69 protein-coding genes and 1 pseudogene (2 of these 70 cut by a window edge) are annotated in these 115,343 nt (G+C 72.1%); 49 read left to right on the top strand and 21 right to left on the bottom strand.

Translation table 11 applies throughout. The features are described from left to right. The 4 genes from eccD to IE290_RS12605 form a co-directional block, all read left to right on the top strand. Positions 1-961: the 3' portion of a type VII secretion integral membrane protein EccD gene (gene eccD / locus IE290_RS12620; protein WP_191244723.1), read on the top strand. It extends 440 nt beyond the left edge of the window; only the last 961 of its 1,401 coding nucleotides appear in the window; its start codon lies beyond the left edge, outside the window; the stop codon is at positions 959-961. Positions 962-970: 9 nt separating this feature from the next. Then, positions 971-2,371: a type VII secretion protein EccB gene (gene eccB, locus IE290_RS12615; RefSeq protein WP_191244722.1), complete on the top strand. Its 1,401-nt coding sequence runs from the start codon at positions 971-973 to the stop codon at positions 2,369-2,371. Between the two features lie 170 nt (positions 2,372-2,541). Then, on the top strand, positions 2,542-2,871 hold the full coding sequence (locus IE290_RS12610; protein WP_229874441.1) for a hypothetical protein: 330 nt from the start codon (positions 2,542-2,544) through the stop codon (positions 2,869-2,871). A gap of 31 nt (positions 2,872-2,902) precedes the next feature. Next, on the top strand, positions 2,903-3,187 hold the full coding sequence (locus IE290_RS12605; RefSeq protein ID WP_229874440.1) for a WXG100 family type VII secretion target: 285 nt from the start codon (positions 2,903-2,905) through the stop codon (positions 3,185-3,187). 101 nt (positions 3,188-3,288) lie between these two features. Here the strand turns inward: IE290_RS12605 and IE290_RS12600 are convergent, their stop codons facing one another. Continuing rightward, entirely contained in the window at positions 3,289-4,566 is a 1,278-nt protein-coding gene (locus tag IE290_RS12600) for a S8 family serine peptidase (RefSeq protein ID WP_229874439.1), read from the bottom strand. Between the two features lie 71 nt (positions 4,567-4,637). On the opposite strand from IE290_RS12600, the gene IE290_RS12595 reads away from it, so the two are divergent. The 4 genes from IE290_RS12595 to IE290_RS12580 are packed head-to-tail and all read left to right on the top strand — an operon-like array spanning position 4,638 to position 41,313. Beyond that, positions 4,638-5,060 carry a YbaB/EbfC family nucleoid-associated protein gene (locus tag IE290_RS12595; RefSeq protein ID WP_229874438.1) on the top strand — a complete coding sequence of 141 codons (423 nt, stop codon included), beginning with the start codon at positions 4,638-4,640 and terminating at the stop codon, positions 5,058-5,060. Beyond that, positions 5,057-5,434, top strand: coding sequence for a hypothetical protein (locus IE290_RS12590; protein WP_191244720.1), 378 nt, complete (start codon positions 5,057-5,059; stop codon positions 5,432-5,434). The genes IE290_RS12595 and IE290_RS12590 overlap by 4 nt, the downstream gene beginning before the upstream one ends. 33 nt (positions 5,435-5,467) lie before the next feature. Continuing rightward, positions 5,468-40,330: a toxin glutamine deamidase domain-containing protein gene (locus tag IE290_RS12585; RefSeq protein WP_191244719.1), complete on the top strand. Its 34,863-nt coding sequence runs from the start codon at positions 5,468-5,470 to the stop codon at positions 40,328-40,330. A 56-nt stretch (positions 40,331-40,386) separates the two neighbouring features. Further along, complete coding sequence (locus tag IE290_RS12580; RefSeq protein ID WP_191244718.1) at positions 40,387-41,313, top strand: SseB family protein; 927 nt, start codon at positions 40,387-40,389, stop codon at positions 41,311-41,313. A gap of 78 nt (positions 41,314-41,391) precedes the next feature. Here the strand turns inward: IE290_RS12580 and IE290_RS12575 are convergent, their stop codons facing one another. After that, positions 41,392-43,074: a right-handed parallel beta-helix repeat-containing protein gene (locus IE290_RS12575; protein WP_191244717.1), complete on the bottom strand. Its 1,683-nt coding sequence runs from the start codon at positions 43,072-43,074 to the stop codon at positions 41,392-41,394. 64 nt (positions 43,075-43,138) lie between these two features. On the opposite strand from IE290_RS12575, the gene IE290_RS12570 reads away from it, so the two are divergent. The 3 genes from IE290_RS12570 to IE290_RS12560 all read left to right on the top strand — a co-directional run bounded on the left by IE290_RS12570 (position 43,139) and on the right by IE290_RS12560 (position 50,663). Then, complete coding sequence (locus tag IE290_RS12570) at positions 43,139-44,047, top strand: SseB family protein (protein WP_191244716.1); 909 nt, start codon at positions 43,139-43,141, stop codon at positions 44,045-44,047. Between the two features lie 76 nt (positions 44,048-44,123). Further along, positions 44,124-47,000 (top strand): AfsR/SARP family transcriptional regulator, encoded by a 2,877-nt coding sequence (locus IE290_RS12565; protein WP_229874437.1) that lies wholly within the window; start codon positions 44,124-44,126, stop codon positions 46,998-47,000. Positions 47,001-47,402: 402 nt separating this feature from the next. After that, complete coding sequence (locus IE290_RS12560) at positions 47,403-50,663, top strand: BTAD domain-containing putative transcriptional regulator (protein WP_191244715.1); 3,261 nt, start codon at positions 47,403-47,405, stop codon at positions 50,661-50,663. Positions 50,664-50,773: 110 nt separating this feature from the next. Here IE290_RS12560 and IE290_RS12555 read toward each other — a convergent pair whose 3' ends face one another. After that, positions 50,774-51,463, bottom strand: a complete 690-nt coding sequence (locus tag IE290_RS12555) for a helix-turn-helix transcriptional regulator (RefSeq protein WP_191244714.1) — start codon at positions 51,461-51,463, stop codon at positions 50,774-50,776. Between the two features lie 85 nt (positions 51,464-51,548). Here IE290_RS12555 and IE290_RS12550 point away from each other — a divergent pair, with 85 nt between their 5' ends. Together IE290_RS12550 and IE290_RS12545 are read left to right on the top strand one after the other, a co-directional pair. Beyond that, positions 51,549-53,954 (top strand): ATP-binding protein, encoded by a 2,406-nt coding sequence (locus IE290_RS12550; protein WP_191244713.1) that lies wholly within the window; start codon positions 51,549-51,551, stop codon positions 53,952-53,954. A gap of 427 nt (positions 53,955-54,381) precedes the next feature. Continuing rightward, positions 54,382-54,853, top strand: a pseudogene (locus tag IE290_RS12545) (SRPBCC family protein). Positions 54,854-55,336: 483 nt separating this feature from the next. On the opposite strand, the gene IE290_RS12540 reads toward IE290_RS12545, so the two are convergent. After that, positions 55,337-56,305 carry a TetR/AcrR family transcriptional regulator gene (locus tag IE290_RS12540; RefSeq protein WP_191244712.1) on the bottom strand — a complete coding sequence of 323 codons (969 nt, stop codon included), beginning with the start codon at positions 56,303-56,305 and terminating at the stop codon, positions 55,337-55,339. 117 nt (positions 56,306-56,422) lie between these two features. Further along, a complete protein-coding gene (locus IE290_RS12535) occupies positions 56,423-57,850 on the bottom strand; it encodes a bifunctional phosphatase PAP2/diacylglycerol kinase family protein (protein WP_191244711.1) in 1,428 nt (475 codons plus the stop codon). A gap of 62 nt (positions 57,851-57,912) precedes the next feature. Between IE290_RS12535 and IE290_RS12530 the strand changes: the two genes are divergently transcribed. The 5 genes from IE290_RS12530 to IE290_RS12510 all read left to right on the top strand — a co-directional run bounded on the left by IE290_RS12530 (position 57,913) and on the right by IE290_RS12510 (position 61,256). Further along, complete coding sequence (locus IE290_RS12530; RefSeq protein WP_229874436.1) at positions 57,913-58,476, top strand: GNAT family N-acetyltransferase; 564 nt, start codon at positions 57,913-57,915, stop codon at positions 58,474-58,476. A 144-nt stretch (positions 58,477-58,620) separates the two neighbouring features. Then, entirely contained in the window at positions 58,621-59,193 is a 573-nt protein-coding gene (locus IE290_RS12525; protein WP_229874435.1) for a TetR/AcrR family transcriptional regulator, read from the top strand. Positions 59,194-59,592: 399 nt separating this feature from the next. Next, the gene (locus IE290_RS12520; protein ID WP_229874434.1) at positions 59,593-59,877 is read left to right on the top strand and encodes a hypothetical protein; all 285 of its coding nucleotides are present in this window, start codon (positions 59,593-59,595) and stop codon (positions 59,875-59,877) included. A gap of 102 nt (positions 59,878-59,979) precedes the next feature. After that, positions 59,980-60,618: an SGNH/GDSL hydrolase family protein gene (locus IE290_RS12515; RefSeq protein WP_191244710.1), complete on the top strand. Its 639-nt coding sequence runs from the start codon at positions 59,980-59,982 to the stop codon at positions 60,616-60,618. Next, positions 60,612-61,256 carry a maleylpyruvate isomerase family mycothiol-dependent enzyme gene (locus IE290_RS12510; RefSeq protein WP_191244709.1) on the top strand — a complete coding sequence of 215 codons (645 nt, stop codon included), beginning with the start codon at positions 60,612-60,614 and terminating at the stop codon, positions 61,254-61,256. Before IE290_RS12515 ends, IE290_RS12510 begins: the two co-directional genes overlap by 7 nt. Here the strand turns inward: IE290_RS12510 and sigJ are convergent. The 3 genes from sigJ to IE290_RS12495 are packed head-to-tail and all read right to left on the bottom strand — an operon-like array spanning position 61,248 to position 62,979. Then, a complete protein-coding gene (sigJ, locus tag IE290_RS12505; protein WP_191244708.1) occupies positions 61,248-62,126 on the bottom strand; it encodes an RNA polymerase sigma factor SigJ in 879 nt (292 codons plus the stop codon). The genes IE290_RS12510 and sigJ overlap by 9 nt on opposite strands. Positions 62,127-62,141: 15 nt before the next feature. Further along, positions 62,142-62,285, bottom strand: coding sequence for a hypothetical protein (locus IE290_RS12500; RefSeq protein WP_191244707.1), 144 nt, complete (start codon positions 62,283-62,285; stop codon positions 62,142-62,144). 37 nt (positions 62,286-62,322) lie between these two features. Next, positions 62,323-62,979, bottom strand: coding sequence for a TetR/AcrR family transcriptional regulator (locus IE290_RS12495; RefSeq protein WP_191244706.1), 657 nt, complete (start codon positions 62,977-62,979; stop codon positions 62,323-62,325). Between the two features lie 112 nt (positions 62,980-63,091). On the opposite strand from IE290_RS12495, the gene IE290_RS12490 reads away from it, so the two are divergent. From IE290_RS12490 to IE290_RS12480, 3 genes are read left to right on the top strand one after another with little or no spacing between them, the layout of a single operon-like run. Further along, entirely contained in the window at positions 63,092-64,576 is a 1,485-nt protein-coding gene (locus IE290_RS12490; protein WP_191244705.1) for a flavin-containing monooxygenase, read from the top strand. Then, positions 64,576-65,373 (top strand): SDR family NAD(P)-dependent oxidoreductase, encoded by a 798-nt coding sequence (locus IE290_RS12485; protein WP_191244704.1) that lies wholly within the window; start codon positions 64,576-64,578, stop codon positions 65,371-65,373. The genes IE290_RS12490 and IE290_RS12485 overlap by 1 nt, the downstream gene beginning before the upstream one ends. A gap of 2 nt (positions 65,374-65,375) precedes the next feature. Next, positions 65,376-66,212 carry an alpha/beta fold hydrolase gene (locus tag IE290_RS12480; RefSeq protein WP_191244703.1) on the top strand — a complete coding sequence of 279 codons (837 nt, stop codon included), beginning with the start codon at positions 65,376-65,378 and terminating at the stop codon, positions 66,210-66,212. Here IE290_RS12480 and IE290_RS12475 read toward each other — a convergent pair. The 6 genes from IE290_RS12475 to IE290_RS12450 form a co-directional block, all read right to left on the bottom strand. Then, entirely contained in the window at positions 66,199-66,975 is a 777-nt protein-coding gene (locus IE290_RS12475) for an APH(3'') family aminoglycoside O-phosphotransferase (RefSeq protein WP_191244702.1), read from the bottom strand. The genes IE290_RS12480 and IE290_RS12475 overlap by 14 nt on opposite strands. Before the next feature lie 24 nt (positions 66,976-66,999). Then, positions 67,000-67,827 carry a DUF427 domain-containing protein gene (locus IE290_RS12470; protein WP_191244701.1) on the bottom strand — a complete coding sequence of 276 codons (828 nt, stop codon included), beginning with the start codon at positions 67,825-67,827 and terminating at the stop codon, positions 67,000-67,002. Between the two features lie 46 nt (positions 67,828-67,873). Continuing rightward, entirely contained in the window at positions 67,874-68,536 is a 663-nt protein-coding gene (locus tag IE290_RS12465) for a methionine ABC transporter permease (protein ID WP_191244700.1), read from the bottom strand. Then, positions 68,533-69,546: a methionine ABC transporter ATP-binding protein gene (locus IE290_RS12460; RefSeq protein ID WP_191244699.1), complete on the bottom strand. Its 1,014-nt coding sequence runs from the start codon at positions 69,544-69,546 to the stop codon at positions 68,533-68,535. Before IE290_RS12460 ends, IE290_RS12465 begins: the two co-directional genes overlap by 4 nt. After that, entirely contained in the window at positions 69,543-70,490 is a 948-nt protein-coding gene (locus IE290_RS12455) for a MetQ/NlpA family ABC transporter substrate-binding protein (RefSeq protein WP_191244698.1), read from the bottom strand. Before IE290_RS12455 ends, IE290_RS12460 begins: the two co-directional genes overlap by 4 nt. 113 nt (positions 70,491-70,603) lie before the next feature. Further along, complete coding sequence (locus tag IE290_RS12450; RefSeq protein WP_191244697.1) at positions 70,604-72,031, bottom strand: LVIVD repeat-containing protein; 1,428 nt, start codon at positions 72,029-72,031, stop codon at positions 70,604-70,606. A gap of 126 nt (positions 72,032-72,157) precedes the next feature. Here IE290_RS12450 and IE290_RS12445 point away from each other — a divergent pair, with 126 nt between their 5' ends. After that, positions 72,158-72,796 (top strand): DUF305 domain-containing protein, encoded by a 639-nt coding sequence (locus IE290_RS12445; protein ID WP_191244696.1) that lies wholly within the window; start codon positions 72,158-72,160, stop codon positions 72,794-72,796. A gap of 140 nt (positions 72,797-72,936) precedes the next feature. Next, positions 72,937-73,098 carry a hypothetical protein gene (locus IE290_RS12440; protein WP_167481552.1) on the top strand — a complete coding sequence of 54 codons (162 nt, stop codon included), beginning with the start codon at positions 72,937-72,939 and terminating at the stop codon, positions 73,096-73,098. On the opposite strand, the gene IE290_RS12435 is transcribed toward IE290_RS12440, so the two are convergent. After that, entirely contained in the window at positions 73,090-73,539 is a 450-nt protein-coding gene (locus tag IE290_RS12435) for a sigma factor-like helix-turn-helix DNA-binding protein (RefSeq protein ID WP_191244695.1), read from the bottom strand. The genes IE290_RS12440 and IE290_RS12435 overlap by 9 nt on opposite strands. A 256-nt stretch (positions 73,540-73,795) precedes the next feature. On the opposite strand from IE290_RS12435, the gene IE290_RS12430 reads away from it, so the two are divergent. Next, the gene (locus tag IE290_RS12430; protein WP_229874500.1) at positions 73,796-74,626 is read left to right on the top strand and encodes an endonuclease/exonuclease/phosphatase family protein; all 831 of its coding nucleotides are present in this window, start codon (positions 73,796-73,798) and stop codon (positions 74,624-74,626) included. A gap of 7 nt (positions 74,627-74,633) precedes the next feature. Here the strand turns inward: IE290_RS12430 and IE290_RS12425 are convergent, their stop codons facing one another. Continuing rightward, positions 74,634-75,689, bottom strand: a complete 1,056-nt coding sequence (locus IE290_RS12425; RefSeq protein WP_373300445.1) for a LacI family DNA-binding transcriptional regulator — start codon at positions 75,687-75,689, stop codon at positions 74,634-74,636. A 161-nt stretch (positions 75,690-75,850) separates the two neighbouring features. Here IE290_RS12425 and IE290_RS12420 point away from each other — a divergent pair, with 161 nt between their 5' ends. The 17 genes from IE290_RS12420 to IE290_RS12340 all read left to right on the top strand — a co-directional run bounded on the left by IE290_RS12420 (position 75,851) and on the right by IE290_RS12340 (position 102,233). Continuing rightward, a complete protein-coding gene (locus IE290_RS12420) occupies positions 75,851-77,368 on the top strand; it encodes a sugar ABC transporter ATP-binding protein (RefSeq protein WP_191244693.1) in 1,518 nt (505 codons plus the stop codon). Next, complete coding sequence (locus tag IE290_RS12415) at positions 77,365-78,405, top strand: ABC transporter permease (RefSeq protein WP_191244692.1); 1,041 nt, start codon at positions 77,365-77,367, stop codon at positions 78,403-78,405. Before IE290_RS12420 ends, IE290_RS12415 begins: the two co-directional genes overlap by 4 nt. Further along, entirely contained in the window at positions 78,398-79,384 is a 987-nt protein-coding gene (locus IE290_RS12410; RefSeq protein ID WP_191244691.1) for an ABC transporter permease, read from the top strand. The genes IE290_RS12415 and IE290_RS12410 overlap by 8 nt, the downstream gene beginning before the upstream one ends. A gap of 16 nt (positions 79,385-79,400) precedes the next feature. Further along, positions 79,401-80,468, top strand: a complete 1,068-nt coding sequence (rhaS, locus tag IE290_RS12405; RefSeq protein ID WP_191244690.1) for a rhamnose ABC transporter substrate-binding protein — start codon at positions 79,401-79,403, stop codon at positions 80,466-80,468. Between the two features lie 56 nt (positions 80,469-80,524). Further along, positions 80,525-80,851, top strand: a complete 327-nt coding sequence (locus IE290_RS12400) for an L-rhamnose mutarotase (protein WP_191244689.1) — start codon at positions 80,525-80,527, stop codon at positions 80,849-80,851. Then, positions 80,848-82,023, top strand: coding sequence for an L-rhamnose isomerase (rhaI, locus tag IE290_RS12395; RefSeq protein WP_191244688.1), 1,176 nt, complete (start codon positions 80,848-80,850; stop codon positions 82,021-82,023). The genes IE290_RS12400 and rhaI overlap by 4 nt, the downstream gene beginning before the upstream one ends. A 6-nt stretch (positions 82,024-82,029) precedes the next feature. After that, complete coding sequence (locus IE290_RS12390; RefSeq protein ID WP_191244687.1) at positions 82,030-84,066, top strand: bifunctional aldolase/short-chain dehydrogenase; 2,037 nt, start codon at positions 82,030-82,032, stop codon at positions 84,064-84,066. A gap of 18 nt (positions 84,067-84,084) precedes the next feature. Beyond that, the gene (locus tag IE290_RS12385; RefSeq protein WP_191244686.1) at positions 84,085-85,506 is read left to right on the top strand and encodes an L-fucose/L-arabinose isomerase family protein; all 1,422 of its coding nucleotides are present in this window, start codon (positions 84,085-84,087) and stop codon (positions 85,504-85,506) included. Beyond that, the gene (locus IE290_RS12380) at positions 85,506-86,975 is read left to right on the top strand and encodes a rhamnulokinase (RefSeq protein ID WP_191245143.1); all 1,470 of its coding nucleotides are present in this window, start codon (positions 85,506-85,508) and stop codon (positions 86,973-86,975) included. Before IE290_RS12385 ends, IE290_RS12380 begins: the two co-directional genes overlap by 1 nt. Beyond that, complete coding sequence (locus tag IE290_RS12375) at positions 86,972-87,706, top strand: (Fe-S)-binding protein (protein WP_191244685.1); 735 nt, start codon at positions 86,972-86,974, stop codon at positions 87,704-87,706. The genes IE290_RS12380 and IE290_RS12375 overlap by 4 nt, the downstream gene beginning before the upstream one ends. A gap of 17 nt (positions 87,707-87,723) precedes the next feature. Beyond that, positions 87,724-89,163, top strand: coding sequence for a lactate utilization protein B (locus IE290_RS12370; protein WP_229874432.1), 1,440 nt, complete (start codon positions 87,724-87,726; stop codon positions 89,161-89,163). Continuing rightward, on the top strand, positions 89,160-89,756 hold the full coding sequence (locus IE290_RS12365) for a LutC/YkgG family protein (RefSeq protein WP_191244683.1): 597 nt from the start codon (positions 89,160-89,162) through the stop codon (positions 89,754-89,756). The genes IE290_RS12370 and IE290_RS12365 overlap by 4 nt, the downstream gene beginning before the upstream one ends. Then, positions 89,753-89,965, top strand: coding sequence for a helix-turn-helix domain-containing protein (locus tag IE290_RS12360; protein ID WP_191244682.1), 213 nt, complete (start codon positions 89,753-89,755; stop codon positions 89,963-89,965). The genes IE290_RS12365 and IE290_RS12360 overlap by 4 nt, the downstream gene beginning before the upstream one ends. A 238-nt stretch (positions 89,966-90,203) precedes the next feature. Continuing rightward, positions 90,204-93,479 (top strand): family 78 glycoside hydrolase catalytic domain, encoded by a 3,276-nt coding sequence (locus IE290_RS12355; protein WP_191244681.1) that lies wholly within the window; start codon positions 90,204-90,206, stop codon positions 93,477-93,479. Positions 93,480-93,492: 13 nt separating this feature from the next. Continuing rightward, on the top strand, positions 93,493-96,810 hold the full coding sequence (locus IE290_RS12350; protein WP_191244680.1) for a glycosyl hydrolase: 3,318 nt from the start codon (positions 93,493-93,495) through the stop codon (positions 96,808-96,810). A gap of 81 nt (positions 96,811-96,891) precedes the next feature. Next, positions 96,892-99,801 (top strand): glycosyl hydrolase, encoded by a 2,910-nt coding sequence (locus tag IE290_RS12345; protein WP_191244679.1) that lies wholly within the window; start codon positions 96,892-96,894, stop codon positions 99,799-99,801. Beyond that, entirely contained in the window at positions 99,798-102,233 is a 2,436-nt protein-coding gene (locus IE290_RS12340) for a beta-L-arabinofuranosidase domain-containing protein (RefSeq protein ID WP_191244678.1), read from the top strand. Before IE290_RS12345 ends, IE290_RS12340 begins: the two co-directional genes overlap by 4 nt. Before the next feature lie 128 nt (positions 102,234-102,361). Here IE290_RS12340 and IE290_RS12335 read toward each other — a convergent pair whose 3' ends face one another. Next, positions 102,362-102,811 carry a hypothetical protein gene (locus IE290_RS12335; RefSeq protein WP_191244677.1) on the bottom strand — a complete coding sequence of 150 codons (450 nt, stop codon included), beginning with the start codon at positions 102,809-102,811 and terminating at the stop codon, positions 102,362-102,364. Between the two features lie 543 nt (positions 102,812-103,354). Here IE290_RS12335 and IE290_RS12330 point away from each other — a divergent pair. After that, positions 103,355-104,086, top strand: a complete 732-nt coding sequence (locus IE290_RS12330; protein ID WP_191244676.1) for a FadR/GntR family transcriptional regulator — start codon at positions 103,355-103,357, stop codon at positions 104,084-104,086. Between the two features lie 38 nt (positions 104,087-104,124). On the opposite strand, the gene IE290_RS12325 is transcribed toward IE290_RS12330, so the two are convergent. From IE290_RS12325 to IE290_RS12315, 3 genes are read right to left on the bottom strand one after another with little or no spacing between them, the layout of a single operon-like run. Next, complete coding sequence (locus IE290_RS12325; protein ID WP_191244675.1) at positions 104,125-105,315, bottom strand: CaiB/BaiF CoA transferase family protein; 1,191 nt, start codon at positions 105,313-105,315, stop codon at positions 104,125-104,127. Then, positions 105,299-105,820 (bottom strand): MaoC family dehydratase, encoded by a 522-nt coding sequence (locus IE290_RS12320; RefSeq protein ID WP_191244674.1) that lies wholly within the window; start codon positions 105,818-105,820, stop codon positions 105,299-105,301. The genes IE290_RS12325 and IE290_RS12320 overlap by 17 nt, the downstream gene beginning before the upstream one ends. Positions 105,821-105,822: 2 nt before the next feature. After that, entirely contained in the window at positions 105,823-106,989 is a 1,167-nt protein-coding gene (locus IE290_RS12315; protein WP_191244673.1) for an acyl-CoA dehydrogenase family protein, read from the bottom strand. 201 nt (positions 106,990-107,190) lie between these two features. Here IE290_RS12315 and IE290_RS12310 point away from each other — a divergent pair, with 201 nt between their 5' ends. From IE290_RS12310 to IE290_RS12280, 7 genes are all read left to right on the top strand, one after another. Further along, entirely contained in the window at positions 107,191-107,658 is a 468-nt protein-coding gene (locus tag IE290_RS12310; RefSeq protein WP_191244672.1) for a MaoC family dehydratase, read from the top strand. Beyond that, positions 107,655-109,028: an MmgE/PrpD family protein gene (locus IE290_RS12305; protein WP_191244671.1), complete on the top strand. Its 1,374-nt coding sequence runs from the start codon at positions 107,655-107,657 to the stop codon at positions 109,026-109,028. The genes IE290_RS12310 and IE290_RS12305 overlap by 4 nt, the downstream gene beginning before the upstream one ends. After that, positions 109,025-109,975 carry an HpcH/HpaI aldolase/citrate lyase family protein gene (locus IE290_RS12300; RefSeq protein ID WP_191244670.1) on the top strand — a complete coding sequence of 317 codons (951 nt, stop codon included), beginning with the start codon at positions 109,025-109,027 and terminating at the stop codon, positions 109,973-109,975. The genes IE290_RS12305 and IE290_RS12300 overlap by 4 nt, the downstream gene beginning before the upstream one ends. Next, a complete protein-coding gene (locus tag IE290_RS12295) occupies positions 109,972-111,357 on the top strand; it encodes an MmgE/PrpD family protein (protein ID WP_191244669.1) in 1,386 nt (461 codons plus the stop codon). The genes IE290_RS12300 and IE290_RS12295 overlap by 4 nt, the downstream gene beginning before the upstream one ends. 345 nt (positions 111,358-111,702) lie before the next feature. Further along, positions 111,703-112,545 carry an IclR family transcriptional regulator gene (locus IE290_RS12290; protein ID WP_229874431.1) on the top strand — a complete coding sequence of 281 codons (843 nt, stop codon included), beginning with the start codon at positions 111,703-111,705 and terminating at the stop codon, positions 112,543-112,545. Between the two features lie 106 nt (positions 112,546-112,651). Continuing rightward, positions 112,652-114,052 carry an MFS transporter gene (locus tag IE290_RS12285; protein WP_191244668.1) on the top strand — a complete coding sequence of 467 codons (1,401 nt, stop codon included), beginning with the start codon at positions 112,652-112,654 and terminating at the stop codon, positions 114,050-114,052. A gap of 609 nt (positions 114,053-114,661) precedes the next feature. Beyond that, a complete protein-coding gene (locus tag IE290_RS12280; RefSeq protein WP_191244667.1) occupies positions 114,662-115,036 on the top strand; it encodes a VOC family protein in 375 nt (124 codons plus the stop codon). 78 nt (positions 115,037-115,114) lie between these two features. Here IE290_RS12280 and IE290_RS12275 read toward each other — a convergent pair whose 3' ends face one another. Next, positions 115,115-115,343 carry the end of an NAD-dependent protein deacetylase gene (locus IE290_RS12275; protein WP_191244666.1) on the bottom strand. It continues 647 nt past the right edge of the window, so 229 of the gene's 876 nt are visible here — the last part of the coding sequence; its start codon lies off the right edge, out of view; it ends in the stop codon at positions 115,115-115,117.

Raw genomic sequence — 115,343 nt, 5'->3', positions numbered from 1 at the left:
GGACGCCGGCCTGATCACGCTGTCCGCCGCGGTGGTCCTGACCGCGCTGGGCATCGTCGTGGCGCGGGCGGTGCCGGACGCCTACGCGGGGGCGGTGTTCGCCGGATCGGCGCTGCCGTACGCGTTCCTCGGCGGCTACTTGCCGACCGCGCCGGACCACTTGGGGCTGTTCTCCTTCGGCTCCGCGCAGCTGCTGCTGGGCGCCATTTCGCTGCTGGTCTTCGGCATCGTCGGCTACCTCGGCGTCGGCGCGATGAGCCGGGTGTTCGTCGCCGCCATCGCCACCGGGGTCCTCGGCGCGCTGGGGGCGCTGTTCGGCGGCTGGATGGACCCGGACGCGGCCGGCGCGCTGGTCCTGACCATCGCGATCGGCCTGCTGCCCGGATATCCGTGGCTCGCGCTGCGGCTGGGCCGGGTGCCGCTGCCCGCGCTGCCGCAGCGGTCGGCCGACCTGCTCAACGACGAACCGCACCCGGCCACCCCGGCGGTGTTCGACGCGGCCGCCCGCGCCGACGAACTGCTCACCGGTTTCCTCACCGGCGCCGCGCTGATCAGCGCTTTCGCGTCGATCCCGCTCGCCGTGCACGGCGGTGGGTCGCGGCTGATCATGCTGATCCTCGCGTGCGCGGCGCTGCTGCTGCGCGCCCGGCTGTTCCCGGTGCCGCGCCAGCGGATCCCGCTGCTGGTCGCCGGGCTGTGGGTGTTCGCGCTGCTGGCCGACTGGTGCTTTTCCACCGCGTCCGGCAACGTCGGGCTCGGGCTGTTCCTGCTGGCGCTGGTGGTGCTCGCGCTGCTGGTCGCGGCCGCCGGGCTGGTCTACTCCGGCAAGAACCCGTCGCCGTGGTTCGGCCGCATCGCCGACATCGTGGACGTCATGGCTATCGTGGCCCTCATCCCGTTCGCGGGGTTCATCACCGGATTCTTCGCATACGTCCAGGGCCTGATGGCCTCGATCGGCTGAGGGATAGGCGTGCCCACTCGTCGCGACCAGCTGCAGGCCTACCAGTTCATGATGCAGCGGGTCACCTCCGCGCTCATCGTGCACGAGACCGATCCGGAGCTGACCCCGCTGCGGCGCGGAGTGGGCGCGGTGTTCGCCGGGGTCATGATCGCGGTGCTGATCGCCGCGGGCTTCGGCGTTTACGGGGTGTTCACCGGAGTCGGCGGCACGTCCTGGAAAACGGACGGCGCGGTGGTGATCGAGCGGGAGACCGGCGCGACGTTCGTGTACTCCTCCGGCGAGCTGCAGCCGACCCTGAACTACGCCTCCGCCCGCCTGCTGACCAGCGCGGACAAGGCCGGACCGCACCGCGTGTCCGGCAAGGACCTCGCCGGGTTGCCGCGCAGGCCCGCCGTTGGCATCCCCGGCGCGCCTGCCTCGCTGCCGCCCGCAGACCGCGCGACCGCGACGCCGTGGACGATGTGCTCGGTGCTGGGCCAGAACCTGGCCGGCGCTCCGCTGACCACCACCACGCTGATGGTCGGGCAGTCCATGCCGGGCGGGGCGCCGCTCGGCCAGCGCGCGATCCTGGCCCGCGACTTCACCGACGGCACCGTCTACCTGGTGTGGAACAACCACCGCTACCGGATCACCGACGTCGCGGTGATCCGCTCGGTGTTCGGCGCGCAGGCCGGTGCGGTGGACGCGGGCACGGCCTGGCTGAACGGCCTGCCGGTTGGGCAGGACATCGGCCGGATCGACGTGCCCGGCCAGGGTTCGCCGTCCTCTGTGCTCAGTGGGTTCACCGTCGGCGACGTGGTCTACTACCCGCTGTCCCGCGGCGTGCAGTACTACCTGGTCCGGACCGACGGGCTGGCGCCGCTGACCGAGCTGCAGGTGCGGATCATCTCGGGCCAGTACTCGGTGCGGCCCAAGGAGATCCCCGCCGCCGCCGCCAACGCCGCGCCGACCAGCACCGCCCTGGTCCCGGCCGAGGGCGAGGCGGCGCCGCCGACGCTGCCCCCGGACCTGGTCACCGTGCCCGACGAGGGCCGCGCCGCGCTGTGCTCGGAAACCCACGACGCCCGCACCGACCCGGTGATCTCGATCGGCGGCGACACGAGCGTCCTGGCCGCGGCCATCGACACCACCGTGGAGAGCGGCACCGGCACCAAGCTGGCCGACCGGGTGCTGGTCCCGCCGGGTGGCGTCGCCGTGGTGCGGGTGCTGCCCTCGGCGACGGCGCCCACGGGGGCGTACACGCTGGTCACGGACACCGGCCTGCGCTACCCGGTGCCCGACGACAAGGTGCTGGGTCAGCTGGGGTATTCCGCGTCCTCGGCGGTCGACATGCCCGCCGCGCTGGTGCAGCGGATCCCCGAGGGCCCGACGCTGAACCCGTCGGCCGCGATGGCGTCAGCGGTCCCGTAGTCCACCCGCACCGGGCGACCGTGAACTTCTGACCGAAAGTCTTGACCAGCGGTTTTGGTCCGTGCGAGGGTGGTACGGGGCGACGGGGGGATGTCAGCCGCCGCGCCTACTCTGCTGATAGATGTCCGCACTGTGGTGGTAGAACGTCTCCGAAATGGGGGGTGACAGGCGTGGCCCTGAATCTCGACGAAGACCAAGTGACCCGGTTGAACACACTGCTGCGTGACGCGAAGGACCGCGGCGAAGAGCTCTGCCGGAGCATGCAGTCCGACTACGCGAACGTGGTCGGCGCGAACTGGAAGGGCATCGCCTCCATGGCCGCCCTCGGCAAGTCGGACGAGATGTTGCAGTTCTGGAACAGCCAGCTCGCTCCGATCCTGGACAAGCTGATCACCGGCATCGTCGGTACCCAGAACCTCATGGCCGACCACGAAAGCGACGGCCAGAGCAAGATCAACGCCATCACGCCGGGCATGGGCAACTTCAGCCGCCTGGCCTGACTCGTCGACCACACCGGAAAGGGGTAACGGCATGGTTATTCGCTATGACGACATGGTCGGCACGACCGGGTCGACGAACGTCACCAAGTCGACCGACCTGGCGGACCTGTTCAACGACTTCATGACCCAGGCCAAGGGAATCCTCGGCACCGACTGGGAAGGCCAGGCCTCGACCGCCTTCGAGCAGGCGCACACCGAGTGGAACCAGAAGCTCCTGAGCTACTCGGAGACGCACGCTCAGGTGGGCCAGACGGTCATGCGCACCGCCGAGGAGGCGTTCGCGAAGGACCAGCAGGCGAGGGGCTTCTTCGTCTGAGTTCGTTCGTCACCGCCGGTCCCGGAGCGTGTCCGCGCTCCGGGACCGGCTTGTCTCACGCTCGGAAAGCCGGGGAGGAATCGTTGTGTCAGGGGAGGATCTCAGGACCGCTTCGGGCGGTCGCTGAACAGTTCCACCGGGGGCTCGGGACGCTCGTCGTCGGGCCGGTCCTGGGGGACCGGGGCCAGTCCGGCCCGCCAGCGACGGCGGCGGCCGAGCGGTCCGAACACGACGATCGCGGTCACCAGCACCACGAGGGCGAAACCGCCCGCGGCGAGGCCGAGGGCCCACTCGTCGCTGCGTTCTTCGGCGGCCTGTCGAGCCGCGACCTCCGGATCGACGGTGACCGGGGTGAGCGGCGGCAGCGCCACCGGGTTGCCGGCCACGACATCGTCGGACACCGCCTGGTACGGATTCACCACGCCGTAGCCGTAGGAGGCGCTGCCGGTGCCCTCCGGCGCCGGTGCCGCGGTGGCGTACAGGCGCTTGGCGATGTCCTGATTGGACAGCTGGGGACGGTAGGAGCGGACCAGCGCCACGGTGCCCGCCACGTACGCGGTGGCGTACTCGGTGCCGGCCACGGCGCCCAGCCCGTTGTTCGGGTAGGTCGTGACCACGTTGGCGCCCGGGGCGACCAGATCCACGGCGTCGGCGCGCGAATCGTCGGCCACGAGCCCGTTCTCGGCGAGCGAGGCCACGCCGATCACGCCGTCGTAGGAGGCCGGGTAGGGGACCAGCCCGCCGGGCTCGTTCGGCTGCCGTTCCCCGACCGCCGCGACCACGACGATGTTGCGGGACAGGGCTCGCTGCACGGCGGCGCGCAGGGCCGGGTTGTCCTCGTAGGTGACCGTCGGGACGGCGATCACGGTGGCGTTGCGGTCGACGGCCCAGTTGACGCCCGCGGCCAGCGTCAGCGGCGCCACGCTCTTGCGGGGCTCGCGGCCCGACGGGTAGGAGTCGCCGACGACCTTCGCCGACAGGATCTGCGCACCGGGAGCCATCCCGTGGAATCCCACCACCGTCGTCGGCAGCGCGGCGATGATGCCGCTCACACCGGTGCCAGTGCCGAGGCAGTCCGGGCTGCCGCTGGACTGGCCGGTGTCCGGGGGAGCGAAGGTGGCCCGTTCGGCCAGACGCCCCGTGAGCTGCGGGTTGTCGGCGGCGCCCGTGCTGACCACGGCGACGCGCTGTCCCGCTCCGGTGCTCAGCGGCCACACCCGATCGGGTGCCAGGAGCTGTTGCGACCACGGAACGGGAACCACGAGGCTCCCGGAAACGACACAGTTCTGCTGGGCCTGCGCGGCCGGTGGCGCCACCGTGACGGCGGCGAGGCCGGCGGCCGCGGTGACCAGTGCCGTGCGGAGGCGCTTCGCGTTCACGGCGGCGATGCTAGCGGAGTGACCGGTGATCATGGCAATGTCGCCACTGTGCCGGATGGACGGAGGTAGTCATGAGTTCCCCTTCGGGGCGCGTGAATCCCGCGCTGATCGGCATGCTCGAACAGATCAAGAAGGCCACCGAGGAACTGCCGAAGGCCAGTCGGCGGATGATGGCGCTGACCGGTGTGGGCTGGTCACCGGACAAGCTGGTCAAGGTCGTCGTGGGACCGCGGGGACAGCTGGCCGACATCGACATCGATCCGCGCGTGTTCCGCAAGCCCGACGCCGCCGCGCTGCAGGCGGCGATCCTGGCCGCTTCGCGCGAAGCGGTCATCGACATCAACCAGCAGCGCGAGGAGATCATGGCGGGCCAGTTCCCGGCCGACATGACCTCGCTCCAGCACGAGATGCGCTCCAACGAAAGCGACACCATCGGCAAACTGATGAACCGGCTGGACGCCGACATCTACGCGGAGGGGAAGGACGACCGGTGAGCTACCTCGAGATCAACACCAGCGCCGCGGAGATCCGCTCGCTCGGCGACCAGATCGCGCTCAACGGCAGCGATCTGGCCAAGCTCGCGAGCTCGGCCAACGGCGAACACGAGCAGCTCGCCGGCTCCGACCTGTCCGTCTTCGGCAACGACGACCTCGGCAAGCAGTTCAAGCCGACCTACCGGGACGCCCCGGGGGCGATCAAGATGCAGGGTTTCGACGCGACGCGCGCCGGACAGATCTTCGCGTCGATGAAGCAGATCGGTGACGAGCTGGGTGACCTCGGCGGTGGCCTGCGCGCGGCCGTCGACGGGCAGATGGGCACCGAGCTGGACAACCTGGCGGCGATCAACAAGATCGAGCCGCCCGCCTGATCCGCCGTTTCCACCCGTCCGAGAGGTCCGCCAATGGGAGTGCACAGAACCATCGATGATGGTTTCGCGTACTTCGCACAGCTGTTGGCGGATTTCGGGGACGCGGCGGACGAGTTCATCCGGGACGTCAACGACTGGCTCCCGTTCCCGGTCCTCCCGCCGATCGTCCGCGCGGCGATCGACGGGTGGCTCGGCGAGTACCCGGACGCGCACCCCGACGACGTCCAGCCCCTCGTCGACTTCTGGAGCGCCAAGGGCCTGGACCTGGCCGACCTGCAGGAGCAGCTCAGCACGCTCACCGAGATGGTGACGCAGGGTTACCAGGGCGCCGCGCCGGCGCAGTTCGCCACCGCGTCGACCCAGTTCAGCAAGGTCATCCTCGGCGCGGCGCAGAACGCCATGGCGATGGGCATGGGCGTCGGGCAGTTCCAGACCAGTCTCGCGCTGGCGAAGAACAGCTACGAGGTCATGCTGGTCATGACCGTCACCGAGATCGCTGTCTCGCTGGCCGCCGCCGTGCCGAGCCTCGGCGGGAGCCTCGCCGGGATCCCCGCCTCGATCACGGCGACCGGGCTGGCCCTGCGCGCCGCGATTCGCAAGGCGGTCGCCGAGATCGCGGAGATCTCCATCAAGCAGGTGATCAAGGAGTTCTCCATCAAGGGCGCCGGCGCGGCGATCGCGCGGGGCTGGCGGATCTACCTCGCGCACACCGCGGGCCGGATCGGGGCGCGTGAGCTCGAGCGCAGCCTGATGCGGATCATGCCGCAGTTCAAGAACCCTGCCATCCGCAGGGAGATCGCCCAGCAGCTCGCGCGCGGATACGGCGGTCGCGAGACGCTCGAGCGGATCACCCAGCGCGCCGTCCAGAAGGGCGGCCTCACCCCGGAGATGCAGCGCCGGCTCGCGGAGGAGGTCGCCACGCACGTCGCGCGGGGCGGTGCGGGCAAGGTCATCGGTCAGCGGTTGTTCGGCTACGGCGTGCGCAGCGGTCTGATGTACGGCGCGGGCGGCTCCCTCGCCGGCGAAGTCCTGACCGACATCGAGATGGGCGACAAGTACCGGGTCAACTTCACCAACGTCGCCGCGGGTTTCATCGGCGCCTCGCTGGGTGGCGGGCCGCTGGCGCTGGCGGCGGGACTTCCGGCGCACGTCATCCTCGGTGCCGCGGGCGGTGTGATCGGCCAGATCGGGTCGGTGGGTTTCACCGCGGGCATGGACAAGCTGATGAACGCCGAGGGCACGCCGCACGACACCAACGCGCGGAGTGCACGCGGTGGCCAGCAGGCGGGCGAGGATCCGCTCAGCTGGGACAACCTCAAGAAGGCCGCGCTCGGTGGCGCCGTCGGCGGTGTGCAGGAGCTCTACGCCGGCGGGACGCAGCTGTTCCGGTTCGACCGGTCTTCCATGAGCATGCATTTCGAGCTGGGCGAGCACTTCCAGGCGAACCTGGCCGACCGGCGGCTGTTGGCGGACTTCCGCGCGGGCAACGACTTCTCGAACTTCATCGGCCAGGCACCCGGGCAGGCCCCGGCGGGTGTCACAGGGGCCGGTGGCGGGGCCACGCCGGCCGCGGGGCACTCCGGTGGTGGCACCCAGACCGCGGCGGGCGGCGGATCGGCGGGCAGGTCCGCCGGTTCCAGTGCCGGGTCGGGTTCTGTTGGCGGGTCCGGCGGCGGTGGAGGTTCGGCGGCGCGGGGCGGAACTCCGTCCGGGGCCGGGGGGCCCGGCGGGGCCGGGCAGAGCGCCGGGGACGCGCCGTCCCGCAACGGCCGCACCGGCGAACAGCAGCAGGACCCCCAGCGGGCGACGCCGGACGAGAGCAGCGGACCGGAGACCGGGGACACCTCTTCCGGGGATGCTTCCCGGACCGCGCCGGAGGAACCGCGCCGGGTGGCCACCGCGGGTGGCGACCAGGCCGAGGGGAACCGGACCGCCGAACCGGCGCGCGACACCGGCCGCCCGGCGCAGCCGGACCAGAGCGCGGACCACCGCACCCCGGCCGGCCGGGGCGAGACGGCGGACCGCGCCGGCACGCAGCAGGGCGACACCACGACCACCGACGGCGGTCGTCAGCAGGGCGACTCCGCCCAGAACCCGGATTCGCCCGCGCGCGAGGGGGAGCAGTCCGCCGACACCGCCCAGAGTCCCGACTCGACGACCCGGTCCGGTGACGCCACGCAGAACCCGGACTCGTCCACCCGCGACGGCGACCACTCGGCCGACACCGACCGGAACCCGGATTCGTCCACACACGACAGTGGCCGCTCCGGGGACGACACCCAGACCCCGGATTCGTCCACCCGGGACGGTGGCCAGGCCGCCGACACCGCGCAGAACCCCGATTCCGCCGACCGTGACAGTGACAGCGCGGACAGTGAGGCCCGCGTCACCGACACCCGCGAGCACCGGCAGCAGTTCACCCCGGACACCCCGCCGGAGAAGTTCGAGCGCGGGCCGGAGACGGCGACGGCGGTCACCGCGCGCACGCTCGACGCCCTGAAGGACGAGGGCTACACGGTCCAGGTGGACCGGGAAACCGGCATGTTCAGCGTCATCTCGCCGGACAACCAGACCGCGGAGTTCTTCCTCACGCTGAACGACGACCTGCCCGCCGGCGCGATGGAGGTGCGCGGCGACGAGGTCCACGTCTCGAGCCTGGTCTCTGAAAGCATGGCCGAGGTCATGCAGCACAACCAGGCCATGATGGGCCAGGTCCTGGAGCACCTGTTCGCCCGCGCCCCGTTGCCCGACGAGTTCACGCCGTCCCTGGTGTTCACCCACGCGGGCAGGGTCGAGGGTGCGACGGCACCGCGGCCGGGGACGAGGTGGCACGCGCTGCCCCGCACCGTGCAGGCCGGTCCGGACGGGATGCCGTCGACACCGACCGCCCAGGACCTCACCGACGCGATCACCCGCCGCCAGGAGTCCACCCCGGACAACCACTACGCGAGCCCGCGCATCGCCACCGCGCTGCACGGCACCCCGGGCGAGGGGCCGTTGGTCGTCCAGTACGGCAACGGCAACCGCGTCCTCGTACAGGTCCTGCTGGACGACCGCGTCCCCGACAACCACGTGCGAGTCGACGCCGGAACCTGGCAGGTGCGGCCCGACGGGTCCGCGCGCCAGACCGGTGAGGCCACGATCCGGATCGGGCGCGGCGATCTGGACGCGCTGCTGGAGGAGGGCCTGCGCACGGTCGCCGACGGCGTGCCCGGGCGCGACCAGCCGCACCAGGCGGTCAACCACCGCGAGCTGTCGCGCGTGCCGCGCGAGCCGGTCAGCGGCTCGATCACCGTCACGCAGGACACCACCGCGGACAGCGAAGCGGTTGTGCGCGAGTTCGACTCCTTCGCCCGCGGACTGGGCCGGACCACCGCGCCGCAGGCCGTGCTCACCCCGTCCGCACCGTCACTCGGTGACGCGATCCCGCTGCAGCGCCTCCCCGAATCCGGCGTCCGCCTGCCGCAGCGGGTGGAGTTCCACGACGACGTCGTGCGCCTGGTCTACGACGACGTCACGGTCGACGCCGTGCTGGCGGTCGACTCCGAACTGGCGGCGGGCGAGTACCAGGTCGTCTACCCCCGGTTCACCCCCGACGGGGTCCAGGCCGAACCCCTGCAGCTGCGGGTGTCGGACCGGACGCTGAGCGACGGCTTCCAGCGCACGATCGCCGAGCGGGTGAAGTGGCGCCACGTGCTCGGCGAGGTCGGCACGACCCTGCAGGGGCTGGGCGACCTGACCGACGGCACGGTGGCCCTCTACCGCGACCGCGGCATCGTCCCGCTCGCCAGGACGGTCATGACCACGGTCCGCGGCGCGCGACTGGTGCCGGACCCGCTCGCGCCGCGGAGCGAGGACGGCGGGCCGCGGCACCTCGAGGTGCGGATGCCCGACGCCACCTCCTTCACCCAGGACACCGGCCAGGTGATGCGGGCGCTCGTGGACGCGGGTCTGCGCCCCGACACCACCGAACCGCAGTGGGACCACGTGGGATCCGGCCTCGTCACCACGTGGACCAACCCGGTCACCGGCGAGCAGTTCGTGCTGCGGTTCGGCACGCCCGATTCGGTCGCGGCCCGCGCCCACGCCGCGCGGCTGGACCCGGACACCGGCCAGCGGGCCGAGATCCTGCGCGGTGTGCTCGAACCGGACGACCTGAGCGCGATCGAGCTGCCCGGAGGGGAACGCCGGAACGCCTGGGAGCTGGCCGGCGTGGCCGACCACGAACACCGGCCTCCGATCCTCGACCTCGAGGTGCCCGGCGACGTGCTCGACCGGATGCTGGAGCGGCACGGACCGGAGACGACCTCCCCCGAGCACCTCCGGATCGCGGCACGCTGGTTCGGCGAGGGCACGAACCCCCGGTCCGTACTCGGCGACGCCGTCCGGGACGTCGTCCGCCGGCCGGACGTCGCCAGGTTCGACGAAGAAACGGGTCTGTGGGCCGTTCGCGGGGACCGCGACGGGGTGGCGATCGCGGCGGTCGTGGCTCCTGACGGACAGGTCCTGCAGGCCGAACCCCTCCCGGGTCCGAACACCGAAGCGGGCCGTCCGGCCCCCGAGGATCCGAGCACCTGGCGGACGCCGTTCCAGGACGCCGTCGCCGCCGTCGACGGGGCCCGGCTCCGGCAGACCACGCTCGCCGACCTGGCCCAGGACGGGCCGGCCCGGTTCACCGTGGACCTGGACGACGCCTCGGTCACCGATTCACTCGTGCGGGAGTTCGCCTGGCGCGGCTTCGAACACGGCGAGGTCCGCGACGGCCGGGTCACGCTGCGCCACGTCCACTCCGGGCAAACCATCGAGCTGCGGCTGCGCGCGCCCGAACCGGACACCGCCGCGCCGGACACGGCCCGGCCGGATCCCGTCGCCGGCGCGGTGGCAGCGGTGCCGGACGCGGCGGTGACCGAGGAGGGACCGTCCCGCTACACCGTCACCGTCAACCCGGACGACTACCTCGCCGACGGCGTCAAGGTCGCGGAGGAGCTGGAAAGCCGGGGCTTCACGCTGGACGACGTCGACGGCGCCTGGGGCCGGCGCGAGCTGGGCGGCCTCGGCGGGCGCCAGTGGCACGGGTGGCACACCACCTGGACCGCGCCCGACGGCCGTACCGTCGAGATCAACCTGACCACCGAGGCCGGTGTGCGGCACGCCGCGGAGGTGGCCGACCTCGCGCGGCAGCGCGACCGGCTGGGCCGCAACGATCCGCGCCGGTTCTGGCTGCAATCGCGCCTGCGCCACCTCACCGAGAACCCGCCGGTGCCGCAGCACGCGGAACTGACGCCCGCGGTGCGCCGGCGGCTGGCGGGGGGTCGTCTGGCCGCGCAGGTCGCGAGCGAGCTGAACGTGCCGTCGGTGACACTGACCCGGCTCGACGGCGAGGACGACACGCAACGGGGTCACCTGGTCGCCCGCACCCCGGACGGCACCGAGGTCGCGGTCGTGCGGATCCACCACGACCTCGCCGCGTTGCGCGAGGAGCTGGGCAACGTCAGCCCCACGTTGACGATCACCGGCGTGCGCGCGCTGCCGGGCACGGCGGCCGGCATCGCCGTGGCACCGCTGACCGGCGGCAGCACGGTGGCCGAGGTGGTCACGATGCTCACCGACGCCATCCGGCCGAACGGCTGGCACCACCCGGACGTCATCTTCGACGCACGACGTCCGCCGGCCGACCGCATCCGCCTCGACCCGGAACGCGTCGGGCACATCCTCGACGGCAACCGGGGCGGCGGTCACCGCTACGGCACCGGACGGCCGGGCAAGACCGAGTTCCCGGAGCGGTGGAACGAGCACGGTCCGCGTACCGAGGCGATCATCCGCCAGACCGCCGAACACCCCACCCGCGTCGTGTGGAGCACCGAGCACCACTCCTGGGTGGCGAGCCGCGAGCACGACGGCGTCGTCGTCGAAGTCGCCGTGCTCGACGACGGCTGGATCTCGACCGCCTACCCGCTGGAGGGCGGGCGCGGGGTGGTCACGAACCCCGTGCCGACGGAGCCGGCACGGCACGAGGTGCCGCCCACGCTGCCCCAGCCCACTCTGGACCGGCTGGCGATCCGTCACCCGGATCACCCGGCGCGGGTGGACAAGTTCCCCGCCGAGTGGTTCGAACCAGGGCGGATGGAAAGCATCCTCACGCAGGTCGTCACCGACGGCCTGCAGCCCGAGGCACTGGCCCGGCGCCCGCTCGAACCGGTCCACCGCAAGAAACAGGAGTGGGTGCACGGGGACTACGATGGCGTCCGGCTCCGGGTCGCGATCGACGGCGACAACGTCATCCAGCAGGCCGAGCCGCTGGACGACCCGGGCGGTGACGGGACTCCGCAACGCGAAGGAGGGCGGGACGATGGAGCTCTCCGAGGTGGAGATCGCTCGGCGGATGGCGGAACTGCCCGGCAGGTTCCTGGACCGGCTGGACGACGAGGCGCTGAACTCGGTTCGCCGGACGCTGACCGTGGGCGAGTGGCCGATGAGCGTGCAGGCGCTGATCCGGGCACTGCGGAGGCTGGACAGCCCGGTGTCGACGCGGGAACGCGAGGAACTGCGGACGTTGCTGGCGCTGTTCGACAGCCCGGAGGACCCGGAACCGCTGCGGGAACGAGCGGCGCGGGTGAGCGAGGACCTGACGGCGCTGACGGAAGTGCCGAGCCTGAGCGAGGCGGAGGCGACCGAGCTGGCCAGGACGCTGCTGGAGACGTTCGGGCCGCGGATCCCGGAGCCGGACCGCGGGGAGATGGTCCAGTACGCCGAACTGGCGAACTGGCCGGATCTGACGCTGACGACGGTGGAGCTGCTGGAACGGCACAGGGTTCCGGTGACACCGGAGGAGCACCGGATGCTCTGGCAGCTGCTGGACGCGATGGATCTGTCTCGCGAGGGGATGACGGCGATCCCGGTGCGGTAACGGTTCTCGACGACGGAGCGCGCCAGGCGCTGGCCGACTTCGGCAAGTCCGGCGCCCCGGCGATCGCCGACGCGCTCGGCGTGCCGCTGTCCACAGTGGAGGACCGGTTCGACCAGCTGGCGTCGAGCGCCTTCGCGCTGGGGGAGCAGGGCATCGCCCGCGCCTTCCCCGGCGATGACGCGGCCCGCGCGCGGCTCGAGCCGTACGTCGCGGCCAGCAGCGTGTACGACTGGGAATCCGGCCGGGTGGGCTTGCGCCTCGGCCGGCCGGAGGCCGACCTCGCGACCGAACTCGCCCGGGGTGTGGTCACCTCGTTCCGCCAGACCACCCCGGCCGACGACCTCCGGGCGGCGGACACCTCCGACCCGGCGGAGGCCCGCAGGCTGACCGGGCGGCGGCGGGCGGCCGACCATCGGGTCGTCCTGGCGTGGCTGGACGCGGTCGGCGGCACCCGCGCCGAGGCACTCGCCGAGGTGCGGGCCAGGGAGGAAGCCGTGCTCGGGGCCGCGCCCCAGCTCAGCTTCCACAACCGGTTCGACCACACCGCCGAGGCCCTGGCCGCCGTGGCCGACGGCCGGTCGCCGGTGGAGCCCAACCTGGGAGCCGAACGGCAGACGGGGCGGGCGCTCCAGGTCACGACTGCACGCTTCGCCCTCGCGGTCGTGGGCGCCGTGGACCAGGACGGGATGGCGGACGCGGTACAGCGCGCGCTCGAAGACGCGGGCGTGCACGCCGTACGGGAGGCGCACGGTGGCACCACCACGTGGACGCTGACGCACCAGGGATCGTCCTGGCGGCTCACCGTCGAGGTGAGCGAGTTCGCCACCGAACCGAGCGTCCGGGTCCCGCCGCCGCGGTTCGACGGCGCGCGCTGGGTGCAGGACCCGGTGGTGGCGGTGGTCCCGCCGGTGCCGGTCCACCCCGCGTGGCAGTCCGAAGTGGCCGTGACGCTGGTCGACGGGCTGTTGGCCCAGGTGCCGCCCGCCATCCGGGGCCTGGCCGCCGAAGTGGCCTCCGTGGACTGGCCCGCGCTCGCCTCGCGGGAGGTCACCGCGCGCGAACCCGGAATGCAGGCCGCCGACCCGGCGGTCGTGCTCGCGATCGATCCGGTGACGGCCTACGACACCCTCGACCGCACGGTGCCGCTCAACGCCGAACCGGCCATCCCCGGGTTGGTGACCTCGACCGACACGGCGCTGGTCGCGGACACCGTCCGTCACGCGCTGGAGGCCACCGGCGCCCGGGACATCACCTTCGACGGCACGACCGTGTCCGGGGTGTTCGCTGACACCGGCCTCGGTTTCACCGTGCGCATCGATCCGGCCGCGACCCGGGCGCACGTTTCGCTGCCGGTCGTCGAGTTGCGGGTCGACCCGGGCGCCGGTCTGCGCGACGGCCGGTGGACGCAGAACCGCGCGGCCGAGATCGTGCTGCCGCCGGTGACCGTCGAGCCGGGTTGGCGGCAAGCGATGGTCGTCTCCGCGCTGCTGGACGCGCGGGCCAAGGTCGCGCTCCCGATCACCGAGACGGTCCGCGGTCTGGAGACCGATTCGCGCGTGGGGGAGCTGCCGCCGCTGCGCGACCTGGCGGCGGACCTGCCCGCTTCCGGTGCGCCGGTCGGCGAGCTGCGTCAGGGCGAGCGGACCGTGCTCAGCGTGCCGGGGCAGGAGCGCGTGGTGCGGAGCGTGCAGGCGCCCGCCGAACCGTGGCGGGTCCGCACCACCGACCCGCGCGCGATCGAGAACACCCTGCGGGACATGCTCGCGGGCGACGCGGACTGGGCGGGGCGGGTCCGGCCCGACCCCCGCGGGGACGGCACGACCTGGCTGCTCACCGGCCGCGACGACGGGCTGGTGCTGCGGTTCCGGGTGCGCGTCGACCCGGACGCGGACACCGCCCGGGTGGTGCTGCCCGCGATGGACCTGCGGGTCGACGTGGACGCCGCCCGCGACAGCGAGCCGGGATCGCGGCTGACCGGCGGGCGATGGGTGCAGACGGGTGTGGCGGAGGTCGTCGTGCCGCCGCTGGCCGCCGAACCGTCCTTGCTTCGCCGGGCGCTCGTCCCGCTCGCCGCCGAACTCGGGGTCCGCACGCCCGCGGCGCTGCAGTCCGCAGTGGACCGGCAGGCGGCGGCCTGGGGCCGGTGGGAGCTGGTGACGCTGCCCGCGGTGGGCGACCTCGCGACCGGTTCGGTCACCGGGCCGCGCATCGCGGAGCCGGAGCGTCCGCTGCCGACCGCGGTGTTGACCACCGATGCGGCCGAAGTCGAGCTGCCCGCGTCCGAAGTGGACATCACCGCGGATCCGGCCGAGGTGACGCGGGCGGTCGAAACGGCCTTCGGCGCGGCCGGGATCCGCACCGAGACCGTCACGCGTCCGGACGGGACGGTGGTCCGCACCGCCCGGGCCGACGGGCTGCGCTGGCAGTACGAGGTGCGCGTGGATCCCGACGCGACCGCGCCGAGCGTCCGGGTCCCGGCCGTCGAGCTGCACCTGGATCCGCGGACGCAGTCGGACGCGGGCCGCTCCGGCAGCCGCCTCGATCAGGGCCGGTGGGTCCAGGCGGCGCCGGTGGAGATCGTCGTCCCGCCGACGACCGACCACGCGGCGCTGACCGAGGTCGTGGCCGGTGCGGTCGAGCAGGTGAACACCCGGATCCTGGAGGACACCTGGCGCGTCCGGGCCGCGGTCGCGTCGGATTCGCCGCCCCCGCACCCCGGTGACCTGGTCCCGTCCGCGGATCCGGTTGTGGCGTCGCTGAACACCGCCCGCGCGGAGATCGGGGACTTCGCCAAGCGGGGCACGCGCGCCCTCGCCGACGCGCTCGGGGTGACCGAGGACGAGGTCGTCCGCCGCCTCGACGAGAAGCTCGCCGAGGCCTTCGAACTCAACGCGCGCGGCATCGTCCGCGGGTTCGGCGGCGACCAGGCGGCCTGGGACCGGCTGTCGCCCTACCTGCCGGCCGCCGCGGTCTACGACTGGGAGACCGGCCGCGTCGGTCTGGCTGTCGGCGCCCCGGTGGACGTCATCGCGGCCGGGCTGGTGAAGGAGGTGGTCACGTCCTTCCGCGAGCCGCCTGCCGAGGCCGCGCGGACCGCCACCGGTTCCCCGGCCGACCTGATGCTGGACCGGGAGATCGCCGACCACCTGGCGGTGCTGGCGTGGGTCCAGTCGCTGGACGGCCCGCTCAGCGCCGAGCTGGCCGAGGTGCGGACCTGGACGCCGGAGCTGCTGCGCGAGGTGCTGCGGTACCGGTATCCGTCCACCACGGACCACGTGGACCGCTTCACGACGGCCATCCGCCAGGGCGACCCGGTGGTGGAACCGAGCCTGGGGCGGGAGCAGGACCTCTGGCTGCTGCGCGAGGCCGAGGACGTGCTGCGCGGCGGGCCGGGCGGTCACCCGATCCACGTGTCCGCCCAGGTGACCGGGCCGGACCGGGTGGCGTTGCAGATGACCTACCGCGGCGGGCGCACCGCCACGGTCTTCCTGCAGCCGACCGCGTCGGCCGAGGCGATCGCGGAGCAGGTTCGCCTGATCGAGCAGCGGTTCGGTGCCGAGCTTCCGGTCGACGCCTTCGTCACGGCCGCTGAAGTGGAGGCCGTGCTCCGCGAGCTGGGTGTCCAGGACCGCGCGGACGTCACCCTGTCCGCGCACCCCGACGGCGTCACGATGACCGCGCTGGACCGTGCGGGCCGGACGCACCGGATCGAGTTCCGGGCAGGCCAGGACCTGGAGTTGCATCCGGCCGTGCCGGGTGACGACGTGGTCCGCGTCGTCATCCCGTCGCAGGCCGACCCGCGCGCCCGGCTCGCCGAACTGGTGGCGGCGCTGCGGGACGCCATCCCCGCGGGCCCGCCCGCGACCACCGCGGACCAGAGCCCGTCCGCCCCGGCGCCGCCGGCCCCACCCACGCCCGGCCCGTCCGCGCCGGACCCGGCGCCGCCCGCGCCCGACCCCACCGAGACCGGCGACACCACCGACACCACCGGGACCGCCGAGGCGATCCAGGCCCTCCGGGGCGAGGTGGACGCCGCCATCGCCGGCGCCGGCCTGCGCGACCACGGTGGCCAGGTCGCGGTGCGGACCCAGGAGGACCACGTCGAGATCGTGGTGCTCGACCGGTCGGGCGGCCGGCACCGCGCCGAGATCCGCCTCGGCGACGGCCTGTTCGTCGAGCCGCTCGAAGCGCGGGCGGGTGCGGACCGCTTCGCCGTCCCGGCGACGGCCGACGGCCCGACGCGGACCCGCATGATCGAAGGGGAGCTGCGGATCCTCGCCGAGCAGTGGCGCCTGGCCGACGCCGAACCCTTCGCGCCCGGACCCCAGCAGGTGCAGTCGCCGGAACCGCTGCCCATCAGGCCGCGACCGGCGCCCGTCGTGGAGCCCGTGGCGCAGGCGTGGATCCGCCAGGGCGATGGCAGCGACGGTCCGATGCGGACACTCGCCGAGACCGTCGTCGCCCGGATGGCCGGGCATCCGGTCCAGGTCACCGCGACCCGCGTCGACACCGACGAGGTCCACCTCCAGGTCACCTACGGCGACCAGCGGCCCTTCACCGTCGTGGTCCGCGAAGGCAGCGAGGTGTGGCCGTACTTCCAGGACCTGCGCGACGGCGTGCCGGCGCGCGACGACAGGTTCGGCCTGCGCACCGGCAACACCTACGACATCCAGCTGCCCCTGACGGCCCTCGGTGACACCCTGCCGACCGTGGTGGCCGACGCGGTCCTGCAGATCACGCTGTCCCGCTTCCGCACCCAGCTCAACACGCCGGATCCGGTCCGGTTCTCGCACGAGCGGGGCGAAGCCATCCCGGCTGCCGTGGCCGAGCGCGGGGTGGCCCGGGCGGCCCTGGGTGACTCCCTGCGCGCCCCGCTCGTCACCGCGGGCCCCGACGACGGCGCGGTCACCGTGCGGGCCACCGACTCCGGTGGCCGGCCCTTCCGCGTCGAGTTCCGCACCATCGAGGGCGTCGACGCGCCCCGGCTGCGGGTCGCGGTGGGTGACCACCTCGCCTACGTCGTCGAGGTGCCACCGGGCACCACGCAGGCCACCCAGGTCCGGATGGTCGCCGACGGGCTGCGCAACGTCCTCGGGTACCGGCACGCCGTGCTCGGTCTCGGGGACCCGCCGCCGCCCCGCGGGGAGATCGCGCCGGACAGCCAGGCGGACCTGCTGCCCGCGATCCCCGCCGACACCGGCCTGCCCGCGTCCTTCGGCATCCGGGCGATGGATCCGATGGCGCTGTTCCCGCAGGCGGACCCGCTGCGCACGGCCGCGAACGAGATCGCCGCCGGGGTCGGCGAGGACCGTGCCGCGCTGAGCCGGGCCCAGCAGGCCTACACGGCCGCGCTGACCGCGGTCGAGGACGACGAGGCCTACATCCCGTGGGTGGCGCAGCGGCTGGGCGAACTGATGAGCGTGCCGGCCGACGACGCGCGGGTGCTGGAGGCGCTGGCGTCGGCGTACGACCTCACCCGCGCCGAGATCGAGGCACGCGTCATCGAACCGGGCGGCGCCCTGCAGACGACGTACGTCGTGGAGCCGCCGCCGGGCATCGCGCGTGAGATCATCGGCCAGAACGCCGAGATCACCGCGCGGCTCGTCGCGGAGCACCGCCTGCGCCTGCTGGTGGCCGCGGAGAACGCCGGGAACCGTCTGGCCGAAGCCGAACAGCGGTGGACCCGCCGCCGGGACGGTGCCCTCCGCGAGCTCGAGCGGATCCGCCAGGACGCGATCGACGACGGCCTGCCGGCCTGGACCGCGAACTCCGCGACCGCCGTGGCCGAGAGCCGGATCCGGCTGGCCGACGACCGGCCCGGGTTCCGGCCGCGCCAGGACCAGGTCCGCCCGGCCGCGACGTTCGGCTCGCGCGGCTTCGACGTGCGCGCGTTCCGGGGCGCGCGGCGCGGTCTGGCCACGGCGATCCGGCAGCACGAGCCCGCCCGGCGCGCGGCCGAGGCCCGGTACCGGCGAGCCGCCATCGAACTGCGCGAGGCCCGCAACGCCGTCAACGAACGCCGCGGCTGGGTGCCGGCCCTGCTGCGCACGGAGGGCCGGAGCGACACCGGCATCCAGACCGTCGCCAACGCCCTGAACCTGCCGGTCCGGTACGTCACCGCGAGCCGCGCCGCCGAGGCGGAGGCCCCCTTCCGCGGCAACCGGACGGAGATCCTGCGCCTGGCCGCGACGGAGGTCCGCGCCCGCCAGGCCCGCCTGGAGGCGGCGATCGAGGCCTACCTCGCCGCCGAGCGCGCCCGCGACGAGGCGCACCGGAACTACGTGGACGGTCTGCGGGCGGCGGTCAACGCGGCGGCCGACGACGGCATCAAGCTCGTCGAGATCGCCCGCCGCACCGGTCTGACCGACGCCGAGGTCAGCGAGATCACCCGCCGGGTGGTGGCTTCCGGCCGCGCGGAGACCGAGTCGCGCTACGGCCTGCCCTACGTCGACCGCTACCTGGAGGGGCGCGGGCTGCTGGCCAGGCTGGCCCGGCGGTTCCTCGGCACCAGCGCGCTGCTGGACATCGACCACTACATCGCCCGGTTCGAGGCCATCGACCCGGACTCCCCGGACGCGATGCAGCAGCTGATCGACCTCGGCGTCTCGCTGGACACCGCGCTCGCGTTGTTCACCAACCGGTTGTCCACTCGCGACATCAGCGACGTCCACCACCACCTGCTCAGCTACGCGCTGGACAACCAGTACCTCGGGCAGGGCCGGGAGAACGCCGAAGCGGCGAAGACCCGGATGCAGGAACTGCTGGCGTGGCTGAAGGCCGAGCCGAAGGCGAGCCTGGCCGAGCGGCAGCTGCGGTACCGGGCCGCGCGCGGGGACCTGGGCCGCATCCTGTACTCGCCGATCCGCGAGCGCGCGTTCGGCCTGGCCGCGGCCAGTGGCGCCACCTACTACGGTCTCATCAACTCGCTGCGGGCGGGGCTGATCGACAAGAAGAACGTCCTGGAGCTGCAGGGCAAGCTCGCCGACGTCCTGATGCTCAAGATGTACAACGAGCTGCCCGCCGACGTGCGGTGGCGGGCCGACGTCGGCCTGGTCGGCACCCGCTGGGACATCACCGGCGCCGAGGGCTACGACCTGACGATGCTGATGGCCGAGTTCGCCTACCTCGGCGCGGAGCAGACCGACGACAAGGAGGCCATCAAGCAGCTGCTCGGGGACGAGGCGAACACGACCTACAACCCGAAGTGGATCAACCAGCTCAAGCTGTCGGTCGCCGCGGCGGTGCGGGTCAGGACCGACCTCGCCGAGGGCAGGCTGACCGGAACCGCGGCCGAGGAAGCCCGCGCCCTCATCGGCGATCCGGAGTCCGTCCGCAATCCCGTCGACCAGGCCGAATACCTCGAAAATCTCGTCCGCAACGGGGAGACGCTGCGGTACCTGCTGCGGTCGGCCGGGCATCGGGAGATGGCGGCGAGCCTGCCGGCCGAGGTGCCGGAGATGTTCAACCCGCACCTGCTGTCCAAGCTGCGCGGCAACCGGATGACCGGGCAGACCTTCCTGCTGCACAAGGACAACGGGTTCGCCACGGTGGACCTGAACGGGCTGTTCCGCGCGGGGCCGCCGGACGAGCGTGGCCTGGTCCCGATGATGGCCCTGCTGAAGCACTACCCGGAGTTCCGGCACAACCGGATCATCTGGGCCCACCTGGGCGTCGGCAACTGGACGGAGCTCACGGTCGAGCACCTGGACTGGGTCGAGCGCATGCTGGAGCTGGCGCCCGGCCTGCACTACGACTTCTCGTGGACGCCGCTGGGCCAGTACATGCGGGACAGCCCGGAGGTGCTCGAGCGGTTCATCGAGCTCGCGGTCAAGTACTCCGACCGGCTGATCTTCGGGTCGGACGGCATCAGCATGATGCCCAGCACGCAGCTGGACCGGCACTCGACGGAGATGGAGCCGGTCTACCGCGCGATCATCGACCGCTACCCGGATCAGGGCGAGGCGATCGTCGCGAAGCTGCGTGGCGGCAACTACGTCCGGGTGATGAACGAGGCCGAGCGGGACGCGAGCCAGCGGTTCGTCGACGAGTACTTCTCGCGGCACCACAACGCCTGGGTCGAGGTGCTGTCCAACCTGCCGGAGCACGTGCTGAAGGGGTTCCACGCCAAGGCGAAGGCGCTGGTGGAGAACGGGTTCGTGCCGCACCCCGACCAGGCCGTCGGCCCCGGCACCGGCATCGGGGACGGCTCGGCCGCCCGGTCGGCCGAGACCCCGGACGACCGCAGCCAGCGGTTCGTCGACGAGTACTACTCCGAGCACCGCGACGCCTGGCTCGCCACGATGGCCGACGCACCCGAGGAGGTGCGGCAGGCCTTCCACGCACGCGCGCAGGAGCTGTGGGACCGCGGCTTCCGCCCGCGCGAGGGCCGGGCCGAGGGCCCCGCCGGCACCCGGGACGGCATCTGGCGCGAGAACCCGCAGATCGAGTCGGCCATCACGGCCTACCGGATCGTCTACGGCAAGTTCCACCGCACCGAGGCCGCCAAGCAGGTCGTGCGGGACAACCGGGCACAGATCCGCGAGGCCGCCCGCGACCGCGCCGCGCGGATCCGCGACCGCAAGGGCCTCCAGCCGGAGGAAACGGACAAGCTCGGCCTCGGCGCCCCGGTGGAGGCGCTGATCGCGGCGCACTACGCGTTGCAGGCGGCCGAGGGGCTCAGCCGGCAGGAGCAGGAGGCGCTCGTCGGCACAGTGCTCGACAACGTCACCCGCACCGAGGAGCAGCGCCTCGCCAGCGAGGAGAAGGGCAAGGAGCTTCGCAGCTACTGGCGCAAGCGCGGCCTGGTCGGCTGGACCACCAGCACGGCCGTGGCCGGTGCCGGCGCCACCGCCATCGTGATGGGCGCTGTGCCCGCGGCCGTCGCGGCAGCGGCCACCCCGGTCGCCGGTGCCGCGTTCGTCGCGCGGTCGCTGCTGTCGAGCCTGAAGGTCGCGCACACCCAGGACATCCGGGTCACCACCGAGTCGATGATGGAGCGGGAGCGCGTCGACGTCGAAGCGGTGCACCGGCTCATGAAGATGACCCGCCAGCTGATGGTCAACGAGATCAGCCCGGGCGGCCGCAAGCTGCGCGCCGACTTCGCCCACATCGTGGAACGTGTGGTCGGCCAGTTCGAGCGCACGGTCAAGGAGATGCTGGTCGACTACATCGCGACCATCCACTTCAGACTTCCGGACGGGGTGACGGCGCAGAGCCGGCGGGTCTGGGCGAACATGCTCTTCTCGCGGCTGAAGGACTACGTCAACCGGATCATCGGCGGCACCGCGGACTCCATCAACCGGATGAACCCGACCTCCGGACCGGCGGGCCGGGCCTCGCACGTGGTCACCGCCGGTACGTGGCTGCTCAACGGCTTGAACCAGCTGTACCAGGGGCTGATCGGCGCGGGGCTGACCGCGTTCGTGTCGCTCGCCTACCTGCCGTCGTCGGTGTTGTTCGGGCTGACCGCGGTGCCCGGCATGTGGAGCCAGTACGACCCGGTGGCCCGTCCGGGCATGCGCAAGATCCAGAACATCCTGGCCTTCCCCCTGCTGACCGTGGCGAACGCCGCGCTCACCGTGCAGTACCTGAAGGAAGGAAACTGGTTCAAGATCGTCAGCGCGACAACGCTGACCGCAGCGACCGTCAAGCTCTCCCGGATCGGCATCAAGGTCGAGCGCAAGGAGGGCCGGGTCGGCGCGAAGATCGGCCCCGGTGCGATGTTCTTCGCCCAGAGCGCGCTCACCGCCGTCGGCACCGCGATGATCACCAGCAACCCGGTGGTCCTCAGCGCGGTCGGGGCGTTCGCCCTCACCGGGCCGGCGATCTACCTCGCCCGCGGGGCGTGGGCGCGGTTCCGGGCGATCGACCGATTCCAGGCGTCGCGGCACAGCCGGTACGAGGGCAACTCGCAGGAACGGGCGCAGCGGGGCGGGACTCCCGCCCTGCCCGCCGGTGACGGCGCGCCGATCGGCTGGGGCGACGTGCGGCCCGCGCTCGACGAGATCGGCCGGCAGGCCCGGCATCCCGAGCCGGCCACCACGGCTGAGCGCGCCGCGCTCACTGCCAGGATCGCCGAGAACCTCCGCGAGGGTGACGCGGAAAAGCTGGCCGCGCACGCGAAGCAGCCGCCGCGGGAACCGGCGCGCCTACCGGTGAACCGCCGCGGCCCGCGGCCGCCCGCGCGTTCGAGCGGTCCCGGCCGGACGGCACCGCGCGCCTCCGACGAACCGTTCGGCACCGGCCGCGTCGACACCGCCACCGCGCCGATGCCCGCACCGCGCACCGGCCGCGACCCCGGCGGCCTGGGCGAACAGGCGTTCGCCTACCACTCCGCGCCGGGCGAGGACAACGTGTTCGGCGAGCCCCGGGTCGTGCCGTTCCACGAACGCGAGCACCACGTCCTGGGCCGGCCCTGGAACGTCGAGCGGGCGGACGAGCCGGACACCGGTTTCGCCGACGCGCTCGATGCATGGATGCGCAACCACCACGGCGTGGCGGACGAGGACGCGGACGGCGTGTGGCGGTTCACGGACCCGCGGGGCAACACCTTCCGCGCCCGCGTGACAGTCGACCCGGACGCTCCGTGCCCGCGCCTGTACCCGCCGGGGGACGACGGTCTCGCCGAGATCAAGCTGCCCTGGATGCCGGCCGATGGGGGCCACCGCACCGTGCTCCTGGGCAAGACGATGACCCAGGCCCTGCGCTTGCTGCCGAACCTGGTCCAGCCCGTGGCGTCCGCGCCGGCCGGCATCGCCGATTTCGTTCCCGGCCCGGACAATCCGGTCTCGGCGCAGGAGGCGGGCGAGGGCTTCGCCCGGCTGCTCCGGGGTGTCACCTTCGCCGGCGGCACCGTGCACCTCGAGGTCGCCGGCATCGACGCGAACTCGGTCAGCCTGCGTTTCGCCGCCCCGGACGGGCGTTTCGTCGCCCAGCGCATGTTCGTCCGGGACGGCGACGTGCTCCGGGTGCGGCACGACGGCCTCGCCGGTTCGCCCGCCTCCGTCGCTCTCGACGAGTTCCTGCGCGAGCGCTACCGCGAGTGGGGCGTGTCCTCTGTGGACGAGTCCGCGTCCGGTGAGACCGCGGTGACCCGGGCGCTGGCCGGCCAGACCTGGGCTCCGGGGCACGAGGGTCCGCGGTCGGCGCAGGAGGTGCTGGGGCACCTGGCCGAAGAGCTCCAGCACCTGCGAGACGGCCGGAGCCGCCTGGCGAAGCAGCTCGAACTCGGGGCGCGGGGCGGAGCCCAGCAGACCGCGCGCCGGTACGGCGTCACCGACGCGGACGCGCTCCTGGACACGCTGAACCGCCGGATCGCGGCCATCGAGGACATCCTGGCGCGTGGCGGGGCAGACGCGTTCGGGCGGCCGGACTTCCCGTCACCGCGGGAAATCGCCGAAATCGGGGCGCCGGGCCGGGCCGCGCTGAGCGCGCCGCGGGCGGTCCGCCTCCGCGCGGACCTGACCGCTCCGGAGCGCGAGCCGTCCTGGCGTCCCCAGCCGCCGGCCGTGCTCACCCTGGCGTCCGGAGCGGATCTGCTCCTGCAGCGCCACGACACGGTCTATGACGAGATCAGGCTCGGCGAGCTGCCCCGGCACGAGACGACCGGTGGCTTCGCGCGCACCGCCGGGGAGGCCTGGAACCTGCTCGCCGCCGACGGCCGGCTGGTCGTGGAGCTGCCGATCGCCGCCTCGCCGGATCACGTGGCAGAGGTTCGTGCGGGTCTCGGGAAGTGGTTCGCCCGAACCGAACACGTGACGGTGCCGGGCGAGGGGAGACGGATCGTCGCCTCGATGCCGCGCGGCCGTCCGCTGCCGGTCCCGCCGCCCGCGGGACGGGTGCACCTGGCCGCCGCCGGCATCGCCGCTGCTTCGCCCGACGGCGAGTTCGACCACGTCCGGTTCGACGACCTGCCGCCCGCCGCGTTCACCGGCCCGGCGATCGCCGCCGTGGCCAACGGCATGGCGGCCCTGCGCGACGGCGGCACCCTCGCCATCACCAGCAGCATCCGCACCGCCCCGCACCTGCCCGATCTGGTGCACGCGCTGGTGGCCTCCGGCGCCACCACCATCGCCGCGGACGGGGACGTCAACGTCGCCATCACCGCGGACAAGGGCGAGCCGCGCGGCATCGGCCGGGTGTACCGCGAAGCCGTCCGCCGGCTGGAAGCGGCGGGCGCGGACGCCACCGACGCGCCGGAGGACCTCCGTGCGGCGCTGGCGCACGCACGCGCGCTCGCCGCGACGACCGGAACTGCCTCCGGCCAGGCGCGTCCGGTGACCCTGACGCTCGACAACTGGCGCCACGCCGACCTGACCGGCGACGTACTCGCGGAGCTGGCCGGCGCGCTCCCCGCCGGATCGACGATCCGCATCACCACCTCGGCCACCGCTCCGGCCGGGACGATCCGGGTCGCGCTGGAGACGGCGGGCATCGCGGTGACCGCGGAGACGACCACGGGCAGGACCGTCATCACCGGGTACAAGCGGGAGGCCCCCGCCGAGCCCGTGCTCGTCGCCCCGGCGGAGCCCGGCGACCGGCCGCCGGGGATCGCCGGTTTCTTCCCGCACCAGGGGATCTGGGCGCCCGGCCTGGAGTCGTCGGTGCGCGCCTGGTTCGGCGGGCTCGGTGGCCTGGCCGACGTCGCCGACGTCCGGGCGGTCACCGCGGGCGGGCGCGACACCGTGACGGTGATCGTCGACCTCGATCGCGGCCGTCCGGACGCCGCCACCCTGGAGGTGCGGCTGCACCGGGAGGCCGACGGGCGGATCCGGGCGGAGCACCGGTACCCGGGCGCGCCGGAAGCGCCGCCGCGGTCGCGGGGACTGCTTCGGGTGACCCGGCTCCTCGACGACATCTACCGCGCTGACGGTGTCGCGCACGTGGCCCAGCAGGTGTCCGGGGAGCGCGGCGTCGCTCTGGTCGAGGCCGGCTACGGCTGGCACCCGGGCGAGCAGGGCCGTCAGGACGCCGCTCGCGCCATGGCGCGCGTGCGGGACATGCGGAACGCGATGGCCACCGCGGTCCGCCGGAACCAGCGCTTCCCGGTGCGGGGCGGAACCCTTGACGTGGCGCGGACGCGGCGCACGATCGTGGCGGCCGACGCGCTCCTGCTGCGGGCCGCCGAGCACGAGTTCGGCACCCCCGGCTATCCCACCGCGCGCGAGGTGCACGACCTCGGCGCCCCGGGGATGATCCTCGGATTCACCGATCCGTGGCCGGGCAAGGACGTGCTGCGGGAGATCGGCACCTGGACCGCGTACCGGGAACCGGCCCGGAGCGCGGACACCGGCGTGCCGGAGGCCGCCTCGCGAGCCGTCCCGTCCACGTCGGCGGTGGTGCTCGACGGCGCCGACCCCGAGGCGATCCGGGCCCGCGACGGCGCCCCCGCGCCGGAAATCGTGCTGCGGGGCGTCCGGCCGGACCGGGAGACCGGCGTGGTCGACGCCGCGTGGTGGAAGCTGCGTTACGACGGACGGCTGGTCGTCGAGGTCGACCCGGATGTGCCGGTGGACGCCGTCCGGGAGGCGCTGGAGTGGTACTTCGCCGAAGTCGGCGCCGAAATCCGCGCGGACGGCCACGGACGCCTCGTCGGCTGGAGCAAGCGCCGCCGCCCGGTGTACCCCGATCTGCCCGTGGGGCCGCGTGTGGTGGTCGGTGGCGGCCGGGCACCGGACATGCCCGCGCTCGGAGACGGCGATGTTTCGGTCAACATCGCCCCGGAAACGCGGCCCGACGTGCTCGCGGACGTCGCGGCGGCGACGTTGCCGCGCGGGGAGTTCGCCTCGGTCCTTTTCGATGGCGTGCAGGAGACCGCGTTCACCGGGCCGGCGATCGGTGCGCTGCCCAACGCCTTCGACGTCCTGCCCGAGGGTGGCCGTCTCGTGATCACCACCGGCGAGGACGTGGCCGCCCACTTCGCCGACCTGACCGCGCAGGCGATCGCTCTGGGCGCCACGGAGGTGGACTTCCGCGGCATCTGGACGGGTAACGCCGCCGTCGAGATGGTCAAGGGCGACCACGACGCGGCCCGGTTCGCCCACGTCTACGGCGAGGCGGTGACCAGGCTCGAGGCCGCTCTGGCCCGGGGCGACGGCGACGAGGACAGGCTTCGCGCGATGCTCACCCACGCGCGGGACGAACACAGCCGTCACCTGGCCGAGGCCGAAACCCCGTCGGCCGACCGCCCGGTGCGGGTGCGCCTGCACCGGTTGCCCGCCGAGGCGCTCACGCCGGAGGCGGTGCGCCTGCTGGGTGCGGCGCTGCCGCTGGCGTCCACAGTGGAAATCACGCTGGGCGGGGGGACCGACCCGTCCCCGATCGTCACCGCGCTCGCCGAGTCCGGTGTGGACGCTCAGGTGCGCCGGGGACTGGGCGGCTTCACCGTGCTCGGCACCAAGCAGTCCGAGCCGCCACCCGCTCCGGCGCCCGGCCCGGTGAACGAGCCACCGGCACCCGTACCCGCACCCGAGCCTCGGCCGGTGGTGCGCAGTGCCGCAGAGGTCCTGGACGCGGTGCGGCTGCTCGGCGACGCGCTCCCGGACCGCACGCGGGAGAATGCCGCGGGCAGCGTGGCCCAGTTCCGCATGGGCGGCACGCCGGTCACGATCTTCCTGAGCTCCGGCGAGGTCCTGAACACCGCCGAGGAGACGGGCGAACCCGTCGTCGCCCGCTCGGCGGTGTTCACCGAGGACGGGGACAGCCGGATCCAGGTGGAATTGGCCGCCGGCCTCAGCCCCGTCCAGGCGACCCGCGAGATCGCCTACCACCTGGGCCGGTCCCTGCACGAGCTGCAGCAGCGGCGCCAGGGCCTGTTCGCCGGGCTGCTCGGCCGCAAGAAGCCCGCGCTGACGCCGGACCTCGCCGGCCGCCTGATGATCCTCGAGGCGATGGCCCGGCAGCGGGAAGCCGGTGACGCCCCGATCCGGGACCTCGCCGAGATGACCCGCTTCCTGGACCGGATCGCCACCGACCTCCCGGCCGGGCTGGGCATCCGCCAGGTGCAGGCCGACCACCTCACCGAGAAGACCCTCCGGATGCTGGCCGAACAGCCGGCGCCGGACGGCCGGGTCGCCCCACGGACCACCCGGCGCGGCGAGGACCCGGTCACCGTCAACCGGTTCGACCCGGCGTGGCAGGGCACGGAAGTCCCCGTCGCACCGGCCCGCCCCGCGCCGTTGGTGCCCTTCGACGTCATGCGCGACACCGTGGCGCACGGCGACAACGCCTACGCGCTGCTGACCCAGGACCTCGACCTGCCCGCGCTGCACCGGACCTTCGGCGATCTCCTGCCCCGGGCCGTCCAGGTCGCGCACATCCACGGCGCCGACTACCTGGCCCAGCTCGCGCGGCGCTGGGCGGGCGATCTGCGCACCGGGCTGGACGCCGCGACGAACGCGACCCCGCCACGCCGAGTTCCGCGGACGATCGCCGACGCGGCGCCGTGGTTCGGGTTCCGCGCCGACGATCTCCCGGCGTTCAGGGCCTGGCTGGAGCGGGCCGGAATCCCGGCCGACCCGTCGCGGGCGGAGCTGCTGCGCCTGCGCGAGGTCGCCGCCCTGCTGGTGCTGGGCGACCACTTCGTCACCGCCCCGGTCCGCAGGCAGTTCGCCGAAGCCGACCCCGCGGCGATCGCCGACGCGTTCCACAGCCTGCCCGACGGCCTGCCCGCGGCCGCGCTGCTGCCCGGATCGGACGCCGACTTCGTGCCGGGCGCCCGCGCCGAGATCGAACGCCTCCCGCAGGCCGAGCAGGTCCGCCTCGCCCGCACCACGAGGACGCTGCTCGACCTGTACCACCAGGGCGCGCAGATCCCCGCCGGCGCGCCCGAGCGGATCCAGGCCGCGCTGCACGCCCACGGTCCGCGGTTCGCGGCGTGGATGGTCGGCCAGCTCACGGGCGCCGCGGTCACCGACGGGTTCGCCCAGCGGGACGTCGCCGCCGAGCTGACGACGGCCGAAGCGATGCACCAGCTGCCCGAGACGCCGGAACCCGCTGCGCAGCCGGGCTTCGCCGCGGACCGGCGCGTGCGGACCCAGCTCGACGACCTGGCGAAGCTGGCCGAGGCGCACCAGCGCGGCTGGGCGGCCCTGGCCACGGCCACCGAGGGGCGCGACGACCCGGCCGCCGTGGTCGAACGCGCCGAGGAACTGGCCGCCCCGCTGACCGGCGTGCTGGACTCCCTCGGTCCCCGCCTCGACGCGTTGTCGGCGCAGATCGACGAGCTCATCGCCCGGCACGAGACGGGGGAGACCGAGACCGAGGCCGCCCTGACCCACCGGTACCGGCGTCTCGCCGGGGTGCTGGAGCTGGTCCGCAACCGCCGCGAGGACCACCAGGCCCAACTGGAGCGTGCCGACTTCGCACTGGTCCGGCTGCACCTGTGGACCCAGACGGCCGAGGAGGCCCGCGCCGCGGAGGCGGCGAACGCGCCACTGCCGGACCTGGACGGCGAAGCGATCACATCCGCGACCGCCGAGCAGTACATCGAGGTCTCGCGCCGGAACCTGGAACGCGCCATCCAGCGCGCCGAAGAACTGCGACGGCCGCTCGACGTGGCTCTGTCCGAACTGACGCGGGAAGCCGAGTCGCTGCGCCGCGTGCACGAGCAGCATCCGCGGCTCGCCGCCCACGGCGAGGACCTCGACCCGGCCCAGGACGGGTCGCGCGCGCTGCGCCCGGATCCCCTCGGCGAGGACAAGCAGACCGCGGCGACCCTGTCCGAGCGCGACCTGGCCGCCGTCGCGCGGATCTTCGACCTCGTCGAGCAGCACCAGCGCGTCGTCCGGTTCCTCAACGAGCAGGCGCACGAGGGCACGCGCGCCCGCGACTTCGCCGACCTGACCGGCCTCGATCCCGCGGAGCGGCGCGCGGTGGCCGAACTGGAGGCGGTCGAGGACGACCTCCGGCGCCTGGTCAACGGTGACGCCACCGGTGAGGACCACGGCCTCGGCCTCAGCGTCGGCATCGCCCGCAGCGACCACCGCTTCAAGCTGCTCGAGGACGTCATGCGGACGCACCCGCGTTTCCGCGACCGGCGGGCGAGTGTCTACTACGGACTGACGCTGCTCGCCCAGATGCGCACGGCCGCGGAACACCCGTCGCCCGGGCTGGCGTACGCGCTCGAAGCCACTCTCACCGAGAAGTTCGGTGACAAGAACGTCAAGGGCGTCCTCGACGACCGGCTCTACTCCATCAACCTGCAGCAGAGCAACGAGTTCGCCATCAAGACGCTGTTCACGCCGGTGGACGAGCAGGAGCCGCCGGACGCGGTGGCCTCCGCCGAGCCGTCGTTCCACAACGTCGTCAAGGTGACCTGGTGGTCGGGCACGGACGCCTCGCACGGCGGCCGCCTGTTCCGGTCCGGGTTCACCCTGCAGTTCAACGTCGGCCCGTCGCTGGAGCAGATCGAGGCGGGCGCGCACCCGCTGGCGGAGGAGTTCCGCCTGCGGGCCAAGGCGAACTGGATCGAGCAGCACGACGAAGGCGTCCGCATCACCACGCGCGCCGACCTCGACGCGTACATCGCCGAGCACGGTTCCGATCCCACCGAGGGTGTGGCGCTGGAAATGCCGGCGATCGTGCCGGTGATGTGGGTCGACGGCGGCCAGCTGATCGTCGCCGTCCGGCCCGACGCCGACCGCGAGCAGGTGGTCGCAGCGCTGCGCGAGCTGCTCGTGGAACAGGTCGCCGCCTACCGCTCGCAGCTGCCCACGGCCGGTGTGCAGGCCCGGACCACCCTGCTGGTCCAGCTCGGCAGCGGCGCGGGCGTCGCGGCGGGCACGCTCGCCTCGCTCGCGCTCGGCCAGGGACTCAGCGCCCTCTACCTGATCGGCCGCGGGGTCTACCTCGGCTGGGCCACCGCAGTGGCCCCGTCCGCGTACTACATCTCGGTGGCCAAGCAGACCGAGTCCGCCAACGAGATGCGCCGCCTGCGCGCGTTCATCATGCGCGGCGGCATCGGCCCCACCGCCGAATCGCTGACCCAGGGCGCGCACGACACGGCGACGACGTTGCACCCGGTGGCCGAGCTGACCCACACCACGGTCCCGGACGCGCCGCCGCCGGAGCGGCTCGCCCAGCTCACCGGCGAGGAGGTGGCCGACCTCCAGCAGCGCATGACCCGCCTCGGGGCGGAGCTCGCCGAGCAGGTCGCGGCGCAGCGGTTCCCACAGCACTACCTGCACAACGCGGAGCTGCGGAAGACCTTCGCGGAGATGACCGAGGTGCACTGGGAGGACGAGCAGATCGCCGCACGGGACGCGGGAGCCCAGTCCGTGCGCGACGCCGGCACCCTGGTGCTGAAGCTGCCCTCGGGTGAGACGCTCAAGGTCTCGCTGGTGGTGGGCGGCGTCGAGCGCTCGTTCCAGCTGCTCAAGGGCGGCGACGTGCCCTCCTCGGAGCAGCGTTACTGGATCGGCGTGTCACCCAACGCCTACCTCGGCGGGGATGCCGCGATCCGCGACGCGTTGGCCGAGCAGCTGGTGGACGTGGTGACCAAGGGCGCGCAATTGTGGATCCAGCCCACGCTGCAGTCGCTGGCGAAGGAGAACTTCACGACGCTGCCGCTGGAAGCCGCGATCACCGTCGGCTTCAACCTGGCGGCGCACAGCCCCGAGCTGATCTCGCCGCTGATCGTGGGCAGCGCCGGGTCCCGCGGCGGGTTCATGTCGTCGCGCTACCTCAACTTCAAGTACAACGCGCTGGCCCGGAAGCTGTGGGAGGACGCGGTCCGGGAACGCCAGGGCCTCAAGGCGCTCATCGGCGCGAGCGCCAAGATCCAGATGGCGCAGACGTCGGTCCAGCTCGTGGGCGCCAGCGTGGCGGTGAACCGCGGCGTCGCCGCCGAACTCGCCCGGCACCTGCCGGCCAAACCCGCGGAGGAGCTCGCGCCGGACACCGTGCCCGGGCTGGTCGCCGAGGCCGCGGAGAAGTTCCGCGCCCGCGCGATCACCCGCCCCGGTATCAGGTCGGCGCGGTTCCTGACCGCGGAGGAGGTCGCGGCCGAGAAGGCGCAGGCCGAGCACGAGAAGGCCACGAAGGCCGTCGCCGCCGCGGAGAAGGCGGTCGACCAGACCGCGGACGAACTGAGCAAGGCCGAGAAGGAGAACGCCTCGCCCGACGTGCTGGCCCGGAAGGTCGTGGCCGCCGAGGCCGCCGTCGCCGCACTCGAAGCGGCCAAGGCAGCCGAGATCAGGGCCGAGCGCGTCGCCGAGGAGAAGGCCGACGCGGCCAGGGAACCCGCGAAGCGCAAGGCCGCCGGCGAGGCCTTCACCCCGGACGAGATCGCCGCGGCGGTCCGCGAGGGCGACGGTCTGACCGTGGTGATCTCGGCCAACCCGCGCCTGCGCACGCCGAAGGTGCCGGGCGAGCTGCGGATCAAGATCGGCGCCACCGCGGAACTGCCCGGCCACGTCTCGCCGATGCTCACCCACGGGCCGATCTACAAGAACGGCAACACCGACGTCCGCGAGTTCGTGATGCGGCTGCCCGCACAGTGGACCGCCGACGGCACCCGCGTCACAGCCGACCGCCTGGAAAGCTGGATGCACCGGCACGCCGACGACCTGATCGAGCGGGAACGGTTCATGCACCGCCGCGAGATCCGCCAGCTGGGCATCGCCGCGTTCGGCCGCGCCATGGGCAGCGGCGCGGTCAGCGCCGCGGTCAGCGTGCAACAGGGCAACACCGCCGCGGCCGGGCAGTCGGCGACGGAGGCCGGGCAGCGGACCGTCGACGGCGCGATGCGGATGGTCACGGCCCGCAACGCCATCGAGCGGACCGCGGCCCGCCTGCTCAAGGAACTGAACCCCCAGGTGGCGACGGCCCGCGTCATGGACGACTGGGCCTGGGCGCTTGCCACCGAGGTCCGGGAGACCGAGTCCGACCTGCGCGAGCTGCTCGGCAACCACCTGGACGACCCCGCGCTGCGCAGGAAGGCGCGGGAGATCCTCGACCGCCGCGCCGAACTGCCGAAGCCCGGCGTCCTGTTCGAGGAGATCGACCGCATGCGGGAAAGCGGCGAGCTCACCGGCCGCGTCAAGCACCTCGCGAAGGCCCTGCGCTACGGCAACGGCGAGCTCGTCCTGCACATCGACAAGGTCACCAAGCCCGGACCGAAGGAATTGTGGGCCAAGCTCCGGGGCGCGCACCGGCAGCAGTTGATCTTCCGGTTCGTCACGGGTATCCCGGGCGAGCCCACCCGTGTGCTGGCCAACGCGATCGACTCGCACTTCCTGGTCGTCGGCGAGGACGTGGACGAGGCGCTGGACCGGATCTCGCGGATCGTCGCGGTGTACCACCACGGCCCGACCGGCGTGCCGGGCGCGCTCAACCTGATGCTCGACGAGCTCGGCCCGGGCAACGTCGGCAGTTTCATCAACCGCGCCACCACCGAGGCGATGCGGCCGGACCCGAAGCCGAAGCGGCCGGGGGAGGCGGCGCCGGCGGACCCGAGCGCGCGGAACATCGTCATGCAGGCGCTGTCCGGGATCGTCTCGACCACCGTCAACGTGATCTCGGCGAGCTGGTTCCGCCGCGGCGACTTCCTCAAGAGCGAGCAGTTCCGCTGGCGCTACGCCTACGACGGCGCCGTCATGTCCGAGGACCGCGACCAGCTGGCGCAGTACATCGCCAAGCGCACGGCGGAGTACAGCCGTCGGCAGATGCTGGATCTGCTGGAGTTCGCGGAGGCGGCGGGCTGGTACGCGCCGAAGACCGTCGAGGTGTTGCGGGAGGTTCTCGCCGAGGGCACGAAGTCGGCCGCCGAAGTGTTCGCGCGTCACGGTGTCCGCGCGGACCAGCTGCCGGACCGGTGGACGTGGTCCGACCTCGACCAGCACGTGCGCGACAACGAGCCGCCCGCGCTGGCCCGGCGCGAGGCCGAGGAGCTGCTGGCAGAGATCGAAGCCGAGATGCGCGAGAAGGGCGTGCACCCGGCCGACCGCGACCTGGAGCACCTGGCGTTGCGCGAATGGTGGGGCGAAACGGTCATCGCGCTGGCCCGGACACAGCCGGGCACGGAAGGCTTCTACAACCGCAACGTGCGCGTCGACACCTGGTTCGGTCCGGTGAACGTCCGGATCCCGGTCGACGGCGCGTCCTCTGTGGACCTGCGGATCTGGCACGAGGCGGACCTGCTCGCCCGGCTGCGGCCGGTGCTGCCCGGCGCGGCCAGCCAGCTGCCCAACGTCAACCAGATGTGGCAGTCACTGGGCGCCAACCAGGTGCAGACCTTCGAGGAGGGCCGCACACTGGCACCGGGCGAGGCCGTGCCGGACCACGTGCTCGACGACGTCGCGCGGCTGTTCGCCGAGGCGAGCCGGGTCCGCGCGGCCGAGCTGCCGCCGCTGCCCGACGGCTGGCCGTCCAGCGGTGACACGGTGTCGTTCGGCCGGCGGCTGTCCGACCTGACCGAGCAGGTGCACGCGCGGGCCGTCGAGGAGCACGGCGAGCTGCTGAACGTCTTCGCCGTGCCGGAGAAGCCGCTCGCCGCCGTGCGCGAGAGCTGGAACGAGCTGACCAGGCGGCCGTTCGGCCTGGTGCACATGGACCTGCATCGCGGCAACATCCTCGTCCGGGACGACGGCGCGGTCTTCCTCGACTGGGAGCTGGCGCTCTACGGCGACCCGGTCGCCGAGATGGCGCGGCACCTGCACCTCATGCGGTACACGGCGGACGAAGAGGCCCGCCTGCTCCGCCGCTGGGCCGAAGTCATGCCGGCGGAGGCGATCGCCGGCTGGGAGGAGGACCTGCCCCGGCACCGGGCGCACTTCCAGATCAAGTCCGCGATCGACGACACGATCCGGGTGGCGGAGGCGTTCGCCGATCCGGACACGCCTCCCGCACGCAAGACGGAGCTGGTGGCGGATCTGACCGCGAAGCTGAACCGGGCGCACGAGCTGTGGGGCACCGGCCGCACCTTCACCGTCGGCCAGGTCCGGCTGGCGGTGGAGGAGCACGTCTCCGGCACGCTGCCTCCCGGCACATACCCCGTGCAGTCGGTGCTGCCCGCCGGCCCGCTGGAGCCGTCGGTGGAAACCGCCCGCTGGGCGGCCGTGCGGTCCGGACTCGACGTCACCGACGTCCGGATCAGGATCGTGAGCGACCCGGAGATCCTCGCGTTGATGCGTGAAGAGGGCGTGCTGGGCATGACGCCGACGTTCACCGAGGACGAGGTCTGGCTGGCGCCCGAGGCGTTCGCGTCGGTGGACACGCTGGCACGCGTGCTCGGGCACGAGCTGGCGCACGTCGGCCAGCTGCGCCTGGGCGCCCGTCCCACCGCGAACATGGTCCCCCTGCTGGAGAGCAACGCCGAAGCCCACGGCGACGCGGCCGTCGACCGCCTGCACGGCCGCCGGGCCCAGCCGCCGGTCGCCGAGCCGGACCAGCTACCCGCGCCCGAGGGTGAGGTCGTACCGTTCCTGTTCCACGGGGAAGGACATGGTGATGACGACGTTCCAGGTGACCAAGGTGGACGATCTGGAGGCGTTCCCGGGGATCCGGCTGCTGGGGCGGGAAGAGGGGGACCCGATCGAACCGGGGCTGACCCTGACCGATTCGGCGACTGGTCGCGCTTGGTCCGTCCGGTCCGTGGAGTTCCCGTCGCCGCTGGCGCGCCGCAACGGGTGGACGACGGTGCTGCTGGAACGGACGGGGGAACCGGCGCCGACCGTGGGGACGACCCTGAGCAGCGAGTCCGGCACGACCGCGAACAGCTCCGCCTCGCACTGACCGCTCTCGCGCGGCTGCTGCCGGAGCTGCGCCTGTCCCGGACCGACGGGGAGCTGCAGGCCGAGCTCGCGGGCGTGCCGATCGCGGTCGACTACACCGGTTCCGCGACCAGGCGCGGGCCGCGGCTGATGCCGGCCTTCGCCGGGCACCCTGCCGGGCCGACCGGCACGATCCGGCTCCGGCTGGAGCCCGGGACCGGGCGGGACCAGGCCACGCGGGAGCTGGCCGGCCAGCTCGGCCGGGCCCGGCACGAACTGCGTCAGGAGCCCCGGGGCCAGCGGCTCCGTCTCGGCCGGTCACGTGGCCCCGGCGAGGCGACGGCCGTGGACGCCGCGCTGGCCGGACGGCTCCTCACGCTGGACGTGCTCGCGCTCCAGCAGGCCGAGGCCGTCGCCGAGCACGGGGACTCCGCGGTGAGCGGCGATCTCGCCGAGCAGGCCGGGGACATCGCGATCTCGCTGCCCGAGGGCCGCGACTTCGACGCCATCGCCGAAGCACACTTGCAGCCGCTGACCCGCGCCCTGCTGGCCGAGCGGGAGGAGCTGCTTGACCTGGCCGCCCGCGAGGAGCTTCGTCAGCTGTCCCCGGAGGAGCAACGCGACCTTCCCGAGCCGGAATGGGCGGTGCACAACGTGGTCCGCGGCGAGGTCCGCGAGATGACGCGGAAATCGCCGTTCCCGCCGGCACGCGCATCCAGGGTGCTCGGCGAGCGCGGTGGCCTGGTGCCCTCGCCCGAGGCCCGGCTGGCGATCGCCCGGACGGTGTTCGGCGAGAAGGCCGAGCCCTCTACGGACGACCTCGCACGTGCGGCGCGGATGCTCGCGCCGTGGCCGGCCGACCCGGCCGGACCGCTGGCGCACGCCGACGCCGCGATGGTGATCCACGACTACTGGATCGGCCTCGACCTCGACGTCGCGGCGCGGCGGACGTTCGACGGCTTCGCCGACGGCGACCCCGGCAAGCCGCTGCGCAGCGAGCCGGTGGACCGCATCGAGGATCGCGGCGGGCGGTTCCAGCGCCTGATCGACGTTCGCCAGGTGGATCCGGCTCAGCGTGCCGAGCAGATCGCCGCTGCGTACCAGACGGTCGTCAACGCCCTGGCCAGGGCCGGCGGCAACGCGTTCGCCTACGTCGTCGTCCACCGGGACGGCGAGGAACCGCACGTGACCGGCATCGCCGCTCGCCGCGGCGAGGATCCGGTGTTCCTCGACCCGGCGCACGGCAGGGCCGCCTCAACGCCGCTGTACGGCCACGAGGACGGGGTGTACGCCCTCGACGTGATCGTCCACGCCGGACCGGGCAGGTCCGCGGCGGTGGCCGCGGCCGTGCCGATCAACGGCTTGCCGCTGTCGGAGATCAGCTCCCGCCCGCCCACCCAGAGCTACTTCGAGGCGATCCCGCACGCCGATCGCGCCGGCTGGAAGAACCTGGCCGAGCAGATCCACGTCCTCGAGATGATCAACGATGACGTCGCGGCCTACCCCACGTCCTTCCCGCCCGAGGTCGCCGCCCTCTACAACTCCCTGGTCGACGACCGGCCGGCCCGGCTGCAGCTGCGGGCCATCGCGGCAGTGGCCGGTGACCCGGCGCGGTTCGCCATGACGGTCCGGAGCCTGCAGAACACCGCCCGGTGGCAAGGGATCCGCCTGGCCGAGCTGCTCACCACGATGTGGGAGCGTGAGCTGGGGGCCCTGCCCTCCGACGTGGTGACCGCGTCCCCGGTCCGGTACCCGGCCGGCAAGATGTCGGACGAGGAGTGGATCCACCACGTCCTGAAACTGATCGACGCCGAGAAGCTGACCCCCGCCCAGCTGCTCCGCCTCGGCGAGGTCCGGCCCGATCTGCTCGCCCTGCTGAACTCGACCCACGGCGCCACGGACACCAGCGACGAGGTCGGCGCGCCCTACGACCAGCCGGACGGGTTGCGGCCGCCTATCGACAAAGCCGTCGAGAAGCTGCGCAAGGTCCTCCTCGCCAAGGACGGCTCCTACACCGCGAAGCTGAACCCGAAGAAGTGGGCCCCGCTGTTGTGGCGGCCGGGCATCGAGTCGTTCGAGGCCTTCCTCGCCGCCCGGTCGATCTACCACGACGGCGTGCCCAAGCTCCCCGCGATGGCCGCCTTCCGGGGCATCCGCGACGGCGAGCCGTTCGGCTCCGAGCTCGGCGCCGCGGGACGGGTGGAACAGGTCACCGGCGCCCGGTTCGCCACCTATCCCGGCCGCGACCCGGGTGTGCACGCGCAGGGCGCGGTCGAGTTCGCTCTGCGGGAACGGCCCGGCGCGATGGCCCTGATGCTGCACCGGCTCACCGGCGACCCGCACGGGCCGCACGCGGCGGTCATCGCGATCAACCACGAAGGCACGGTGTACTGGCTGACCGACGAGGTGATCAGCGGCAAGCGCCCGCCGCTGCGGCCGCTCACGGTCCGCGAGGTCGCCGGCCGGACCGCCGACCGGCTGCAGCGCATCACCGAAGCCGTCGACGACCTGACGGACCCGGTCGAGCTGGTCCTGCGGATACGGGAACGGTCCCTCCGCAGCCTGGACACGGTCGACCTGGAGCGGCGCCGGCGCATGACGCGCAGGCCGAACTACCCGATGCTGTTCGGGACGGACGTGCTGGTGATCGACGGCGACGGCAAGCCGGTGCCGCTGCGTGGCACGACCCGCAGCCCGATCAGCCAGCTCCCGCCGACCGCCGAGTACGTCCGGGCGGCGGAGGACCACGAGCTCGCGGGGTGGGTCACCCGGGCCGTCGGGCTGAGCACGTCCGAGGCCGATCCCGGGCATCTGGGCGAGCTGGGCGAGGCCTATCGGAGCGTGACCGATCCGCGGGCCCGGCGCCAGCTGGTCGCCTGGTTCCAGGCGGTGGGCGGTGACCAGGCCCTGCTGCGGCGCGGCTTCGGCACCTTCCGCGCCCGCGCGGCCGACGCGCGCCCGGACCTGTCCCCGGAGGCGGCCGTCGAGGCGGCGCTGGCGGCGGAGTGGGACCGCGGACTGGGGGCGCTCGTCCCGGACGAGCCGGCTCCCGGCGCCACGCGGTACGCCGCGCCGCGCGACCTGAGGCCCGTCAGCCTGGCGGAAGCGGCCCTGTCGCCGGGGGAGGACGCGCTGCGCGAGTTCGCGAAGCAGCAACCCGTGCTCGCCGAGCTCATCCGCAAGCACGGGCTGCGCCTGGCCGAGGGGAACGTGGTGGACCTCCGCCGCTACCAGCCGGCCGCGGTCTCGGTCCCCTCCGCCGACCGGAGCACCGCCGAGGACCCCGCCGTGCGCCTGGCGCAGGACCGGGAAACGGCGCGGGCCGAGTTCAGCGCCGCGTACCGGGACGATCCCGCGGCGCTGGACCTGCTGACCGACCATGAGTTCTTCTACACACCGGACAAGGTCGGGATGGTGCTGGTGCACCGCGGGTTCGGGGCCCTGCTGGACTCCGTGCACTCGCGCCAGGACCCGCGGCACCCGGCCAGCCCCTATCCGGTCGCGCACCATCCGATGGCCCCCACCATGACCGGTGAGCTGCGGGAAATGCCCTGGGTGTCCGACGACCGGGCGCTCGTGGAAACGCTGGACCCCCGCCGGCTCTCCCGGGCCGGGCTGCAGACGGACGTGGCCTTCGAGGTGCAGCGCGCGGTGGCGGCCGCGCGACCCGAGCACGTCAGGCAACGGCTGGTCACCCCGCTGCCCGACTCGGACCACGTCCTGGTCCGGCTCCGCGTCGGTGGCGTCGTGCGTGAAGTGGCCGTGTCGAACTCGTTCCCGTGGATGCCCTCGCAGGACGCCGCGCGGTGGATGCGGACCGTGGAGAACGCGCTCATCCACCTGGGCCTGATGTCGGCCGGGTACCACGGCAACGCCGATCACGTGCAGCGGGTGCTGGCGGCGGTGTCCGGCCTGCCGGTGACCCAGTCGCACCTGCCCGGCCGGGGTGAGACGGTGAGCGCGCTGGAGAACCTGCTGCCGGTGCTCGCGGACGCGCGCATGCCGATGCTGGCCTCGATGCCGACGGTCCGGCACGGCGTGTACGTCGCGGCGACGCCGGTGTGGGAGGACGGGGAGATCCGGCTGGACATCCCGGACCTGCGGACCAGGCCCACCATCCCGGTGTTCGCGCAGATGGTCGACCTCGACGATCCGCTGGTGCACGGTCTTCCGCCGCTCCCGGGCGAGGCGCCGCCGCCCGTCCCGCCGGTGCCGGGCGCCGGTGACCCGGGCGTCAACCCGGTCGCGCCGCGCACCCGCCGTCGCGGCGAGGACTTGGCGGTCTGGAACCGCTTCGACGCGAACCTGCGCGGCGCCGACGCCTCCGGTGTGCCCGCGCCGAGCGCCGAGCAGGTGCGCCAGGAGATCCTGAGCATCGTCAACGGAACGGACCGCGACAAGGCGGAGGAGTTCCTCAAGCACTACTGGCGCCAGATGGGCGCCGACGGGGTCTTCCCGCGCCTGAGCACCTCCGTCAAGTACCGCGGGATGGAGGTCCCGGTGCTGCGGCGTCTCGCCGACGGCAGGTTCGTCGTGCACGACACCGACACGCCGCCGGTGAAGTCGGAAACCCTCAAGGACAGCCGGAAGGTCGGCCGCCGCGACACCTTGCCGCCCGCGCGGCGCGCGGACGCGGACCTCCTCGCGGCGGGGCGGCCCGCTCTGCAGGAGTACCTGTCCGAGGCGAACGACGCGATCAAGGGCACGCACCGGCCGGACAGCCGGTTCACCACGCCGCTGGACAAGTTCGACCAGGCCGGGTTCAACGACGTGTCGAGCAACCACTGGAACAACAAGCTGGGCGACATCGCCGCCGAGCACGCGGTGCGCGACCTGCGCAAGGAGTACCGGGAGTCGGGCCGGGGCGACCTGCGGCCGGTGAAGGTCCCGGACCGGGGCGCCCACCACTTCGACGCGGTGTACCGCGACGGCCACGGCCACTACGTGATCGTGGAGGCGAAGGGCCCGAGCGCCGGGCTCAACGTCAACGGCGGCTACGAGCAGGGGCACCCGCAGTACGTGCGCAACATCCTGGACGCGATGGAGAAGCGCGGCGGCTACGAGGGCCGCGTCGCCCGGGAGATGCGGACCCAGCTGGACAACGGCGACCTGCGCTACTTCCACGTGCGGGCCGAGGTGGCCAAGGCCGACCTGAGCGAGTACACCGAGGAAGAGCTGCGGGCCATGCCGGCCGCGGACCGCCCGTACGACATGTACGCCGGGTACGTCCGCAAGGAGTTCGACCTCGGCATCACGACGACGAAGCCGGCGGTACCGTGAGACCCGACGCCGGTGCCGTGCACCCGCGGAGCGACGAGCAGAAGGAAGTGTCTGGAGTGGACTTTCAGTGGCGCCCGGCCAACGAGGTCGAGAGCAGTATGCTGACCGCGCTGCAGGACAGCGACAGCAGGCGCTACGCCCAGTTGCTGCGCGATGCCCCGCTGTACGTGCCGGCCACCCCGGAGCCGGGCGATCCGTGGCCGATGAGCCTGCCGATGCCCGAGGGCAACCACGTCATCGTGTTCACCTCGGAGGAGTCGCTGGACTGGACGCTCGGCGGCGTGGTGGACAGCTGGCGCGAGACCACCATCGCCGGGCTGCGGGAGATCCACCCCGACCACGCCCAGCTCGTGGTGAACCCGGGCATCCCGATCGGCGTGTACCTGGTGCTCGGCGAGGTGGACGACCTGGCCGAGGGGCGTCAGGAACTCGTTCCCGTCGAGGACGTGCAGGACGCGATGGTCGACGAGGTGCTGGGCGAGGTGCGGCGCCTGGTGCTGGAGGAGCTGGGTGGCGACACCGAGGCCGCCGCCGCGCTGCGGCCGGTGAACGAGCTGGAGGAGCGGCTGCGCGACGCGGTGTCCGAACTGGACTTCGACGCGTTCCTGCTCGCGCTCATCGGCGCCGACGTCGTGCTGCCCGCCACGGAGCCGGTCGCTGACCCATCGGTGATCGAGAGCGGCGAGTTCCCGTGGCGGATCCTCGGTGACGCCGAGACGCCGGTGGTGCCAGTGTTCAGCTCCGAGCAGGTGCTCGACGTGGTCGCCCCGGGCGGCGGCCCGCGCGCCAGCGTGTCCTTTTTGGACGTGCTGCTGAACTGGCCGGGCGAGGACCACGTGCTGTGCTTCAACCCGGGCACGAGCATGGAGCTGACGCTGCCCGGGAGCAGCGTGCCGGAACTGGTGACGGCGATCGCCGAGGCAGCGGCTGCCGGCGGCTCCGCGGACGGCCAGTCCGGCAACGGCGCCGCCCCTGGGGCCTGACACACGGAGCTGCTCGGGCACCGGCTTCCGGCTGGCCGTGCCGTCCTGCCGACCGCAGCGGCCCGTGCTGTGAACTCCCTAGCCCGTCCCGCGCACGGCCTCCAACAGGTCGTCCAGCGTGAGGGTTCGCAGGTCGTCCCGGGTGGGGCGGTGTCCCAGCGACCGCAGCCGCGTGGACTGGGCCTTGCGCATCCGCTCCAGCAGCTTGCGCGCCTCGCGCGCGTTGCCGAAGTTCTGGTCGCGCTCCATCTGCGCGAACCACTCCAGCAGCGCCACGTCGAGATCCTCGCCCAGCAGGTAGTCGTCGCTGCGGGCCATGTGCAGGCTGATCGACACCAGTTCCTCGGGGCTGTAGTTCTCGAACTCCAGCGTCTTGCCGAACCGGGACGCCAGACCGGGGTTGGCGTCGAGGAACTTGTCCATCTCGTCGGTGTAACCGGCCACGATCACGGCGACCTCGTCGCGGTGGTCTTCCATCAGCTTCACCAGCGTGTCGATGGCTTCCTGGCCGAAGTCCGCCCCGCTGCCGCTGGAGCGGGACAACGTGTACGCCTCGTCGATGAACAGGACGCCGCCACGCGCCTCCTCGAACGCCGACGCCGCCTTCTCCGCGGTGTGACCGATGTACTGGCCGACCAGGTCCCGCCGCGAGACTTCCTTGAACCGCCCGTTCGGCAGGATCCCCAGAGCCTTGAGCAGCTGGCCGTAGATGCGCGCGACGGTGGTTTTACCGGTGCCGGGCGCGCCGGCGAACACCAGGTGGTTGCTGACCGTGCCGACGGACAGGCCCTCGCTGCGGCGCCACTCGTTGACCTGGATCTCGTCGATCAGTCCGCGCACCTCGGCCTTGACGCTGCCCAGGCCGATCATGGCGTCCAGTTCGCCGAGCAGCTTGTCGACGGTCTCCAAGTCCTGGTGGTTCCCCGTCGTCGCCACCGCACCGACCGGAACCTTGCCGCGCGACGGGTCGCCCTCGCGGATCTCGGCGCGCGCGCCGTCGGCGAGGTGGATGCCCGGCACCGCGGTGTTCTCGACGCGGCAGTCCTCGATCACGCCCCCGCACCCGCGGCCCACGCTGATCCCGACGCCCTGCGTGTCGTGCACCCAGCAGGTGCTGATGACCGGCGAACTCTGGTCCGCCACGGCGATACCGGCGTCACCGGTCTGCGAGATGTCGCAGCGGTCCACACCGGAGTCGCCGGCCTGGTACATGTACACGCCGCGGAACCCGCACCCGGCGATCGTGGTGTGCTGCACCTTCACCCGCGCGCCGAGCCGCAGGATCACGCCGTCGTCAGCGATCTCGCGGATCTCGCAGCGGTCGATCACCCCGTCGGACTCCTCGACGACGATCCCGTACTGCGCGCCGGTTACGTGGCTGTTGCGGATCTCGATGCGGTCGGCGCCGCCGACGTCGATGCCCGCCGCGAACCCGGCGGTGGCGGTGCACTCGACGATCTTGACCTGGCCGCCCCGCACCCGGACCGAGGAGTGCTCCTCGGAGGCGAACTTCAGCCCGATCAGCTCGACGCGGGCGTCGGTCAGCGAGACCACCGGCTGGTCCGGGAACGGCGAGCTGATCGTGACGGTGCCGGGCTCGCGCGCGGACAGGGTCACGTGCTGCCGTGTGATCGAGATCGGCTCGGGGTAGTCCCCGGGGGCGATCGAGATGATGGCGCCCTCGTCGGCCGCCTCGAGCGCGTCGCGGATGGTGGGCAGGGCGCCGCGCTGGTCAGGGGCGACGAAAAGGGTGCGTGGCATGGCTTCCGTGGTTCGGACGACTAGGGTCTGCAGGACAAAAGGTACCCCAGAGAGGCAAGGACGCGTGGAACCTTCCTGGCAGCCGGGCAATGACCTCGAGCACGCGCTGATGGCGGCGATCGAGGAGGGGGACCCCCAGCGCTACGCGCGGCTGGTGCTGGAGGCGACTTTCTGCGTGCCGGTGCTCCCCGATCCCGGCACCCCCGAACGGGAAGAGGTGACACGTCAACTCGGCCTGTCCGAGCACGACATCCTGGTCTTCACCTCGCCCGACGTGCTCGGGCGGTTCCTCGGGCCGGTCGCGCGCGGCCACACCACGGCGACGTTCGCCGAGCTGACCGCGGGCGTCGCGGAGGCGGAGCAGGCCCGCCTCATCATCGATCCGGGCCTGCCCATCACCGCCGTCCTGCCGCCGGCCGTGGTGCCCGAACTGGCCGAGGGGCGGCAGGCGACCGCGCCGGTGTCGGAGCTGCGCGACGTCGTCCGGGACGAAGTGCGCCGCCTCGTCCCGTTGCTGGCGCTCGCGGAATTCGCGGGCGACCGGGAACCGCGGACGGACCTGCCGCCGTCCAACGCACTGGAACACGCGCTGGCCGTGGCGCTGGCGGAGCGGAACAAGGACGCGTACATGCGGGCGCTGGTGAGCGGTGAGGTGGTGGTCCCGACCACGGGACCGGTGCCGGTCAACGACCGGCCGGGCATCCCACCGCTGCCGTGGCGACTCGCCGGCACCGACGAGATCCCGGTGATCACCGTGTTCTCCTCGGTGGCCATGCTGGAGGCGGTCGCCGGCAAGGGCCAGCACCACACGACGGACCTGCTGTTCAACGTGTTCATCCGGTGGCCCGACGAGCGCCACGTCCTGTGCTTCAACCCGGGCGCCGAGACCGAGGTGGTCCTGTCCGGCCAGGCGGTACTGGAGATCACCGACGTGATCGCGGCGGATCTGTCATCCGATGGTGGCGGTTCCTAGCGGCCCGGGTGCGTCTTCTGGTTGTTTGCAGCCACGACCGGGCGTTGGCCCGCACGCGGAAAGGTGATGACTAGCCGTGCCCGAGACCCCGTCCCGCCCGGTGCGGTACCGGCTGCTGGGCCCGATCGAGGTGTCGGGGCCGGACGGGCCGGTGCGGCTGGGCGGGCCGAAGCAGCGGTCGGTGCTCGCGGCGCTGCTGCTCGACGCCGGGCGCGTGGTGCCGGACGAGCAGTTGTTCTCCCTGGTCTGGGGTGCCGCGCCGCCGGCGACGGTGCGTGGCCAGGTGCAGGTGTACGTCTCCGAGCTGCGCAAGCTGATCGGCGCCGACGTGATCAGCCGGCGCGCCCCGGGCTACGTGATCGAGGTCGGGCCGGGGGAGCTGGACCTGCACGAGTTCGACGAGGCCGTGGCCCGGGCGCGGGAAGACCTCGACGCCGGCCGGGTCGGCGAGGCGGCCCGCCTGCTGCGCGCGGCACTCGACCTGTGGCAGGGGCCGGCGCTGGGCGGGGTCACGCAGTCGCTGCTGGACCGGGAGGGCCCGGCGCTGGCGGAGAAGCGGCTGAGCGCGCTGGAGGACTACTTCGACGCCGAACTCGCCGCAGGGCGGCACCGGTCGGTGGTCACCGAGCTGCGGCAGGAGGCCGAGGACAACCCGTTCCGGGAACGCCTGCAGGCCCTGCTGATGCTCGCGCTGCACAAGTGCGGGCGGACTCCCGAGGCCCTGGAGGTCTACACCGCGGTCCGGTCGCGGCTGATCGAGGAACTCGGCGTCGAGCCGGGGCCGTTGCTGCGGGACACCCAGGTGCGGCTGCTGCGCGACGAACCCGAGGAGGGCCCGGTGCCGCGGCAGCTGCCCGGCGACGTGCCGCAGTTCGCCGGGCGGATGCGCGACCTCGCGCGGCTGGACGCGCTGCTGCCGCTGGACGGCAGCGGTGGCCGTCCGTCAGTGTCGGTGGCGGTGGTCAGCGGCGGCGCGGGTGTCGGCAAGTCGGCTTTCGCGGTGCACTGGGCGCACCGCGTGCGGGAGCGGTTCCCGGACGGGCAGCTGTACGTCAACCTGCGCGGCTTCGACCCGGGTGCGTGCACGATGAGCCCGGCGGAGGCGGTGCGGCGGTTCCTCGACGCGCTGTCCGTTCCGGCGCAACGGATCCCGGTGAGCGTCGAGGCGCAGGTCAGCCTCTACCGCAGTCTGCTGGCGGACAAGCGGGTGCTGGTGGTGCTGGACAACGCGCGCGACGCCGAGCAGGTGCGGCCGCTGCTGCCCGGCGCGCCAGGCAGTTTCACGCTGGTGACGAGCCGGAACCAGTTGTCGAGCCTGGTCGCGGTGGAGGGGGCCGCGCCGGTGAGCCTGGACCTGCTGTCCGACGCCGACGCCCGTGAACTGCTCGCGCGGCGGCTGGGTGCGGACCGGGTCGCGGCGGAGCCGGAGGCGGTCGCGTCGATCAACACGCTGTGCGCGCGGCTGCCGCTGGCGCTGGCGATCGTCGCCGCGCGGGCCGCCACCAACCCGGGGTTCACGCTGGGAGAGCTGGCCGCCGAGCTGTGCGCCGCGCGCGGCGGGCTCGACGCCTTCGAGGGCGACGACGCCACCTCCGACGTGCGGGCGGTGTTCTCGTGGTCGTACCACCAGATCAGCCCGGACGCGGCCCGGCTGTTCCGATTCCTCGGGCTGCATCCGGGGCCGCACGTGACCGTCGCGGCGGCGGCGAGCCTCCTCGGGGTGCCGCGGGTGCGGCCGCTGCTGGCCGAGCTGACGCGGGCACACCTGGTCACCGAGCGCGCGCCCGGGCGGTACGCGTTCCACGATCTGCTGCGGGCGTACGCGATCGAGCTGACGCACGAGGAGGACGCGGAGGCGGAGCGGACCGCGGCGGTGCGGCGGATGCTGGACCACTACGTGCACACGGCGCACGCGGGCGCGGCGACGTTGAGCCCGCAACGCGAGCCGCTGGCGCTGGACCCGCCGGCGGCGGACGTGGTGGCCGATCCGCCCGCCGACGCCGGGGCCTGGTTCGCGGCCGAGCACCCGGTGCTGGTGGCGGCGATCGACCGGGCGGCGGCGACCGGGTTCGACACCCATGCGTGGCAGCTGGCGTGCGCGTTGAGCCACACCTTCGTCCGACAGGGCAGGCACTGGCTGGGGGAGCCGCGGACGTACGAGGTGGCGCTGGAGGCGGCCGCGCGGTTGGGGGATCCGGTGGCGCTGGCGCACAGTCATCGGGGGCTGGCGGTGATCCTCACGGCGCTCGGCCGGGACGAGGAGGCGCGTGCGCAGCTCGATCGGGCGCTGGAGTTGTTCGAGGAGCTGGGGGACCTCGGGTACCAGGCGGATGTGCGGCAGGGGCTGACCTGGGTTTGCGATCGGCTCGGGGATTACGCCGAGGAGTTCCACCACGCGCGGCGGGCGCTGGAGTTGTTCCAGGCGGCGGGGAACCGGTACGGGGCGGCCAGTGCGCTGAACAACATGGGCTGGAGTTGCGCGCGCTTGGGGGATCACGAGCAGGCGCTGGCGTACTGCAAGGAGTCGATCGCGGTGCAGGCCGAGCTGGGGAACCTGGTGGGGGAGGCCAACGCGTGGGACAGCGTCGGGTACGCGCAGCAGTCGCTGGGGAACTTGGATGAGGCGGTGCGCTGCTACGAGACCGCCGTGGGGCTGTACCGGCGCCACGGAAGCCGCTACTACGAAAGCCGAACACTAAACCGCCTGGGCGACGCACACCTGACCCGCGGCGATTTCGCCGCCGCCCGACGCGCTTGGCAGGCGGCGCTGGAGCTGCTGGAGGAGCTGGGTTCCCCGGACGGCGGCCAAATCCGCGCGAAGCTGGAGGGCGCGGCGGTTGGCGGGGCCGCCTCCGGCGGGGCGACTCTCGGCGGAGCGCTCGGTGGTGGGACGCGCGGTGGTGGGACGCGCGACGGTGCGGCGTTCGACGACGCCGCCGAGCGGCGGCCGTAGCGCTGGTGCGTCGTTGGGTGGCGACTGTAGCCCTGCTGCGCCGCCGAGCGGCGACCCTAGCGCTGCTGCGCCGCCGGTGGGTGAACGGCCCATTCATGCCCGCACGAGTGGCACTCTCGTCGGCCACCGAGCGGTCCACGACTGGCGCGAAGGCATGAACGGCCCGTTCATCGCCCCACCACCCCGGTTCCCCAGCCGCATGATCACCCTCCGCAACCACTCCTCACCCACCGAACCCACCAGGCAACACGCGCATGAACTCCAGGCAACCAACGCAACCCCCACACCCCTTCGAAGCGTTTTCGAAGCGGCGTTTGTAACTCTGTCGGAGTAACGCGGGAACGGCCGGGCGCACCACTGCGTCCCAGGCTGTGAACGACGAAGATCGGGGGCGGTGAACGAATGAGCGACGGTTCGCGGAGCCGCTTGGGTGCCCTGGTCCAGGGCTTCCGCCGGCGCGCGGGTCTCACCCAGCGCGAGGTCGCCGACCTGGCCGGGCTGAGCGTGGCCGGCCTTCGTGACGTCGAGCAGGGCCGTGTCACGCGCCCGCGCGTGTCCACCCTCCGCAAACTGGGCGATGTGCTCGGCCTGTCGCGAGTCGAGCTGGGTGAACTGCTCCGCGAGGCCGGCAGCGAGCAGGCCACGAGCCCGGGCCTCCGCGTCGAAGTCCTCGGGCCGCTGCGTGTCATCGCGGACGGTGAACCCGTCGACCCCGGCTCGGAGACCCAGCGCACCCTCCTCGCCCTCCTCGCGCTCTCCCCGAACACCCCCGTCGGCCGGGACGCGCTCGTCGAGGCCGTCTGGGGCGACCAGCCCGACTACGGCACCGTCGACCTCCTCCAGTCCCGCATCTCCCGCCTGCGCCGCCGCCTCCAGGCCGACCCGGAAAACGGTTTCATCGTTTCCGCCCGCGGCGGCTACCAGCTCAAGGTCGCCGAGGGCCAGCACGACCTGCTCCTCTTCCGCCAGCTCGTCGCCCGCGCCCGGCACGTCCGCGAGGAAGGCGAACTCGCCGAAGCGTGCGGCCTCTTCGCCGAAGCCGTGGGCCTCTGGCGCGGCGAACCACTCGAAGGCCTGAGCGCGCTGGAATCCCACCCGATCGTCGTCGCGCTCGTGCGGGAGTACCGGGCCGTCGTCGTCGAGTACGCGGGCGCCGCCTCCGATCTCGGCCGCTATCAGGAGGTCCTGCCGCTCCTCCAGCGCGTCGCCGAGGCCGACCCGCTCCACGAGGCCGTCCACGCGCGCCTCATGATCGCCCTCGCCGGCAGCGGTCAGCAGGCCGCCGCGCTGGACGTGTTCGACACGCTGCGCCGCCGCCTCGCCACCGAACTCGGCGCTGACCCCGGCCCCGAACTCGCCACCGCCTACCAGCGCGTGCTGCGCCAGGAGGTCGCGCGCCCGGAGTTCGCCCCGGTTAGCGCCCACCGCCAGCTGCCGCTGGACACCGCCGACTTCAGCGGCCGCGAGACCGAGCTGACCACCCTGCGGGACGGTCTCCGCGCGATCGACGGCGGCACCGCGGTCGGCATCGCGCTCATCGAGGGCATGGCCGGCGTCGGCAAGACCCGCCTCGCCGTGCACGTCGCGCACCAGCTGCTGGCCGAGGGCCGCTACGGCGACTGCCAGCTCTACGTCGACCTGCGCGGACACTCCGACCAGCCGCCCGCCGACCCGGCCGCGGTGCTCGCCTCGTTCCTGCGCCTGCTCGGCGTGCCCGGCGACCAGATCCCGCCCAGCCTCGACGAGCGCGCCTCCCTCTACCGCGACCGCGTCTACGGCCGCGATGTCCTGGTGCTGCTGGACAACGCGGCCAGCGAGGACCAGATCCTGCCCCTGCTCCCGGCCGGCCCGACCAACCTCGTCCTGGTCACCAGCCGCCGCGCGCTCGCCCTCGACGGCGCCCGCACCCTGCCGCTGGACGTCTTCACCCCGGCCGAGGCCCGCGAACTGCTCGTCCGGGTCGTCGGCGCCAAGCGGGTGGAAAATGAACCCGAAGCGGCACGGCGCGTGGGCGAGCTGTGCGGGTGGCTGCCGATGGCCGTCGCGCTCGCCGCCCGCCGCCTGCAGTCGCGTCCAACGTGGACGGTCGCCGACCTCGCCGCCCGGCTGGCCGAAACCGGTGACCGCATCGACGAACTGGCCGCCGGCAGCCGCCGCCTGCGCGCGGTTTTCGAACTGTCCTATCAGGCATTGGTGGCCGACGAACAACGCCTGTTCCGCCTGCTGGGCCTGCACCCCGGCGCGGACTTCACGCCCGAGTCGGTCGGCGCGCTGGCCGGGCTGACCCCGGCGCGGGCGAGGTGGCTGCTGGACCGTCTCGTGGACGAAAACCTGGTCACCGTCGTCACCCGCGACCGGTACCGGTTGCACAACCTGCTCGCCGAGTACGCGCGCGGTCTGGCCCGCGACCACGAGCCGGAGCCGGCGCGGCGCGCCGCGATCACCCGCGTCCTCGACTTCTACCTGCACACCGCGGCCCGCGCCACGCAGCTGATCTACCCGGCCAAGCACATCCCGCTCACCGGCGCCGCGCCCGCGCACGGTCCCGTGCTGCCCGACCGCGAGGCGGCGAAGCGGTGGCTGGAAGCCGAGCGGCCGGGCCTGATCGCGGCGGTGAGCCTGGCCGCCGAGCAGGGCTGGCCGACGCACGCCTGGCAGCTCACCCGGTGCCTGCGCGCGTACCTGTACCTCTACGGCTACAGCCACGACCACGACTGGGTCCACACGCACGAGGCCGCGCTGGCGGCCGCGACCGCCGCGCAGGACCGCGTCGGCGAGGCTCACACCCGCTCCGACCTCGCGGCGGCCTACCTGCACCACGGCCGCGCCGCCGACGCGCGCGAGCAGTTCCTGCGCGCGATCGACCTGCACCGCGAGAACGGCGAGCGCGAACTGGAAGCCACGTCGCTGACCGCGCTGGGCGTGCTGTGCCACCGCGTCGGCGAGTTCCCCGAGGCGCTGCGGCTGTTCCGCGCGGCGGGCCCGCGCTGCGCGGGCGACCCGCGCCTGGAGGCCGCTGTCGCGGCGAACCTCGGCGCCACGCTGGCCACGCTCGGCCGGCTCGATGAGGCCGTCGACCAGTACCGGCACGCGCTGGTGCTGTCCCGGCAGGCCGGTGACCCGGACGCCGAAAGCGGCGCGCTGGCCGACCTCGGTGACGCGTGGCGGCGGCTGGGCCGGCACCGCGAGGCGATCGAGCACCTGAAGGAGGCCGTCGATCTCGCCGAGGCGCACGGCCTGGAGCCGCGGATCGCCTACGCGCGGCACCGGCTCGGCAACACCTACCGCCGGACCGGCCGGTTCGACGACGCGCTCGGCAACCTCAACGAGGCGCTGCGGATCGTCCGCACGGTCAGCGGCCCGGCGACGGAGAGCGAGGTGCTCGTCGACTTCGGGGGCGTGCACCGCGACATCGGCGACCTGCTGACCGCCGCGGACCTGATCGAGGCCGGCCTGCGCACCGCGATCAACCGCGGCGAGCGGTACCAGCAGGCGCGGGCTCTCAACGAGCTGGCGGAACTGCACCGGTGCGCCGCGCGGGCCGGGCTGGCGCAGGACTACTGGCGCCGCGCCTACGCGCTGTTCGACGAGCTGGGCACGCCGGAGGCGGCCGAGCTGCGCGAGTTCACCGGAGACCGCTGGCCCGTGACGTCGGTCGCGTAACCGAACCCAGACTCCCGGCGCGGCCATCGCCCGCCCCGGGACCAGCGGACACGCCGAGGCGCCGCCTCGCCTCGGCGTGTCCGCCACCACCGTCCACGGTGGACGTTAAGTCAGATGAGCCCGTTGCGCAGCGCGTAGGACACCGCGTGCGTGCGGTTGCGCAAGCCGAGCCGGCTGGTGAGGCTGTGCAGGATGTTCTTCACCGTCCGCTCCGAATAGGACATTTCCGCGGCGATCTCGGCCGTGTCCTGGCCGTCGGCGAGCCGCCGCAGCACCTCGGTTTCCCGGCGCGACAACCCGTTCAGCATCAGCTCCCGCGGCGCCAGCACCTCGCGCTGCAGGCGGGCCAGCCCGTGCAGCACCTGGCCCAGCTGCTCGGCCGGCAGGTGGCCGTGACCCTGGTGCGCGTCGGCGATCGCGCGCAGCAGCCGGGTCGTCGTCAGCTCCGCGCGCGGGATCAGCACCACCAGGCCGTTCTCGATCGCCGTCCACAGCTCCGCCGGGCGGGGCGTGCCCGTGATCAGCACCAGCCGCGCGTTGGTCGGGGCGTCGGCCACCAGGTCCGGCAGATCCGCCGCCGACCCGGTCATCGCGACCACGACGTCGGCCGACGAGGGCGGTCCGGTGACCACGTGGATGCCCGGTTTGCCCTGGATCTCGCTGAGCAGGCCCGCGCGCAGGAACACGTCGTCGGCCAGCACGGCGACGCGGACCACGGCGCGGTCGGCCGCCGGAACGGCGTGCAGGCGGGTGGCGGGCCGGCCGCCGGGGATCTCCCGCGTAGCGGTGCGCAACGGCATAGGGCCACCTAACCGTACCGATGCCGGGGGAACCAGGCGGAAGCACCGGCAGGTTTCGGCTCGCGCAGTTCTGCCGGTTTAATGGGTGGCGGTGAGCGAGACACTGGACATAGGGTCGCCGGGGGAGGGTCCGACCTTCGGTGAGCTGCTGCTACGCCATCGCCGCTCGGCCCGGCTCACCCAGGCCGACCTCGCCCAGGCCTCGGGTGTCAGCGTCCGCGCCCTGTCCGACCTGGAACGCGGCCGGGCCCGCGCTGCCCAGCGCCGCTCCACCGAGGCCCTCGCCGACGCGCTCGGGCTGACCGGCGGCGCCCGCGAGGACTTCCTGGCCGCCGCCCGCGACGGCCGCCGCCGCAGGTCCAGACCAGCGCCGTTCGCCGGGCCGCCGCCGGCCGCGGTGCCGGACCTGGTGGGCCGCGACTCCGAGCTGGCCACGCTGCGCCGCGCCGCCACCGATGCGCTGACCGTCCCGAGCGGCGTGGTCGTGTCGCTGGTCGGGCACCCGGGCGTCGGCAAGACCGCGCTGGCCCGCACGGCCGCGCACCTGCTGGCCGGCGAGTTCCCGGACGGCTTCCTGTCGGTCGACCTGCGTGGCATGGACGACCAGCCGGTCACCCCGCGCGCGGCGCTGGACGTCCTGCTGCGCGGCCTGCACGTGCCGGCGGCGGACATCCCGGCCACGGTCGCCGAGCAGTCCGCGTTGTTCCGGTCGCTGCTGGCCGGCCGCCGGGTCCTGGTGCTGCTGGACAACGCCGCCGACGAGGCTCAGGTCCGCCCGCTGCTGGCGGTCGCGACCGGCTGCCTGACGCTCATCACCTGCCGTCGCGCGCTGGCCGGGCTGGAGTCGGCGCGCTGGTTGTGGCTGCGACCGCTGGAGACCGCGGACGCCTCGGCGCTCGTCGCGGCGATCGCCGGGCCGGACCGGGTCCGCGCCGAACCGGAGGCGGCCGTGGAACTGGCGGAGCTGTGCGGGAACCTGCCGCTGGCGGTGCGGATCGCGGGCAACCGGTTGGCGAGTCGTCCACACTGGACGATCGCCTACCTGGTCGACCAGTTGCGCGACGAGAACACGCGCCTGGCGGCGTTGTCGGCGGGGGATCTGCGGGTGCGGTCGGCGTTCGAGATGTCCCACCGGCGGCTGTCCCCGGCCGCGCGGATGGTGTTCCGCCGTCTCGCGGTGATCCCGGGGCCGGACTTCGGGGCCGATCTGGCGAGCGTCGCCACCGGCATGGCGACTGCGGATGTGCGCGCCCACATCGACGAACTGGTCGACGCGAACCTCCTGCAGGCCGGGAGCGTGCCCGGTCGCTACACGTTCCACGACCTGATCCGCCTGTTCGCGCGGGAGCGGCTGGCGGCCGAGGAGGAGGCCGGCTCGGCCTCGACCGCGATGTGTTCGGTGCTGGATCACCTGCTGGACACCGGAATCGAGGCCGGGCGACTGTTCTACCCGGACGCGCTGCGGGATTCGGTGGAGGCGAGCCGGTTCGCCACGCGCGAGGAGGCCGGCGCCTGGCTCGACGCGGAGGCCGCGAACTGGCTCGCCGCGCAACGAATCGCGCTCGCGCGGGGCAAGTCCCGGCAGGTGGTGGACCTGGCCCGCGCGCTGCACTGGTTCTCGGACGGCCGGATCCAGCAGCTGCCGTGGGAGGAGGTGTTCGCGCTCGGCGTCGAGGCGGCGCGGGCGCTGGGCAGCCGGGCCGACGAGGCGGTGCTGCTGAATTTCCTCGGCTGGGCGCGGTACTACTGCCTGGGGGACAACGAGGGTGGCCGCGCCGCGCACCGGGAAGCGCTGGAGATCGCGACGGAGATCGGCGACCGGCGGGAGCAGACGTGGGCGCTCGGTTACCTCGGTTCGGTGCTGCTGAGGTTGGGGCGGCCGTCGGAGGCGCTGGACCACGTCGAGCGGGCGGTCGGCTTGGCGGACATGGACTTCTGGATGGGGCAGGGCTCGATCCGGAACGTGCTGGGGAAGGTGTTGTGCGCGGTCGGCCGTCCGCGGGAGGCGCTGCTGGTGCACCGGGAGGTGCTCGCCGACACCGACCGGTATCGCGACGACACGAACCCGTTCACGTACCGGTTCTTCCGGGCGCTGACGTTCCAGCTGATGGGCCGGGCGCTCACCGAGACGGGGGACTGGCCGGGTGGTGCGGAGGCGTTCGGAACCGCGCGGGCGTTGTTCGACGAGGGCGGTTTTACGGTGGCGGGCGCGGAATGCGCGGTGCAGGAGGGCACGGCGTGGCGGGAGGCCGGACGGCTCGGACGGGCGGAGGACTGTCTGAGGGCGGCGTTGGGGGTTTTCACGGACGTGCTGACGCGGTGGCAGCGGGCGCAGGCGCTGGTTGAGTTGGTGCTGGTACTGGAGGCGACCGAGCGGGGCGTGCTGGCGGAGGAACACCGCCGGGAAGCGCTGGCGGTGTGCGAGGAGCTGGGTACGGAGGCGGCGGCGGAGCTGGGGAAGCGCTTGCTGGGTGGGGTTGAGCCGCGGTGATCACTGGGCTTGGTGGGTTGAGCGGCGTTGACCGCTGGGGTTTGATGGGTTAGCGGGCGCCTCCAGCCGCTTGAGCAGGGGCGAGAGCGTGGCCGGCTCCTGACGACCGCTGGGGTTTGGTGGGATTGACGGAGTAGCGCTGTTCTTCTGGCCCCTGCCTAATCCGGCCTAGCGCTTCAAGGTGTGCTGCGGCGGTTGTGGGTTCGGCCGTGCTCGTTTCGGCCGGTGCTGGCGCGATGAGTGCCGCAGCCCTCGGGGCCGACCTGCCTGCCTCGGCCGCGATCATCCACTGTGGTCACCTGGACCGACTCCTCCAGAGCTCGCGCGTCACAGCCGCCCCGGCTGGGACCCTGTGACCGAGTGTTGACGCGCACGATCGAGATACATACTGTAGGTATGTAACTGTTCGCGACGTTGCGAGGTGTCCATGTCGCACTCGGGGCCCAGTGCCACGGGCCGGATCGAGATCGGTGCCGAGCCGGGGCGGGTGTACGACCTGGTGAGCGATCCAAGCGTGCTGGCTGAGCTGGCCGAGGAGTACAGCGGGTTCCGCTGGCTCGGCGGAGTGACCGGCGCCCGGGTGGGCGCGCGGTTCCGCGGGATCAACCCGTCGCGGTGTGCGGTTGTGGAGCACCATCAGCACGATCACCGACGCCGATGCGGGGAAGCGGTTCGCCTTCGAGGTGCGGTCGCTGGGCATCCCGGTGTCCCGGTGGCAGTACGACATCGAACCGGCCGGCGACGGCTGCGTGGTCGTCGAGAGCACGTGGGACAAGCGGCCGGGTTGGTTTCGTGCGCCCAGTTCGCTGGTCACGGGCGTCTGGCAGCGCGAGGACAAGAACCGCGCCAACATCGCCGCAACCCTGCAACGGCTGAAGGCTCGCGCCGAGCGCCCCTGACGCTTCGGGAAAGCTTGCATCTCTGACGCCCGGGAAGGCCCCGTGCCGACCGGAAATGGCTGAGCCACAGAGCCATTCCCCCTCGCTGCGGTGGAAAAGTGGCTCAGCCACTGGATTTGAGCGTCGCAGCAGGGAAGCCGCTCGCGGTATCGAGTGGCTTATGGGAGCCATAGCGGCGAAGAAGCCGCGGTGGGCGAGTGGTCAAGCCTGGCTGAGTGGCCGAACCAGTGAGGCTCCTGGGCAGCCGGCGCCGCAAGTCCCGGGCTGGACGGGTGGCCGGACAATCTGCTCGGCGCGTGACTGGCCAATCTGCTGGCCGAGTGGCTGGACCAATCCGTTGCCCGCAGCGGGTCAACGGACTGCGTGTGGCTGAGCCACTTGGCCATTTTTGTGGCTTGCGGACCGAATCGGCCTTGAGTGGCTGGGCCAATCCGCCGGGCCGGCGAGCCGCGACGGTCTGCGAGTGGCTGAGCCACCTGGCCACTACAGCCGCGCGATTGTCTTCTCCAGAGTGGTTCGGATCTGCTCCGGGTCGTCCAGGTAGCCGCCCACCATGGCGCCGTCGCGGAGGAGGATCAGCACCTGCGCCGCGTGGGCGGGGTCGGGGTGGCCGGCGGCGGTCAGGGTATCCGTCAGGGTCTGGCGGAACCAAGTCCGATGAGTGTCGACCGCCTGGTGGATCGGGTGCCCTCTGTCCGGGTACTCGGCCGCGGCGTTGATGAACGGGCACCCTCGGAAGCCCGCACCACAGATCTCGTCGCCCAGGGCAGCAGCCACCAGGGCCGGCAGCTGGGCGGGTGACTCCGCCGATCGGGCCGCCTCGGCGAAACGGGCCCGGATCCGCTCGTCCTCCCGCTCCAGGTACGCCCGGACCAGCTCCTCCTTGCCGGGAAAGTGCCGGTAGAACGTCGCCCGGCTGACCTCGGCCTCCTCGATCACCCGGTCCACCGGCAGGCGAACCTGGGCCTCGCGAAGATCATCGATCACTACGACAGAACCATCCGCACCCTCGACCGGCCGCCGGTCATCATGGGGCACTCCTACGGCGGCGCGATCGTGCAGGTGCTGCTGTCCCGCGGCCTCGGCGCGGCGGGCGTCGCGATCGATCCCGCCCCCGTGCGCGGCGTCCTGCGGCTGCCGCTGAGCACGCTCAAGGCGTCCGCGCCGGTCCTGGGCAACCCGTTCAACCTGCGCAAGGCCGTCCCGCTGACGCCGGAGCAGTTCCACTACGCCTTCACGAACACCCTCACCGCCGAGGAATCCCGCGCCGTCTACGACCGGTACCACGTGCCGGCCGCCGCGCGCGTCCCTGTTCGACGGCGCACTCGCCAACGTCAACCCGAAAACGCCGCTGCGCGTCGACTTCCGCAAGCCCGACCGGGCGCCGCTGCTGATCATCGCCGGCGAGCGGGACCACATCGTCCCGGCCAAGATCAACCGCGAGAACTTCAAGCGCTATGCCAAATCCGGTGCCGTCACCGAGTTCCGCGAGTTCCCCGGCCGCACCCACTACATCGTGGGCCAGGAGGGCTGGGAGGAGATCGCCGACTTCGCGCTGGAGTGGTCCACTCAGCGGTAGACGACCAGCGCGCCCCGGCTCTTGCTCAGCGTGATGTCCGGCGGCACCTCGATCAGCTCACCGTCGACGGCCAGGCGCAGGCCGCCGCCGGGCGCGCTGATCCTCAGTTGCGCCGCGGCCGGCCGGTCCTGGTAGGGCGTGCACCAGCGCAGCGTTCCGGTCAGCACGGCCAGCACCACTCGTGTGCGCGCGAGTGGACGTTCCGCGTACACCACGCGGATGTCGAGCAGCCCGTCGTGCAGGCTGGGCCGGTAGGTCGGCGCGAACCCGCGGGGGCGGTACGCGCCGTTGCCCGCGAAGATCATCCACACCCGGCGCGGCTCGCCGTTGACGACCAGCTCCTGCGGTTTCGCCCGGCGCAGCACGTGCACCAGTCCGACCAGCACCGCCGGCCACTTCCCAATTCGCTTCTCCCACCGCTCCCGGTACCGGACGAGATCGGTGTAGAGGCCGGTGCTGCACGTGTTGACGAAGACCTGGTTGTCCGCGATCCCCAGGTCGATCCGCACCGCGGAACCGGTGCGCAACGCGGTGATCGCGTCGTCCGGGGTCTCGACGCCGAGATCGCGGGCGAAGTGGTTGAGGGTGCCCGCCGGGACGACGAGGAGCGGCACGTCGTGCTCCGCGGCGACCCGCGCGGCGACGTTGATCGTGCCGTCCCCGCCCGCGACGCCCAGGACGCGGCACGTCCGGGCGGCTTCGGTGAGGGCGTCGGTCAGGTCCTCGCCGTCCGCGGGTTCGACGATCTTCGCCTGCGGCAATTCGGCCGCGATCCGATCCAGCACCGTCGCGCCCGCGCTGCCCGCGGACGTGTTGACCACCAGGACCAGCCCGTCGCCGGTCGGCAGCGCGGGCGCCGGGCACGGCTCGGCCTCGGACGGGCCGGCCGGGGTGCGCGGCCACCAGGACAGCGTGACCAGGCCGGCGGTCACGCCCAGGCCGACCCCGGCGAGCACGTCGGACGGGTAGTGGGCGCCGGTGACGACACGCGAGGTCGCGACCCCGGCGGCGAGCGCCCCGACCGGCGCGGCCAGCGCGGGCCACTCCAGAGCGGCGCCGGCGGCGAAGGCGGCCGCGGAAGCGGAATGCCCGGACGGGAACGACGTCGTCCAGGGCACGCGCCGCAACTGCCGGACCGGCGGGATGGCGACCGTCGACGGGCGGGCCCGGCCGATGACGCGTTTGCTCAGGCCGTTGGCCGCCGCGCTGGCGATGCCGAGCGCGAGCATCCCGCGGAGCGCGGCGCGGCGGGCGCGGCGGTTGCGGGTCGCGGCGAGCGTACCGCTGACCGCCCACCACAGGCCGCCGTAGTTGGCCGCGCGGCCCAGGCGGGGCAGCACCCGGTCCAGGAGCACGGAATCGGTCGCCGCCACCCGGGCGAACACCTGCCGGTCCACCCGGGACACCCATCGCCGCATGACCCGCAGTCTATGCGCGCTCGGGGCTTGCTTCCGGGTCCGCCGAGGAGTACACCGGGTCTATGACAGGTGTCATAACCCTGGAGGAGTTGGACGGGACGTCCATCGCGCACGTCGCCGACCTCGTCCTGGCCTGCTCCGCCGGCACCCTCCGGAACCGGTTCTTCCTGCCCGGGCAGCCGGAGCCGCGGGACATCCTCGACCGGTACCGGCGCTACCTCCTCGCGGGCCCGCCGCACGGGGTCGCGCTGGTCGCGTTCAGCGGCGGGGCGGCCGCGGGGCTGCTGAACCTGGTGGCCGGTGAGCCGGGGGTGGCGGAGCTGGGCATCATGGTCGCGGACCCGTGGCAGCGGCGCGGCATCGCGACCGGCCTGGCTTCGTGGTTGCGGGCGTCGGGGCGATGGGCGGGTTGGACGGTGCGGGCGGTGACGCAGGCGGACAACGCGGCGGCGAAGGCTTTGTTGCGGGGGCAGGGTTTCCGGTTGTTGCGCGGGGTCGAGCGCGGGGAGTACCGGTACGAGCTGACGATGCCGGGGCTGGGTGACGGGGAGTGGGCTGATGGGGCGGCACGGCCCGAGGCTGAATCGGCTGGCAGGGCTGCGTGGCCGGCGGGGCTGGGGGCGTGACGGGAAATGGGTTGCCGGGGGGCCTGGCGGCGGAGGTGACGGCGTGACGGTGAGTGGGCTGAGAGGGCGGCGCGTGTGGTGCGGAGCCGTGACGAGCAGTGGGCTGCCCGGCCCGACGGGCCGGGGCGTGCAGGAGGTGGCGGAGTGACGCGAGGGCCGCGGGAGCGGATGGTCTACAGCGCGGCGCAGCTGATCCGGACCCAGGGGGTGAGCGGGACCGGGATGCGGGAGGTCGTCGAGCACGCGTCGGCGCCACGGGGGTCTCTGCAGCACTACTTCCCGGGTGGCAAGGACCAGCTGGTGCGTGAGGCGCTGGCGTGGTCGGGCGAGTTCGCGGCCGGGCGGGTCCGTCGCTACGCCGCGGCCGCGCCGACGCCGGCCGGCTTGTTCGCCGGGATGGTGGCCCAGTGGCGGGACCAGTTCCGGGACGAGGGCTTCGCGGCGGGGTGCCCGTTCGTCGCGACGACGGCGGATGTGGTGGCGGGCAACGAAAAGCTGCGGCAGGCGGTGTGCGCGGGGTTCGAGACGTGGCTGCGGCCGGTCGAGGAGAGCCTGCGGGAGATGGGGGTGCCCGAGGCGCGGTGCCGCTCGCTCGCGATGGTGATGATCAGTGCCCTCGAAGGGGCGATCGTGATGGCCCGGGCGCAGGAGGACGTGGCGCCGCTGGACGCGGTGGTGGCGGAGCTGGGCCCGGTGCTGGACGCCGCGCGGGAATGACCGCGCGGGTCTGGGGGGATGCGGCTGGAGGCTGCGGTGCGTTCGGTTGCATCGTGGTGGGGCTGGCGTAGGGGAAGTGGCGGTGCTGGACGCGGCGCGCGGTTGATGGCGCGGGTGTGGGGGGATGCGGCTGGAGGCTGGGGTGCGTTCGGGGGCGTTGTGGTGGGGCTGGCGTAGGGGAAGTGGCGGGGCTGGACGCCGCGCGGGTTGACGGCGCGGGTGTGGGGGGATGTGGCTGGACGCTGCGGTGCATACCCGGGCGTCGCCCACTGTGGACTGCCCCGAGCACTGTCGGGTGAAAAGCCGGCCCTGGAGTTTGCCGTGTGGGCGCACCAGGGAACCACCGCGACGAGTATCCGGAGTGGACCCACCAGGGGCCGCCCCGAGAGGAGGCTCACCGTGAGTGGATGGGTGCGGGTGCACGACGAGCCAGGAGGGCTGAACGCCACGTTCGTCCTCGCCCGGCCGCGGTCCGGCACCGTCGGCGAGACCCAGCGCGTCGCCCACGTCTTCCCGCTGCCCGGGGCGCGGCCGGGCGTGCTGGTCGCCTACTGCGGCTTCGAAGGCCGCCGCGGGGAGCTGGACCTGCTGGACCGCCCCGTCGGCATGCCGTGCGAGCGCTGCCTGGTCGTCGCGGCCCGCCGGGCCGGTGCCGGGTCGATCCCCCAGCAGCGGCGCAACTGAGCGGACAGCCGTCCAGTCACGATACCGAGCAAAATACCTTCTTGACTCGAACTCGCCCGCAAACTTAAAGTACGGTCGTCCACAAACTTTGGAGGGGCGACCATGACGACCGACGTGCTCACCGCATCGCTGCGCGGCGCGCCCTGGAAACGGCTCGCCGTCCTGGGCGACAGCGTCGCCGAGGGGCTGGGGGACCCGGTCGACGGCTACCCGCCGCCGCCGTGGGCCGACCGGCTCGCCGACCTGCTGCGCGAACACCAGCCGGACCTGGCCTACGCCAACCTCGGCGTCCGCGACCTGCGCGCCGCCCAGATCCGGGACACCCAGCTCGCCGCGGCCCTGGACTTCCGGCCGGACCTGGCGGTGGTCGCGGCCGGCGGCAACGACATGCTCCGCCGCTCCTTCGACCCCGTCGCGGTCGAGGAAACGCTTTCCGAAATCGTTTCCGCACTGCGTGAGGCCGGCTCGGCGGTGCTGGTCATGGGTCTGTTCGACATCTCCCGCTCCCCGGTCGCGGCCGAGGACCGGCGCGACGGCCTCCGCGTCCGGCTCGCCCAGCTCGCGGAACTCACCCGCCGCGTCGCCGACCGGCATGGCGCCTGGTACATCGACCTCGGCGACCACCCGGCGTCCGCGGACGCCGGGATCTACAGCGCCGACCGGCTGCACGTCAACGCCCGCGGCCACGCGATCGTCGTCACCGAGACCGTCCGCCGCCTCGCCGCGGAGCTGTCGTGCTGACCCGCGCGCAGGTCGTCGACGGCGCGCTGAGGCAGTACGACCGGTTCGCCGGCCTCGTCGAATCGGCCGCCGCCGAGTGGGACGCGCCGACCCGGTGCACCAAGTGGCGGGTGCGGGACGTCGCCGCGCACGTCGTCGGCAACGCGGTGGACACCGCCGCGGGCACCATCGGCTCACGCAGCCCGGACGAGCAGGCCGCCGCCCTCCGTCACCACGGCCCGGCTGAACTGGCCGCCATGCTCCGCGAAGCCAACGCGAAACTCCACAATTCACTGTCCGAACTCGACGACGAGCTGTGGGCGAAACCGAGCCGTGTGCGGGGCCGGACGATCGGCAACGGCGTCCTGACCCTGTGGTACGACGCCTACGTGCACGGCGACGACATCCGCGCCGCGCTGGGCCGGGAGTCCGAGCGGGACAGTGGCCTGACCGCCGCCGTGCACTGGGTCGCGGAATCCCTGCGCGAGCGGGGTTGGGGACCGGCACACCTGGAGCTGCACGGCTTCGGCCCGCTCGACATCGGCGGCGGGGGAGAAGCCGTCCAGGCCGACGCGCTCGACTTCGTGCTCGCCGCCTCCGGTCGCCGCGACCCGGCCGCGCTCGGCCTCGGCGACGACGTCAACGTGTACTCACGCTGACCCCTTCTGCGCCGCGGCGTAGGCGAGCTTGTCCGGGTTGACGATCGTGTGCAGGGCGACCAGGCCGTCCGCGCCCGGTTCGAGCAGCACGATCCCGAACAGCTCGCCCCACAGGTGCATCGCGATGCCGGGCTCGCCGTTGATCGAGCGCACCGAGAACTCGATGTCGCCCGCGCGAGGATCGTTGACCAGGCCGGCGACGTAGCGGGCGACCCGTTCGCGGCCGGACACCGGGCGGCGCGCCGCGGTGACCTTGCCGCCGCCGTCCGCCCAGGACACGACGTCGTCGGCGAACATCCGCTCCAGCGCCGCCACGTCGCCGTGCACGGTCGCGGCGAGGAACCGCTCCACGATCGCGCGGCGCTGCTCGGCCGTCGCGGTGAAGCGTTTGCGCCCGTCCGAGACGTGCTGCCGGGCGCGCCGGTAGAGCTGGCGGACGTGGGTCTCGTCGAGGTCGAGGATCTCGCCGATCTCGCGGTGGCTGTGGCCGAACGCCTCGCGCAGCACGAACGCCGCGCGCTCCGGCGGGGTCAGCCGTTCCAGCAGCACGAGCAGCCCGACCGACAGCGACTCGCGCTGCTCGGCGGTCTCCAGCGGGCCCAGCTCGTCGTGGTCGGTGAACACCGGCTCCGGCAGCCACGGCCCGGTGTAGAGCTCGCGCCGCGCCCGCGCGGAGGTGAGCCGGGTCAGGCACAGGTTCGTGACGACCTTCGTCAGCCACGCCTCGGGCACCTCGACGCCGGTGCTCGCGTCCCAGCGGAGGTAGGCCTCCTGCACGACGTCCTCGGCCTCGGACGCCTCACCGAGCAGCCGGTAGGCCAGGCCGCGCAGGCGCGGGCGGTTGGCTTCGAACAGGGCGAGACGGTCCACGCCCTCCAGGATGCCCTACCGGCCCTGCTGCGGATCGAAGTCGTCGTGCTCGTCACCCGAGGACGTGCCCTGCTCGCCGCGCAGGACCTCCTGCTCCTCCTGCGAGGAGTCCTCGGCGCCGGGCAGGTCCTCGCGCGGGTCGTCGTGCTTGCGTTCCATGCGCCCGGGCTACCCGGCCGCGGCGGGCCGAAACGGTTCAGGCCGGTGGTTCGGTGGTGCGGTAGATGGTGGTCAGCCACACGTCGAGCAGCACGTCGACCACGTCCGCCTCGGGCACGGCCGGCCCGTCACCGGCGAAGGTGGCGTACAGGACGCGCTCGTTCATCGAGTTCAGCGCGATCGCCAGGTCGCGCGCCGGACGCCCGGCCGGGGCCGCGCCGCGCGCCCGCTCGGCCTCGATGGCCTCCGCGGTGCGGCTGACCCACGTCTCCATCATGCCCGCCCACAGCTCCCGCACCTCGGCGTTGGTGTGGCGGGCCTCGGCCGCGGCGAGCGCGACCGCGCGGTGCGCGCGGAAGGTCGTGTAGATCGCGTCCAGGCACCGCCGCCACCGCTGCGCGGGGCTCGGGCCGGGGGTGTCGAACACCGCCGACGACGCCCGGTCGGCCTCCTCGGTGACCCGGTCGAGCAGCGTGAGCAGCACCGCGTCCTTGGAGCGGAAGTAGAAGTAGAACGTCGGCCGCGAGATGCCGGCGCCGCGGGCGAGGTCGTCGGTGGAGATCTCGCTCAGCGGCCGCTCCGCGAGCAGCCGCTCGGCGGTGGTCAGGATCGCCAGCTCCCGTTCGTCACCGCTGGGCCGGGGCGCGCGCCGGCCGCGGGCCGGGCGGGTGCGGACGGCGGGATCGGTGGCCATGCCGTCACCGTAGCAGGTGGTCGACGCCGCGTCGGCGTTCTCGACAGAGTGTTGACCGTCTCGACATACCGTTGGTACGTTGCGGGGCAGACGCCGGAGGAACGGGGAAGCGATGACGCTGGAACACGTCGACGTCCTGATCGTGGGTGCCGGGCTGTCCGGCATCGGTGCCGCCAGCCACCTGCGGGCGGAGTGCCCGGGCCGGACCTACGCGATCTTCGAGTCGCGTGGCGCGATCGGCGGCACCTGGGACCTCTTCCGCTATCCGGGTGTGCGCTCGGACTCGGACATGTTCACGCTCGGCTACTCGTTCGAGCCGTGGACCGACGCCAAGGCGATCGCCGACGGCCCGTCGATCCGCGAGTACGTGCGGCGGACCGCGCGCAACCGGGGCATCGACCGCCACATCCGGTTCCACCACCGCGTGGTGCGGGCCGAGTGGTCGTCCGACGAGGCACTGTGGACGGTCGAGGCGCAGCGCTCCGACACCGGTGAGCGTGTGCGGATCACCTGCGACTTCCTGTTCGTCAACTCCGGGTACTACCGCTACGACCAGGGCTACGCGCCGGAGTTCCCGGGCCAGGACGAGTTCACCGGGACAGTCGTGCACCCGCAGCACTGGCCGGAGGACCTGGACTACACCGGCAAGCGCGTGGTGGTGATCGGCAGCGGGGCCACGGCCGTGACGTTGCTGCCCGCGATGGCCGGCGACGCGGCGCACGTGACCATGCTGCAGCGCTCGCCCAGCTACGTACTTTCCCTGCCGGGCACCGATCCGGTCGCCGACAAGCTGCGCGGGGTGCTGCCCGCCAAGCTCGCCTACCCGATCGTGCGGTGGAAGAACGTGCTGTCGGCGATGCTGTTCTTCCAGCTCAGCCGCCGCACCCCCGGTTTCGTGCGGAAGTTCCTGCGCAAGGGCGTCTCCGCCCAGCTGCCCCGGGACTTCGACGTGGACCGGCACTTCAACCCCAGCTACGACCCGTGGGACCAGCGGGTGTGCTTCGTGCCGGACGGCGACCTGTTCAAGGCCGTGCGCAGCGGCAAGGCCGACATCGTCACCGACACGATCGAGAAGTTCACCGCGAACGGCATCCGGCTGTCCTCCGGGCGGGTGCTGGAGGCCGACATCATCGTCACCGCCACCGGGCTGAACCTGCTGCCCTTCGGCGGGCTGGAGCTGGTGGTCGACGGCGAGCCGGTGGAGATCGGCGAACGGCTGGCGTACAAGGGGATGATGCTCTCCGGCGTGCCGAACTACGCGTTCACCATCGGCTACACCAACGCGTCCTGGACGCTGAAGGCCGACCTCGTCGCCGGGTACGTGTGCCGCCTGCTCAACCACCTCGACGAGCACGGCTACACCACGTGCACCCCCGTGCCGCCGCCGTCGGTCACCGCGACCGAGCCGCTGATCGACCTCAAGTCCGGGTACGTGCTGCGCAGCCTCGACAAGCTGCCCAAGCAGGGCCCGGCCGCGCCGTGGCGGCTGTTCCAGAACTACCCGCGCGACGTGCTGCTGATGCGGCACGGCTCGCTGGAGGACGACGCCATGCGGTTCGCGCGCACGGCGAAGCAGGCGAAAGAGCGGGTGGCCTGATGCGGGACTACGTCTTCGACGGCGGCACGGCCGTGGTGACCGGGGCGGCCAGCGGGATCGGCGAGGCCCTGGCGCACGCGCTGTCCGCGCGGGGCTCGAACCTGGTGCTGCTGGACCGCGACGCCGACCGGCTGGCCGCGGTCGCCAAGGCCGTCGGCTCCATTGTGGACGTTTCGACCCACGTCGTCGACCTGGCCTCGGCGGAGGAGACGGCCGCTGCCGCCGAGCGGGTGCTGGCTGAGAACCCGCGCCTGACGTTGCTGATCAACAACGCGGGCGTGGCACTGGGCGGGCGGTTCGACCAGCTGACGCTGGAGGAGTTCGGCTGGGTCGTCGACATCAACTTCCGCGCCCCCGTGCAGCTGACCCACGCGTTGCTGCCCGCGCTCAAGGCCTCGCCCGGCTCGCACATCGCGAACGTGTCCAGCCTGTTCGGCCTGATCGCGCCGCCCGGGCAGTCGGCGTACTCGGCGAGCAAGTTCGCGATCCGCGGGTTCACCGAGGCGATCCGGCACGAGCTGGCCGGCCAGGTCGGTGTCACGTCGGTGCACCCGGGCGGCATCCGCACGCGGATCGCGGAGTCGGCGCGCGTCGGCAGCGGAGTGCCCGGCGGGATGGACACGCGGCAGTGGGAACGCGTGCTGCGGATGGACCCGGCCAAGGCCGCGGCGGTCATCGTGGACGCCATCGAGCACCGCAAGCCGCGCGTGCTGATCGGCTGGGACGCGAAGATCCCGGACCTGCTGGTGCGGCTGCTGCCCGGCGCGCACAGCCGGCTGCTGGGCAGGTTGCGCTGACCATGGACTTCGTGGACGTGCGCGGGCGGCGAGCCCGCTACCGGGTCGCGGGGGACGGGCCGCCGGTCCTGCTGCTGCACGGGATCGGCCGGAGCCTGCGGGACTGGTCGGAGCAGCAGGACCTGCTGGCCGGCTCCTACCGCACGTACAGCGTCGACCTGGCCGGCTTCGGGATGTCGGAGCCGCTGCCGGGCAAGCACACGCTGGCGGCCCTGGCCGGGTTCGCGGCGGACTTCCTGGACGCGGTGGGGGAGAGCGGCCCGGTGCACGTGGCCGGGAACTCCCTCGGCGGCGCGGTCGCGATGCGGTTGTCGGTGGACGCGCCGGAGCGGGTGCGCAGCCTGGCGCTGGTGAACAGCGCCGGTTTCGGCCGCGAGGTGACGATCGCGCTGCGGCTGCTCGCGTTGCGGCCGCTGGGCAAGCTGCTGCTGCGCCCGAGCCGGCCGGCGGCGATGCGGACCGAACGGGCGCTGTTCTTCGACCGGACGTTCGCGACGGCCGAGCGGGTGGAGTACGCGCTGGACCTGGCGCGCCAGCCGCACGCGGCGCGGGTGATGCTGGAAACGGCCCGCGGGCTGGGCGGTTTCCGCGGCGTGCGGGAGGACTGGCGTTCGGAACTGCTCCAGGCGGTGGCCGCGCGGGCGCTGCCGACGCTGGTGGTGTGGGGAGACAAGGACCTGATCCTGCCGGCGCTGCACCTGAACGCCGCGCGGCAGGCGTTGCCGCACGCGCAGACGCGGCTGTTCACCGACACCGGGCACATGCCGCAGATCGAGCGGGCGGAGGAGTTCCACGACCTGGTGACGGAGTTCTGGGCGGAGCAGGTCAGCCCCAGGTGAGCGGGTCGAGGTGGAGGTAGAAGCGCAGCCGGCCGGGGTCGGGTGGGTAGCCGTACCGCCACGCGAACTCCGCATCCGCGGCCCGCGCCCGTTCCTCGTCCGGCCAGGTTTCCCGGGAGTTGGCGAGTAGCAGCGCGAGGTCGGCGTGGCGATCGGCGCGGCCGAGGCGTCCCAGGTCGACGAAGCCCGAGACCGCACTCGTCGGCGGAGCGATGATGATGTTGGGCAGGCAGAGGTCACCGTGGCAGACCACGGTGTCGCCGGCCTCCTCGGCGCGGCGCCGCTCGATCTGCGGCACGAGGCGCGCCAGCAGCTCCGCGGCCGGCGTTCCCTGCTGCTCGTCGGGCAGGAACTCCGGATTCACGGCCTCCCGGGCGACGACGTCCCGCGCCGTGGTGACCATGGTGTCCAGGTCGCGGCTGAACGGGCAGCCGTCCACGGGCACCTCGTGCAGCCGCCGCACCGCATCCGCGATGTGCGGCCACGCGCGGCCGAGGTCTTCGGCGGACAGCCGGTCGGCGGGCACGCCGGGGACCGCACTGGTCACCAGGCACGCGCCCGTGTCCCCGCAGTGCCAGTCGAGCACCCGTGGTCCCGGCACCCCCTGGCCGGCCAGCCAGGCGATCCGGTCGCGCTCGTTCCGGAGACCGGCAGCCTCCGCGGGCGGGACGTGTTTGGCGTAGCGATCGCCGTCCGGACTGCGCAGCACTGTCGCGCCGGACTCGCCGCTGGTGACGGGCACCCAGCCAGGGTGATCACACATGGCGTCACCCTAACCGTGCCGTTCCTACGACCAGGGTGTGACCGGGCGCGGAACGCGTTCCCCGTCCAGCGTCACGTCCACGTGCTCGTCGAAGAAGGCGACGTATCCGGCGAGCTGCACGGCGTCCGGCAGCGGGTTCTCGTACGCCCAGGCCAGGTCCGGGTATGTGCGCCCGCCGACCTCGGCCGACCAGTACCGCGCCCGCCCCTTGTAGGCGCACGCCGTCTCGCGTGTGGACTCCCGCAGCCGGAAGAAGTCCACATCGGACGGTGGCAGGTACAGTCGCGGCGGCAGCGACGTCTCGAACACCAGCAGCGGCGCCTTCGTGTCCGCCAGCGTCACCCCGTCGACCTCCACCCGCACGTGCCGCGAGCTGCGCCGCACGTCCACGCGGTGGAACGGGTCCCGCGGGTGGGCCACGATCGTCTCGTCCTCCTCGCGCCACTCGTCGAACGCGTCGAAGTCGGTGATCACGTACTCCGCGAGATCGGGATCGTCCGGGCGGAACCCGGCACCTTCCAGGACCACGCCGTCCAGGCTCATGGTGAGCGGCGTACCCGGCGTGGTGTGCGCGGCGAACCCGGTGCTCGGGACCAGCACGTGCGTGTTGGGCCCGAGCGAAACCGGGTGCCACTCGACCTCGGCCGGCGCGGCGGGCGTGAGCGAGGCGCGCACGTCGGCCTCCGGGAAGGCGTACTGCGGCACCACCCGCCGCGGCTCCCACACCAGGGCCGCGCGGCCGGAGTCGGCGAACACCTTCCCGCCGGAGGACGCCCGCACCCGCTTGCGCGTCGGCTCGAACCGGAGTTCGGGCAGCTCACGCGCCTGACGAAGGCTCAGCTGCAGCGCCATCCGCCCACTGTCCGCCGCCCCCGGCCCCGAGTCAACGCCCCGAACCTCAACGACGCAGGGCCTTGCGCGCCAGCCAGTTGCCGAGGAACTGCGCGCCCTGCACCAGCACGATGATCGTGACGACCGCCAGCCACGTCACCGCCCAGTCGAACCGGTGGTAGCCGTAGGTGATGGCGAAGTCGCCGAGCCCGCCGCCGCCGACCGCGCCCGCCACTGCCGTCATGTCGACGATCGCGACGAACACGAACGTGTAGCCCAGCACCAGCGGCCCGAGCGCCTCCGGCACCAGCAGCGTCAGGATGATCCGCATCGGGCTCGCGCCCATCGCGCGCGCCGCCTCGATCACGCCCGGGTCGATGGTGACCAGGTTCTGCTCGACGATCCGGGAGATCCCGAACGTCGCCGCGAACACCAGCGCGAACGTCGCCGCCGCGGTGCCCAGCTGGGTGCCCACGACGAAGATCGTCACCGGCCCGATCGCGGTGATGAAGATGATGAACGGGATCGGCCGGATGATGTTGACCAGCACGTTGAGCACGGTGAACACGACCCGGTTCGCCAGCAGCCCGCCCGCGCGCGTGGTGTAGAGCAGGATGCCCAGCACCAGCCCGAGCGCGCCGCCCACGACGAGCGTGACCACCGCCATGCCCAGCGTCTGCGCGATCGCCTCCCAGAACACCGGGCCCAGGGTCTCCCAGTCCAGGCTCATGCCGCGATCTCCTCGATCTCGGTGGTGGCGCGCAGGTCCGCGATGAGCGCGTCGACGTCGGCGTCCGCGCCGATCAGCTCCAGCGTGAGGCCGCCGAACGACCGCCCGGACAACGCCGTGATGCCGCCGTAGACGATCTCGAACCGCACGTTGTGCTTGCCGACCGCGTCGGACAGCACCGCGCCGAGCCGTCCGTCGTCGTGGACCTTCGCCGACACCAGCCGTCCGCCGTGCCGCGCCCGGATGCGGTCCAGGTCGGCGCCGTCCGGGGTGTCCCGCACGACCGACCCGACGAACCGCTGCGCCGTCCGCGTCTTCGGCGACGAGAACACCTCGAACACGCTGCCCTGCTCGATGACCCGGCCGGAGTCGAGCACCGCCACGCGGTCGGCGATCTCGCGCACCACCTCCATCTCGTGGGTGATCACCACGATCGTCACGCCCAGCTCGGTGTTGACCCGCTTGAGCAGCCGCAGCACCTCGCCGGTGGTCTCCGGGTCGAGCGCGCTGGTGGACTCGTCGGCGAGCAGGATCTTCGGGTTCGTCGCGAGCGCGCGGGCGATCCCCACGCGCTGTTTCTGGCCGCCGGAGAGCTGGTCCGGGTAGTGCCACGCCTTGTCGGTGATGCCGACGAACTTCAGCAGCTCGGCCACCCGCTCCTTCCGGCGGGCCTTGTCCCACCCGGCGATCTTGAGCGGGTAGGCCACGTTGCCGAACACGGTGCGCGAGCGGAACAGGTTGAACTGCTGGAAGATCATCCCGATCCCGGCCCGCACGCGGCGCAGCTCGCGCTCGTTCAGCGTGGTCAGGTCCACCCCGTCGACGAGCACCCGCCCGGAGGTGACCGGTTCGAGCGCGTTGACCAGCCGGACCAGCGTGCTCTTGCCGGCGCCGGAGTAGCCGATGATCCCGAACACCTCGCCGGCGCCGATGGTCAGGTCGACGTCTTCCAGGGCGGTGATGTCACCGAAGCGCTTGGTGACGCCCTGGAACTCGATCAGCGTGCTCACTTCTTCGCGGCCCGCACGGTCTGCTCGAGGCGGTCCAGGATCGTCTGCAGGTCGGTGTTGGGACGCTCGACCAGCACGGCGGTGTTCTTCGACTCGGCCTTCACCTCGCCCGCCACCCGCGGATCACGGTAGAGCTGGGCCAGCTTGAGGTAGGTCGGGTTGTCCTTGTCCTGGGCGCGGGTGACGAAGGTGTTGATGTAGGGCTCGGCGGAGGGGTTCGCCGGATCGTCGTTGTACAGCGCCTTCGACGGGTCGAGGTTCGCGTCCAGGGCGAAGTTGTTGTTGACGATCGCGCCGTCGACCGACGGGAGCGCGGCCACGGTCTGCGAGGCGTCCACCGGGGTCACGGTGACCTTCGAGGCGGCCTGGTCGATCTCGGCCGGGGTGGACAGCACGTTCCCGCCGCCGCGCAGCGAGATCAGGCCGGCCGACTGCAGCACCAGCAGGGCGCGCGCCTGGTTGGTCGGGTCGTTCGGGATGGCGATCTGGCCGCCGCGCGGGATGTCGGCCACGGTGGTGTGCTTGCGCGAGTACAGGCTCAGCGGCACCACGTAGGTCGAGCCGATCGGGGTGAGGTCCTGGTTCGCGCTGACGTTGTAGTTGGCGAGGAACAGCAGGTGCTGGAACAGGTTCACGTCCAGCTGGCCCTGCGCGAGCGCCGGGTTGGCCTGCGTGTAGTCGGAGAAGTTGACCAGTTCCAGGTCGATCCCGTTGTCGGAGGCGATCTGCCGGAAGGTCTTCCAGTAGTCGGCGCTCGCGTCGGTGACCCCGACCTTCACGGTGGTGTGGCCGGCGGCGGTGCCGGAGTCCGACGTCGTGTTGACGACGATCAGGACCACGGCGACGAGGACGACGACCACGGCGAGGATGACGCCGATCAGCGGGCCGCGCTTCCGGCGCGGCTTCTCGGGGAGGAGGGCGTCGTCAGAGGAGTTTTCGGACATGGCGCCATCCTGCCGCCGGTCACCGGATCGGGGGACAACCGTCCCACATGGTGATCGGCGGCAGGATGGATTTGCCTTCGATCGTCAGGCTGTGCTAGCAGCGCGCCGTCGAATCATCCGCGGTAGCGGCCCTGGGTCTGGACGTTCAGCTCGTCCATCCGCACCGACTTGGCGCTCGCCGTGCGCGGGTCGCGCAGGGCGAACACGTCCAGGCCCTTCTGGATGTCGGAGGAGTAGATGTGGCCGTTGTAGTAGTAGGCCGACCACGACCCGCCGGTGATCAGCTTCTCGGCCGACAGCGGGCCGCGCTCCCAGTAGGCCAGCTCGACCGGGTGAGCCGAGTCGGTGAAGTCCCACACCGAGATCCCGCCCTGGTACCAGGCCTGGACCATGATGTCGCGGCCCTTGACCGGGATCAGCGAACCGTTGTGCGCCACGCAGTTCTCGGTCGGCGCCTGCTCCCGCGGGATCTTGAAGTAGCTGGCGAACCGCAGGCTGCGGTCGTCGCCGCGGCCGGTGATGTCGTAGATCGCGTCCGCGCCGCGGACCGCGCCGATCGCCGCCGTGCACGCCGGCTGGCCGCCGCCGCCCAGCTCGTCGGTGAAGACGACCTTGGTGCCCTGGTTGTTGAACGTCGCCGAGTGCCAGAACGCGAAGTTCGTGTCGTCCTGGACCTGCTCGATGATCCGCGGCCGCTCGCGGTCGGAGATGTCGAACAGCACGCCGTCACCCATGCAGGCGCCCGCCGCCAGGTCCTTCTCCGGGTAGGCGGTGATGTCGTGGCAGCCCGAGGTCGTGGTGACGTAGTGGTTCGGGAAGCTGCCCGGGATGCCGGGGTTGCCACCGGCCTCGCCGAAGACCACCGGCTCGTTGACCACGGCCGCGGCGGCCGGGTTGTGCACCGGGACCTTGACCACCGAGATCAGGTCGTGCGGCGGCTGGCAGTCCGGGAAGTCGGCGCGCGGGCTGTAGGAGGAGACGTAGAGGTAGACGTCCTGGCCGTTCTTGCCCGGCACCAGGGTGTGGGTGTGCGAACCGCACTTGGTTTCGACCGCCGCCACGTACTTCGGGCTGGCCAGGTCGCTGATGTCGAAGACCTTGATGCCCTCCCACGAGTTCTTCTCCGTGGCGGGCTGGCTGGTGCTGGCGCAGGAGTTGTCGCTGCGCGAGGAGTCGGTGGACAGGAACAGCAGGTTCCCGGACACCGAGACGTCGTTCTGCGAGCCCGGGCAGAGCACCTGGCTGACGATCGTCGGCTTGCTCGGCTTGCTGATGTCGTAGATCGTGAAGCCGCTGTAGTTGCCGACGATCGCGTGGTCGTCGGTGAACGCGATGTCGGTGCCGAGCGCGTCCACGTTGTCGAACGGGGCCTGCTTCGGGATGTTCGCCAGGTGCTGGATGTTGCCGGACTGGCGGACCTCGTCGACCCCCGGGATGCCGGGCTCGGCCGACGCCGGTGCGGCGCCGAGTGTGGTCAGCGACAGTGCGATCGCGCCGATCAGCGCGAACAGCCGGCGTCTGCGTCGGTTCCCCAGAGCCACGTGGCCAACCCCTTTCGGTTCGGAAGAAAAACGAAGTATGACCGAATCCTCCGCCGTGACGACAGCGCCGAAAGTAGGCTTTTTCCTGCGGTACCGTCACGGGGAACGAGAGCGAGGAGGACCGGGGTGCGCGGGTTCGTCGTGGGAACGCTGCTGGCCGCGGCGGTGCTGGCGTCGGGGTGTGCGGCGGAGCCCGAGGCGCCGCCGGTCGTGGTGCCGGGCGCGCCCGGCGAACCGGCCCGGACGATGCCGGCGGACGAGGCGAGCACGGTGGTGCCGCCGAACCGGCACAACGACGCCGACGTCTCGTACGCGCAGCGGATGATCATGCACCACCAGCAGGCGATCCAGATGGGCGAGCTGGCGCCGGCGCGGGCCGCGCGGGAGGACGTGAAGGGCTTGGCGGCCCGCATCGCGGCGACGCAGGCGCCGGAGATCGCGTCGATGACCGCGTGGTTGCGGCAGCGCGGGCTGGAGGTGCCGGGGGAGCACTCCGGGCACCACGGTGCGCACGGTTCGCCGGCCGAGCACGGCCCGATGCCCGGGATGGCGACCGAGGAGCAGATGGCCGCGCTGGCGGCCGCGTCCGGGCCGGAGTTCGACCGGTTGTTCCTGCAGCTGATGACCGCGCACCACGAGGGCGCGATCACGATGGCGACCGAGGTGCTGAGCGCAGGGTCGGATGTGTTCGTGGAGGAGATGGCGACCGACGTGATCGCCTCCCAGACCGACGAGGTGCACCGGATGCGCGCGATGGCCGGCTGACGCGCGGAACGGGAGCGCCGTGTTGGCTGTTGCGGGCGGCGTGTTCGCTGATCGGGGGGCTCACCCGGCGGGTTGCACTTCGAGGGTGATTCGGCCTCCTCGTGGTGCGGGTGGCGCCGCCGAGGAGGATCGTGGACCTCATGGCGGAGCCGAACGTGTCGGGATGGGCTGCGGCCGGCGGCGTCCTCATCCTGGCGATCATCGCGTCCGCCGCCCTGGGCGACGCGTGGTACTTCCTGGCCGGCGTGATGGCGGGGCTCGGACTGCTGGCCGGCATGCGGTCCAGCACGCCGTCACCCTGAGAAGGCCCCCCGCAGGCGGTTCAGCGCCCGGTGCTGCACGACGCGCACCTGGTTCGCCGACAGGCCCAGTGCCGAGGCGGTTTCCTCCGCCGACAGGCCGGCCGCCACTCGCAGCAGCATGATCTCCCGCTCGATGCCGGGCAGCGCCAGGATCGGTGAGTCGGCCGCGGGGGACCGCGCTCCGGCCACCGTCTGCGCCGTCAGTTCGTACACGAGCGCGGGGAACGAGCCGGTCCAGCCGGGCAGCGCGTGCAGGATCGCCAGGCACGCCTCCTGGGCCACCGCGTCCGCGCCGCGCCGCAGCCGCGCGCGGCAGTAGCGCACCACGACGGGCGTCACCGCGGCGACCAGCTCCCGGATCGCCCCGGGGTCGCCACCGAGCGCGGACGCGACGAGGTCCGCGCCGGGCAGCCCCGCGCTCACCACGTTCTGCGCCGCCATCGCGCACCCCTCCTCGACAGGTAGTACGCGCGAACCATGCGCGGGGTTGCCTCGGTAGTGGGCGGTGGCGCCGCGCCCGCGTCGGTCGGGTGGGTGACGACGCGCGAGGTTGCCTCCGCGGGGGTGCCGCCGGGCCAGGGTCTCGCCCCTAGGCGGGCCGTCCGGCCGGGGCCGGCGGCTTGACCCCGCCGGGCGCGGCGCGTTGGGGTGTCCGTCGGGGTGGGTGACCACCCCCCGGGTTGCCCCCATGGCTAGGGTGATCATCATGCGGCTCGCAGTGGCGGTTCTCGCGGTGGTGCTGGCCCTTGGCGCGGTTCCGGCGGCCGCGGCGCACCCGACAAAACTCACCGTCGCCAGTTACAACATCCACGCGGGCGCCGGGCAGGACGGCGTCTTCGACCTCGCCCGCACCGCTGCCGCCGTCCGGGACCTCCGCGCGGACGTCGTCGGGCTGCAGGAGGTCGACGTCCACTGGGACGCGCGCAGCCAGTACCGCGACGAGGCCACCGAACTCGCGCGCGCCCTGGACATGCACGTCTTCTTCGCGCCGATCTACGACCTCGACCCGCCCGCGCCCGGCGCACCACGCCGCCAGTACGGCGTCGCCGTGCTGAGTCGCTTCCCGATCCTCGCCGCGCGCAACCTCGAGATCACCCGGTTGTCGACCCTCACCCCGGACGCGACGCCCGCCCCGGCGCCGGGGTTCGCCGAAGTGACCGTCGCGGCGCACGGCGGGCCCGTCCGCGTCTACACCACCCACCTGGACTACCGCGCCGATCCCGCCGTCCGGCGGGCGCAGGTCGCCGACATGCTCGCCGTCCTCGACCGGCTGCCCGGACCGGAGATCCTCACCGGCGACTTCAACGCCGAACCCGCCGCCCCCGAACTCGCTCCACTGTGGACCGACCTCACCGACGCGGACCCGCGGGCGGGCACCTATCCGGCCGCGGAACCGGTGAAGCGCATCGACTTCGTCACCACGTCCCGGGACTTCGCGACCCGGTCCGCCCGAACGGTCGCCACCACGGCCTCCGACCACCGCCCGGTGGTGGCCGAGCTGGACCGGGTTCCGCCGCGAAAGCCCTGACCAGGCATCAGGCGCCGTGGCGGGTGGAGGCCCTCACCACCAGCTCCGGCGTGAACACGACCTGCTGGTGCTCGTGCCCGGGGTCCGTCGTCTCCTGCAGCAGCAGCTCCGCCGCCGTGCGGCCGAGCTGGCGGCGCGGCTGGCGCACCGACGTGAGCGGCACCGCGGCCGCCGCGGCGAAGTCGATGTCGTCGTAGCCCACGATCGCCAGGTCGTCGGGCACCCGCAGGCGCAGGCTGACGCACGTCTGCAACAACCCCAAAGCCAGCAGATCATTGGCGCAGAACGCCGCTGTCGGCCGCACCGAAGAAGGCAGCCCGGCAAGCCGCTGACCCGCCGTCCTGCCCTCGGCCACCGTCAGCGCCGACGTCGCCAGGTCGACCAGGTTCTCCGGCCCCAGCCCGGCCTCCTTCAGCGCCCGCAACGCGCCCTCGCGCCGGTCGCGCACCTGCCCGAGCGTGTCGGGCCCGCCGATGAACGCCACCCGCCGATGCCCCAGCTCCAGCAGGTGCTGCACCGCGAGCCGCCCGCCCAGCACGTCGTCCACCGCCACCGAACAGTGGTCACCCGACTGCCCGGTGCGGTCCACGATCACCAGCGGGATGCCGTGCGCCGCCGTCTCGGCCAGCACCGGCGAGTCCGGATCGACCGGCGTGATCAGGATGCCCTGCACCCGCTGCTGCTCCAGCCGGCTCAGGTAGTCGCGCTCGCGCTCGGCCCGGTTCGCGCTGTTGCACAGGAACAACGACAGATCGGCCTCGTCGGCCGCGTCCCCCACGCCCTCGGCCACGTCGGTGAAGAACGGGTTGCTCCCGTCGAGCATCACGTACGCCAGGATCCGGCTGCGCCCCGCCCGTAGCTGCCGCGCTGTCTCGTTGCGCACGAACTTCAGCTCGGCCATCGCCGCCTCGACCTTCGCGCGCGTGCGCGGGCTGACGCGATCGGGCCGGTTCAGCACGTTCGACACGGTCCCCAGCGACACGCCGGCCAGCGCGGCGACGTCCTTGATCCCCGCCGCCCGGGGCTCTCCCGCAGCCGCCCCATCCGTGATCGTGCGCGTCACGTGACCCTCCCGTTGAAACGTGTAACAAGCGCCGATGTTATCGGATCGCGACCAGAAAAGCCCGTCTGAACTGCGCTGAAAACTTGTCGTTGACTTCGTGATCCAGCGCATAGTAGCGTCAGCGCGCCAGGTTTGTGAAACCTTTCATTTCGGAGGTCGCGATGGTGCGGCAGGACCAGGGCGCGGTGCCCTTGCTGGAGGTCCGCGGCGTCACGAAGTCGTTCGGCGCGGTGGCCGCCGTGCAGGGGGTGTCGTTCCCCCTCTACTCCGGCGAGGCCCACGCTCTGGTGGGCGAGAACGGCGCGGGCAAGTCGACCATCGTCAAGATGCTCGCCGGGGTGCACCGCCCGGACACCGGAACCTTGCTGGTGGACGGCCGCGAAGTCGAGTTCTCCTCGCCTGCCGACGCCAAGGCCGCCGGCATCGCGGTGATCTACCAGGAACCCACCCTGTTCCCCGACCTCACGGTCGAGGAGAACATCGTGATGGGCCGCCACCCGCGCAAGCGGCTGGGCATGATCGACCGCGGCGCCATCCGGGCCGAGGCGGAAAAGCTGTTCGCCCGCCTGGGCGTGCGGATCGACCCGGGCCGCCCGGCGCGCGGCCTGTCGATCGCCGACCAGCAGATCGTCGAGATCGCCAAGGCCCTCTCCGCCGACGCGCGTGTGCTCATCATGGACGAGCCGACCGCCGCGCTGTCGCTGGTCGAGGTCGAGCGCCTGTTCTCGGTGGCGCGCAACCTGCGCGACGAGGGCGCGGCGATCATGTTCATCTCGCACCGCTTCGAGGAGATCACCGAGCTGTGCCAGCGCGTGACGATCATGCGCGACGGCAAGCACGTCTCCACCGATCCGATGGACGACCTGACCGTGGACGAGATGGTCCGCCGCATGGTCGGCCGTGAGCTGGACGCGTTGTTCCCCAAGCAGGACGTCACCCCGGGCGAGGTCGTGCTCGAGGTGGAGGGCCTGACCCGCGAGGGCGTCTTCCGGGACGTCTCGTTCCAGGTCCGGGCCGGGGAGATCGTCGCCTTCGCCGGACTGGTCGGCAGTGGACGGTCCGAAGTGGTCCAGGCGGTGTTCGGAGTGGACGAACGGGACGCCGGAACCGTGAAGCTGCGCGGCAAGAAGCTCAAGCCGGGCTCGCCGCGCGCCGCGATGGCCGCGGGCATGGCATTGGTGCCGGAGGACCGGCGCCAGCAGGGCCTGGTCATGGACCTCTCCATCGAGCGGAACGTGACCCTGCCGCGCTCGGGCGCGCTGGCGAAGCTGGGTTTCCTGTTCGGCGGCAGCGAGCGCAAGGAGGCGCTGCGCTGGACCGGACGCCTGCAGACCAAGTACGGCCGCCTCGGCGACGCCGTGGGCACGCTGTCCGGCGGCAACCAGCAGAAGGTCGTGCTCGCCAAGTGGCTGTCGATGGCGCCGAGCGTGCTGATCGTCGACGAGCCCACCCGCGGCATCGACGTCGGCACGAAGGCCGAGGTGCACCGGCTGATGTCGTCCCTGGCCGCGGAGGGCGTCGCCGTGATCATGGTGTCGTCCGAGCTGCCCGAGGTGCTCGGCATGGCCGACCGCGTGCTGGTGATGCGCGAGGGACGGATCGTCGCGGAGATCGGCCGCGAGGACGCGAGTGAGGACTCGGTGATGTTCGCAGCGATGGGTCAGGGAGCGGCGGCGTGAACGCGACGAAGGTGGTGGCTCCCACGACGACGAGCCGGTCCGTACCACGGAAGTTCTCCCTCGGCGGCCTGTTCAAGGCGCGTGAGGCGGGCATCGTCCTCGCGCTGGTCGCGCTCGTGGCGTTCACCGCGACGCAGAACTCGCGGTTCCTGTCCGCGCAGAGCATCCGCGACATCCTGCTCGGCACCGCGATCCTGGCCGTGCTCGCGGTCGGCCAGGCCACGGTGATGATCACCCGCAACATCGACCTCTCGGTCGGCTCGGTGCTCGGCCTGTCCGCGTTCGCGGTCGGCTCGCTGCTGCAGGACAACCAGGGCATGCCGGTGATCGTCGCGCTGGTCGTCGGCCTCGCCGTCGGCGCCGCGTGCGGCCTGGTCAACGGCGTCCTGGTGCGGTTCGGCCAGGTGCCCGCGCTGGTGGTCACCCTCGGCACGCTCTACGCCTTCCGCGGCGCGGCCTACTTCTGGGCCGGCGGCGAGCAGATCAACGCCGACGAGCTGCCCGGGCACTTCCTGAAGTTCGGCAACTCCTCGGTCCTGGGCATCCCGTGGCTGGTGCTGATCGCGGTGATCGTGCTGGTCGTCGCCGGGGTCGTGCTGCGCAACTACCGCGCCGGGCGTGAGCTGTACGCGATGGGGTCGAGCCCGCAGGCCGCCGAGCTGGCCGGTATCAAGGTCGGCCGCAACACCATCGCCGCGTTCCTGGTCAGCGGCGCGCTCGCCGGGGTCGCCGGGGTGCTGTTCGCCGCGCGGTTCGGCACCATCGACGCCGCCGCGGGCAACGGCTACGAGCTGAACGTGGTCGCCGCCGCGGTGGTCGGCGGGGTCGCGGTGTTCGGCGGCAGCGGCACGGTGTGGGGTGCGGGCCTGGGCGCCCTGCTGCTCACCGTCATCGGCAGCTCCCTGGCCGTCCTCGACATCAACCAGTTCTGGCAGCAGGCCATCGTCGGCGCGCTGATCCTGCTCGCGATCGGGGCCGACCGGCTGGTCGCTGTCCGGGTCGCCAAGTCACTGAAGAAGAGGGATTCCCATGTCTGACAAGCGGCCGGCCTGGCTGTCCCGCCTGGCGAGCTGGGACACCGCCGTCATCGTCATCACGGTGCTGGTGCTGCTCATCGCCTCCGGCGCGGTGGAGAACTTCGGCAGCAGCCGCAACTTCACCTTCCTGCTGCTGGACCTGCTGCCGATCGCGCTGATCGCGCTGCCGATGACGCTGGTGATCGTGACCGGCGAGATCGACCTGTCGGTGGCGAGCACGCTCGGCCTGACCTCGGCCGTGATGGGCGACCTGTGGAACCGCGGACTGCCCATCGAGACGATCATCCCGCTGTGCCTGGTGCTCGGCGCGGTGCTGGGCGCGCTCAACGGGTTCTTCGTGACCGTGCTGAAACTGCCGTCGCTGGCGGTCACCATCGGCACGCTGGCGCTCTACCGCGGCCTGGCGTTCGTGGTCCTCGGTGACGGCGCGGTGGCCGATTTCCCACGCGCCTACACCTCGTGGGTGACCGGGACGATCGGCGGTGGCCCGATCCCGAACATGCTGATCCCGCTCGTGGTGCTGGCCGTGGTGTTCGGCCTGGTGCTGCACGCGACCCCGGTCGGCCGGTCGGTGTTCGCCGCCGGCGCCGGTGAGCAGGCGGCGCGCTTCGCCGGTATCCGCGTGGCCCGGCTGAAGTTCTGGCTGTACGTGGTCAGCGGCCTGGTCGCCGGACTGGCCGGGGTGCTGTGGACGCTGCGGTACTCCAGCGCCCGCGCCGACAACGGACTGGGCATGGAACTCGCCGTCGTGGCGGCGGTCCTGCTCGGCGGTGTCTCCATCTTCGGCGGCAAGGGCACCCTGCCGGGCGTGCTCGCCGGGGTGGTCCTGCTCGCCACGCTGCAGAACGCGCTGCGGCTGCAGGACGTGTCGAACGAGGCGCTCAACATCGTCACCGGGGTGCTGCTGATCATCTCGGTGCTCCTGCCCAACATCGTCATCCGCTTCCGGGCTGCCCTCCGGCGCCGGGCGACCACATAGAAAGGCGAACGCCAACATGAAGAGACGACTCCTCGCCGGTGCGGTGTCGGCAGCACTCGTGCTGACGGTCTCCGCGTGCGGTGGCACGACGAAGAACGACAGCAGCTCCGCCGGTGGCGGCGGTGCCCAGTCGACCGCGCAGGCCGACCCGAACGCCCCCACCAAGGAGGGCGTCAAGATGGCCTTCCTGCCCAAGCAGCTCAACAACCCGTACTCGGACATCGAGGTCGGCGGCGGCAAGACCGCGCTGGACGAGCTCAAGGGCGAGTACAAGCTGGTCGGCCCGAACGACGCCAGCGCGTCCTCGCAGGTCAGCTACATCAACACGCTGATCCAGCAGCAGCAGGACGTCATCGGGATCGCCGCGAACGACCCGAACGCGGTGTGCCCCTCGCTGAACCAGGCGCGCAGCTCCGGCATCAAGGTGGTGGCGTTCGACTCCGACGCGGCCAAGGACTGCCGCGACGTGTTCATCAACCAGGCCACCACCGAGGGCATCGGCGAGCAGCTGGCGAAGATGGCCAGCGAGCTGGCCGGCGGCTCGGGTGAGATCGCGATCCTGTCGGCGACCCCGAACGCCACCAACCAGAACGCCTGGATCGAGGTGTTCAAGCAGCAGCTGACCAAGCCCGAGTACGCCAACCTGAAGCTGGTGAAGGTCGCCTACGGCAACGACGACGACCAGAAGTCGTTCCAGGAGGCCCAGGGCCTGCTGCAGTCGTACCCGAACCTGAAGGCCATCGTCGCGCCGACCACCGTCGGCATCGCCGCGGCCGCCCGCTACATCAGCTCCTCGAGCTACAAGGGCAAGGTCGCGGTGACCGGCCTGGGCACGCCGAACCAGATGCGCGAGTACATCAAGGACGGCACGGTCACCAAGTTCGCGCTGTGGAACCCCGCCGACATCGGCTACCTGGCCGCCTACGCGGGCGTCGCGCTGGCCTCCGGCCAGATCACCGGCGCCCAGGGCCAGACCTTCAAGGCCGGCAAGCTCGGTGACTACACCATCGGCAAGGACGGCGAGATCGTCCTCGGCCCGCCGACGGTGTTCGACGCGAGCAACATCGACCAGTACAACTTCTGACGCTCCCCGGCCGGGCCGCACCGGCGGCCCGGCCGGGTCTCCACTGAGGACGAACTGTGGCCCGATACTGCTTCTGCCTGCAGGTCAAACCCGAGCGGATGGCCGAGTACGCCGAGCGGCACCGCGCGGTGTGGCCGGAGATGCGGCAGGCGCTGACCGACACCGGATGGCGCAACTACTCGCTGTTCCTCCGGGATGACGGCCTGCTGATCGGCTACGTCGAGGCCGACGACCTGGCCGCCGCGCAGGCGGCCATGGCCCGCACCGAGGTCAACGCCCGCTGGCAGGCCGAGATGGCCGAGTTCTTCACCGGCCTGGAAGAGCGTGGACCCGACGAGGGGTTCCAGTTGCTCACCGAGGTCTTCCACCTGGAAGGAAAGTGATCCCGTTGTCCGACCTGACCGCCGTGAAAGAAGCCCTGCGGGCTCAGCGGATCGAGACGCCTTCGTGGGCCTACGCCAACTCCGGCACCCGCTTCAAGGTGTTCCCGCAGCCCGGGGTTCCCCGCACGCCGGAGGAGAAGATCGCCGACGCGGCGAAGGTGCACGAGCTGACCGGCATCGCGCCGAGCGTGGCCCTGCACATCCCGTGGGACCGGGTCGACGACTTCGGCGCGCTGGCGAAGTACGCCAATGACCTGGGCATCTCGATCGGCGCCATCAACACCAACGTCTTCCAGGACGAGGACTACAAGCTCGGCTCCGTCACCAACCCCGACCCGCGCATCCGCCGCAAGGCCACCGACCACCTGCTCGAGGCGATCGACATCATGGACGCCACGGGCAGCAAGGACCTGAAGTTCTGGTTCTCCGACGGCATCAACTACCCGGGCCAGGACGACCTGCGCACCCGGCAGGACCGGCTGGCCGCCGCGCTGCGCGAGGCCTACGACCGGCTCGGCGACGACCAGCGGATCCTGCTGGAGTACAAGCTGTTCGAGCCCGCCTTCTACGCCACCGACGTGCCGGACTGGGGCACCTCGTACGCGCACTGCGTCGAGCTGGGCCCGAAGGCCACGGTGTGCATCGACACCGGCCACCACGCGCCGGGCACCAACATCGAGTTCATCGTCGCGTTCCTGCTGCGCCAGGGCAAACTCGGCGCGTTCGACTTCAACTCGCGCTTCTACGCCGACGACGACCTGATGGCCGGCGCCGCCGACCCGTTCCAGCTCTTCCGCATCATGTGGGAGATCGTGCGCGCCGACGCGCTGGACCCGTCCTACGGCATCAACTTCATGCTGGACCAGTGCCACAACATCGAGGCGAAGATCCCGGCGATCATCCGCTCGGTGCTCAACGTGCAGGAGGCCACCGCGAAGGCCCTGCTGGTCGACAAGGACGCCCTGTTCGAAGCGCAGCAGAACGGGGACGTGCTCGGCGCCAACGCCGTGCTGATGGACGCCTACAACACCGACGTGCGGCCGCTGCTGGCCGAGCTGCGCGCGGAGTCCGGGCTGGACCCGGACCCGATCGCCGCCTACCACCGCAGCGGATACCAGGAACAGATCGTCGCCGAACGAGCCGACGGCCGGCAGGCCGGTTGGGGAGCCTGAACCACCATGACGAACAATCCCGCCGCCGAACTCATCCAGCGCAGCAACGCCCTGGGCGCCGACCCGCGCAACACCAACTACGCCGGGGGCAACACCTCGGCCAAGGGCAGCGAGACCGACCCGGTCACCGGGCAGCCGACGGAACTGTTGTGGGTCAAGGGTTCCGGGGGTGACCTGGGCACGCTGACCGAGGCCGGGCTGGCCGTGCTGCGGCTGGACCGCCTGCGCGCCCTGGTCGACGTGTACCCGGGGGTGGAGCGCGAGGACGAGATGGTCGCCGCGTTCGACTACTGCCTGCACGGCCGCGGCGGCGCCGCGCCGTCGATCGACACCGCCATGCACGGCCTGGTCGAGGCCACGCACGTGGACCACCTGCACCCGGACTCGGGCATCGCCCTGGCGACCGCGGCCGACGGCCCCGCGCTGACCAAGGAGTGCTTCGGCGACCGCGTGGTGTGGGTGGACTGGCGCCGCCCCGGGTTCCAGCTGGGCCTGGACATCGCCGCGGTGAAGAAGGCCAACCCGCAGGCCATCGGCGTGATCCTGGGCGGGCACGGCATCACCGCGTGGGGTGAGACGTCGGAGGAGTGTCAGCGCAACTCGCTGGAGATCATCCGGACCGCGGAGAAGTTCCTCGCCGAGCGGGGGAGCGCGGAGCCGTTCGGGCCGGTCGTGCCCGGGTTCGAGCCGCTGCCGGAGGAGGAGCGCCGGAAGCGGGCCGCCGCGCTCGCGCCGATGATCCGCGGTCTGGCGTCGACCGATCAGCGCCAGGTGGGCCACTACAACGACAGCGACGTGGTGCTGGAGTTCCTGTCCCGCGAGAAGCTGCAGCCGCTGGCCGCGCTCGGCACCTCGTGCCCGGACCACTTCCTGCGCACCAAGGTCCGCCCGCTCGTGGTCGACCTGCCCGCGACCGCGCCGCTGGAGGACGTCGTCGCGCGCCTGACGGAACTGCACGAGGCCTATCGGGAGGACTACCGCGCCTACTACGAGCGGCACGCCACCCCGGACAGCCCCGCGATGCGCGGCGCCGACCCGGCGATCGTGCTCGTGCCCGGCGTCGGCATGTTCTCCTTCGGCAAGGACAAGCAGACCGCGCGCGTGGCGGGTGAGTTCTACGTCAACGCGATCAACGTGATGCGCGGCGCGGAGGCGGTGTCCCGCTACGCGCCGATCCCGGAGAGCGAGAAGTTCCGCATCGAGTACTGGGCGCTGGAGGAGGCCAAGCTCCAGCGGATGCCGAAGCCGAAACCGCTGGCCGGGCGCGTCGCGCTGGTCACCGGCGCCGGGTCGGGGATCGGCCGCGCCATCGCCGAACGGCTGGCCGCCGAGGGCGCGTGCGTGGCGATCGCGGACCTCAACGCCGAGGCGGCTGAGGAGGTCGCGCGTGGGATCGGCTCGACCGACAAGGCCGTCTCCGTGGTGGCGAACGTGACCGACGCGTCCGCGGTCGCGGATGCGGTGGACGCGACCGTGCTCGCGTTCGGCGGTATCGACCTGGTGGTCAACAACGCCGGCCTGTCGATCTCCAAGCCGCTGCTGGAGACCACCGAGAAGGACTGGGACCTGCAGCACGACGTGATGGCCAAGGGCTCGTTCCTGGTCTCGCAGGCCGCGGCGAAGGCGATGATCGCTCAGGGACTCGGCGGCGACATCGTCTACATCTCGTCGAAGAACTCGGTGTTCGCCGGCCCGAACAACGTCGCCTACGGCGCGGCCAAGGCCGACCAGGCGCACCAGGTCCGGCTGCTGGCCGCCGAACTGGGCGAGCACGGCATCCGCGTCAACGGGGTCAACCCGGACGGTGTGGTGCGGGGTTCCGGCATCTTCGCCGGGGGCTGGGGCGCGCAGCGCGCCGCGGTCTACGGGGTGCCGGAGGAGGACCTGGGCAAGTTCTACGCCCAGCGCACCATCCTCAAGCGCGAGGTGCTGCCCGAGCACGTCGCCGCGGCGGTGTTCGCGCTCACCGGCGGCGACCTGACGCACACGACCGGCCTGCACGTGCCCGTGGACGCGGGTGTCGCGGCCGCTTTCCTCCGCTGAAGCAGGAAGGACTATGTGATGACCCTCGAGCGGATCACCCCGCGCCGCACCCGCGTCGGCCTGGTCGCCGGTGGCCTGGGCGCGTACTGGCCGCAGTTCCCGGAGCTGCTGCCGCAACTGCAGGCCTCCGCGCGGCGCGTGGCCGAGCGTCTGTCCGGAATGGACTGCGAGGTGGTGGACGCCGGGTTCGTCTCGGACGAGCGGGAGGGCGCGGCCGCGGCGGAGAAGCTGCGGGTCGCCGACTGCGACCTGATCATCGGCTTCCTCACCACGTACCTCACCTCCAGCATGCTCGCGCCGGTCGCGCAGCGCAGCGGCTCGCCGGTGCTGCTGCTCAACCTGCAGCCCACCGAGGCGATGGACCACGCGAACTTCGACACCGGGGCCTGGCTCGCCTACTGCGGGGCCTGCCCGCTGCCGGAGATGGCCAACGCCTTCCGCCGCGTCGGCGTCGAGTTCCGCTCGGTGTCCGGATACCTGGAGGACGAGCGGGCCTGGACCCGCGTCGAGCGCTGGATCAAGGCCGCCGGGGTGCGCGCCGCGTTCCGGCACGGGCGGCACGGCCTGCTCGGCCACCTCTACCCGGGCATGATGGACGTCTCGACCGACCCGACCCTGGTGACCGCGCAGCTCGGCGGGCACGTGGAGATCCTGGAGATCGACGACCTGCGGGTGCGGGTCGAGAAGGTCACCGACGACGAGACCAAGGCGCGGATGGACCTCGCCAAGGAGATCTTCGACCTGGACGACTCGGTCGTCGAGGAGGACTTCGCGTGGGGCGCGCGCGTCTCGGTGGCGCTGGACCGGCTGGTCGAGGACTTCTCGCTGGACTCGCTGGCCTACTACCACCGCGGCCTGGACGGCGAGACCCACGAACGGGTCGGCGCCGGGTTCATCCTCGGCGCGTCGCTGCTCACCGCGCGCGGCATCCCGGCGGCGGGGGAGTTCGAGCTGCGCAACTCGCTGGCGATGCTGGTGATGGACCGGCTCGGCGCGGGCGGTTCGTTCACCGAGCTGCAGGCGCTCAACTTCCGGGACAACGTGGTCGAGATGGGCCACGACGGCCCGGCGCACCTGGCGATCAGCGCGCGCCGGCCGCTGCTGCGCGGGCTCGGCGTCTACCACGGCAAGCGCGGCTGGGGCGTGTCCGTCGAGTTCGACGTCAAGCACGGCCCGGTCACCCTGCTCGGGCTCGGGCAGGAGCGGGACGGGCGGTTCACGCTCGTCGCGTCCGAGGGCGAGGTCGTGCCCGGCCCGCTGCTGGCGATCGGCAACACCACCTCTCGCGTCGACTTCGGCGGCAACCCGGGGGAGTGGACCGACGCGTGGTCGGCCGCGGGGGTCAACCACCATTGGGCGCTGGGCACCGGGCACCGCGTCCCGGAACTGGAGGCGGTGGCCGACCTGCTCGGCCTCGAACTGCGCGTGGTGCGGGTGTGATGCGACTGGCGGCCGTCGACCTGGGCGCCTCCAGCGGCCGCGTCATGGCCGGCACGGTCGGGCCGGGCGTGCTGTCGGTGGCGGAGGTGCACCGGTTCCCCAACGGGGGCGTCCGGGTCGCCCACGCGGGTGGATCGACCCTGCACTGGGACATCCTCGGCCTGTATCGCGAGCTGCTGACCGGGGTGCAGGCCGCGAATCAGGCCGGTGCGCTGGACGGTGTCGGCATAGACTCCTGGGCCGTGGACTACGGGTTGCTCGACGCCTCCGGGGCGCTGCTGGGCAACCCGGTCAACTACCGCGACGCGCGCACCGCGGGCGTGGCCGAGCGGGTGCTGGAGACGGTTCCGGCGCGCGAGCTGTTCGACGTCACCGGCCTGCAACAGCTGCCGTTCAACACGCTCTACCAGCTGCTGGCCGAGCGCGACCTGAGCGCCGCCGAGACCATGCTGCTCATCCCGGACCTGCTGAACTACTGGCTGACCGGGGTGCGGGGCGCCGAGCGCACCAACGCCTCCACCACGCAGCTCTACGACGTCCGCTCGCGGGAGTGGGCGGTGGGACTGGCCGAGCGGGTCGGCATCCCGCCGCGGCTGCTGCCGCCGTTGCGCGACCCGGGCACGGTGGTCGGCACGCTGCTGCCGGACCTGGCCGCCGAGCTGGCCCTGCCGGAGCTGCCGGTGGTCGCCGTCGGATCGCACGACACCGCGTCCGCGGTGGTCGGGGTGCCGGCCGAGCCGGGCACGAACTTCGCCTACATCTCCTCGGGCACCTGGTCGCTGGTCGGGCTGGAACTCGACGAGCCGGAGCTGGGCGACGCGGCGCTGGCGGCCAACTTCACCAACGAGGGCGGCGTCGACGGCACGATCCGGTTCCTGCGCAACGTGACGGGCCTGTGGGTGCTGTCGGAGTCGCTGCGGACCTGGGAGGCGCAGGGCACGCCGGTGTCGCTGCCCGCGGTGCTGGCGCAGGCCGCCTCCGTGCGTCCGTTGGCCGCGGTCGTGGACATCGACGCGCCGGTGTTCCTGCCGCCCGGCGACATGCCCTCGCGCATCCGGCAGGCGTGCGCGGAGACCGGTCAGCGCGTGCCGGAAACCCCCGGCGAGCTCGTCCGGTGCGTGCTGGACAGCCTCGCACTGGCCTATCGTCGGACTGTGCGCCAGGCATCGGAGCTGACCGGCAGACCGGTCGACGTCGTCCACGTGGTCGGCGGCGGGGTCCGCAACGAGCTGCTGTGCCAGCTCACCGCCGACGCCTGCGGCGTGCCGGTGCTGGCCGGGCCGGTCGAGGCCGCGGCGCTGGGCAACGTGCTGGTGCAGGCCCGGGCGCTGGGCGCGGACCTGCCGGACCTGGCCGCGATGCGCGCGCTGATCCGGGCCACGCACGAGCTGCGCCGCTACGAACCGTCCGGCCGCGAGGCCGACTGGGCGCGGGCGGCCGCGCGGATCGATCCGAAGGTGGTGGCATGAAGGTCGCCGTGCAGGTCACCTGCATCAACGACGCGATGTTCCCGGACACCGGCAAGGCGGTGTTCACGCTGCTGCGGCGGCTCGGCGTGGAGGCGGACTTCCCGGCCGCGCAGACCTGCTGCGCGCAGCCCATGGTCAACACCGGTTACCTTGACGAGGCCGTGCCGGTGGTGCGCAACTTCGTCGACGCCTTCGCCGGGTACGACGCGATCGTGACGCCGTCCGGGTCGTGCGCGGGCTCGGTGCGGCACCAGCACTCGATCGTGGCGCGCCGCAGCGGGGACGACCGGCTGACCGCGGCCGTGGCGGAGACCTCGCCGAAGGTGTACGAGCTGACCGAGTTCCTGGTCGACGTGCTCGGCGTGACCGACGTGGGCGCGTACTTCCCGCACCGCGTCACCTACCACCCGACCTGCCACTCGCTGCGGATGCTCGGCGTGGGCGACCGGCCGCTGCGGCTGCTGCGCGAGGTGCGCGGGCTCGACCTCGTGGAGCTGCCCGCGGCCGACGAGTGCTGCGGCTTCGGCGGCACGTTCGCGGTGAAGAACGCGGAAACCTCGACCGCGATGGGCGCGGACAAGGCGCGGCACGTGCTGGACACCGGCGCGGAGGTGCTGGTGGCCGGGGACAACTCGTGCCTGCTGCACATCGGCGGGCTGCTGTCCCGGCAGCGCACCGGGGTGCGCGTGATGCATCTGGCCGAAGTGCTCGCCGGGACGGAGAACTCATGAGCGCCACTTTCGTTGGTATGCCCGCTTTTCCGACGGCGGCGCGCGAGGCGTTGTCGGACACCCAGTTGCGCCGCAACCTCGCGCACGCCACCGGCACGATCCGCGCCAAGCGCGCGGCGGTCGTCGGCGAGGTGGACGAGTGGGAGGAGCTGCGCCTGGCCGGCGCGGCGATCAAGGACAACACGCTGCGCCACCTCGACGAGCACCTGCTGCGGCTGGAGAAGTCCCTGACCGAACGCGGCGCGACCGTGCACTGGGCGCGCGACGCGGCCGAGGCGTGCGAGATCGTCGCCGGGATCGCCAAGCAGCACGCGGTCGACGAGGTCGTCAAGGTCAAGTCGATGGCGACGCAGGAGATCGGGCTCAACGAAGCCCTCGCCGCCCGTGGCATCACGGCGTGGGAGACCGATCTGGCCGAGCTGATCGTGCAGCTCGGTGACGACCTGCCCTCGCACATCCTGGTGCCGGCGATCCACCGCAACCGTGCGGAGATCCGGGAGATCTTCCGGGACAAGATGGCCGCGGCCGGTCGCCCGGCGCCCGCGGACCTGTCCGACCGGCCCGCCGAACTCGCCGGGGCGGCGCGGCTGCACCTGCGGGAGAAGTTCCTGCGGGCGCGCATGGCCGTGTCCGGGGCGAACTTCGCGGTCGCCGAGACCGGGACGCTGGTCGTGGTCGAGTCCGAGGGCAACGGGCGGATGTGCCTGACCCTGCCCGAGGTGCTGGTGTCGGTGGTCGGCATCGAGAAGATCGTGCCGACCTGGTCCGATCTGGACGTGTTCCTGCAGCTGCTGCCGCGGTCGAGCACGGGGGAGCGGATGAACCCCTACACCTCGACCTGGTCGGGCGCCACCGAGGGCCAGGAGATGCACGTGGTGCTGCTGGACAACGGCCGCACCCGCGCGCTGGCCGACGAGGTGGGGCGGCAGGCGCTGCGCTGCATCCGGTGCTCGGCCTGCCTGAACGTGTGCCCGGTGTACGAGCGCACCGGCGGGCACGCCTACGGCTCGGTGTACCCGGGACCGATCGGCGCGATCCTGAACCCGCTGCTGCGCGGCACCGGCGTGGACGAGCAGGTCGACTCACTGCCCTACGCCTCCAGCCTCTGCGGGGCGTGTTTCGAGGCGTGCCCGGTGCGGATCGACATCCCCGAGGTGCTTGTGCACCTGCGGTCCAAAGTGGTCGATTCGCACCGGTCGGCGCCCAAGGCCGAGGCGGTGGCGATGAAGTCGGCGTCCTGGGTGCTGGCGGACTCGAAGCGCCTGGGCCTGGCCGAGCGCGGTATGGGTCTCGCGGGCCGGTTGCTCGGGCGGTTCGGGCGAAAGGTGTTGCCCGGCGGGCGGCGCGCGCTGGGACGGCTGCCGTGGCCGGGTTCGTTGTGGAGCAACGCGCGGGACGTGCCGGCGCCACCGGTGGAGTCGTTCCGCGCGTGGTGGCGGCGGGAGGGACGGCGATGAGCGCGCGGGAGGAAATCCTGGGCCGGGTGCGGTCGGCGCTGGCTTCGGCGGACCCGGCAGAGGCTCCAGTGCCCCGCGGCTACCGGTCGGTGGTGCCGCCGGGCGATGTGGTCGAGCTGTTCGCCGAGCGGCTGGTGGATTACCGCGCCGAGCTGACGCGGTGCACCGAGGACACGCTGCCCGCGGCGCTGTCTTCCGCGCTGGGCGGCGCGGCTTCGGTGCTGGTGCCGGACGGTTTCCCGTGGGAGGTGCCCGGCGCGGTGCCGGACACCGGGCAGTCCGCGGCGGAGCTGGACCGGCTGGACGCGGTGGTGACCCTGGCGGCGCTGGCGATCGCGACGACGGGCACCATCGTGCTCGACCACGGGCCGGGACAGGGGCGCCGGGCGGTGAGCCTGGTGCCGGACCGGCACGTGTGCGTGCTGCGGACGGACCAGATCGTGCCCGGCGTGCCGCAGGCCGTGGCCGCGTTGTCCCCGGACCGGCCGCAGACCTGGATCAGCGGCCCCAGCGCGACGAGCGACATCGAGCTGAACCGGGTCGAGGGCGTGCACGGGCCGCGCACGCTGCACGTGTTGCTGGTGTCGTCGTGACGACCGCGCAGCGCCCGGATACGTTGCCGCGGGCGGATCTGGACCTGCTGGAGCTGCTCGCGGACGGGCTGCCGCTGGACGCCATCGCCAGACGGCTGGACCTGTCGGAACGGACCGTGCGGCGGCGGGTGCGAGCGATTTGCGACCGTCTCGGCTTCGCCGCACCCATCCAGGCCGTGGTGTGGGCCGCCCGCCGCGGCCTCCTCTGACCCCAGCCCGACCGCGGAACTCGCGCGCCTGAACGGGGAACTCGCGCCCGCGGGCTCGGCGATCTCCTTACCACGCCCCAAATCCCCCGCGAGGGGGTTCCCTGGCGATCCACCTGGCCGGAATCGGACACCGATCTTGTTCCGAACGTGAAGTCCACGTAACGTTCTCTCAGGTTTTGAAACGATTCACCGTCGAATCAGCGGCCGTCTCCCCACCGGCCGAGGAGGAGCAGCACCGATGCGCTCTCGTTCTCGTCTCCGCAGAATCCTGATCCCGGTCACCGTCGCCGCGGCGCTGGTGTCCGGGGTCGCCCCACCGGGCGTCGCGCAGGGCGGGCTGGTCTCCGTCACCGATCTGCGCACCGCGCACCAGGACCGTCCACTCGGGACGGACGACACCACGCCCGTCCTGTCCTGGCAGAACACCGCCCAGGCGCGTCAGCGTGAGCAGTCCGCCTACCAGATCCAGGCGGCCACCTCACCCGAAGCCCTCGAACGCGGCGCCGACCTGTGGGACACCGGCCGTGTCGCGAGCGCCGACGTCGAAGCCACTTACGCCGGCAAGGCGCTCGCCAGCCGTCAGCGCGTGTACTGGCGCGTGCGCACCTGGTCCGGCCCCGCGCCCTCGGCGTGGAGTGAGCCGACCTGGTTCGAAACCGGCCTCACCGACCAGAAGGACTGGACGGCCGGCTGGGTCACCAACCACGACTGGCAGCTGAGCAGCAAGCCCGCGCGGCCGGTGGTCGTGACCCTGCCCGCGCGGACCGCGCGGTACGTCCGCCTCGACGTCACCAAGCTCGGCCTCCCGCTCGCCGAGCAGCCCATCGACAGCAACAACCGCCTGGTCACCACCGGCACCCCGCGCCGCTTCCCGGACCTGACCCACCGGCTGCAGCTCGCCGAGATGCAGGTGCGCGACTCCGCGAACCCGCCGGTGAACTTCGCCGCCGGGCGGGAAAAGTTCGTCACCGCCTCGGAGACCGAGACCGTCCGCAAGGAGTGGGAGCCCGGCCTGATCGCCGACGGCCTCACCACCTCCAACCCGGAGGAGGCGAGCAACGCCGGCTACCAGAGCGCCGCGCACGACAACCCGAACGCCCCGGTGTGGGTGACCATCGACCTCGGCGCCGACCGCACCTTCGACCAGGTCGTGCTCTACCCGCGCACCGACACCCTCACCGCCGACGGCAAGACCCCGAACTTCCCGGTCGACTACACGATCCAGACCGCGGCCGCCGCGACCGGACCGTTCACCGTGGCCGCGACGGTCAAGGACCAGCCGACGCCGGAGAACTGGCTGCCCGAAGCCCTGCCGTTGTTCGCGAAGGATTTCACCGTCCAGGGCAGCGTGAAGCAGGCCCGCCTCTACGTCAGCGGCCTCGGCGTGTACGTGCCGAGCCTCAACGGCGCCCGCGTCGGCGACGCCGTGCTCGAACCCGGCAACACCGACTACACCGACCGGGTCACCTACGCCGCCTACGACGTCACCGGCCAGATCCGCGGCGGCGGCAACACGATCGGCATCGCGGTCGGCAACGGCACCGCGGACGCGCTGCACACCTCCGGCCGCTACCGCAAGTTCGCCCGCACCGCCAGCGACCCGCAGGTGATCGCGCAGCTCGAACTGACCATGGCCGACGGCAGCGTCCAGCGCATCGGCACGGACTCGAGCTGGCGCACCGCGCTCGGCCCGACGACGGCGTCCAACTGGTACGGCGGCGAGGACTACGACGCCCGCCGCGAGATCCCGGGCTGGGACGCGCCGGGGGCGGACCGCGCCGTCTGGACCCCGGTCACCGCCGTCGCCCCGCCCGCGCCCACCACCAAGCTCACCGCGCGCAGCGGCGAGCCGGTCCGCGTCGTCGAGCAGCTGCCCGGCGCCGAGATGTCCCGCCCTGCGCCCGGCGTGCGGGTGTTCGACCTCGGCCGCAACATCGCCGGCATCCCGCAGATCACGCTGACCGCCCCCGCCGGCACCACGGTCCGCGTCTTCCCGGCCGAGGCGCTGCGCAACGGGCGCGTCGACCAGTCGAAGTCCAACGTCGGCGCGCCGATCTGGGACAGCTTCACCGGCAAGGGCGGCACCCAGACCTGGCACCCCGAGTTCTCCTACCACGGCTTCCGCTACCTGGAGGTCGTCGGCGTCCCGGACGGCGCGCAGCTGTCGGTCACCGGCCTGCGCACCATGGCGGACAACGACTCCGCGGGCGAATTCAGCACGTCCGACGACATCGTCAACGGCATCCACCGGCTCACCCGGCACGCGCTGGAGAACAACATGCAGAGCGTGCTCACCGACTGCCCGAGCCGGGAGAAGCTGGGCTGGCTGGAGCAGGACCACCTGGCGTTCGACACGATCGCCCGCAACTACGACGTCGAGGTCTACCTCGGCAAGATCGTCCAGGACATCGCCGACGGCCAGGAGGCCTCCGGCATGGTGCCCAGCACCGTCCCGGACTACGTGACGCTGGCCGGCAGCTACCGCGACGACCCGAACTGGGGCGGCGCGCTGGTGCTGCTGCCGCTCAAGGCCTACCGCACCTACGGTGACACCGAGCTGCTGCAGACCTACTACCCGGCGATGCGGCGCTATCTGTCCTATCTGGAGGGACAGACCGCGCGTTGGATCGACGGCGGGGTCTACGACTACAGCCTCGGCGACTGGATCACCACCGAGAAGCCGGTGATGCCGCGCGCGATCACCGGCACGTTCGGGGTGTGGGCCATCGCCGACGGGCTCGCGCAGGTCGCCCAGGCCCTCGGCCACGACGCCGACGCGGCCGCCTACCGCGCCCGCGCCGACGACCTCGCCCGGAAGGTGTGGGCGAAGTACTACGACCCGGCCACCGGCCTGTTCGGCGGCGGCGGTCAGGGCGCGACCGCGCTGGCGCTGGACATGGGCGCGGTGCCGGCGGACCTGCGGGCCGCGCAGGTGCAGCACCTGGTGGACAGCATCCAGGCCACCGGCTGGCACCTGATCATGGGCGAGATCTCGTTCCCGTCCGTGCTGCGCGTGCTGTCCGAGGCCGGGCGCGACGACGTCGTCTACCTGATCGCGACCCAGACCACCAGTCCCAGCCTGGGTTTCCAGGTCAAGGCCGGGCTGACCGCGCTCGGCGAAACCTGGGACGGCGGCAGCGGCCAGTCGCAGGACCACTTCATGCTCGGCGCGATGGACGGCTGGCTGCAGACGCGGCTGACCGGCATCGAGCAGACGGCCGACTCGGTCGGGTTCCGGCGCCTGCTGATCGACCCGGCCGTCGTCGGCGACCTGACCTCGGCCACCGGCCGGTACGAGAGCACCTACGGCGAGGTCCGCACGTCCTGGACCAGGACCGACGGCGAGTACCGGCTGGATGTCACCGTGCCGGTGGGCGCCACGGCCGAGGTGCACGTGCCCTTCGCCGGTCACCTCCCGGTCGCCGACGGCGCCCGCTTCGTCCGCGTGGACGGCGCCGAGGCGGTCTTCGAGGTCGGCTCCGGTTCCTGGACCTTCCGCTCGCGCGTGGCCTGAGAGGACACCACCAATGAGAAAACTCGTCTCCGTCCTGCTCGCGGCGGTCACCGCGGCCGGACTGGCCTCCGCGCCTGCCGTGGCGCAAAGCCCCGGCGTCGCCGAAACCACCAACCTGTCCCGGTTCGATCCCGCCGCCTTCGCCAACCCGCCGAAGGACAGCCGGCCGAGCGTCTACTGGTACTGGAACAACACGATCACGCCGGAGATCACCGACCGGCAGATGGCCGAGATGCGGGACAAGGGCATCTACGAGGCCGTCGTGTTCCCCTACGGCGGCGCGTCGATGCAGCCGGCCTTCCTCACCGAGGAGTGGTTCACGCTCATCGAGCACGTCCTGCGCGAGGCGCAGCGCACGGGCATGAAGATGTGGCTGTTCAACGACAACAACTTCCCGAGCGGGCGCGGCGGTCTGAAGGTCGCCGAGGAGCACCCCGAGCTGCGGCTCAAGGGGCTGCTGCGGTCCAGCCGCATCGTGACCGGTCCGGCGACGCTCACCCTCGCCGAGACCACCGGGCTGTCCGTGGACGGCGGCAAGCTCGTCGTGGACCCGGCGACCAAGCCCGGCGGCGCGGCTCTGACCCCGGGCAGTGGCTGGACCGACTACACGGTGACCGGCAAGGTCACGCTCACCACCGGCGGGACGCAGCTGATGGTGCGCAGCGACGGCACGAACGGCTACCTCGTCGACGTGGACGTCAAGGGCAACACCAGCGTGTGGCGGGTCGACGGGGCCCAGCGCACCCGGTTGACCACCGGCATCCCGACGCCCGGGTTCTCCGCGACCCGCGCGCAGACGATCACGGTGACGGTCTCCGGCAACACGATCACGCCGAAGATCAACAACACCGTGCAGCCCGCGGCGACCGACTCGACGTACGCGAAGGGCTCGGTCGCGGTCTCGGCCGAGGGCACCCAGCGGTCGCAGTGGGACACGCTGTCGGTGACCGCGGCGGACGGCACCGCGTTGTGGTCGTCGAACTTCGACAACGCGACTGTGCTCGCGGACTTCCCGGCGGCGCGCGTGAACCTGGCGGGCATCACCGCGGCGGCGGCGCGCCCGGCGGGCACGGCGGACTTCCGGAGCGCCGTCGAGCTGGACCCGGCGAAGGGCACGTGGTCGGTCCCGGCGGGGCAGTGGCAGGTGGACGTGTACTCGCAGGCGCTGCTGCGCGACGACTCCAGCGGTTACGTGCGCGGGTACCTGGACCTGCTCGACCCGGCGGCCACGGACGCGTTCATGGACACCGTGCCGGGTGAGTACGTGCGGCGCTTCCCGTGGGCGATGGGCACCGTGGTGCCCGGGTTCTGGGACGACGAGCCGTTCATCGCCTCGGCGCAGCCGCACCCGTTCAAGCGGCTGCCGGCCTCGCCGGGGCTGGCTCAGGCGATCGTCGCCGCGGGTGGCACCCCGGGCGTGGCGTACCTGGGCGCCGCGGACGGCCTGGATCCCACCGCCGACCCGGCCGCCGGCTACTACTGGCGCGCGGTGAACAACCTGTTCGCCACGAATTACTACCAGCGCGAGGCCGAGTGGATGGCCCGCCACGGTCTCCAGTTGCTGACCAACCCGCTGCTGGACGAGGAGGGCCCGCAGCAGCGCATGCACTCCACCGGTGACCTGAGCAAGGACAACCAGTGGGCGCAGGTGCCGGGCAGCGACATGATCACCGGCGACTACACGCTCGGCGAGCAGACCATGCTGGGCCGCAACGCGGCGTCCGCCGCGCACCAGAGCGGCGCGCCGCGCGTGGCGATGGAGACGTTCGGCAACTCGGGCTGGCAGGTCGCGCCGGAGTTCATGCACGCGACCACCGGTGCGCTCGCCGCGCGCGGCGTGAACCTGACGTTCCTGCACGCCATGTGGACCGACGAGAACTCGGTCAACTTCCCGCCGCCGTTCGGGCCGCGCAGCACGTTCTGGTCGGACATGCCCGCCGTCGACGAGTGGATCGGCCGGGTGATGGAGCTGGGCCGGGGCGAGAACCTGGCGCGGACCGTGCTCGTGCAGCCGCAGCGGGCGGCCGAGCAGACCCGGGTGGCCGACGCGGAGCACACGTTGGACGGACAGTTCGCGGACGCCGCGTACGCGCTGGAGCGGGGCCAGGTCGATTTCGATCTGGTGAGTGACTCGTCGTTGTCCGGCGATCCGGTGGCGCGGTTCCAGGCCGTGGCGCGCGCCGGTGAGCTCCACGTCGGCCAAGCCGCCTACCAGCTCGTGGTGCTGCCGCGGACGCCGGTGCTGGACCTGGAGACGGTGCGGACGCTGGCCCGGTTCGTGCAGGTCGGCGGGCACGTGGCGGCGGTGGGCCCGCTGCCGGCACGGGAGGCGCGCGGCCGGGACGCCGAGCTGGCGGGCGAGCTGCGCGGCCTGTTCGGCGACGCTGGTGCCGCGTGGCAGCGGCGTGGTGCCGGTTCCGTCGCGGTGGTCGGCGACGCCGAGGCCCTGCCCGGGCTGGCCCGGGCGTATGCGGCGGCCCAGTTGGAGCCGGCGGCTTCCAGCGTGCGGGTGTCGCGGACCGCGCGCGGCCAGGACGTCGCATATCTGCTCAACAACGAGAGCGACCAGGCGGTGACGACGACCGCGACGTTCCCCAGCGGCGGTGTCCCGGAGATCTGGGACCCGCGCACCGGCTCGACCCGCACCGCGACGGCGTACCGCGCCGAACAGGACGGCGTGGCGGTCCCGGTGCGGTTGCAGCCGTACGAGACGCTCGCGGTGGTCTTCCGCCACGGCGTCCGGGAGGACGCGCACCTGACCGACAGCACACTGCCGGCCGACGCGGTCACTGTGGACGGACAGTCGCTGCGGGCCACGGTGGTCGCCGACGCGCCGGGTGAGTACCGGCTGTCCGGCGCGGCGAACGGCCGGAGCTACGGCGGCGTGGCGACGGTGACGGACAGGCTGACCACGATCCCGCTGGCCGGGCCGTGGAAGGTGCGCCTGGAGAAGCCGGGCGCGGTGGAGGCGCAGCGCCCACTCGGTTCGTGGACGAGCTTCGACCCGACGTTCTCCGGGAGCGCCGTCTACACCACGACGGTGTCGCTGACGGCTCAGGATCTGGCCGGCCGCCGGTTGCTCCTGGACCTCGGCGAGGTGCACGACCTGGCCACGGTGACCGTGAACGGTGCGGCGCTGCCCACGGCGTTGTGGCGGCCGTACACAGTGGACGCGACGGCTCTGCTGAAGCCCGGCGAGAACACGATCGCGGTGCGGGTGACCAACACGCTGGCCAACTCGCGCAACAAGATCCTCCCGTCGGGCCTGGTGGGCCCCGTGGTGCTGCGGCCGCCGGCCGTGGTCACCGCGCGGCTGGACCTGGGCCGCTGAGCCCCCGGTGCTGCCCCCGGACCACGCCGGGGGCAGCACCCGCTTTACTCCCCATCCCCTGACCTTCCCCGGAGTCCCCTCATGACCAGACTCACCCGGCGCACCTTCCTCGGCGCGAGCGCCGCCCTCGGGCTGGCCGCCGCATTGCCTTCGGTGCCGCCCGCGCTGGCCGCGCCCGGCAAGCCGTTCGCGCAGCGGTTCGCCGCCCCGGGCACCGACACCGCCGCCAAGTTCCGCTGGTGGTGGCCGCACGGGCTGGTCGACCTGGGCGAGATCGCCCGCGAGGTCGACCAGATCGCCGACGCCGGGTTCGGCGGCGTCGAGATCCAGGACGTGCACCACAGCGTCCGCGCCGACCTCGACCCGGCCGGCCACGGCTGGGGCACCCCGGCGTGGCTCGCCGCCGTGGAGACCGCCCTGCGCCGCGCCAAGGACCGCAAGCTGCGCGTCGACCTGGCGCTCGGGCCGTGCTGGCCGACCGCGGTGCCCACCATCACGCCGGACGACACCGCCGCGTGCAAGGAACTCGCCCACGGCGTGACCTACGTCCAGGGCGGCACCGTCTACTCCGGACCGCCACCCGCCGCCGTCGAGCCGCCCGAGGAGGGCGTGCACGAGCAGGACCTCGTCGCCGTGCAGGTCGCCAAGGTCATCGGCTCCACGACGGCCGCGACCGTCACCCTCGACCCGGCGACCGTCCGCACGCTCGGCCCCGGCGAGACCTGGACCGCGCCCGAGGGCACCTGGGCGATCATCGCCTACTGGCTGCGGGGCTCCGCGCAGCAGCCGGAAGCCGGCCCGCACACCGAGCCGCCGGCCTACGTCGTCGACCACTTCAGCCGCGCCGGCGCGCAGGCCGTGATCGACGAGTGGAACACCACGATCCTCACCCCGGCGATCCGCCGTCTGCTGCGCGAGACCGGCGGCGACCTGTTCGAGGACTCGCTGGAGCTCGAAACCGAGGCCACGCCGTGGACACCGGACCACCTCGCCGAGTTCCGCCGCCGCGCCGGCTACGACCTGCTGCCGTACCTGCCGGTCATCGTGCAGCGCAAGGAAAAGTACCCGTTCACCTTCGACAGCGAGACCACCAACCACGTCCGCGACGACCACAACCAGGTCCTGTCCGACCTCTACCACGAAAACCACCTGCTCCCGCTCCGCGACTTCGCCCACAGCCTCGGCATGACGCTGCGCGTGCAGCCCTACGGCCTGCCCACCGACGCGATCCGCAGCGCCGCGCTGCTCGACGTGCCGGAGAGCGAGTCGCTGGGGTTCAAGAACCTCGACGACTACCGCGTGCTCGCCTCCGGCCGCGACATGGGCGGACGGCAGCTGCTGTCCTGCGAGTCCGCCGCCTACGCCAACGGCGCCTACAGCACCACGTGGGACAAGGTGCTGCAGACGATGGGCAGCGTCTTCGCGGGCGGCGTGAACCAGGCTGTTCTGCACGGGTTCTCCTACGCGTCGGCGCCCGGCGCGGCGTGGCCGGGCTTCGCGGCGTTCTCGCCCTACAACGGCACCGGCATCGGCTATGCCGAAGCGTGGGGCCCGCGCCAGCCGACGTGGGGTCACGTCCCGGACATCGCCGGCTGGTTCGCCCGCACGCAGCTCGTGCTGCGCGCCGGTGTCCAGAAGACCGACCTCGCGTTCTTCCGGCAGAAGGGCTGGACCTCCACCGGCATCGGCGCGCCGTGGGCGACCAACGACGGCATCCCGATCGGCTGGACGCACGGCTTCCTGAGCGAACCGATGCTCGACCTGCCCAGCGCGGTCGTGCGCGACGGCCGCCTCGCCCCGGACGGCCCGGCCTACAAGGCGCTGATCCTCGACGGCGACATCTTCCGCAACAAGGAACACACCCTGTCCGTGTCCGCCGCGCGGCGGCTGGTCGAGCTCGCGCGCGCCGGGCTGCCGATCGTGGTGGTCGGCAGCTGGGCCGACGTGCACTCGACCGGCATCGCCCAGCCCGGCGAGAACGACCAGCTCCGCACGCTGCTCGCCCAGCTCGTCGCCCTGCCGCGGGTCCGGGTCGCCGCCGACGCCAACGGCATCCCGGGCGCGCTCGCCGACCTCGGCGTGACCCGCGACGTCGAATACGCCCGCTCGACGATCATGACCGTGCACCGGGTCGAGGACGGCGTCGACTACTACTACCTCGCCAACGCCCGGCACGCCGAGAACCGCCGCATCACCGCGGTGGACCAGGACGTCTGGCTCACCTCCCGCGACCGCTCCGCCGAGCCGTACCTGCTCGACGCGTGGACCGGCCGGGTCGAGCGGATCGGCACCTACGAGCGCGCCGGCGACAAGGTGCGGGTGCGGGTCGCCCTCAACCCGGGACAGTCGATGCTGATCGGGTTCGGTCCGGGCGACCGCAGCCCGCACGCCACCGCCTCGGACGCGGACGTCCGGTTCGACGACGGCAAGCTGGTGCTGCGCGCCACCGCGGCCGGCACCTACTCGACCACGTTGTCCACCGGCCGCGTCGTGCGGACCACTGTGGACGCCGTGCCCGCGCCGGTGCCGCTCACCGCGTGGGACCTCGAGGTGGAGGACTGGCAGCCCGGCCCGACCCCGGCCGAGACGGTGAAGACGAACCACCGGCTCAGCCTGACCGAGCTCACCGCCTGGTCGGCGATCCCCGGGTTGCAGGACGTCTCCGGCATCGGCCGCTACCGCACCACGGTGGACCTGGGCGCGTGGCGTCCCGGTCTCGGCGCCTACCTCGAACTCGGCGAGGTGTTCGACACCTACCGCGTCACGGTCAACGGCCGCGCCCTGCCGCCCGCCGACGTGCTCGACCCGGTGGTCGACGTCGGGCCGTGGCTGCGCCCGGGCCGCAACACGCTCGAAGTCGAGGTCGCCACCACGCTGCTGAACCGGCTGCGCGTGAGCAACCCCGCCGTCTTCGGCATCGCCACCCGGCAGGCCTACGGCCTGGTCGGACCCGCCCGCCTCGTGCCCTACCGCCAGGAGGAGATCCGATGACCGGCCTGACCCGCCGGGGCGTGTTCGGGCTGGCCGCGGCTGCGGGGCTGGTGGCAGCGCTGCCCGCCACGGCGGCCGCCGAACCGGCGCGGCCGCTCGAGCTGGGCCGTGTCCGGCTGCTGGACTCGCGCTACCGGCAGAACATCGAGCGGACCGTCGCCTACCTGCGGTTCGTCGACGCCGACCGGCTGCTGCACATGTTCCGGGTCACGGCGGGCCTGCCCAGCACGGCCGAGCCGTGCGGCGGATGGGAGGCGCCGAACATCCAGCTGCGCGGCCACACCACCGGGCACCTGCTGTCCGGTCTGGCCCTCGCGGCGGCGAACACGGGCGACACCGAACTGGCCGGCAAGGGCGCGCGGATCGTCGCCGCACTCGCCGAATGCCAGGCCGCCGCGCCCGCGGCCGGGTTCACCCCGGGCTACCTCTCGGCGTTCCCCGAGCAGGCCTTCACCGATCAGGAAGCCGGCAAGACCGTGTGGGCGCCCTACTACACGATCCACAAGATCATGGCCGGCCTGCTCGACCAGTACCGGCTGCTCGGCAACCGCCAGGCGCTCGACGTGCTGCTCGGCATGGCGCGGTGGGTCCGCACCCGGATGGCGAACCTGTCTCGCGAAGCGCAGCAGAAGGTGCTGCACACCGAATTCGGCGGCATGAACGAGACCCTGGCGAGCCTCGCCCTGGTCACCGGCGACCGGCAGCACCTGGCGACCGCGAAGCTGTTCGACCACGACGAGATCTTCGTGCCGCTGTCCCGGCGGCAGGACACCCTCGCCGGGCGGCACGCGAACACCGACATCGCCAAGATCGTCGGCGCCGCGGTCGAATGGGAGGCCACCGGCGAGGAGTACTACCGCACGATCGCCACCTACTTCTGGGACCAGGTCGTGCACCACCACACCTACGTTATCGGCGGCAACGCCAACGCCGAGTTCTTCGGCCCGCCGGACCAGATCGTCAGCCAGCTCGGCGAGAACACCTGCGAGAACTGCAACAGCTACAACATGCTCAAGCTGAGCTGGCTGCTGTTCCTGCGGGACCCGTCGCGCACCGACTACCTGGACTACGCGGAGTGGACGCTGCTCAACCAGATGCTGGGGGAGCAGGATCCGGATTCCGCGCACGGGTTCGTCACCTACTACACCGGCCTCGTCCCGGGCGCGCGGCGCAAGGGCAAGGAGGGCGTGGTGTCCGACCCGGGCACCTACTCCAGCGACTACGGCAACTTCACCTGCGACCACGGCACCGGCCTGGAGACGCACGTGAAGTACGCCGAGAACATCTACTACGCCGCCGACGACGGCCTGTGGGTCACCCAGTTCATCCCGTCCGAAGTGGACTACGGCGGCGTCCGCATCCGGCTGGAGACCGAGTACCCCTACGGCGAGACCGTGCGGCTGCGGTTGTCCGGAGCTGGCGAGTTCACACTACGGGTGCGCATCCCGTCCTGGGCCGAGCACGCGAAGCTGTTCGTCAACGGCGAAGCGGTGCGCGCCGAGCCGGGCCGGTTCGCCGTGGTGCGGCGGCGGTGGCGCGACGGGGATGTGGTGGAGCTGCGGTTGCCGATGAGCGCGCAGTGGCGGCCGGCGCCGGACAACCCGGCCGTGCACGCGCTCACCTACGGACCTCTGGTGCTCGCCGCCCGGCACGGCGGGACGGTGCCCGCGGTGATCCCGACGATCGACCCGCGGTCGCTGCGGCGTGAGCCGGGGCGGGCGGAGTTCAGCGTGCGGGCCGGTGACCAGCGGCTGCGGCTGAGCCCGTTCCTGGACGTGCACCACGAGAACTACAGCGTGTACTTCGCGCTGCCGCCGTCGCGCCCCGCGCCGAAGACGATCGCGGTGTTCCGGTTGCAGGACACGCGGGAGGCCACCGGCCGGTGGCCGGACGCGCAGCTGGCCGGTGGCGCGGTGTTCGGCGAGCGAGGCGTGGAGCTGAACGGCGCGGGTGCGCACGTGGCGCTGCCGTCCGGGCTGCTGGCGAACCTCACCGAGGCGACGATCGCGATGTGGGTGCGCGTGGATGTGGTCGTGAACTCCACGCGCGTGTTCGACCTGGGGTTCAACGCCCAGTCGTACGCGTTCCTGACCCCGCGGACGGGCCTGGGACGGGCCCGCTTCGCGATGAAGCTGGCCGGCATGGAGGGCGAGGATTTCGCCGACGCCGCGGTGCCCTTGACGGCCGGGGTGTGGACCCACGTGGCGGTGACACTGGGCGAGCGGATCCGGCTGTACTTCGACGGCACCCTGACCGGCGAGAACCCCGCGCCGCGGATGAGCCCGCTGTTGCTGGGCGCGACGCAGCTCAACTACCTGGGCCGCTCGCAGAACGTGAAGCACCCCTACCTCGACGGCGCGGTGGCGGACTTCCGGGTGTACGGCCGCGAGCTGACGGCGGCCGAAATCCAGGAGGTGATGACCGGGCGCTGACGCCCGGGCCCTTCGTGGACGGGGAGCGGAGTCCGGCGCGATCGGCGTGGCCGCGGCCCATCGTGACGATGCGCCGCGGCCACGTCACCGCTCGCCGCGGCAGGTCCGCGCGGCCGCTGCCAGTGCGATCAGATCAGGTACAGCCACCACTTCTGGCTGGCCGGGCTGCCTGAGTGCGGTCCGGTGCAGTCGTACCGGTACGCCTTACCCGACGCCACGTACTGGAACCCCGCGGTCCGGCAAGCCGATTCCGTGGAGTACTTGGCGTACGGATCCTGCGCGGACGCCGTGCCCGCGCCGGCCAGCACCATGCCAACCGCGGCCGAGGTGACCACTGCCGTCGTCAAAGCTCGCTTCACTGATGTTCCCTCCCAGTCGACGTGGATGATCATCTTGCCACGCGGGTGTGCGGCAGGTCGATCCGTCGAGGAAACCGCGCCGAAACGGCCCCAGTTGAGACCGCTGATGCCGAGATAGCGAATGCTCGAGTCTTCCTGGTGCTTCCAGCAATTGCGACGGAACCCGGGTTGAAACCATTCCTCGCCGGTCGTTGCTCCACGCAGCAGCGTGTCGGGCACGAGGTCCTTGACACACCGTCGGCTGAAGAAGTTGGACGTCGAACACGAACGCCACATATGCCCATCCGGTCCAGGTCGATACGTAGGTGAAGCCGGCGACCCACGCCCGGTTCGAGGCTCGGCGCTGAAGCCCGGGTTGAGCTGGTCGGGGGCTCGAGTGGTGCCCTTGGCGCGGATCGTGATGCGTTGTTCGCCGTTGAAACCGAGTCCTTCCGCCGCCTGCCGCCCTGGGCGCCCCGCGGGGTGTTCTCCAGATACGCGTCGGCGATGTTGCGGTCTGAGAGTGGCCGGCGGCGGGCTCTGCGGTAGGTCCGGGACGTGATCTGGATTCCGTGCTCGGTGAGCGCTCGGCAGATGGTGACCATCATCCTCACGCAAGGAAGCGGTCCCCAACCCGTGACGGTTCAACCCGCCCATCTAGTCGTGCTTGCGGTGACCCGGCTTGGGCGGTCCGGCTGGGAGGTCCTGACGGATCGACGTTCCGGGTGAAAATCTCTGATGTTTTCCGGGTGCTCTGCGAAGCGGCGGGCAGGAGCGCCTAAGATGGTCGGCATGGTGTCCGGCGCCCGGGTTCCCCAGTATCAGCAGCTTGCCGACACGCTGCGCAGCCAGATCATGAGCGGCGACCTGGCGGCAGGGGAGCGCCTGCCGCCGGAACCGGAGCTGATGGCGCGCTACGGCGTGTCCCGCAGCACTTGGCGCGAGGCGCTACGCACGCTCGCCGCGGAGAAGCTCGTTATCGCCACACGGGGCGTCACCGGCGGCACGTTCGTTGTCGAGCCGTCCACCGACGACATCGAGGCCTACTTGCGCAACTCGCTCGTGATGCTGGCCCGCAGCCAGTTGAGCGCCGAACAGATCCTCGAGGCCCGCCGCTTCCTGGAGATCCCGGCCTGCGGGATCGCGGCGGAGCGTCGTTCCGACGAGCACATCGCCGCGCTGCGGCAGTCTATCGTGGACCTTGACGCTACTGTGGATGATGCGACGTGGAGTCCCAACAACGAGTTCCACAACACGCTTCTTGATGCGACGGCGAATCCGCTGCTGCGGGCTCTGCTGTCGCCGATCAGCGCGGCGTTGCACAGGAACATCGAACGCGATCATGCCGGCGTTGGATTCCGGGACCAGGTGTCTCGAGAGCACAAGGAAATCCTCGAGGCCGTCGAGGCCCGGGACGCGGCGGGGGCCGAGGAAGCCATGCGCCGCCACCTGGACAGTCTCCACCCGGTGTACGTCAAGCTCGGCCGGCGCGGCAAGAAGCAGACACCGCGCTGATGTGGGGCCGCGGGATTCCGCCCGCGACCCCACACCGGTCACTGGATCACGCCGCGCTCGCGGAGTGCGCAGATCCTGGACGGGCTGATGCCCAGCTCCGTGAGCACCTCGCCGGAATGCTCACCGACCAGCGGCGGCCCCAGCCGGTTCACCGAGTCCAGACCGGAGATTTGCGGTGCGAAGTCGAACGTCTTGACCGGGCCGACCGCGCTGTCGACGTCCTTGACGAAACCGCGGTGCGCGATCCGCGGATGCGAGAGGCCCTCGGAGAACTCGTTCACCGCCCCCGCCGGGATCCCGACCTCGTGGAACCGCTCCGTCCAGTGCTTCAGCGGGCGGGCCAGGATGGCGTTCCGCACGATCGGGTCGAGCTTCACCTTGTTCTCGATGCGCGCGCGGTTGGACGAGTACAGCGGGTCGTCGACCAGTTCGAGGTGCTCGATCGCGGTGCAGAACTTCAGCCACTGTTCGCGGCTGCCCGCGCCGGCGGCGACGATGACTTGCCGCTCGTCGGCGCAGTCGTACGCGCCGTAGGGGAACATCGTGTGGTGGTTGAGCCCGACCCGCCCTGGCTCGGTTCCGCCGTACCACCACATATACGGGAAGTATCCCGTCCACGTCATCACCGCGTCGAACAGTGCCAGGTCGATCTGCTGGCCGTCGCCGGTGCGCTCCCGGTGGTACAACGACTCCAGGATCGCGGTCAGCGCGTACATCGAACCGGCGATGTCGCACAGCGAAACGGAGATCTTGGCCGGCTGCTCGGGCGTGCCGTTGGTGCTGATCAGTCCGGTTTCTCCCTGGATGATCAAATCGAGGGCCGAGCGGTCGCGATACGGGCCGTCCTGGCCGAATCCGGAGATACGGCACACGATCAGACGCGGGTTGTCGCGCCGGAGTTGATCGAAGTCGATGCCGAAGGATTCCATGGTGCCGGGCACGAAGTTCTCGATCAGCACATCCGCCCCGGCGACCAGCTCGAGGAAGATCTCGAGCCCCTCCGGGGATTTGAGATCGAGGGCGAGGCTTCGTTTGCCGGGGTTGACCCAGGCGTGCCCGGACGCCATCCCGTTGACGATGTCATCCCACAGCCGGACGGGGTCGCCGTTTCCCGGGCGCTCGACCTTGATCACGTCGGCGCCCATCTGCGCCAGCAGCCGGGTCGCCATAGGCCCGGCCACGCCCTGCGTCGTGTCGATGACCCGGATTCCGTCAAGCGCTGATGGCATCCAGCTCACCCCCGGCCGCGTTCCCGTCCGCCTCTGCCCAGTGCGAGCGCTTCTTCAGCATGACCGTCCGCAGGCCCGTCGCGACCTCCGTGCCGTCGGCTTTCCGGCCCGTGAAGCGGTACGTCATGAGCCCGGCGTCTTCGCGAGTGGATTCGCGCACGTCCACGACCTCGCTGGAAGCGTAGAGCGTGTCCTCTCGGTACACCGGGTTGGTGAGGCGGATCTCGGTCATCCCGACGTCCGCGATCGCGTTCTCGCTCATGTCCTCCGTCGTCAAGCCGATGATGATCGCCAGGTTCACCGCTCCCATGACGAGCCGCTCTTCGAAGACGCCATCCATGAGGCCACTCAGGAAGTCGAGGTTGAAGTGTGCCTGCGCGGTGTTGAGGGTTTGGTGTGTGATCGCGAGGTTGTCCTCGTTGCTCACGGTGCGGCCGCGGGCGTGCTCGTACCGGGTGCCGACAGCGAAGTCTTCCCAGTAGTTGTCGTGACTGGTGCAGGCCATGATCAGCGTGTGCTCCGTCCCACGATCGAGCGCGCGATGATTTCGCGCTGGATGTCGCTGGTCCCTTCGCCGATGGGCAGCAGCCCGCTGTCGCGCCAGTACCGGTTCACCGGCGCGTCGATGGCGTACCCGTTGCCACCGTGGATGTACAGCGCGTCCCAGCAGACCTTGTGCGCCATGTCCGCCGCGAACAGTTTGGCCATTCCGGCCTCCAGATCGGCGCGCGCGCCGGAGTCGAGCTTCTCGGCGGCTTGCGTCGCCAGCGCCCGCGCCGCTTCGATCTGCGTCCGCATGTCGGCGAGCCGGAACCGGACGGCCTGGAACTCCTTGAGCGGCTTGTCGAACTGAACCCGCTCCTCGGCGTGGCGAACGGCGGCTTCGTAGGCGGCCTGTGCGAGCCCCACACAGCGGAAGGCGAACCCTGTCCGGGCGATTTCGTAGCCCGCCATGAGTTGGGCGAAGGCGTGGCCTTCTTCGCCGCCGACGAGGTTGTCCGCCGGGACGTCGAGATTGTCGAAGTAGAGCTGGAACGACTTCATTCCCCGATAGCCGGCGGTCGCGAGATGGGTGCCGTCCAGCTTCGGGGGCAGGAACCCATCCCGCGGCTTGTCGACGAGCAGGAGGCTGAGGCCGCTGTGTTTGGACGTGTCTGAGGTGCGCACGTAAAGGAAGAGCACGTCAGCCACGTCGGCGTTCGTGCACCACTGCTTGGTGCCCTTGACGATATAGTGGTCCCCGTCCCGGCGTGCGGTCGTCTGGATGTTCGCTGCATCGGAGCCGGCATTGGGTTCCGTACCGGCGGACGCCGACTGTAGTTCACCGCTGGCGAGGCCCGGCGCGTACCGGCTTTTCTGGTCCTCGGTGCCATGGTGGGCGATGATGCTTCCGGTCACCACGTTGCGCTGGATGAGGCTGCCGACCGAAAGGCTGGCGCGGCACAGCTCCTCGGTGACGACCCCGAGAGCTCGTGCACCGAGCCCGAGTCCTCCGTACTCCTCGGGCGCCATGATCCCGAAGTAACCGATCTTGCCCATTTTCTCGTAGAGGTCGATGGGGATGCGCGCGTCCTCGAGATCGAGTTGCGCCGCGATCGGCGCGACCTCGCGATCGGCGAACTCACGCGTCGCCTCCCTCAGCTCGTCGTAGTCGATCTTGACGGCAGCAGCCATGTGGGCACCTGCTTCCTTGAGGTTTTCCAGGCTGTTCAACGGTTTCCCGTGCAGCTAAAACATCAGAGGTATTGACCGTAAGCAACGCGGGCGAGCCTCGGCAAGGGGCTTGACAAAAAACCTCTGATATTTAGAGTGGGGACCACTCCGACGGCGGCGACGCCCCGGCGCACGCCCCGAGACGACCCGATCGGGAGAGTCATGACCACTGTCGTTCGCACCCGCGGCCTGTCCTTCGAGGACTTCGAAGTGGGCCGGGAGTTCGTCCACCACTGGGGACGGACCTTCACCCTGGCCGAGAGCATCGCCTACAGCACCCGGATGATGCACCACAATCCGATGTACTTCGATGAGCCGTACGCGCGGCGCCTCGGCTACCGCACGATCCCGATCAACCAGTTCCTGGTCTACTCCACTGTGCTCGGGCTGTCCGTCGAGGACCTGTCCGAAGCCGGCGGGCCGTTCCTCGGCATCGAAGACCTGGTGTACGGGGCGGTGACCTACGCAGGCGACACCGTCCGCGCCCGCTCCGAAGTCCTGACGACGAAGGTGACCCGCTCACGGCCCGGCTGGGGCGTCGTGGAATGGCGTACCACGGGGTACAACCAGCGGGACGAGGTCGTCGTCGAGTACCGGCGCGCCAACCTTTCGAAGATGCGGGCAGCATGAGCGGCGGTGCGACCAGGCAGCTGAGCGAACTCGCCGCCGGCGTTACCGCCGGTGGCCCGCCTGCTGCGGTGATCGACCTGACGGGACTGTGCCTCGCGGACTTCCTGGCCGTCGCGACCCTGGGGGCCCGCCTCGAGTCGTCGGAGCCGGTGCTGCGCACGGTCCGCGCGCTGGGCGACGACGGCGGACCCTGCACCGTGATCGGCAGGCGCGGCACGGCGACTCCGGAACACGCCGCACTCCTGAACGGGATGTTCGCTCACAGCCTCGATTTCGACGACACCAACATCCCGGCGTGCTCGCACCCCGGCGCACCTGTCATTCCCGCGGTGCTGGCCGCCGCGGAGCACGCGGGCGCGGCCGGACCCGACGTGCTGAGCGGGCTGGTGGCCGGGCACGAGGTCTGCTGCCGGGTCGGCCGTGCGATCGGCGGGGGCGCGTACGACCGCGGATTCCACCCGACGGCGATCGCCGGCACGTTCGGCGCCGCGGCCGGGGCGGCGAGGGTGCTGGGCCTGGACGCCGCCACGACCGAATCCGCGCTTGGGCTGGCCGGGTCGATGGCGTCGGGGTCGATGCAGTATCTCTGCAACGGTGCGTGGAACAAGCGCCTGCATGCGGGTCTCGCCGCGCGGAACGGGTTGACCGCGGCGCTTCTGGCGGCGTCGGGGTTCCGTGGTTCTGCGGCCGCGATCGAAGGCGACGCCGGCGCTTTGATCAACTTCGGCACGGTACCGGATCCGGGCGCGCTGACCGCGGATCTGGGCAGGACCTGGTACTTGCTCGACACCGGGTTCAAACCCTATCCGTCGTGCCGCCTGACGCACGCCGCGACGGACATCTGCCTGGATCTGCATTCTGAGCTGGGCATGCGACGCGCCGATTCGGTCACGGTCGTGATCAGCCCGCGGGCGGACTCGATCGTGGGTGGGGATGCGCCGCACAAGGTGCGTCCGGCCAATGTCGTCGACGCGCAGTTCAGCGTCCGGTTCCAGTGCGCTGTGGCGCTGCTCGACGGGCAGGTGACGTGGGCGTCGTACGGGCGCCTGGACGATCCGGCTGTCCAGGCGCTCGCTGCGCGGATCATGGTCGCCGTCGATCCGGATCAGGGCCCGGCAGCCGCCACCGTCTGTCTCCAGACCGGCGACGGTGTCAGGCTGGAGCGCCACCGCGACCTGCCGCGCGGCGAGAGCGGCGATCCGGACAACCGCCGGGTCGTCGACGACAAGCTGATCCAGGCAGCCACCGCAGCCGGGTGGCCGGCCGAAACGCTCGGTCGCCTGCGCGATCTCTGCCAGTTGCCGCGAACGATGCCGGCCGCCCGGGCCTGGATCCCGTGGCTGGTTGCGGGAGGCGGTGATCGCCCATGACCGTCCGCCGCCGCAGTTACCTGGTCACCCCGGCGACGTCGACGAGGATGATCGGCAAGGCCGCCCACAGCGCCGCCGACGTCGTGGTTCTCGATCTCGAGGACGGCGTAAGCCCGGACCGCAAGGACGAGGCACGCCGCATCGCGGCCGAAGTGAGCCGCGATCCCGTCTGGTCGAACCGGCTGCTCGCCGTCCGGATCAACCAGCCTGGCACCGGTATGGCGCTGTCCGATCTGTCCGCCGTCCTGGGAAGCAGCGGAAGCCAGGTGGATCTCGTGGTCGTGCCGAAAGTGGTGGCCCCGCGTGACGTGTGGTGGGTCGACACCACGCTGACCGAACTCGATTCCCAGCTGGGCATCGAACACGGGGTGGGAATACAGGTGCTGGTCGAAGACGTCGCCGCGATCGAGCGGCTCACCGAGATCGCCCGCAGCAGTGACCGGATCGAGTCGCTCGTGTTCGGTCCTGGCGACTTCTCCGCGTCGATGGACGCCGATCTCGCGGTGGCGGGCAACGACCGACAGGACCTGTACCCGGGAGACGTGTGGCACTCGGTGCGCACGGCCATCTCCCTCGCTGCGCACACGGCAGGCGTCGCCGCCGTCGATGGTGCCTACGGTGACATCGGCAACCTCGACGGTTACCGGCGGGAGTGTGTCTGGTCGCGGACACTCGGGTTCACCGGAAAGTGGGCCATCCATCCCGCGCAGATCGAGATCGCCAATGATGTCTACGCACCGAGCCGAGAGGCGATCGCGGCCGCGGAACGGATGGTCGCGGCCTATGACGCGGCGGTCGCTGGTGGCGATGGGGCGGCCGCACATGACGGGCACCTCATCGACGCGGCGACCCTCCGGACGGCCCGTGCCGTCCTCGATACGGCTGCCGCGCTCGGACTGCGCGGCCGCCACCCCCAGGAGAAGCTCACCGAAAGCCGGCGACCATGACGCACCAGACCTACGCCGAGGAAATCGCGGCCTTCACCGCGGACCTGACGATCGACGATGTACCAGAGGAAGTGACGGAGCGTGCCCGCCTCCACGCGCTGGACGCTCTCGGCATCGCCCTGGCCTCGTCCACGACCGACTTCGGCACCGCGATTCACCAAGCGGCCCGGCAGCTCGGGACCGGCGACGATGCCGGGGTTGTCGGCTTCCCTACGCGTCTGCCCGCGGCATCGGCCGCACTGGCCAACGGCACGTTGATCCACGGCCTGGACTTCGACGACACGCACATCGGGGCCGTCCACCACGCGACCGCACCCGCGCTGGCCACGGCCCTGGCGGTGGCGGAGGAACACCGCTCGACCGGTCAGGAAGCGCTGCTCGCGTACGTGATCGGGCTGGAGATCGGCTGCCGCCTGGCCGGCGCGGTGCCCGGCGAGCTCCACGACCGCGGGTTTCATCCGACGGGCATCATGGGCACGTTCGCCGCCGTCGCCGTAGCAGCTCGCCTCCGCAAGCTCGACCCGGCCGCGGCGGTCCGCGCGCTCGGCCTCGCCGGCAGCCAGGCCGCCGGTATCCTGGAGATCAACGGGTCCTGGCTCAAGCGCTTGCATCCGGGGTGGGCGGCACACAGCGGGATCGTCGCGGCGACGATGGGCGCTGCCGGCTTCGCCGGCCCCGCCACCGTGCTCGAAGGCGCGCACGGCGTCTACCAAGCGCACGTGGGCCGCGTACCGGACCGGGCCGAAACCGGGCTCGACACGCTGGGGTCGCGGTGGGCGACCACCGAGATCGCGCTCAAGCCCTACCCGTGCTGCCATTTCACCCATGCGTTCATCGACGCGGCCCTGGCTGTGCGGGACGAACTACACCGACGCGGCGCGCGGGTGAGCGAGATCGCCTGCATCGAAGCCCCGACGAGTGAACGGCTCCTGCACCAGGTCACCGAGCCGCGAGAGAGCAAGATCGCGCCGCGCACGATCTACGACGCGCTCTTCAGTATCCAGTACGCGACCGCGCTCGCTCTCGTCACCGGCCGGGTCGACCTGGCCGCCTTCTACGACGAACGCTACGACGATCCCGAGGTGCTTTCGCTGGCGGCGAAGGTGACCTGCCCGGTGGACCGCCGCAGCGACTACCCGGCCCACTTTCCCGGCGAGGTGATCATCCGGCTTGGCGACGGCACCACCGTTGCGCGCCGGGTGCCGGCGAGCCGGGGGACCCCGGACAACCCGCTCACGACAGCCGAGGTGGTTGCGAAGTTCATGACCACGGCGGGGCGGGCGGTGCCGCAAGGCCAGGCGGACACGATCGCCGCCATCGTGCTCGCCCTGGACAAGGAGCCCGATCTGGGCAACCTCGTGAAGGCACTCACCCGCTCCTGAACCCTCCCCGGGGAGAGACAGATGGATGACAACGACGTCACCCACCACGTTCGCCGGGGTGGTGCGAACCGTGTTCGGCGAACGCTCCCGAGCATCCGGTGCACCGTCCCGAGCATTTCGCCATGCGGGAGCGCGGGGGAGCGCCGAGGTCGCCCGGCGCCCGAAGGCCACGTCCAAGATCGGCGCGCTCGTGGCCCGGCTGGCTGCCGTCGAGTCCCTGCAGGCGTCCGCGGGGCGGGGGAGGCCGAGTGTGCGCAGGCCTGGCGGCCCTGGGATGGAAACCTGTATCGAGACCTTCGGCCCGGCTTGTTGACACTGGTGACGCGAGCGAGGGGAGCGCCGGGCATGAACGCAGAGCAGGCCACCACCATGCAGCCGGACGTGTTCCGGCGCGGTCTGCGGCTGCTCGAAGTGCTGGCCGGGATGGAACAACCGGCGAGCCTGCACGCGATCGCGGACGCGGTGGGCTTGCCGAAGGCCAGCACCTACCGGGTGCTGCGCAGCTTGCAGAGCGACGGCTACATCGACCACAGCGGTCGTCGCGGCTATCGGATCGGCAGCCGTTCACTGGCCCTCGCGTCGCTGATCGGCCCGCGTCCTGCGTTGTTGCAACGTGCCCACCCCTTGCTCACGACGCTGGCCGCACAGGCCGGCCACACGACGACGCTGCACTTGCGCAGCGGGTCGCATCGGGTGCTGGTCCTCAGTGCCGCGCCAGCGGCGAACCCGCACCGGCGCGACTTCGACGCCGGCGAGCGCGCCCCGCTCACTTCCGGGTGCAGCGGGCGAGCGATCCTCGCCCACCTGCCAGGGAAAGAGGCCGCGACGGTCATCGCGGCGCACGTGCGGCGCAAGCGGTCCTGGCTGGAGCACGAGCTGGCGACCATCCGCGCCGTCGGGTACGCGATGTCGTTCAGCGACAACCACCCGCACCTCAATGGAATCGGTGCTGCCTTGCTCGACCCCGAGGACGGCTACCCGCTCGGGGCCGTCGCCATCGCCGGCCCGGAGGGGCAGTTGCCGGAGGCGGGATTGCGGCGACTGGCGGCACCGCTCACCGCGGCGGCCGCGAAACTAGGCCCGCTGCTGGCGGCGGCCACCGGGCCGCACGCGTGGATGCGCTTCGGTTCGCTCGATGTCACAATCCAGCACCTCATCAGAACACAGGTTGCGCGAGGCGAGACTTAGATTGCCGCAGCGAACCGGGTTCAGCACAGTGGCATCCATCACGCACGCATGCGCTGGCGTCCCTTTCTCCTACCGGCGTCAGCCCCGATCACGAAGAGCGGATCACATGACGATACCCGAACACCAGGCTACCAATCAGCGGAATTCCTATTCGGCACCGGCACGACTGAGTTCGTTGCCGGTCGTCACCCGGTCACAGAAACTGTGGTGTGCGGTACTCGGGGCGCTGTTCGCGTTCGACCTCGTCGACATCAACTCGTTCTCCTATGCCGCGCCGGCGATCAGCCAGGAATGGGGCCTGTCGCTCAAGGACGTCAGTGCCGTCACCTCAGTGACCTTCCTGGGGATGTTCGCCGGCGGTCTCGTCGGGGGCCGGGTGTCCGATCGCTTCGGGCGGAAGCGGACGATCATCGGGGCCGTACTGGCGTATTCGCTGTTCTCGCTCCTTACCACGCTGGCCACGACGCTCCCGGTGTTGCTCGCGCTGCGGTTCTTCACCGGATTCGGCGTCCAGGCAATGACCGGGGTGCTGATCGTGTACGTCGCGGAAATGTTCCCCAGGCGCTCGCGCGGGCGGTATCAGGCCGTGCTGCTGGGGGTGGGGCTCATCGGGGTCCCGATGGCCGCATGGTTCGCGCGCCTGACGATTCCCGCCGGCCCCGGGATGTGGCGCTGGGTGTTCGTCCTCGGCGCGGCTGGGGCCGTGGTCGGCATCGTCGGCATCCGGATCCTGCCGGAGTCCGTGCGATGGCAGAGCATGCACGGTGATCACCTCGGCGCCACGGCGACCGTCGCCCGGCTTGAAGCGGAAGCCACGAGCAAGGTCGGCGGCCGGTTGCCCACTCCCGTCGAGGAACCGGCCGTTCGCCCCGGCAGGGCAGCGGAACTCCTCCGCGGCCGCAACCGGCGCAACGCGATCGTCATGAGCGTCAGCACGATTCTGATCGTCATCGCGTTCTACGGCTACAACGCCTATGTCCCCACCCTGCTTGTGCACCAGGGATACAGCACGTCCCAGGCACTGAGCTTCACCTCCTACTTCTCGATCGCCGCGGTTCCCGGTGCGCTGCTCGCGTGGCCGGTGGTGGACCGGTGGGAACGCAAGGTGCTGCTCCCCGTGATGACGGTGATCGTCGGGGCGCTGGTGGTCGCGTTCGGGGCCGCCGGTCAGCCCGCGATCGTGCTCGTCACCGGATTCCTGGTGACGATGTTCCTGCAGACCCAGACCGTGTTCCTGTACGCGTACCTGCCGGAGATGTTCCCGACCCCGCTGCGCGGCCTGGGGACCGGCTTGGCCAACGGACTCGGCCGGATCGGTGTGTTCGTCGCAGGATTCGGCACTGCCGGCCTTGTCGCCGTGCTGGGCTTCGGCGGCTATTTCGCGGTGATCGCGGGCGTGCTGGTGCTGGGGGGTGCCACGATCGCTCTCTTCGGCATGCGCACAACCAACCGTCCCCTGCTCGAAGATCAGGCTGCTACCGGCGAGCAGCACAAGGACCAGGCATAGCAGCTGTTCCTCAGCGACGGAGGCGGCTTGCGGCCGGCCGTCAACCAGCGCCGCCACTCGCAGCACCGGGTCGCTTCCGGGCGGTGCGGGTGGCGGCGCCGCACAGCGAGCTCAGAACAACGGTCATCGAGGCGTTCCGTGTGCCGACCACGGTTCGTCTGCCTCGACGGATCGACGGGTGGCGGGTTCGGGTGCGGGCGAGGGTTCCGGATGATGTTGTCAAGCCCTCTCGAATAATTGACACAGCGAGATTCTTTCGCAGAGCGGCACAATGGGTCCTGCTGGACGACAACAACCGGAAGTCCATCGCGGCATCTTCGATGAGAACGAGGTCGAAACGCGGGCCCAGTCGGATCGGTCGAGGACATCTGCGAGCACGCGGATCACCTGCGTCGAACGGTCCTGCGGTATCTCGGCATACGTGATGACGTCCTGAGCCAATCTCGTTGCCGGACCCGGACATCGCGGCCTAGACTGGCGGACGTGATCACCGGAACGGCCTCGCGCCACGCACGGGAAGGCGATCCGGTGACGGTCTGATCGGCTCGCGTGGACCGCCGGGAAGCATCTGCTTCCGCGCTGTTCACCCAACCGATCGAAAGGACTTCGTTGACCGTCACCTTCAACCACACCATCATCGCCGCCAAGGACCGCCACGAGTCGGCCCGCTTCTTCCGCGAACTGCTGGAAGTCGCCGAGGCCCCGTCGTGGGGGCCGTTCGTCAACGTCATGCTCGACGGGGGCGTGCTGCTGCAGTTCGCCGAACCGCCGGTGGAGATCCAGATGCAGCACTACGCCTTCCTCGTCGACGACGAGCTGTTCGACCGCGCCTACGCGCGGCTCGTCGAGCGGGGGATCGAGCACTGGGCGGATCCGCAGACGACGCGGCCGGGGGAGATCAACCACGGGCACGGCGGGCGGGGCGTCTACTTCAAGGACCCCGCTGGGCACGCGATCGAGCTGATCACGCGCCCGTACCTGTAGTGGCCGGGACACCGATGGGGCGGGCGTGCCGGTCACGCCCGCCTTCTCGAGCGCAGCGGCAGCCGGCGGCCGCTCCGGTCAAGCGGTCAGCCGTGCCGCCAGTTCAGGCAGCGCGTGGCCCAGCGGCAGGTCCACCCGCACGCTCGCGTACTTGTCGCCGCGGGTGGGGCCTCTGTTGATGATCGCGACGGGCTTGCCGGCCTCGGCGGCGCGGCGTACGAACCGCAGGCCGGACATGACCGTCAGGGACGAGCCGAGCACCAGCAGCGCCGACGCCTGCTCCACCAGCCGGTAGCACCGGTCCACA

It is taken from the genome of Amycolatopsis deserti (assembly GCF_014653945.1).
Taxonomy (GTDB): domain Bacteria; phylum Actinomycetota; class Actinomycetes; order Mycobacteriales; family Pseudonocardiaceae; genus Amycolatopsis_E; species Amycolatopsis_E deserti.
This window is presented reverse-complemented; position numbering and strand designations above follow the sequence as displayed.

Coding starts and splice junctions, on each gene's coding strand:
- IE290_RS12605 (WP_229874440.1), top strand. CDS start 2,903: ATGGTTATTCGCTATGACGACATGGTCGGCACGACCGGGTCGACGAAC.
- IE290_RS12595 (WP_229874438.1), top strand. CDS start 4,638: ATGAGTTCCCCTTCGGGGCGCGTGAATCCCGCGCTGATCGGCATGCTC.
- IE290_RS12585 (WP_191244719.1), top strand. CDS start 5,468: ATGGGAGTGCACAGAACCATCGATGATGGTTTCGCGTACTTCGCACAG.
- IE290_RS12575 (WP_191244717.1), bottom strand. CDS start 43,074: ATGCCACGCACCCTTTTCGTCGCCCCTGACCAGCGCGGCGCCCTGCCC.
- IE290_RS12560 (WP_191244715.1), top strand. CDS start 47,403: ATGAGCGACGGTTCGCGGAGCCGCTTGGGTGCCCTGGTCCAGGGCTTC.
- IE290_RS12555 (WP_191244714.1), bottom strand. CDS start 51,463: ATGCCGTTGCGCACCGCTACGCGGGAGATCCCCGGCGGCCGGCCCGCC.
- IE290_RS12535 (WP_191244711.1), bottom strand. CDS start 57,850: ATGCGGCGATGGGTGTCCCGGGTGGACCGGCAGGTGTTCGCCCGGGTG.
- IE290_RS12530 (WP_229874436.1), top strand. CDS start 57,913: ATGACAGGTGTCATAACCCTGGAGGAGTTGGACGGGACGTCCATCGCG.
- IE290_RS12515 (WP_191244710.1), top strand. CDS start 59,980: ATGACGACCGACGTGCTCACCGCATCGCTGCGCGGCGCGCCCTGGAAA.
- IE290_RS12500 (WP_191244707.1), bottom strand. CDS start 62,285: ATGGAACGCAAGCACGACGACCCGCGCGAGGACCTGCCCGGCGCCGAG.
- IE290_RS12495 (WP_191244706.1), bottom strand. CDS start 62,979: ATGGCCACCGATCCCGCCGTCCGCACCCGCCCGGCCCGCGGCCGGCGC.
- IE290_RS12490 (WP_191244705.1), top strand. CDS start 63,092: ATGACGCTGGAACACGTCGACGTCCTGATCGTGGGTGCCGGGCTGTCC.
- IE290_RS12485 (WP_191244704.1), top strand. CDS start 64,576: ATGCGGGACTACGTCTTCGACGGCGGCACGGCCGTGGTGACCGGGGCG.
- IE290_RS12480 (WP_191244703.1), top strand. CDS start 65,376: ATGGACTTCGTGGACGTGCGCGGGCGGCGAGCCCGCTACCGGGTCGCG.
- IE290_RS12475 (WP_191244702.1), bottom strand. CDS start 66,975: ATGTGTGATCACCCTGGCTGGGTGCCCGTCACCAGCGGCGAGTCCGGC.
- IE290_RS12470 (WP_191244701.1), bottom strand. CDS start 67,827: ATGGCGCTGCAGCTGAGCCTTCGTCAGGCGCGTGAGCTGCCCGAACTC.
- IE290_RS12465 (WP_191244700.1), bottom strand. CDS start 68,536: ATGAGCCTGGACTGGGAGACCCTGGGCCCGGTGTTCTGGGAGGCGATC.
- IE290_RS12455 (WP_191244698.1), bottom strand. CDS start 70,490: ATGTCCGAAAACTCCTCTGACGACGCCCTCCTCCCCGAGAAGCCGCGC.
- IE290_RS12440 (WP_167481552.1), top strand. CDS start 72,937: ATGGCGGAGCCGAACGTGTCGGGATGGGCTGCGGCCGGCGGCGTCCTC.
- IE290_RS12435 (WP_191244695.1), bottom strand. CDS start 73,539: ATGGCGGCGCAGAACGTGGTGAGCGCGGGGCTGCCCGGCGCGGACCTC.
- IE290_RS12420 (WP_191244693.1), top strand. CDS start 75,851: ATGGTGCGGCAGGACCAGGGCGCGGTGCCCTTGCTGGAGGTCCGCGGC.
- IE290_RS12410 (WP_191244691.1), top strand. CDS start 78,398: ATGTCTGACAAGCGGCCGGCCTGGCTGTCCCGCCTGGCGAGCTGGGAC.
- rhaS (WP_191244690.1), top strand. CDS start 79,401: ATGAAGAGACGACTCCTCGCCGGTGCGGTGTCGGCAGCACTCGTGCTG.
- IE290_RS12390 (WP_191244687.1), top strand. CDS start 82,030: ATGACGAACAATCCCGCCGCCGAACTCATCCAGCGCAGCAACGCCCTG.
- IE290_RS12385 (WP_191244686.1), top strand. CDS start 84,085: ATGACCCTCGAGCGGATCACCCCGCGCCGCACCCGCGTCGGCCTGGTC.
- IE290_RS12380 (WP_191245143.1), top strand. CDS start 85,506: ATGCGACTGGCGGCCGTCGACCTGGGCGCCTCCAGCGGCCGCGTCATG.
- IE290_RS12375 (WP_191244685.1), top strand. CDS start 86,972: ATGAAGGTCGCCGTGCAGGTCACCTGCATCAACGACGCGATGTTCCCG.
- IE290_RS12370 (WP_229874432.1), top strand. CDS start 87,724: ATGCCCGCTTTTCCGACGGCGGCGCGCGAGGCGTTGTCGGACACCCAG.
- IE290_RS12365 (WP_191244683.1), top strand. CDS start 89,160: ATGAGCGCGCGGGAGGAAATCCTGGGCCGGGTGCGGTCGGCGCTGGCT.
- IE290_RS12355 (WP_191244681.1), top strand. CDS start 90,204: ATGCGCTCTCGTTCTCGTCTCCGCAGAATCCTGATCCCGGTCACCGTC.
- IE290_RS12350 (WP_191244680.1), top strand. CDS start 93,493: ATGAGAAAACTCGTCTCCGTCCTGCTCGCGGCGGTCACCGCGGCCGGA.
- IE290_RS12345 (WP_191244679.1), top strand. CDS start 96,892: ATGACCAGACTCACCCGGCGCACCTTCCTCGGCGCGAGCGCCGCCCTC.
- IE290_RS12340 (WP_191244678.1), top strand. CDS start 99,798: ATGACCGGCCTGACCCGCCGGGGCGTGTTCGGGCTGGCCGCGGCTGCG.
- IE290_RS12330 (WP_191244676.1), top strand. CDS start 103,355: ATGGTCGGCATGGTGTCCGGCGCCCGGGTTCCCCAGTATCAGCAGCTT.
- IE290_RS12325 (WP_191244675.1), bottom strand. CDS start 105,315: ATGCCATCAGCGCTTGACGGAATCCGGGTCATCGACACGACGCAGGGC.
- IE290_RS12320 (WP_191244674.1), bottom strand. CDS start 105,820: ATGGCCTGCACCAGTCACGACAACTACTGGGAAGACTTCGCTGTCGGC.
- IE290_RS12315 (WP_191244673.1), bottom strand. CDS start 106,989: ATGGCTGCTGCCGTCAAGATCGACTACGACGAGCTGAGGGAGGCGACG.
- IE290_RS12310 (WP_191244672.1), top strand. CDS start 107,191: ATGACCACTGTCGTTCGCACCCGCGGCCTGTCCTTCGAGGACTTCGAA.
- IE290_RS12305 (WP_191244671.1), top strand. CDS start 107,655: ATGAGCGGCGGTGCGACCAGGCAGCTGAGCGAACTCGCCGCCGGCGTT.
- IE290_RS12300 (WP_191244670.1), top strand. CDS start 109,025: ATGACCGTCCGCCGCCGCAGTTACCTGGTCACCCCGGCGACGTCGACG.
- IE290_RS12295 (WP_191244669.1), top strand. CDS start 109,972: ATGACGCACCAGACCTACGCCGAGGAAATCGCGGCCTTCACCGCGGAC.
- IE290_RS12290 (WP_229874431.1), top strand. CDS start 111,703: ATGAACGCAGAGCAGGCCACCACCATGCAGCCGGACGTGTTCCGGCGC.
- IE290_RS12285 (WP_191244668.1), top strand. CDS start 112,652: ATGACGATACCCGAACACCAGGCTACCAATCAGCGGAATTCCTATTCG.